117 protein-coding genes, 1 riboswitch and 2 other annotated features (2 of these 120 cut by a window edge) are annotated in these 115343 nt (G+C 39.6%); of the genes, 36 read left to right on the plus strand and 81 right to left on the minus strand.

Going from position 1 to position 115343, the window contains the following annotated elements; translation table 11 throughout:
* From pfkA to AC0VYV_RS15980, 6 genes are all read right to left on the minus strand, one after another.
* Positions 1 to 113, minus strand: the 5' end (the start) of a protein-coding gene (gene pfkA / locus AC0VYV_RS15955; RefSeq protein ID WP_226614638.1) for a 6-phosphofructokinase. Its footprint begins 847 nt before the window's first position; the window shows 113 of its 960 coding nt (coding positions 1-113); its start codon is at positions 111 to 113; its stop codon lies beyond the left edge, outside the window.
* A 115-nt stretch (positions 114 to 228) separates the two neighbouring features.
* The gene (gene accA / locus AC0VYV_RS15960) at positions 229 to 1206 is read right to left on the minus strand and encodes an acetyl-CoA carboxylase carboxyl transferase subunit alpha (RefSeq protein ID WP_475365601.1); all 978 of its coding nucleotides are present in this window, start codon (positions 1204 to 1206) and stop codon (positions 229 to 231) included.
* On the minus strand, positions 1206 to 2063 hold the full coding sequence (accD, locus tag AC0VYV_RS15965) for an acetyl-CoA carboxylase, carboxyltransferase subunit beta (RefSeq protein ID WP_430241416.1): 858 nt from the start codon (positions 2061 to 2063) through the stop codon (positions 1206 to 1208). Before accD ends, accA begins: the two co-directional genes overlap by 1 nt.
* A 36-nt stretch (positions 2064 to 2099) precedes the next feature.
* Positions 2100 to 2747, minus strand: a complete 648-nt coding sequence (locus tag AC0VYV_RS15970; protein ID WP_475373973.1) for a FadR/GntR family transcriptional regulator — start codon at positions 2745 to 2747, stop codon at positions 2100 to 2102.
* A 170-nt stretch (positions 2748 to 2917) separates the two neighbouring features.
* Positions 2918 to 4162: an NADP-dependent malic enzyme gene (gene ystJ, locus AC0VYV_RS15975; RefSeq protein ID WP_475374895.1), complete on the minus strand. Its 1245-nt coding sequence runs from the start codon at positions 4160 to 4162 to the stop codon at positions 2918 to 2920.
* Positions 4163 to 4286: 124 nt separating this feature from the next.
* The gene (locus AC0VYV_RS15980; RefSeq protein WP_475365603.1) at positions 4287 to 7640 is read right to left on the minus strand and encodes a DNA polymerase III subunit alpha; all 3354 of its coding nucleotides are present in this window, start codon (positions 7638 to 7640) and stop codon (positions 4287 to 4289) included.
* Between the two features lie 220 nt (positions 7641 to 7860).
* On the opposite strand from AC0VYV_RS15980, the gene AC0VYV_RS15985 reads away from it, so the two are divergent.
* From AC0VYV_RS15985 to AC0VYV_RS15995, 3 genes are all read left to right on the plus strand, one after another.
* On the plus strand, positions 7861 to 8196 hold the full coding sequence (locus AC0VYV_RS15985) for a YtrH family sporulation protein (protein ID WP_194219635.1): 336 nt from the start codon (positions 7861 to 7863) through the stop codon (positions 8194 to 8196).
* Positions 8193 to 8699, plus strand: coding sequence for a sporulation membrane protein YtrI (gene ytrI, locus AC0VYV_RS15990; RefSeq protein WP_194219293.1), 507 nt, complete (start codon positions 8193 to 8195; stop codon positions 8697 to 8699). The genes AC0VYV_RS15985 and ytrI overlap by 4 nt, the downstream gene beginning before the upstream one ends.
* A 96-nt stretch (positions 8700 to 8795) precedes the next feature.
* Positions 8796 to 8987, plus strand: a complete 192-nt coding sequence (locus tag AC0VYV_RS15995; protein WP_098444518.1) for a YtzJ family protein — start codon at positions 8796 to 8798, stop codon at positions 8985 to 8987.
* 63 nt (positions 8988 to 9050) lie between these two features.
* Here the strand turns inward: AC0VYV_RS15995 and AC0VYV_RS16000 are convergent, their stop codons facing one another.
* Positions 9051 to 9989 (minus strand): DHH family phosphoesterase, encoded by a 939-nt coding sequence (locus tag AC0VYV_RS16000; protein WP_226614647.1) that lies wholly within the window; start codon positions 9987 to 9989, stop codon positions 9051 to 9053.
* A 108-nt stretch (positions 9990 to 10097) separates the two neighbouring features.
* Here AC0VYV_RS16000 and AC0VYV_RS16005 point away from each other — a divergent pair, with 108 nt between their 5' ends.
* Positions 10098 to 10403 carry a YtpI family protein gene (locus tag AC0VYV_RS16005; protein WP_430241427.1) on the plus strand — a complete coding sequence of 102 codons (306 nt, stop codon included), beginning with the start codon at positions 10098 to 10100 and terminating at the stop codon, positions 10401 to 10403.
* 52 nt (positions 10404 to 10455) lie between these two features.
* Here the strand turns inward: AC0VYV_RS16005 and AC0VYV_RS16010 are convergent, their stop codons facing one another.
* From AC0VYV_RS16010 to AC0VYV_RS16070, 13 genes are all read right to left on the minus strand, one after another.
* Entirely contained in the window at positions 10456 to 11766 is a 1311-nt protein-coding gene (locus AC0VYV_RS16010) for a DRTGG domain-containing protein (protein ID WP_194219290.1), read from the minus strand.
* 107 nt (positions 11767 to 11873) lie between these two features.
* Positions 11874 to 12110 (minus strand): hypothetical protein, encoded by a 237-nt coding sequence (locus AC0VYV_RS16015; protein WP_194219289.1) that lies wholly within the window; start codon positions 12108 to 12110, stop codon positions 11874 to 11876.
* A 104-nt stretch (positions 12111 to 12214) separates the two neighbouring features.
* Positions 12215 to 12895, minus strand: coding sequence for a metal-dependent hydrolase (locus tag AC0VYV_RS16020; RefSeq protein WP_194219288.1), 681 nt, complete (start codon positions 12893 to 12895; stop codon positions 12215 to 12217).
* 99 nt (positions 12896 to 12994) lie between these two features.
* A complete protein-coding gene (locus tag AC0VYV_RS16025; protein WP_475365604.1) occupies positions 12995 to 14539 on the minus strand; it encodes a polyamine aminopropyltransferase in 1545 nt (514 codons plus the stop codon).
* 29 nt (positions 14540 to 14568) lie between these two features.
* Positions 14569 to 14964: a DUF350 domain-containing protein gene (locus tag AC0VYV_RS16030; protein WP_430241431.1), complete on the minus strand. Its 396-nt coding sequence runs from the start codon at positions 14962 to 14964 to the stop codon at positions 14569 to 14571.
* Positions 14965 to 14982: 18 nt separating this feature from the next.
* On the minus strand, positions 14983 to 15543 hold the full coding sequence (locus tag AC0VYV_RS16035; RefSeq protein WP_475365605.1) for a DUF4247 domain-containing protein: 561 nt from the start codon (positions 15541 to 15543) through the stop codon (positions 14983 to 14985).
* Positions 15544 to 15569: 26 nt separating this feature from the next.
* Complete coding sequence (locus AC0VYV_RS16040) at positions 15570 to 16241, minus strand: PspA/IM30 family protein (protein ID WP_430241435.1); 672 nt, start codon at positions 16239 to 16241, stop codon at positions 15570 to 15572.
* Between the two features lie 14 nt (positions 16242 to 16255).
* Positions 16256 to 16762, minus strand: coding sequence for a DUF4178 domain-containing protein (locus tag AC0VYV_RS16045; RefSeq protein ID WP_430241437.1), 507 nt, complete (start codon positions 16760 to 16762; stop codon positions 16256 to 16258).
* Positions 16763 to 16815: 53 nt separating this feature from the next.
* Positions 16816 to 17283, minus strand: a complete 468-nt coding sequence (locus AC0VYV_RS16050) for a DUF3939 domain-containing protein (RefSeq protein WP_475373974.1) — start codon at positions 17281 to 17283, stop codon at positions 16816 to 16818.
* 132 nt (positions 17284 to 17415) lie between these two features.
* Complete coding sequence (gene ald / locus AC0VYV_RS16055) at positions 17416 to 18534, minus strand: alanine dehydrogenase (protein ID WP_475373975.1); 1119 nt, start codon at positions 18532 to 18534, stop codon at positions 17416 to 17418.
* Between the two features lie 135 nt (positions 18535 to 18669).
* Positions 18670 to 19008 (minus strand): fluoride efflux transporter FluC, encoded by a 339-nt coding sequence (locus tag AC0VYV_RS16060; protein WP_475365609.1) that lies wholly within the window; start codon positions 19006 to 19008, stop codon positions 18670 to 18672.
* Positions 19008 to 19379: a fluoride efflux transporter FluC gene (locus AC0VYV_RS16065; protein ID WP_475365610.1), complete on the minus strand. Its 372-nt coding sequence runs from the start codon at positions 19377 to 19379 to the stop codon at positions 19008 to 19010. Before AC0VYV_RS16065 ends, AC0VYV_RS16060 begins: the two co-directional genes overlap by 1 nt.
* 56 nt (positions 19380 to 19435) lie before the next feature.
* Positions 19436 to 19810: a hypothetical protein gene (locus AC0VYV_RS16070; protein WP_194219278.1), complete on the minus strand. Its 375-nt coding sequence runs from the start codon at positions 19808 to 19810 to the stop codon at positions 19436 to 19438.
* Between the two features lie 127 nt (positions 19811 to 19937).
* Here AC0VYV_RS16070 and AC0VYV_RS16075 point away from each other — a divergent pair, with 127 nt between their 5' ends.
* Entirely contained in the window at positions 19938 to 21263 is a 1326-nt protein-coding gene (locus tag AC0VYV_RS16075; protein ID WP_475365611.1) for a purine-cytosine permease family protein, read from the plus strand.
* An 84-nt stretch (positions 21264 to 21347) separates the two neighbouring features.
* Here AC0VYV_RS16075 and AC0VYV_RS16080 read toward each other — a convergent pair whose 3' ends face one another.
* The 10 genes from AC0VYV_RS16080 to sppA form a co-directional block, all read right to left on the minus strand.
* Positions 21348 to 21506 (minus strand): hypothetical protein, encoded by a 159-nt coding sequence (locus tag AC0VYV_RS16080; protein ID WP_226614667.1) that lies wholly within the window; start codon positions 21504 to 21506, stop codon positions 21348 to 21350.
* A gap of 134 nt (positions 21507 to 21640) precedes the next feature.
* A complete protein-coding gene (locus AC0VYV_RS16085) occupies positions 21641 to 22144 on the minus strand; it encodes a MogA/MoaB family molybdenum cofactor biosynthesis protein (RefSeq protein ID WP_475365612.1) in 504 nt (167 codons plus the stop codon).
* Positions 22141 to 22989, minus strand: coding sequence for an EcsC family protein (locus AC0VYV_RS16090; protein WP_430241447.1), 849 nt, complete (start codon positions 22987 to 22989; stop codon positions 22141 to 22143). Before AC0VYV_RS16090 ends, AC0VYV_RS16085 begins: the two co-directional genes overlap by 4 nt.
* Positions 22990 to 23115: 126 nt before the next feature.
* Entirely contained in the window at positions 23116 to 24303 is a 1188-nt protein-coding gene (locus tag AC0VYV_RS16095; RefSeq protein WP_475365613.1) for an acetate kinase, read from the minus strand.
* Between the two features lie 175 nt (positions 24304 to 24478).
* Positions 24479 to 25471 (minus strand): class I SAM-dependent methyltransferase, encoded by a 993-nt coding sequence (locus tag AC0VYV_RS16100; RefSeq protein WP_430241452.1) that lies wholly within the window; start codon positions 25469 to 25471, stop codon positions 24479 to 24481.
* 224 nt (positions 25472 to 25695) lie between these two features.
* Positions 25696 to 26193 (minus strand): thiol peroxidase, encoded by a 498-nt coding sequence (gene tpx / locus AC0VYV_RS16105; protein ID WP_194219271.1) that lies wholly within the window; start codon positions 26191 to 26193, stop codon positions 25696 to 25698.
* A gap of 220 nt (positions 26194 to 26413) precedes the next feature.
* Positions 26414 to 26947, minus strand: a complete 534-nt coding sequence (gene ytfJ, locus AC0VYV_RS16110) for a GerW family sporulation protein (protein ID WP_194219270.1) — start codon at positions 26945 to 26947, stop codon at positions 26414 to 26416.
* Between the two features lie 31 nt (positions 26948 to 26978).
* Positions 26979 to 27578, minus strand: a complete 600-nt coding sequence (locus AC0VYV_RS16115) for a DUF2953 domain-containing protein (RefSeq protein WP_430241455.1) — start codon at positions 27576 to 27578, stop codon at positions 26979 to 26981.
* Positions 27579 to 27685: 107 nt separating this feature from the next.
* Positions 27686 to 28159: an RDD family protein gene (locus AC0VYV_RS16120; protein ID WP_430241457.1), complete on the minus strand. Its 474-nt coding sequence runs from the start codon at positions 28157 to 28159 to the stop codon at positions 27686 to 27688.
* 13 nt (positions 28160 to 28172) lie between these two features.
* Positions 28173 to 29168, minus strand: coding sequence for a signal peptide peptidase SppA (gene sppA, locus AC0VYV_RS16125; protein ID WP_475365614.1), 996 nt, complete (start codon positions 29166 to 29168; stop codon positions 28173 to 28175).
* A 284-nt stretch (positions 29169 to 29452) separates the two neighbouring features.
* Between sppA and AC0VYV_RS16130 the strand changes: the two genes are divergently transcribed.
* Entirely contained in the window at positions 29453 to 30250 is a 798-nt protein-coding gene (locus AC0VYV_RS16130; RefSeq protein WP_475365615.1) for an NAD kinase, read from the plus strand.
* Positions 30251 to 30422: 172 nt separating this feature from the next.
* Here AC0VYV_RS16130 and AC0VYV_RS16135 read toward each other — a convergent pair whose 3' ends face one another.
* Complete coding sequence (locus AC0VYV_RS16135; protein WP_475373976.1) at positions 30423 to 32030, minus strand: amidohydrolase; 1608 nt, start codon at positions 32028 to 32030, stop codon at positions 30423 to 30425.
* A gap of 171 nt (positions 32031 to 32201) precedes the next feature.
* Between AC0VYV_RS16135 and AC0VYV_RS16140 the strand changes: the two genes are divergently transcribed.
* On the plus strand, positions 32202 to 33272 hold the full coding sequence (locus AC0VYV_RS16140; protein ID WP_430241464.1) for an undecaprenyldiphospho-muramoylpentapeptide beta-N-acetylglucosaminyltransferase: 1071 nt from the start codon (positions 32202 to 32204) through the stop codon (positions 33270 to 33272).
* A gap of 49 nt (positions 33273 to 33321) precedes the next feature.
* On the opposite strand, the gene mbcS is transcribed toward AC0VYV_RS16140, so the two are convergent.
* From mbcS to AC0VYV_RS16160, 4 genes are all read right to left on the minus strand, one after another.
* The gene (gene mbcS / locus AC0VYV_RS16145) at positions 33322 to 34905 is read right to left on the minus strand and encodes an acyl-CoA synthetase MbcS (RefSeq protein ID WP_475367503.1); all 1584 of its coding nucleotides are present in this window, start codon (positions 34903 to 34905) and stop codon (positions 33322 to 33324) included.
* A 115-nt stretch (positions 34906 to 35020) separates the two neighbouring features.
* Complete coding sequence (locus tag AC0VYV_RS16150) at positions 35021 to 35221, minus strand: alpha/beta-type small acid-soluble spore protein (RefSeq protein WP_098444548.1); 201 nt, start codon at positions 35219 to 35221, stop codon at positions 35021 to 35023.
* A gap of 89 nt (positions 35222 to 35310) precedes the next feature.
* Entirely contained in the window at positions 35311 to 36513 is a 1203-nt protein-coding gene (gene thiI / locus AC0VYV_RS16155) for a tRNA uracil 4-sulfurtransferase ThiI (RefSeq protein WP_276511810.1), read from the minus strand.
* A complete protein-coding gene (locus tag AC0VYV_RS16160) occupies positions 36513 to 37652 on the minus strand; it encodes a cysteine desulfurase family protein (protein ID WP_475372755.1) in 1140 nt (379 codons plus the stop codon). Before AC0VYV_RS16160 ends, thiI begins: the two co-directional genes overlap by 1 nt.
* 280 nt (positions 37653 to 37932) lie before the next feature.
* Here AC0VYV_RS16160 and brnQ point away from each other — a divergent pair, with 280 nt between their 5' ends.
* Positions 37933 to 39249 (plus strand): branched-chain amino acid transport system II carrier protein, encoded by a 1317-nt coding sequence (brnQ, locus tag AC0VYV_RS16165; protein ID WP_475367802.1) that lies wholly within the window; start codon positions 37933 to 37935, stop codon positions 39247 to 39249.
* Positions 39250 to 39334: 85 nt separating this feature from the next.
* Here brnQ and ezrA read toward each other — a convergent pair whose 3' ends face one another.
* The gene (gene ezrA, locus AC0VYV_RS16170) at positions 39335 to 41032 is read right to left on the minus strand and encodes a septation ring formation regulator EzrA (RefSeq protein WP_430241473.1); all 1698 of its coding nucleotides are present in this window, start codon (positions 41030 to 41032) and stop codon (positions 39335 to 39337) included.
* 223 nt (positions 41033 to 41255) lie between these two features.
* Here ezrA and hisJ point away from each other — a divergent pair, with 223 nt between their 5' ends.
* Positions 41256 to 42089, plus strand: coding sequence for a histidinol-phosphatase HisJ (gene hisJ, locus AC0VYV_RS16175; protein WP_475365618.1), 834 nt, complete (start codon positions 41256 to 41258; stop codon positions 42087 to 42089).
* Here hisJ and refZ read toward each other — a convergent pair.
* A complete protein-coding gene (gene refZ / locus AC0VYV_RS16180) occupies positions 42076 to 42729 on the minus strand; it encodes a forespore capture DNA-binding protein RefZ (RefSeq protein ID WP_475365619.1) in 654 nt (217 codons plus the stop codon). The two genes, hisJ and refZ, sit on opposite strands and share 14 nt — an antisense overlap.
* 150 nt (positions 42730 to 42879) lie before the next feature.
* Between refZ and AC0VYV_RS16185 the strand changes: the two genes are divergently transcribed.
* Positions 42880 to 43365 (plus strand): GAF domain-containing protein, encoded by a 486-nt coding sequence (locus tag AC0VYV_RS16185; RefSeq protein ID WP_430241478.1) that lies wholly within the window; start codon positions 42880 to 42882, stop codon positions 43363 to 43365.
* Positions 43366 to 43434: 69 nt separating this feature from the next.
* On the opposite strand, the gene megL is transcribed toward AC0VYV_RS16185, so the two are convergent.
* Positions 43435 to 44613, minus strand: a complete 1179-nt coding sequence (gene megL / locus AC0VYV_RS16190; protein WP_475365620.1) for a methionine gamma-lyase — start codon at positions 44611 to 44613, stop codon at positions 43435 to 43437.
* Between the two features lie 361 nt (positions 44614 to 44974).
* On the opposite strand from megL, the gene rpsD reads away from it, so the two are divergent.
* Positions 44975 to 45577 carry a 30S ribosomal protein S4 gene (rpsD, locus tag AC0VYV_RS16195; protein WP_136948553.1) on the plus strand — a complete coding sequence of 201 codons (603 nt, stop codon included), beginning with the start codon at positions 44975 to 44977 and terminating at the stop codon, positions 45575 to 45577.
* A gap of 222 nt (positions 45578 to 45799) precedes the next feature.
* Here rpsD and tyrS read toward each other — a convergent pair whose 3' ends face one another.
* Complete coding sequence (tyrS, locus tag AC0VYV_RS16200; protein ID WP_475365621.1) at positions 45800 to 47065, minus strand: tyrosine--tRNA ligase; 1266 nt, start codon at positions 47063 to 47065, stop codon at positions 45800 to 45802.
* An 88-nt stretch (positions 47066 to 47153) separates the two neighbouring features.
* Positions 47154 to 47376: a binding site (T-box leader), on the minus strand.
* Between the two features lie 140 nt (positions 47377 to 47516).
* Between tyrS and AC0VYV_RS16205 the strand changes: the two genes are divergently transcribed.
* Positions 47517 to 50660: a transglycosylase domain-containing protein gene (locus AC0VYV_RS16205; protein ID WP_475365622.1), complete on the plus strand. Its 3144-nt coding sequence runs from the start codon at positions 47517 to 47519 to the stop codon at positions 50658 to 50660.
* Positions 50661 to 50703: 43 nt separating this feature from the next.
* Here the strand turns inward: AC0VYV_RS16205 and acsA are convergent, their stop codons facing one another.
* A complete protein-coding gene (gene acsA, locus AC0VYV_RS16210) occupies positions 50704 to 52419 on the minus strand; it encodes an acetate--CoA ligase (RefSeq protein WP_430245888.1) in 1716 nt (571 codons plus the stop codon).
* A 165-nt stretch (positions 52420 to 52584) separates the two neighbouring features.
* Between acsA and AC0VYV_RS16215 the strand changes: the two genes are divergently transcribed.
* From AC0VYV_RS16215 to AC0VYV_RS16225, 3 genes are read left to right on the plus strand one after another with little or no spacing between them, the layout of a single operon-like run.
* Positions 52585 to 53217 (plus strand): GNAT family N-acetyltransferase, encoded by a 633-nt coding sequence (locus tag AC0VYV_RS16215; protein WP_194219253.1) that lies wholly within the window; start codon positions 52585 to 52587, stop codon positions 53215 to 53217.
* A 22-nt stretch (positions 53218 to 53239) separates the two neighbouring features.
* Complete coding sequence (locus AC0VYV_RS16220) at positions 53240 to 53887, plus strand: acetoin utilization AcuB family protein (protein ID WP_430245890.1); 648 nt, start codon at positions 53240 to 53242, stop codon at positions 53885 to 53887.
* Entirely contained in the window at positions 53884 to 55032 is a 1149-nt protein-coding gene (locus tag AC0VYV_RS16225) for an acetoin utilization protein AcuC (protein WP_475365623.1), read from the plus strand. Before AC0VYV_RS16220 ends, AC0VYV_RS16225 begins: the two co-directional genes overlap by 4 nt.
* A gap of 27 nt (positions 55033 to 55059) precedes the next feature.
* Here the strand turns inward: AC0VYV_RS16225 and ccpA are convergent, their stop codons facing one another.
* The 12 genes from ccpA to AC0VYV_RS16285 form a co-directional block, all read right to left on the minus strand.
* Positions 55060 to 56070 carry a catabolite control protein A gene (gene ccpA / locus AC0VYV_RS16230; RefSeq protein ID WP_226614743.1) on the minus strand — a complete coding sequence of 337 codons (1011 nt, stop codon included), beginning with the start codon at positions 56068 to 56070 and terminating at the stop codon, positions 55060 to 55062.
* Between the two features lie 362 nt (positions 56071 to 56432).
* Positions 56433 to 57533, minus strand: a complete 1101-nt coding sequence (locus AC0VYV_RS16235; protein ID WP_283153869.1) for a bifunctional 3-deoxy-7-phosphoheptulonate synthase/chorismate mutase — start codon at positions 57531 to 57533, stop codon at positions 56433 to 56435.
* 142 nt (positions 57534 to 57675) lie between these two features.
* A complete protein-coding gene (ytxJ, locus tag AC0VYV_RS16240; RefSeq protein ID WP_194219248.1) occupies positions 57676 to 58011 on the minus strand; it encodes a bacillithiol system redox-active protein YtxJ in 336 nt (111 codons plus the stop codon).
* A 105-nt stretch (positions 58012 to 58116) separates the two neighbouring features.
* Positions 58117 to 58533, minus strand: coding sequence for a YtxH domain-containing protein (locus AC0VYV_RS16245; protein WP_194219247.1), 417 nt, complete (start codon positions 58531 to 58533; stop codon positions 58117 to 58119).
* Positions 58534 to 58547: 14 nt separating this feature from the next.
* The gene (locus AC0VYV_RS16250; RefSeq protein WP_194219246.1) at positions 58548 to 58988 is read right to left on the minus strand and encodes a DUF948 domain-containing protein; all 441 of its coding nucleotides are present in this window, start codon (positions 58986 to 58988) and stop codon (positions 58548 to 58550) included.
* Positions 58989 to 59213: 225 nt separating this feature from the next.
* Positions 59214 to 60518, minus strand: coding sequence for a UDP-N-acetylmuramate--L-alanine ligase (gene murC / locus AC0VYV_RS16255; protein WP_194219245.1), 1305 nt, complete (start codon positions 60516 to 60518; stop codon positions 59214 to 59216).
* Positions 60519 to 60711: 193 nt separating this feature from the next.
* A complete protein-coding gene (locus AC0VYV_RS16260; protein ID WP_430245897.1) occupies positions 60712 to 61809 on the minus strand; it encodes a nicotinate phosphoribosyltransferase in 1098 nt (365 codons plus the stop codon).
* Between the two features lie 145 nt (positions 61810 to 61954).
* A complete protein-coding gene (locus AC0VYV_RS16265; RefSeq protein ID WP_475373977.1) occupies positions 61955 to 64741 on the minus strand; it encodes a DNA translocase FtsK in 2787 nt (928 codons plus the stop codon).
* A gap of 195 nt (positions 64742 to 64936) precedes the next feature.
* Entirely contained in the window at positions 64937 to 65545 is a 609-nt protein-coding gene (gene ytpR / locus AC0VYV_RS16270) for a YtpR family tRNA-binding protein (protein ID WP_194219243.1), read from the minus strand.
* A gap of 27 nt (positions 65546 to 65572) precedes the next feature.
* Positions 65573 to 66370 (minus strand): DUF1444 domain-containing protein, encoded by a 798-nt coding sequence (locus tag AC0VYV_RS16275; RefSeq protein WP_430245901.1) that lies wholly within the window; start codon positions 66368 to 66370, stop codon positions 65573 to 65575.
* Between the two features lie 94 nt (positions 66371 to 66464).
* Complete coding sequence (locus AC0VYV_RS16280) at positions 66465 to 66779, minus strand: thioredoxin family protein (RefSeq protein ID WP_194219241.1); 315 nt, start codon at positions 66777 to 66779, stop codon at positions 66465 to 66467.
* Positions 66780 to 66795: 16 nt separating this feature from the next.
* A complete protein-coding gene (locus AC0VYV_RS16285; RefSeq protein ID WP_430245903.1) occupies positions 66796 to 67809 on the minus strand; it encodes a PTS sugar transporter subunit IIC in 1014 nt (337 codons plus the stop codon).
* A 230-nt stretch (positions 67810 to 68039) separates the two neighbouring features.
* Between AC0VYV_RS16285 and AC0VYV_RS16290 the strand changes: the two genes are divergently transcribed.
* Positions 68040 to 68486 carry a YtoQ family protein gene (locus tag AC0VYV_RS16290; protein WP_194219239.1) on the plus strand — a complete coding sequence of 149 codons (447 nt, stop codon included), beginning with the start codon at positions 68040 to 68042 and terminating at the stop codon, positions 68484 to 68486.
* Here AC0VYV_RS16290 and AC0VYV_RS16295 read toward each other — a convergent pair.
* Entirely contained in the window at positions 68483 to 68986 is a 504-nt protein-coding gene (locus AC0VYV_RS16295) for a DUF84 family protein (RefSeq protein WP_475365625.1), read from the minus strand. The two genes, AC0VYV_RS16290 and AC0VYV_RS16295, sit on opposite strands and share 4 nt — an antisense overlap.
* A 66-nt stretch (positions 68987 to 69052) precedes the next feature.
* On the minus strand, positions 69053 to 70120 hold the full coding sequence (locus AC0VYV_RS16300) for a M42 family metallopeptidase (protein ID WP_283153860.1): 1068 nt from the start codon (positions 70118 to 70120) through the stop codon (positions 69053 to 69055).
* A 167-nt stretch (positions 70121 to 70287) separates the two neighbouring features.
* Here AC0VYV_RS16300 and AC0VYV_RS16305 point away from each other — a divergent pair, with 167 nt between their 5' ends.
* Positions 70288 to 70602 (plus strand): hypothetical protein, encoded by a 315-nt coding sequence (locus AC0VYV_RS16305; RefSeq protein ID WP_475365626.1) that lies wholly within the window; start codon positions 70288 to 70290, stop codon positions 70600 to 70602.
* A gap of 101 nt (positions 70603 to 70703) precedes the next feature.
* Here the strand turns inward: AC0VYV_RS16305 and AC0VYV_RS16310 are convergent, their stop codons facing one another.
* From AC0VYV_RS16310 to trmB, 7 genes are all read right to left on the minus strand, one after another.
* Positions 70704 to 71243 (minus strand): hypothetical protein, encoded by a 540-nt coding sequence (locus AC0VYV_RS16310; protein ID WP_194219235.1) that lies wholly within the window; start codon positions 71241 to 71243, stop codon positions 70704 to 70706.
* Positions 71244 to 71501: 258 nt separating this feature from the next.
* A complete protein-coding gene (gene proC, locus AC0VYV_RS16315) occupies positions 71502 to 72344 on the minus strand; it encodes a pyrroline-5-carboxylate reductase (protein WP_194219234.1) in 843 nt (280 codons plus the stop codon).
* A gap of 347 nt (positions 72345 to 72691) precedes the next feature.
* The gene (locus tag AC0VYV_RS16320; RefSeq protein ID WP_194219233.1) at positions 72692 to 74599 is read right to left on the minus strand and encodes a PTS fructose transporter subunit IIABC; all 1908 of its coding nucleotides are present in this window, start codon (positions 74597 to 74599) and stop codon (positions 72692 to 72694) included.
* Positions 74596 to 75528, minus strand: a complete 933-nt coding sequence (gene pfkB / locus AC0VYV_RS16325) for a 1-phosphofructokinase (RefSeq protein WP_475373978.1) — start codon at positions 75526 to 75528, stop codon at positions 74596 to 74598. The genes AC0VYV_RS16320 and pfkB overlap by 4 nt, the downstream gene beginning before the upstream one ends.
* Entirely contained in the window at positions 75525 to 76277 is a 753-nt protein-coding gene (locus AC0VYV_RS16330) for a DeoR/GlpR family DNA-binding transcription regulator (protein WP_194219231.1), read from the minus strand. Before AC0VYV_RS16330 ends, pfkB begins: the two co-directional genes overlap by 4 nt.
* Before the next feature lie 205 nt (positions 76278 to 76482).
* A complete protein-coding gene (locus AC0VYV_RS16335; RefSeq protein ID WP_194219230.1) occupies positions 76483 to 77325 on the minus strand; it encodes a YtnP family quorum-quenching lactonase in 843 nt (280 codons plus the stop codon).
* Between the two features lie 91 nt (positions 77326 to 77416).
* A complete protein-coding gene (gene trmB / locus AC0VYV_RS16340) occupies positions 77417 to 78058 on the minus strand; it encodes a tRNA (guanosine(46)-N7)-methyltransferase TrmB (RefSeq protein ID WP_194219229.1) in 642 nt (213 codons plus the stop codon).
* A gap of 175 nt (positions 78059 to 78233) precedes the next feature.
* Between trmB and cydS the strand changes: the two genes are divergently transcribed.
* Together cydS and AC0VYV_RS16350 are read left to right on the plus strand one after the other, a co-directional pair.
* Entirely contained in the window at positions 78234 to 78329 is a 96-nt protein-coding gene (gene cydS / locus AC0VYV_RS16345; protein WP_371018339.1) for a cytochrome bd oxidase small subunit CydS family protein, read from the plus strand.
* A 133-nt stretch (positions 78330 to 78462) separates the two neighbouring features.
* Positions 78463 to 78741 carry a YtzH-like family protein gene (locus AC0VYV_RS16350; protein ID WP_194219228.1) on the plus strand — a complete coding sequence of 93 codons (279 nt, stop codon included), beginning with the start codon at positions 78463 to 78465 and terminating at the stop codon, positions 78739 to 78741.
* Here AC0VYV_RS16350 and AC0VYV_RS16355 read toward each other — a convergent pair.
* From AC0VYV_RS16355 to thpR, 5 genes are all read right to left on the minus strand, one after another.
* A complete protein-coding gene (locus tag AC0VYV_RS16355; protein ID WP_194219227.1) occupies positions 78722 to 79531 on the minus strand; it encodes a phosphotransferase family protein in 810 nt (269 codons plus the stop codon). The two genes, AC0VYV_RS16350 and AC0VYV_RS16355, sit on opposite strands and share 20 nt — an antisense overlap.
* A 124-nt stretch (positions 79532 to 79655) precedes the next feature.
* Positions 79656 to 81797, minus strand: a complete 2142-nt coding sequence (gene pulA / locus AC0VYV_RS16360; RefSeq protein ID WP_283153852.1) for a type I pullulanase — start codon at positions 81795 to 81797, stop codon at positions 79656 to 79658.
* Positions 81798 to 81891: 94 nt separating this feature from the next.
* Positions 81892 to 82578, minus strand: coding sequence for an LrgB family protein (locus AC0VYV_RS16365; protein ID WP_194219225.1), 687 nt, complete (start codon positions 82576 to 82578; stop codon positions 81892 to 81894).
* A 6-nt stretch (positions 82579 to 82584) separates the two neighbouring features.
* Positions 82585 to 82956, minus strand: coding sequence for a CidA/LrgA family protein (locus AC0VYV_RS16370; protein WP_194219224.1), 372 nt, complete (start codon positions 82954 to 82956; stop codon positions 82585 to 82587).
* The gene (gene thpR, locus AC0VYV_RS16375) at positions 82940 to 83494 is read right to left on the minus strand and encodes an RNA 2',3'-cyclic phosphodiesterase (RefSeq protein WP_475373979.1); all 555 of its coding nucleotides are present in this window, start codon (positions 83492 to 83494) and stop codon (positions 82940 to 82942) included. The genes AC0VYV_RS16370 and thpR overlap by 17 nt, the downstream gene beginning before the upstream one ends.
* A gap of 218 nt (positions 83495 to 83712) precedes the next feature.
* Here thpR and cysK point away from each other — a divergent pair, with 218 nt between their 5' ends.
* On the plus strand, positions 83713 to 84642 hold the full coding sequence (gene cysK, locus AC0VYV_RS16380; RefSeq protein WP_226614801.1) for a cysteine synthase A: 930 nt from the start codon (positions 83713 to 83715) through the stop codon (positions 84640 to 84642).
* Positions 84643 to 84710: 68 nt separating this feature from the next.
* On the opposite strand, the gene pepV is transcribed toward cysK, so the two are convergent.
* Both pepV and AC0VYV_RS16390 read right to left on the minus strand, forming a co-directional pair.
* Positions 84711 to 86120, minus strand: coding sequence for a dipeptidase PepV (pepV, locus tag AC0VYV_RS16385; protein ID WP_475373980.1), 1410 nt, complete (start codon positions 86118 to 86120; stop codon positions 84711 to 84713).
* Positions 86121 to 86125: 5 nt separating this feature from the next.
* Positions 86126 to 87136: a potassium channel family protein gene (locus AC0VYV_RS16390; protein WP_475373981.1), complete on the minus strand. Its 1011-nt coding sequence runs from the start codon at positions 87134 to 87136 to the stop codon at positions 86126 to 86128.
* A gap of 411 nt (positions 87137 to 87547) precedes the next feature.
* Between AC0VYV_RS16390 and AC0VYV_RS16395 the strand changes: the two genes are divergently transcribed.
* The gene (locus tag AC0VYV_RS16395) at positions 87548 to 87787 is read left to right on the plus strand and encodes a DeoR family transcriptional regulator (protein WP_159783850.1); all 240 of its coding nucleotides are present in this window, start codon (positions 87548 to 87550) and stop codon (positions 87785 to 87787) included.
* A 235-nt stretch (positions 87788 to 88022) separates the two neighbouring features.
* On the opposite strand, the gene AC0VYV_RS16400 is transcribed toward AC0VYV_RS16395, so the two are convergent.
* Complete coding sequence (locus AC0VYV_RS16400) at positions 88023 to 88634, minus strand: PRC-barrel domain-containing protein (RefSeq protein WP_475373982.1); 612 nt, start codon at positions 88632 to 88634, stop codon at positions 88023 to 88025.
* Positions 88635 to 88728: 94 nt separating this feature from the next.
* Positions 88729 to 89436 (minus strand): pseudouridine synthase, encoded by a 708-nt coding sequence (locus AC0VYV_RS16405; RefSeq protein ID WP_475373983.1) that lies wholly within the window; start codon positions 89434 to 89436, stop codon positions 88729 to 88731.
* A 115-nt stretch (positions 89437 to 89551) separates the two neighbouring features.
* Here AC0VYV_RS16405 and AC0VYV_RS16410 point away from each other — a divergent pair, with 115 nt between their 5' ends.
* Positions 89552 to 89977, plus strand: a complete 426-nt coding sequence (locus AC0VYV_RS16410; protein WP_475373984.1) for a DUF6884 domain-containing protein — start codon at positions 89552 to 89554, stop codon at positions 89975 to 89977.
* A 74-nt stretch (positions 89978 to 90051) separates the two neighbouring features.
* A complete protein-coding gene (locus AC0VYV_RS16415; protein WP_194219217.1) occupies positions 90052 to 90261 on the plus strand; it encodes a hypothetical protein in 210 nt (69 codons plus the stop codon).
* 43 nt (positions 90262 to 90304) lie between these two features.
* On the opposite strand, the gene AC0VYV_RS16420 is transcribed toward AC0VYV_RS16415, so the two are convergent.
* Positions 90305 to 91942 (minus strand): putative polysaccharide biosynthesis protein, encoded by a 1638-nt coding sequence (locus AC0VYV_RS16420; RefSeq protein ID WP_475373985.1) that lies wholly within the window; start codon positions 91940 to 91942, stop codon positions 90305 to 90307.
* A gap of 193 nt (positions 91943 to 92135) precedes the next feature.
* Between AC0VYV_RS16420 and AC0VYV_RS16425 the strand changes: the two genes are divergently transcribed.
* Entirely contained in the window at positions 92136 to 93410 is a 1275-nt protein-coding gene (locus AC0VYV_RS16425) for a BaiN/RdsA family NAD(P)/FAD-dependent oxidoreductase (protein ID WP_475373986.1), read from the plus strand.
* 85 nt (positions 93411 to 93495) lie between these two features.
* Here AC0VYV_RS16425 and AC0VYV_RS16430 read toward each other — a convergent pair whose 3' ends face one another.
* The 5 genes from AC0VYV_RS16430 to leuS form a co-directional block, all read right to left on the minus strand.
* Positions 93496 to 94746: a DEAD/DEAH box helicase gene (locus AC0VYV_RS16430; protein ID WP_475367504.1), complete on the minus strand. Its 1251-nt coding sequence runs from the start codon at positions 94744 to 94746 to the stop codon at positions 93496 to 93498.
* A gap of 158 nt (positions 94747 to 94904) precedes the next feature.
* Positions 94905 to 95528 (minus strand): lytic transglycosylase domain-containing protein, encoded by a 624-nt coding sequence (locus AC0VYV_RS16435; protein WP_475373987.1) that lies wholly within the window; start codon positions 95526 to 95528, stop codon positions 94905 to 94907.
* Positions 95529 to 95779: 251 nt separating this feature from the next.
* A complete protein-coding gene (locus AC0VYV_RS16440) occupies positions 95780 to 96118 on the minus strand; it encodes a rhodanese-like domain-containing protein (protein ID WP_194219213.1) in 339 nt (112 codons plus the stop codon).
* Positions 96119 to 96143: 25 nt separating this feature from the next.
* Positions 96144 to 96452 carry a rhodanese-like domain-containing protein gene (locus AC0VYV_RS16445; RefSeq protein WP_430245955.1) on the minus strand — a complete coding sequence of 103 codons (309 nt, stop codon included), beginning with the start codon at positions 96450 to 96452 and terminating at the stop codon, positions 96144 to 96146.
* Between the two features lie 226 nt (positions 96453 to 96678).
* Positions 96679 to 99093, minus strand: a complete 2415-nt coding sequence (gene leuS / locus AC0VYV_RS16450; RefSeq protein ID WP_430245957.1) for a leucine--tRNA ligase — start codon at positions 99091 to 99093, stop codon at positions 96679 to 96681.
* Positions 99094 to 99156: 63 nt separating this feature from the next.
* Positions 99157 to 99387, minus strand: a binding site (T-box leader).
* Positions 99388 to 100022: 635 nt separating this feature from the next.
* Here leuS and mnmM point away from each other — a divergent pair.
* Entirely contained in the window at positions 100023 to 100589 is a 567-nt protein-coding gene (gene mnmM / locus AC0VYV_RS16455) for a tRNA 5-(aminomethyl)-2-thiouridylate-methyltransferase MnmM (RefSeq protein ID WP_475365640.1), read from the plus strand.
* A 30-nt stretch (positions 100590 to 100619) separates the two neighbouring features.
* On the opposite strand, the gene AC0VYV_RS16460 is transcribed toward mnmM, so the two are convergent.
* The 3 genes from AC0VYV_RS16460 to AC0VYV_RS16470 all read right to left on the minus strand — a co-directional run bounded on the left by AC0VYV_RS16460 (position 100620) and on the right by AC0VYV_RS16470 (position 102888).
* Positions 100620 to 100922 carry a hydrolase gene (locus AC0VYV_RS16460; RefSeq protein WP_226614834.1) on the minus strand — a complete coding sequence of 101 codons (303 nt, stop codon included), beginning with the start codon at positions 100920 to 100922 and terminating at the stop codon, positions 100620 to 100622.
* A 65-nt stretch (positions 100923 to 100987) separates the two neighbouring features.
* A complete protein-coding gene (locus AC0VYV_RS16465; protein WP_430245965.1) occupies positions 100988 to 102058 on the minus strand; it encodes a tetraprenyl-beta-curcumene synthase family protein in 1071 nt (356 codons plus the stop codon).
* A gap of 17 nt (positions 102059 to 102075) precedes the next feature.
* On the minus strand, positions 102076 to 102888 hold the full coding sequence (locus AC0VYV_RS16470) for an alpha/beta hydrolase (RefSeq protein ID WP_194219207.1): 813 nt from the start codon (positions 102886 to 102888) through the stop codon (positions 102076 to 102078).
* Positions 102889 to 102978: 90 nt separating this feature from the next.
* Between AC0VYV_RS16470 and AC0VYV_RS16475 the strand changes: the two genes are divergently transcribed.
* The 5 genes from AC0VYV_RS16475 to AC0VYV_RS16495 all read left to right on the plus strand — a co-directional run bounded on the left by AC0VYV_RS16475 (position 102979) and on the right by AC0VYV_RS16495 (position 106110).
* Positions 102979 to 103494: a gamma carbonic anhydrase gene (locus tag AC0VYV_RS16475; RefSeq protein WP_430246000.1), complete on the plus strand. Its 516-nt coding sequence runs from the start codon at positions 102979 to 102981 to the stop codon at positions 103492 to 103494.
* A gap of 70 nt (positions 103495 to 103564) precedes the next feature.
* A complete protein-coding gene (locus AC0VYV_RS16480; protein WP_206759433.1) occupies positions 103565 to 103783 on the plus strand; it encodes a hypothetical protein in 219 nt (72 codons plus the stop codon).
* A 479-nt stretch (positions 103784 to 104262) separates the two neighbouring features.
* Positions 104263 to 104748 (plus strand): phosphatase PAP2 family protein, encoded by a 486-nt coding sequence (locus tag AC0VYV_RS16485; RefSeq protein WP_194219628.1) that lies wholly within the window; start codon positions 104263 to 104265, stop codon positions 104746 to 104748.
* 17 nt (positions 104749 to 104765) lie between these two features.
* Positions 104766 to 105911 carry a glycosyltransferase family 4 protein gene (locus AC0VYV_RS16490; protein ID WP_430245968.1) on the plus strand — a complete coding sequence of 382 codons (1146 nt, stop codon included), beginning with the start codon at positions 104766 to 104768 and terminating at the stop codon, positions 105909 to 105911.
* A gap of 13 nt (positions 105912 to 105924) precedes the next feature.
* The gene (locus AC0VYV_RS16495) at positions 105925 to 106110 is read left to right on the plus strand and encodes a hypothetical protein (RefSeq protein ID WP_475373988.1); all 186 of its coding nucleotides are present in this window, start codon (positions 105925 to 105927) and stop codon (positions 106108 to 106110) included.
* Here AC0VYV_RS16495 and AC0VYV_RS16500 read toward each other — a convergent pair.
* Positions 106104 to 106727, minus strand: coding sequence for an MSMEG_1061 family FMN-dependent PPOX-type flavoprotein (locus AC0VYV_RS16500; RefSeq protein WP_475367821.1), 624 nt, complete (start codon positions 106725 to 106727; stop codon positions 106104 to 106106). The genes AC0VYV_RS16495 and AC0VYV_RS16500 overlap by 7 nt on opposite strands.
* Positions 106728 to 107003: 276 nt before the next feature.
* Between AC0VYV_RS16500 and AC0VYV_RS16505 the strand changes: the two genes are divergently transcribed.
* Positions 107004 to 108578 (plus strand): IS1182 family transposase, encoded by a 1575-nt coding sequence (locus AC0VYV_RS16505; RefSeq protein WP_475366497.1) that lies wholly within the window; start codon positions 107004 to 107006, stop codon positions 108576 to 108578.
* Positions 108579 to 108693: 115 nt separating this feature from the next.
* On the opposite strand, the gene metK is transcribed toward AC0VYV_RS16505, so the two are convergent.
* Positions 108694 to 109890: a methionine adenosyltransferase gene (metK, locus tag AC0VYV_RS16510; RefSeq protein WP_475373989.1), complete on the minus strand. Its 1197-nt coding sequence runs from the start codon at positions 109888 to 109890 to the stop codon at positions 108694 to 108696.
* A gap of 208 nt (positions 109891 to 110098) precedes the next feature.
* Positions 110099 to 110208: riboswitch (SAM riboswitch) on the minus strand.
* Between the two features lie 353 nt (positions 110209 to 110561).
* On the opposite strand from metK, the gene pckA reads away from it, so the two are divergent.
* From pckA to AC0VYV_RS16535, 5 genes are all read left to right on the plus strand, one after another.
* Positions 110562 to 112145 carry a phosphoenolpyruvate carboxykinase (ATP) gene (pckA, locus tag AC0VYV_RS16515; RefSeq protein ID WP_194219202.1) on the plus strand — a complete coding sequence of 528 codons (1584 nt, stop codon included), beginning with the start codon at positions 110562 to 110564 and terminating at the stop codon, positions 112143 to 112145.
* 191 nt (positions 112146 to 112336) lie between these two features.
* Positions 112337 to 113332: an ABC transporter substrate-binding protein gene (locus AC0VYV_RS16520; RefSeq protein ID WP_475367822.1), complete on the plus strand. Its 996-nt coding sequence runs from the start codon at positions 112337 to 112339 to the stop codon at positions 113330 to 113332.
* Between the two features lie 11 nt (positions 113333 to 113343).
* Positions 113344 to 114120, plus strand: coding sequence for an ABC transporter ATP-binding protein (locus AC0VYV_RS16525; protein WP_194219200.1), 777 nt, complete (start codon positions 113344 to 113346; stop codon positions 114118 to 114120).
* On the plus strand, positions 114101 to 114901 hold the full coding sequence (locus tag AC0VYV_RS16530; protein ID WP_194219199.1) for an ABC transporter permease: 801 nt from the start codon (positions 114101 to 114103) through the stop codon (positions 114899 to 114901). The genes AC0VYV_RS16525 and AC0VYV_RS16530 overlap by 20 nt, the downstream gene beginning before the upstream one ends.
* Before the next feature lie 175 nt (positions 114902 to 115076).
* Positions 115077 to 115343, plus strand: partial view of a cation diffusion facilitator family transporter gene (locus AC0VYV_RS16535; protein ID WP_475372768.1) — the start only. It continues 609 nt past the right edge of the window; only the first 267 of its 876 coding nucleotides appear in the window; the start codon lies at positions 115077 to 115079; its stop codon lies off the right edge, out of view.

The following is a 115343-nucleotide window of genomic DNA, read 5'->3' on the forward strand; positions in this document are numbered from 1 at the left end:
TAGATCCCATAAACTTCAATATCATGGTAGATTGCTTTTCGAACGACAGCTCGAATAGCAGCGTTCATTCCTGGTGAGTCTCCTCCGCTGGTTAGTACACCAATACGTTTCATAACTGTTCACCTCATTAATTCTTTGTGTTATTAAAATATCAAATACGGTCGTTGAATACAATAGCTAAGCTACATCGCAAAAAAGTGCTTTCTCTATAACGAGAAAGCACTTTCCTTATTTTAAGCCAATGGTATCGGTTACAAACGTATATTGTCCAATATTTCTGTATTTTTCATAGCGTTGATTCACAAGCTCCTGTTTGGAAAGTTGTGTCAGTTCTTCAAGTGATTTGACAAGTGCCGATTGAATCGCCTTCGCCTGTTCTTCCGTATTCCGATGAGCCCCTCCCTTTACTTCAGGGATAATCTCATCAATGACATTTAGTTCTTTCAAATCTGGCGCCGTGATTTTCATAGTATCAGCTGCCTGCTGAGCTAAACCAGAATCCTTCCACAACAAAGCCGCAGCTCCTTCAGGAGAAATAACGGAATACCATGAATTTTCAAGCATGTGCACGTGATTACCTACGCCAATCGCTAACGCACCTCCACTCGCACCTTCTCCAATAACAATGCAAATGATTGGAACGGTTAGCCCCGCCATTTCAATCAAGTTACGTGCAATCGCTTCACTTTGCCCTCTTTCTTCCGCTGCCTTACCAGGAAACGCTCCTTTAGTATCTAGGAGAAAAATAACGGGACGTTGAAATTTTTCGGCTTGTTTCATGAGACGAAGCGCTTTACGATAGCCTTCAGGATGTGGCATTCCAAAATTTCGTCTAAGATTCTCTTTTGTATCTTTACCACGCTGATGGCCGATAACCGTAACAGGTTTTCCTTCAAAGGTTGCAATACCACCTACAATCGCTTCGTCATCACCAAACAGTCGATCACCATGCAATTCAAGAAAGTTCTCAAAAATACGATCGATATAATCAGAAGTTGTGGGACGTTCAGGATGTCTAGCCAATTGGACACGGTTCCACGCTGTTAAATTCTCGTAAATTTCTTCTTCCATTTTTGAAAGTCTTTTTTGAAGACGAGAAACCTCATCATTAAGATCCACATTCTTTTCTTCCATGAAAGAATGTAATTCAGTAATTTTATCTTCTAACTCTTGGAGAGGTCGTTCAAAATCAAGTCTCTGTGCCATTATTCTTCACCTCCATTTCCATGAATCATTAGTACCTGACCGAGTATCTTCTTCATATCAGCTCGATGAATCACGCGATCCAACTGACCATGATGAAGGAGAAATTCAGCTGTCTGAAAATCTTCTGGAAGATCTTCACGAATCGTTTGCTCAATAATTCGCCTACCAGCGAAGCCAATCAAAGCCTTAGGTTCAGCGAAATTAAAATCGCCTACAGAAGCAAAACTCGCTGATACACCACCAGTTGTAGGATGTGTCATTATAGAAATGAATAGTCCACCGTCATCACTAAATCTTTTAAGCGCTACGCTGGATTTCGCCATTTGCATCAAACTCAAAACACCCTCTTGCATTCGAGCACCGCCCGATGCAGTAAAGACAATAAACGGGATTTTTTCTTTATGCGCATGCTCAATCGCTCTTGTGATTTTTTCTCCTACCACTGAACCCATGCTTCCCATTCGAAAACGTGCATCCATTACTGCAATAGCTGTTCGGTAGCCATCTATTGTTCCTTCACCCGTTACAACCGCTTCATTCAATGAGGATTTCTTTTGATCCTTCTCCAAACGCTCAACATAATCCGGAAAAGAGAGCGGGTTTTCTGAAATCATATCTGCATCCAGTTCTGTAAAAGAACCTGTATCAAGCGTATCCTTTAATCTTTCAGGGGCTGACATTTGATGGTGATACCCACATTTCACACAAACCTTATGCGATTTTTCCAGCTCTTTCGTATAAATAATACTTTTACACCCTGGACACTTTGTCATAATGCCTTCAGGTACATCTTGTTTTATTTTATCTGAGGGAACCGTCGCATACTTCTTCTTCTTGTTGAATAGATCCTTTAACAAAGTTGACCATCCCTTTCACAATATCAAACATATTTGCTATTCTTCCGCTTTTTTTATTTCATACGTGTCAAATAAACAAATGGCACTTTCCTTATTCCTAGAAGTCAATGCATCAATCATGGATTCATAATACTCTTTAGGGCGGAAAGTTAACTGGTGCCAAATTGTCTGATGGTAATCCGCAAGCTCTCCCCATAACCTCATGAGTAGATGATTATGAGTTGATGAAACAATAACTCGGAAGAAAGCTGTATCAAATTCAGTCGAAAAAATATTTCGACCGGAAGAGTTGTCCTTATATTCCATCATAGTTCTTAATCGATCAAGATATTCATCTGAGATTCGATCACACGCCACCCTTAGAATATCTTTTTCAATTAACCTTCTAGTTTCTAACAGATCTTCTTTAGACTTAGTATCTTTTAGAATAAAGGAGGCAATGACTTCTACAAGTCGATGATCTCTAGCATTTGCAATAAATGTCCCTTCTCCTCGACGAGTTTCAATTAGACCAAGCATTTCCATTGATCTTAACGCTTCTCTTACGGAAGATCTTCCGGCATTTAAGCGCTCAGAAAGCTCCCTTTCCGAAGGGAGCTTATCACCGGTTTGTAAACCATCGTTATAAATAATCGCTTTTATTTTCTGAAGGATATTCTGATAAACTTTCCCCTGACTCATCATGGGAAATCAACACCCTTTCCTGACTGAAAACAAATAGGAAAAGTAGACATTTGCGGTTTGGAACCGTGAATGCCTCTTAACCAAAATGAATGTTTAGAAGATAAGCTGTTTTTCATGTTCTCCATAAATAAAATGCAAGAAAAAAGTGAGAAAGTCAAGCTCTTCCCCACTTACTCGTTATCTTCTTCAATAATAGCGAGAGAACGTGTCTTTTCTTTAACTGATTCAGGATCTACGTTTATACGAGCCACACCCGTCTCCATCGCAGCTTTCGCTACACTAGCAGCAACAGCAGGTGCTACTCGTGGATCAAACGGTGCGGGAATAACGTAGTCGGCGCTCAAATCTTCTTCAGCAACAAGTTCTGCAATAGCATGTACAGCAGCAACCTTCATATCTTCGTTAATATGAGTTGCTCTAACATCAAGTGCGCCTCGGAAAATTCCAGGGAACGCTAGAACATTATTTATTTGATTTGGGAAATCTGATCGCCCAGTACCAATAACCTTAGCTCCTGCTTCTCTTGCATCATTTGGCATGATTTCAGGATTAGGGTTAGCCATTGCAAAAATAGTTGGATCGTCGTTCATAGATTCGACCATTTCTCTCGTCAGTGCTCCCTCAACTGAAACCCCAATGAAAACATCTGTGCCTGAAATAACTTCTTTCAATGACCCTTCTGCTTTGTCACGATTTGTATACTTCGCAACTTCTGCCTTCACGTCGTTCATTCCATAAGAACGGCCTTCGTAAATAGCACCTTTCGAATCACACATAATGATAACCTTTACACCAAAACGATTCAAAAGCTTAATAATGGCGATGCCTGCAGCTCCAGCACCATTGATAACGACTTTAATTTCACTCATTTTCTTACCTGATAGTTTCAAAGCATTGACAAGCCCTGCTACCGTAACAATGGCAGTGCCGTGTTGATCATCATGGAAAATAGGGATATTTGTTTCTTTTTTTAATCTTTCTTCGATTACAAAACAATTAGGGGCAGCAATATCTTCAAGGTTAATACCACCAAAAGTAGGTTCCATTAACTTTACTGTCTGCACAATTTGATCTACATCAGTCGTATTTAAGCAAATAGGAAATGCATCAACACCAGCAAAACTTTTGAAAAGCACTGCTTTCCCTTCCATTACAGGAAGTGCTGCTTCCGGCCCAATATTTCCAAGTCCAAGAACGGCTGTGCCATCGGATACGACGGCAACCATGTTTCCTTTCATCGTATATTCATATACTTTATTCTTGTCATCATAAATTTCTTTACAAGGCTCTGCAACACCTGGTGAATAAGCTAGACTTAAATCCGTAGCGTTTCGAACCGGCACCTTCGATTTAGATTCTAGTTTTCCTTGTCTCACTCTGTGAATATGTAGAGCTTCTTCTCTCGTAATGGACAATAAACCCACTCTCCTTTTTTCAGAAGCATTAGATGATGTTAACAATTTCCCTAGTACAATTGGGCAGTGGTCAGACCACTCTATTTTCACCATTATAACAAATCACCATTAGCTGTAAAGATTTTCATCGAGGCTTTTTCACAACATTGTTTTCACCAAGTAATTTTTTCAAGGCGTGAAGACAGTCAGTATCAGGGTTTACAAGCCATTCTTTACCGAGCTTTACGGTTTTATCTGTTTCACTATAATAAACTACGACCTCTGCATCACCCTCATAGTTTCGAAGCACTCCCTTCACTTCACTTAGCATACTTTTATGGTGAGGCTCAACTTTCAGAAATAAGGTTTTCTTCTCTTTCTTTGGTTGAACATCACTTAGCTTCATCGCTCTAGAAATAATAATATTCGTTTGATCATTTCGTTTCTGCCCTACACCATCAACGTAAAGAAATTGCCCTCTCGATAAAAGACTCTCCAATTGCTCCCAAACATCAGGAAAGGCGACTCCTTCTATTTCTCCCGTTTCATCACCCAACGTTAGAAAAGCCATCATTTGTCCTTTCTTCGTGCGAATACTTCTGACCTTCAATACCTCTACAGCTAACCTTAATGGAGCTCGATCTGAAGCATTGATGGCGTCCCTCGTAACATCTCTTACGTATCCCTTCAAATTTTCTAAATAGGGATCAAGAGGATGGGCTGTTAAATAAAACCCAATTGCTTCTTTCTCGAATGCAAGCATTTCTTTTTCATCAAAAGGGGGAACGCTCTCGTAAGCTGGTTCAGCCTCACCATCTTCAAAAAAACCTTTTTGTCCATTTTGTTCAGAGCCATAGTTCATGGCCCCTTCGAGTGAAGCGAGCATCGAAGAACGACTTACCCCGAACTCATCCATCGTACCAGCAAATATCAACGATTCAAGTGCGCGCTTATTTACTATTCTTAGTGAAATTCTTGCACATAAATCAAAAAGGCTTTTATAAAAGTGATTCCTCTTATCTAAGATTTCTTCTATAGCATTTTTACCGACATTTTTTACTGGAAGCAAACCGAATCTCAAGGCCTCATTTTCAACAGTGAAGGTTTCTTTGCTTTTGTTGATTGACGGCGGATGAACCGTCATGCCTTTCTGTCTCGCTTCTGATAAATACATAGCAAGTCTATCTTGGTTTCCGATTGCAGATGTTAATAGACTCGAAAAGAAGTAACGTGAATAGTTAGCTTTTAAATAAGCTAGTTGATAAGCAATCACGCTATAAGCTACTGCATGACTCCGATTAAATCCGTAATCCGCAAATCGGACAATGTACTCATATACTTTAACAGCAGTTTCTCTAGGATATCCCTTTGCAAGACAACCACTAACGAAATGCTCTCTTTCAGATTCAAGAACTTCACGCTTCTTCTTAGATACGGCCCTTCTTAATAAATCCGCTTCTCCAAGAGAAAAACCTGCTAATTTTGATGCAATTTGCATGATTTGCTCTTGATACACGATAACTCCATAAGTTGATTTTAGAATTGGTTCAAGATCTGGATGGAGATAATCAATTGAACGTTCTTTATGTTTACCTGAAATGAAGAGCGGAATGTTTTCCATTGGACCCGGCCTATATAAAGCATTAACAGCAACAATATCTTCAAATTCAGTTGGCTTCAGCCTCCTCAGCACTTGACGCATGCCATCAGATTCAAGTTGAAAAACACCTGTTGTATCAGCTTTTTGCAGCAGTGAGAAGGTAGGTTGATCATCCATTGGAATTGTAGAAAGCGAAGGGCGCACGCCTGTTTCACTTTCGATATCATTTAATATCCCTTCAATTAAAGTTAAATTTCGAAGTCCAAGAAAGTCCATTTTCAAAAGACCTACTTCTTCTAAATCGTTCATGGGAAACTGCGTCAAACTAATATGATGACCACCAAGTAAAGGTACATGTTTCGTAAGCGGCTCAGCTGAAATAACAATTCCTGCGGCATGTGTTGATGTATGACGTGGTAGCCCTTCAATCGTACTTGCTATGTCAAAAACCTGTTTTCCTTCAGAGGTAGATGATATGAGATCCATGAGTGCTTTTGACTCTTCTTTTGCCTGTTTCAACGTCATTCCAGGTCTTGAAGGAACTGCTTTAGACATCGCATCCAGAAGCTTCGTATCTACTTCTAATACTTTTCCAACGTCACGAATTGCAGCTTTTGCAGCAAGCGTACCGAATGTTACGATTTGGGCTACTCGGTCATGTCCGTATTTCTCGTAAACGTATTCAATGACCTCATCTCTTCTTACATCAGGAAAGTCGATGTCAATATCTGGCATCGTAACTCGTTCTGGATTCAAGAAGCGCTCAAATAGAAGGTTGTGTTCGATAGGATCCACATCTGTTATATGCAATAAGTAAGCAACGAGAGAGCCAGCCGCCGATCCTCTCCCCGGACCTGTAATCATATGATGATCATGAGCATATTTCATGAAATCCCAAACAATTAGGAAATAATCATTAAATCCCATCTCATTGATAATTGAAAGTTCGTAATCTAATCGGTCCGTCACATGTATACCTGGATCGTGATATCGCTCAGCTAAATGGTTTATACATATCTCCTTCAAGAACTCAAAAGCCGATTTTCCGTCAGGAACTGGATAAACGGGTAAGTGCGTTTGTTCGAAATTCAGTTCGACAGAACATCTTGCGGCGATCTTAATTGTGTTTGCAAGAGCTTCCTCATAACCCTTAAACCGCTCTCTCATTTCTTCCTCAGAGGTTAAATAATATTCATGATTAGGTAAGGCCACCTTGTCTTTCTCTTCATAACGTTGCCCTGTATCAATACACCTTAAGCAATCATGTGCTTCCCCATCTTCTTGATTAATATAGTGAACCGCATTTGAAACGGTTAATGGAATGTTCGCTTTATTGGCAAGCTTGGAAATTAACAAGTTAAGGTGTCTTTCTTCTCTAAGAGAATGATCCTGCATTTCGAGATAGAATCCCTCTTTGAAAACACGTTGATACTCCATTGCCATTTGTAAGGCGACCGTATCTTCTTCATAAAGAAGGGCTTTTCCAATTTCACTATGAAGGGTCCCAGATAAGGCAATGAGACCATCTGATCTTTCAAATAAATTTGTTTTATCTATGTATGGTTGTGGCCCCCCTGTACTTTGCATTTGCGTACTGATATTCAATAAGTTCTCATAACCTTCCGTATTAACAGCAAGTAGAACAAGGTTATCCAAATGTTGGTCCCGCTGATGGAGAGAAGACTCATCCCCAACGCTTACCTCTAGTCCGATTATTGGCTTTATTCCCTTTGCTTGACATGCTTTATAGAATGGAATTGTCCCATACATTGTTCCTTTATCTGTCAGAGCCATAGACTGAAATCCTTTTTGTATTGCAGATTCAACAAGTGATTCAATTCGACTTGGGCTATCTAGCAGACTATATTCACTGTAAACACGAAGATGCACAAATTCCATATATAATCCCACTCTCAATTTGCTATTACTTTCTATTATAAATACTTCCACCTTCTCAAACAAACATTATCAAGCATATCCCTCTCTCCTAATTGCATAGGCTGTACTAAAAGCGAAAAATAGGCTGATTTATAATCACACACTTTTTCTTCAACTTTTTATGTGCTGTGAAGACAGAAAAAGTTACTTCATGAAATTTGATACGAAAGAAGGAATCAAAATGGAGAGAGTAACTCTCGTAACATTAATTATCGCGTTTTTCGTTGCATTTGGTGTGATTGTTGGAGGGTCAATTATCGGAGGAATCGGGGCATTCCTTTCTGGTGAGCCACCACTACACTGGATCTATATCGTTGCACAAAGATTAAAAATCTGGGCGATTGCCGCAGCAATTGGCGGAACATTTGATACGATAAATAACATGGAAAGAAGTTTTCTCAGTGGTTCTCCAGATGAAATCATGCGCCAATTTTTATGGATTTTCTGTGCGCTTGGTGGGGCGCAGGCAGGTATGGAGATCATTAACTGGCTTACTCAGGAACGCTCTTCCTTATGAGAGTTCCGCAAATTTATTCTAGAAAAGGGTGGCAACGATTTCTTGCAGGTCTTTCTGTAGGGGTCATCTTTGGGTGGTTATTCTTTCTGATGCTATTCGGCATTATGTACGAAAAGCAGATCACAACGATTAAAGAACAAAAAATTGAAATCTCGGACTTAAAAACCCAAAATCAAACATTGCTCGATGATCAAGTAAATTATAATAATAAAGAAATCGAAAAAACTCTTCTCGTCAAAAAAATCGAAGTCACTTTCGAGAAAGATAATGATCTACCATTAAACTCATTAACGCGCCACGAGTTAAAGAAAGAAATTCAAACCGAATTAAATGATCTTCTCAACAAGGATCTCGGAGCGATTTCTAGAACCAGAAGCTTTATCATTCAATCCCTCGAAAACAAAACGCTCATGATTGACAATATTAAATATGGTTTTAAAGTGAAGCAATTTATTCTTTGGACAACAGTCGAGGTGGTGCTTACAATTGAACTCGTTCAATAGCGAAAATAAAACTATTTTGTGACCTTTTGTCAGACAAGTCGCAATTTTCTTAGGTGTAGTATATGATAAGAGTATAGAAAATTGGGAGGTGGCGCGATGGTTATTGATCGCAAACAAATCGCGAGAGCGAAAATTGCTGATTTAATGAATGGGCGATCCGCTTACGCAGAGTCACACGAAATGACTGCTCTAATTAAAAAGGAATTGCAATCACTTAACATCGACGTGCACGAAGACGTGACAAGCTTTGGTTCGTGGTTTATACCTAAATCGCATGATCAAGTGTAAATGTGGTAACAACAAAGACCGGCGCTCTCTCAATAAAGGAGACCCCGGTCTTTTAACTTGTTATTATACTTCTTCGCACACTTTGTCTAGCTCCGCAAGAACGTCATCAGCCTCTGCCCACGAATAAACAGTTGCCCCCGCAGCCATTGGATGTCCGCCACCATTAAATTGAGCAGCAATTGTATTCACAACAGGCCCTTTTGAACGAAGACGAACACGAATTTGATCTGGTTCCTCAATGAAGAAAACCCACGCCTTCAAACCCGCTACATTAGAGAAAGTATTCACTAGCTGTGATGCCTCACTAGCCGTTACGCCATATGAAGCAACTGTTTCTTTTGTGATTTTCATCCATCCAGCACCAGTTTCTGATGTTTCAAAATGCTGTAAGACATATCCGTTTAAGCGAGCGATATGCTGTTCCGTTTTGTATAGTTCCTTATATAAAGAGCCTGTATCTACACCAAACTTCAAGAGCTCACCTGCATACATAAAGGTACGCTGAGTCGTATTAGAAAACATAAAACGTCCGGTATCACCTACTATACCTGCATAAAGAAGAAAAGCTCCTTTTTCAGAAAGCTTGTACCCTCGTTCCTTAGCAGTAAGGTACAAATCGACAATCATTTCACTAACAGAGCTTGAAGAAGTGTCCACCCAGAGAAGATCACCATAAGGGTCTTCATTTGGATGATGATCGATTTTAATTAAGAGCTTGCCATTACGGTATCGGTTATCACTAACCCTAGGCTGATTCGCCGTATCACAAACAATGACAAGTGCGTTATGATATGTTTCATCCTGAACCTCATCCATTCGGTTCAGGAATGTAAGTGATGGTTCTTCTTCACCAACCGTAAACACACGCTTCTTTGGAAAAGAAGTTTGTATAAGCTCGGCAAGTCCTCCCTGCGAGCCAAGTGCATCAGGATCTGGGCGCACATGACGATGAATTATAATGGTCTCATATTGTTCGATAGCATCTAATATTTGTTCCTTCATCAACTTTCTCCTTTCGACCGCTTCCCAATTGTTACGTATATGTCATAGATTTTCAGTACTAAATTCTATACAATAGAAAAGAACCTTGAATTATGGAGGAAAACAGTCATGCCTATCTTTGTCATATTAATTGTCTTTTCAATCGTTTTCTATTTGTTTTATCGAGTAAAAGCTGTTCGACATAACGGTGTCGCAACAACTCAATGGCTTAATTCAAAAGCAAGCATTGCACTCGGACTTTTCCTTGTCTTTTTTGCCATTAATACGCTTACCGTTTCTTTATCAACGGTCACTGTGATTGTTGCCGCTGTCTTTATTTTACTTGGTCTTGTAAACGTTACAGTCGGCTATAAAAAGTATCGACACTATCTTCCATTTGCAATCGAAGAAGCAAAGGATATGAAACTAAACTAACAGCGCTATGTTTACTTGTAAAACCGCCACGGATTTATTTCTGGCGGTTTTTTTATCGATCAATCAATTGCGCCATCATAAGAGCCTTTCCTACGACCGCACCTTCATGATAAATTTCAACATCTACTTTACCAAATTTCCTTGATACCTCGAGAACTTTAGGCACAATTTCAATTGTATGATCAATTTGAACCGGTTTGATGAAATAAAGTGTAATGTTTTCTACTACTAAATCACCCTTTTTGTATTTCTTCAAAACTCGACTCCCAGCTTCAGTGACTAGGGTTGTTACAACACCATAAGATAACGTTCCAAGTAGGCTCGTCATTTGAGGTGTTACCTCACAGCTATAGCGACTTTCCGATCCAGTGGAAATATCTTTGATTTGACTCGTAATAAGGTCGTCAAAGGTTTCCCCTATCTGTGGTTGCTGCTGAATCATTTGAAGAGCCTTAAGTACATCCTGTCTACTAATAATACCGATAAGTCGCTGATATTGATCGAGAACAGGAAGCATCTCTATCCCTTCCCAGATCATTGTATGAGCTGCAGAAGCGACGGACGTTTGCTCATTAACAGTGAGCGGGTGTTTTGTCATCACCTTAGCTATTGACGTTTCATGCTGTTCACCTAAAATATCTTTAGATGTCACAATGCCTTGAACCTTCATATTTGGATCCACAACCGGATAGCGACTATGCAATGTTGATTCATTTAGCTCATGCCAGCGACCTACACTTTCTGTTGTCACTAGAAAGCTCGTTTTCGTAAGCGGCGTTAATATGTCACTTACTAGAGCTATTTCTTTCTTAATTAATCGATCATATATCGCACGATTAATCATTGTTGCCACTGTAAAGGAGTCATAGGAGGTAGATATAATTGGCAAATCATATGCATCCGCCATTTTCTTCACATCATCCTGCGCATCAAAACCACCAGTAATAAGGACAGCCGCCCCGGCTTCTAGTGCAATTTTATGCACGTTGTCGCGATTACCGACTATGAGCAAACTACCAGGATCGACGTAACGCATCATAGCCTCTAGCTTCATCGCACCGATAACAAACTTATGAAGGGTTTTATGTAAACCATTTCTTCCTCCAAGCACCTGCCCATCGACGACGTTCACTACTTCAGCATACGTGAGTTTTTCGATATTTTCTTTCTCTTTTTTTGTGATTCGGATCGTCCCAACCCGTTCAATCGTGCTGACCGTCCCTTTGTTTTCAGCATCCTTAATCGCTCTGTATGCTGTACCCTCACTAACTTTTAATTCTCTAGCAATTTGACGCACGGATATTTTACTTCCTACTTCTAGCGTTTCAATGTAAGAGAGGATCTGTTCATGTTTCGTTGTCAATTTCTTTCACCATACTTTCTACATGCACATCTGTATCAGTAGCTAAACTACTTCTGTTATAGTGGTGTTTGAATTGACTTCATTATACATAACACAGACCTATAACTTCAACGACCGTATTGTTTTTTTCTTAATTCTTCTACTGAATCATTAACTGTCATAGGTTTTCTCTCTTGCTTTCCAAAAAATAATCCAGAAAGATTTCCACCAAGTGCCATAATGGCAAATAAAAGCCAGAGACTAAAAAAAGCACCTTCTAGCGTTAAATCAATTTGAAAGCGCGGCATAGCATCATACATCAAAAACAGAATGCACAAGACGGATAAAAACAATCGTTGTTTCACAATGATTCCCCCTCATAGTCTTTCTAAAAGGGTATGTTCAAGTCCGCGTATTTAATACGCTTATCAAACACAAAACCGATGCAGGGCATCGGTTTTGTGTTTGATTACAATTCGATTGTTTCTCCTGTTTGAAGAACCTTACCTTTTGTACCTTCAAGGCTTTCAGTAAACGCCTCGCCATTTTGTTCAATAAGCGGGAAAGTATTGTAGTGAATTGGTACGGTTATTTCAGCTCCTATCCATTTTGCAGCGATAGCTGCATCTTCAGGACCCATAGTAAAATTATCACCAATTGGTAGAAACGCAAGATCAATTTGCTTATTAGATAATAGCTTCATATCAGAATAAAGCCCAGTATCACCCGCGTGGTAGACCGTTTTACCTTCTGCGCTAAAGAGAATACCCGCTGGCATCCCTGTGTAAATGATTTGCTGGTTTTCTTCCTCAGTGTAGCTCGAACCATGGAATGCCTGAGTTAGCTTCACATTACCAAACTCAAACTCATGCGCCCCACCGATTGCCATAGGATGCGTGTTAACACCTTTAAAACCAAGATATGTAGCAAGTTCGAATGGAGCTACGACTAATGCATCGTTTCGCTTTGCAATTTCAACTGTGTCACCAACGTGATCATTGTGTCCATGTGTTAGCAATATCACATCGCAAGTAACTTGATCCGCATCTAAATCACATTGACCATTACCGGAAATAAAAGGATCAATTAAAATTTTTGCTTTGTTCGTAACAACTTCTACAACTGAATGACCATGAAATGTAACTTTCATTTGTTATCGCTCCTTTAACAATTGGGTTTCATTACCTTCCCTAAAACGCTAGGAAGTGGGTTCTCTACTTATTACGTTCCCTTTGATAAACGATCTAAACTAATAATACAACCAGGCATTCTCATATTTTTCAATTAAATGAGGGCGAATTAGAGTATTAGGTTCAAAGCTGATTTTATTGCCATCTTTCACCATGTGACTGTCCTCATCTTTACCAAATACAGTAAGAGATGGAATCATCTCGTCTGAAAGATAATCGGTTTGAACTGAAATATCCAATTTCTCTTGAGCTACAGGATTCCTTGTTGCCATAACAAAACCCCAGTTCCCGAAACTTGGAATATCAACGTGATAATTTGACGTTCGTAGTCCAGTTTCTGAAATCGTTCGATCAATCGTCCAATAAGCTTCCCTCGCAAATAAAGGACTAGTCGCCTGCACCATTAGCGCCCCATCTACATCTAAATGATTGCGCAATAAAGAGTAGAACTCCCACGTGTAAAGCTTATTCAAAGACTCATTATTTGGATCTGGGAGATCAGATATGATGACATCAAACATTTTTTTCTGTTTTTCAATGTATTGAAAGGCATCTTCATTATGAATATCGACACGTTTATCCTCAAGTGAATGCTCATTTAATTCCATTAATAAATGATGATTCTTCGCTAGTTTTACCATTTCCGGATCTAGATCCACTACCGTAATGGATTTCAGATCGTCATATTTAAGTAGCTCTCTAACCGCAAGTCCATCTCCACCTCCAAGTATAAGAACATCCTCCGCTTCTTTAACAGCAGCCATAGGAATATGGACAAGTGTTTCATGGTACCTATGTTCATCACTTGAGCTAAACTGAAGCTGTCCATCCAAATAAAGTCTTAGATCTCCCTGCTCCTTCGTTAAGGTTATTTTCTGATAGGATGTTTCCTCAGAGTAAATGATGGGGTCTTTGTATAGGCGCTGCTCAAATGAGAACGCCATCTCCTCTCCAAATAAAGTCCCACCAATCATTAGTACAAACAGAAGAAAGGCTACTCCAATATAGATTCCTTGATAGACGATCTCTTTTCTAAATGAATAAATCATCCAAAATGCAACGAGAATGTTTACAATAGCTACAAGGAAGGCTGATTTTACTAGACCGAATTCCGGACGAAGGTAAAAAGCAAATAACATTCCTCCTACAAGTCCCCCAGCATAGTCAGAGAAGAGCACCCTGGCCGTGCTTTTGTTCATTTCCACGCCAATCTCATTCGCTTTCCGAATAAGAATGGGTAATTCAAGACCAGTTAGTCCACCAACAATGAGAATAATGGAATAGAGTACAATGGCTGTTGCTTCTTCTCCCGCAAAAGCTGTAATTCCAAACACAGCAAAACTTGAAAATCCTCCAATTAAGCCAATAAGAAGCTCAATTGCAATGAATCTCGTAATCAGGTTTTTAACTACCTTTTCACTCAATGATGCGCCAATACCCATACCTGTTAGAAAGAGCGAAATAGTTAACGTGTATTGCTTAACCCCGTCTCCGAGTATGTAAGAACCCAGTGCGCCGAACAGCACTTCAAAAATAATACCGCAAATGGATACAATTCCTGAAGCCCAGTACAATTGACTGCTTTTACTTAACGTCTTGCTCATGACTTCCACCTTCAGCTGATCATTTCTTTTTACGTAATTGATGCTCCTACTACTAAGCCCAGGCCTATTGAAACACACATCGATAGAATGCCTATTGATACGACACCTTCACTAAGCTTCTGTTCAACCGAAAATCGTCTAGTAAGAAAATCAAAAATATAATAGGCAACTAATTGAAGCACTACACCATACGCTCCCCAAATAATTGTTTCGAGAACATCCGAACTATGGTATATAGAGAATGCTAGTATTAAACAAATCCCGATTATCTTACCACCTATTGAAAGTGCAACGGCCGTGTTCCCGTTCTCAATCTGTTCCCAGTCCTTATATTTCGTCGTGATCAATTCAAACACAATCAATCCAACTACAACAACGACAATCGCCGCTATAAAATAAAAAAATGTTAATAGAAATGGCCCCATGTCATGATCCTCCTTTGTTTATTTTCCTGTTCCAGGTCCGCCCCCACGATTAGATCCTCGGAATGATGGAATCGTGGACGGTCCTTTATATGAACCTCCAGTAGATCCATAACCGCCATAACAATTTCCGCTAGCGCTCTGACAGCGGTTCTTCTGCTTCTTGCCCCAGTCGTCTACATCAAGTATTTCATCAAGAATGTAGTAAGCTAGCAACCCATCAAAGAAATCCGGCTGGTAATTATCTCTCACAAAGCCAACTGTCGCAACTTCAACTAGTGTGTTTGATGGCTCATCACTTTCTTCTAATGTAACGATATAGTCATCATAAACAAGAATTTGCTTACCTTCTTTTAATTCACTGACTTCATTCGGCTTTATTTGTTCCTTAAGATAGGTGGCAACAGAAGGAATATCTTCCTCAGCAAGATAGACCTTTGAGGTATCGTTTGAATCCACGCTACTCGCTACAACATCTTCAAGCTGATAGCGGTCTTCAACAATTTCGAGAATATCCTTCGTAATCCCACATGCCGATAAGAGCAGAATGAATGCTGTCAGCAATCCTATTAGCCATTTCATTCTTCCACCCCATTTAAGGGGAAAGGTTATTCTTTCCCCATTTTTTTCTTTAGCTCAGCTAATTCATCATCGATTCCATTATTTTTATCGAGGGCCTCAAGCTCATCATCAAGCGAACGATTTTTGGAACGCATATCTTCACTTGTTTCAGCTTCTGCCTCATATTGAAGGACCTTTTCTTCCATACGCTCAAATCCTCGTTTAGAATCATCACCACCAATATCAGACATGGCGCGATTCATTTTTGTTTTTGTTTTAGCTGACTCAGCTCGAGCCTTCAAACTATCTTTCTTCAGTTGCATTTGACGATATTCTTCTTTCATTTCATCTAATTTTGAGCGAAGAGAGTCGGCGTCAGCTTTTGCTCTTTCGTACGATACCTTTAATGTTTCCGCTTTGGCTTCATGATCTTTCTTATCCTGAAGCGCTCTTCTTGCAAGATCATCGTTATCAGTTTGGAGAGCTTTCTCAGCTTGCCCCTGACGCTTAGTCACCATAGAATTAGCATCGTCCCATTTTTTCTTTAACATCTTTTCATTAGAGATTTGTTTTGCAACAGCGGTTTCTGCTTCTCTTATATCCGCTTCCATATCCCTCATAAATTGCTCTAGCATTTTTACGGGATCCTCCGCTTTATCAAGTGCAGCGTTTAATTCAGAAGACATAATCGTTTTTACTCTTTTAAACATTTTAAACATTCGCTTTCATCCTCTCATTTGCTTCCAGCAAGAATTTTGATTTCATAATCTTCAATCGCGTAACCTTTACTCACTTCTACTTCGGAACCCCAGACTTCAATGGATAGATAACTTGATTCATCTTCATTGGAAAAATCATAATACTCGACTTCCTGTCCATCTAGATTACTTCCTCGTCCATTGCCCGTCACCTTTGCGTAACCATGTTCCTCTTTATAATAAATAACGGAATCAATGCTTATTTCTTCAGGAATTGGTTTCGAGATTTTTTCTTTTACATTTCGATAAATGCCTAGCTCTAGTTCATCATCCATTTCAACACTAAGCCAGATCGAAGATGATCCTGAGATTAACTGGTATGCTTGCCATTCGTAACCTTTATTATGATATGTTAGCGTCCCCACAACCTCATAATCCTCAAGATCATATGTGATGATATCTCCTACCTGAATCGTAAAAACCGTTCTTTCTTCTACCTTCTTCTCTTCTTTCTTTCCAAAAAACTTTGATAAAAAACTCATACCGCGACCTCCCATCCTCTCTTTCATACGAATGATCGAGAAAAATGTTCCCGTTATTTTTCCCATTTTCTATGTGTAACCATACTTTCCTGTTCTGTAAAATAGAAATCCAGTGGCGGTCGTTCTGTTAAAAGAGCTTTTTTCTCTAGCTTAAAAAAACTAATTTTTTTATACGGGTCTCCTTCAATAATTGGAGGTGCTTTTTCAGAACGAATGTATGCATCTACCGCTCTTTGCACTGCATCAATCCAAAAAGGAATGTGACGGTTTTCCTCTTCAAAGAGTTCGAATGTCTCTTTTGACATATAAAATGATTTAGAAGGAATGCCTCCAAGATGGGGAGCGAGGAGAGAAGAATCAAGTTCATTATTTTCTTTTACCAATACTTTCAACGAGATCCCATCTCTTTTCTTTTCAGCAAATGCTCCGACAGCCTGTCGTATCTCATGAAGGCTTGCATCTATTATCCCGATTGAATGTTGCGGATTGTTTTTAATGCTTTTTTTACTCCAAAAAGCCATTTGATGATTCACCTCCCTCTCTTATGATTCGTATAACTATATAAAAACCCTTCAACGCTGATGAAAATTTCTAAGCTTTTTAATACGATAAAAAAATAAAGCAGCTAACGGTTAGCTGCTTTATTTCTACTTCTATTTTTCAAGGAGTGAGCGAGCATTTTTATATGTGAGCTGATGGGCTTCAGCTACTGCTTCGTACGTTACAAATCCGTCCATCGTATTAATTCCTTTTAGCAAAGGTTCATTTTCAAGACAGGCTTTTTTATAACCTTTATCCGCAAGCTGAGCGGCATAAGGTACAGTCACATTCGTTAAGGCAATGGTTGATGTACGCGGAACAGCTCCAGGCATATTCGCTACCGCATAATGAACAACATCATATTTTGTGTATGTCGGGTTGTCATGAGTTGTGATACGATCGGTTGTTTCGAAAATACCTCCCTGATCAATTGCTACATCAACAATAACAGAGCCCGCCTTCATTTCTTTGATCATCTCTTCTGTTACAAGCTTCGGTGCTTTTGCCCCTGGAATAAGCACTGCACCAATCACTAAATCTGATTCTTTCACGGCTTCTGTTATATTAAGTGGATTGGACATCATCGTATTAATCTCAGTACCAAAAATGTCATCAAGCTGACGCATTCGTTCTGGACTTAAATCCATAATTGTCACATCGGCACTAAGCCCCATCGCAATTTTCGCTGCGTTCGTTCCGACGACTCCTCCACCAATAACCGTCACTTTACCTCTTTTAACCCCAGGGACGCCGCCCAGAAGAATACCGAGTCCTCCTTTAGGTTTCTCAAGAAATTGAGCCCCTATTTGAGCCGCCATCCGACCAGCAACTTCACTCATGGGTGTCAAAAGAGGTAGCGAGCCATTTGGTAACTGAACGGTTTCATAGGCAATTCCGATAACTTTTTTTTCTAAAAGAGACCTGGTTAATTCTGATTCTGCAGCAAGATGAAGATATGTAAATAAAATCAAACCCTCACGAAAGTAGACATACTCCTCTCGAAGTGGTTCCTTTACTTTCATGACCATTTCCTTCGACCACGCTTCAGCGGCCGTCTCTACCAGATGAGCTCCAGCTTCAAGATATTGGTCATCCCCAAAACCAGATCCAACGCCCGCTCCTTTTTCGATATAAACTTCATGACCTAATCGCGTTAAGGTCAATACGCCAGCAGGGGTCATTGCTACACGGTTCTCATTGTTTTTAACCTCAACAGGCACTCCAATATGCATTGATACTCCTCCTTTATCTCTAACGAGCCATATACTGTTACCTCTATTGTATAACATTTAATACCATTAAATGAGGGAATGACTTAAGGGGTGAATCTATTTCATCAATAGATCGTATTAGTTATCGGAATATTTTTACACCATTATCATATACCCCACTGCCACCATTAACAACCCGCCAATTAAGCTAATTGATATATATGTAACAGAAAGCCAAAGCTTTATTGAGCCTAGTTCAAAAGCCTCGTACATAAAGGTGGAAAAAGTCGTTAGTGCTCCGAGAAATCCAGTCGATATCCCAGTCCCCCAATCGCCTGCTCCGAAAGCCATCCCTAGTATGAAACTTCCTATGAGGTTAACAAGTAGAGTGGCTAGCGGGAATTGAGAAGTGTTCCATCGGTTAACTATTAATGCCGTTATATATCGAAGCCATGCCCCTATACCTCCACCGATCGCAATCATTAACCACTCCATTACGTCACCTTCCTCGTTCTTTTAGCTAGTAAGACTCCAAGGAAGACACTTAGAATTCCACTTACAATAGTGCCGCCCCCATAAAGGCCCATCTTAATAAACTGACCATCTTTTATGTAGACCAAAAGATCAAGGGAGTAGGTTGAAAAAGTCGTAAATGATCCTATCATGCCAGTTGCAATCATTTTTTTCGCTGGCTCTGAAAAGCGATTGTTTGAATGATTGTATTGATAGAAAAACCCAAGGATAATGGAACCTACTATATTTACTATAAAAGTCGATAAGGGACTGCCATTCAATATGGTTCCCACCACCGCTCGTAGTGTAGCACCAATTGCACCACCTAAAACGACTGCAAAACTATTCTTCACTTGAATGCGGCTCCTTTCACGTCTTTCCTCATCTTAACGAAACCGCTATTCAAAGTCTACCGATCGTTTTGGTTCCAGACCCAAGTATATAATCTTCCACTTGCATCCATCCATTTCAACTCAAATCGCTCTGCATTTTTATAACCAAAGGTGTCCATTTTCTTTACTAATTCCTCTACGCGCGCGATTTCAGTTACTTCCAAATGCTGAAATAACGCCTCTACTTCGTCTTTTGCACGATCACCTTTCTCAACGACCGTTCCATTCTCTACCTCAAATTCGTTCGGACTGGAAAATTCCCATTCATGTTCAACTCCATTTGTTACTACCATACATTTAAACGAGAAGCTGTTTTCTAATGTAGAAGCCTCTGCTCGAATTGTAAATAGACACAAGTAAATAGCAAAGGTTATGACAACAAACTTTTTCATTATTAATCACCTCACCCTTATGCTGAGTGTAAACAGCAAATATTATTCCTAACCGAGCAATCAGGATTGCTTCATTCTTTTTTGCGAACTAAAATAAAGATAAGTCCGTAACTTTAAAGGAGATAATATGAGCAGTCTAAGCAAAACCTCTTCTACTATTCAAATTGAGCGTTATGGGCTTGAATCAGTCCCAGAAAAATTACGCACAACAAGATGGTATGAGTATGCCATGATTCAAATGACCGTTTCTGTCAATGCCGGTAACTTTCTCGTCCCAGCTCTCGCCGTCCTCGAAGGCGGCCTTAGTTTTGTATGGGCAGTTCTCGCCACTGTATTTGGAGCAAGTCTTGCATTCCTTTTCGTGTCTTACCTTTCTTTTCCAGGGGCACGTCGAGGTATCCCTTCACAGTATGCAGTAAGAGCTTTTGTTGGTCTGAAAGGAGCTCAATACTTCGCCTCTCCCGTAAGAACCATCACGTCGCTCTATTGGTTTTCTGTACAAACCATTGGAGGTACTTATATGGTTGTAGAGCTGATGAAACGTGCTTTTTCAATCGACCTTCTTTTTCTACCAACATCTCTATTTCTCGCTTCAGTAATGGCTTTACTTGCATTAATAGGATTCAATGCCGTCAAAAAAGCCACAAGGTACTTTCTCCCTCTTCTATTTGCCGGAGGAGTTGCCATGTTGTTTGTGTATTCTCAGACTCCTATTAACGGGAAGAGTTACTCAACCGTTCTATCAGTTAAACACGGTCCTGAACTAGGCTCTTTCTTTTTCTTTGCCAGCCTCGCTTTTGTGCAGTATGTATCAGGTGTTAGTAGTTCTTCAGACATGGCAAGGTACGCAAAATCCACTCAGCATGCATTCTGGGGAATCTTCTCAGGAAATACGATTGGTTTCACATTAACAGCACTACTCGGAGCCTACACCGCTTCAGTAGCTAGTACGTGGAACCCATTTTTAATCACGAGTCAACAAACACAGTCACCACTCCTATTGATACTCATTTTTGCTTCAGCCCTTTGCTCGATGATTATGATTAACATTAGCAATGCTTATACAGGAGGATATAGTCTGCTTAATACATTCCCCTCTCTTGGTCGAGTAAAAAGTGCGGTATTACTAGGTTGTGCCGCTGTTATATTAAGTGGATTCCCTACTTTTGTTAACCAGGCCGAGTCATTTATTTCACTTCTTGGAGCCTTCGTTATCCCGTTATCAGCTGTAATCGTGACTGATTTTATTATTGTGAAAAAAGGAAGGTTTACTTCAGCGATGCTCCAGGAATTATCTGAGAAGGCCAAGCTCTTGAATCGACCAGGGTTTGTCGCGATTTTAATTGGTCTTATCTTTTACATTATTCTTCCTGCATCCTATTCACCAGGTTTTCTCTCATTTTTCCTAACTGGTGGATGTTATCTCGCTTTTCGTTACTTCCCAGTTCGTTAATCATGGTGAAGTTCCATTAGAAACAGCAATTCAAAACGATCATAAATAAAAAAGTTCATGCGCTCAGCATGAACTTTTTGCTTTTTAATAATAACTTTTCCTGTCAGCTTTCCGTGGTAATTCTTTTGTTTTTTTAGTTTCTTCTTGATCAATGACACCACTCTGGTATGATTCACTCAACTGCTGATGCACGGCCATTTCGCCATTCTCATCGTAAATCAGTTCCTTTTTCTTATCAGCCATAAGACATCCTCCTATCATTTCGGACTTGCGCTTATATTGTTTCCAAAGCAAGGATGAAAAATGCTTCTAAAAATAGGATGATTGAATCTGAAATCGGAATGGATGGTCACATAAATTTCGTTACAAGACATTCTTTATTTATGGAGCTCACGGACAATATGCGGCAACTCCGGTAGCAGTAATCGCGACATTGCTAATTTGACTGCTCCTGAAGACCCAGGCATAGCAAATATTGCCGTTTCACCTGTCACCCCACCAATGGCTCTACTAAGCATCGCTGGAGTACCAATATCATCTGTATAGCTAATCATGCGGAATAGTTCTCCAAATCCCGCAAGCTCCTTTTCGAGTATAGCTTCAACAACTTCATACGTAACATCTCTTTTGGATATTCCAGTTCCACCATTTAATAGCACAACATCAACGTCTTTATCATCTATACCTTTTTGAATCGCCTGGCGGATCTCTTCTTGTTCATCTATTACGATTTTCATTTGCCCAACCATATGATTGTTTTCTTCAAGTAAGGAATAAATAACATCTCCGCTTTTATCCGTTTCAACTGTCCTTGTATCGCTCACGGTTACAATGAGAGCTCGAATCAATGGTGCATCTTTTTTGTGATCTTCTGCACTCATCCTACGTCCCCCTTTTCAAGCTCATTCAAGAAACGTTTCTGATAAAATTTATGTGCGGTTTCACTTACCGTTCGCGCAAATCTATAGTTCACTCCCGCTCCCATGGCAATTCCAAGAAGCGGTATTCCTTGAATTACTTTTTTCCTTAACATCATAAGAACAGTTCCCTTTATAATTTGCTTCATTGGTCCTTGTAGCCAATTTCCGTCTGCAATTTCTTCAGGCCCTTCATAAAAATAAGGATGCGTTTGCTCATGCTTTATCTCTTCCTCTAACGTTTTCCAGGCTTGTTCTTGTAGCACTTTCGGTAATGTTGCCATGTGAAATACTTTAAGAGCGATCATCATTTCGGAAGGATAGTTTACTGGATAGCCATATGTCATCGCTATTAGCTGAACAGTACGCAAGTTAATAGCAAGTACAGCAGGTATATCAAGACCCAGCAGTAGAAAACTCCCCGTTCCAGCAAGTCCTCCTTGAGCAAATGATACCATTCGCTGACGGGCAATTTGTTGATCTGCTATGTAAACAAGGTGATCAATCGAGAGGTTTTTCATATCCTGAATTTGTTCAATTTTAGGATCAAATAACCTTGCATCCGTTAACAATCGATGACTGGCATCCACTTGCGATTGTGAGTTTTGTATAAGCGAATGCATATGAAAAAGAGCTGAATCAATTACAGCATACAAACGGTTTTTCGTTGGTGACTCTAGCTGATTAAGCTGATAGTCATACCATTTCTGGAAAGTGCGCTCTACGTCCGTTGCATGATGCGTAAAGTGCTCTTCCTCCCATTGAATTATGCCGTTCATTCTTTTTTGTTCTCTATCTGTCCACACCATTCAAATTCACTCCCTTACAACTCTTTCCTATATTGTAGCTTTTCCAATCAAAAACTTCCAACAAAGGTGGAATAAGGAGTAAAAAAAGAACAGCGCATCTGTTAAGATACGCTGTTTCTCTAAAGTCTATTTTGAAAGCCTAACTGTATCACGCGCAATGACGACTTCCTCATTAGTAGGAATAATCATTACTTTGACAGGTGAGTGAGGGTAGTTAATGAAAGCTTCTTTCCCCTTCACCTTATTTAGAGCTGGATCCCAATATACGCCCATAAATTCAAGGCCACGAAGTACACGTGCACGAACAGCATCACTATTTTCACCGATACCTGCTGTGAAAATAATAGCGTCTAGTCCTGACATGCGCGCTGCATAAGACCCAATGTATTTATGAATACGAGAAGTAAATACTTCTAGTGCTAATTCAGCACGTTCATTTCCAGCTTCTGCTTTACTAGTGATATCGCGAAGATCACTTGAGAAACCAGACACTCCAAGAAGACCACTTTTCTTATTCAATGTATTCATTACTTCTTCTGCTGTTTGACCAGTCTTATCCATAATAAATGGAATCAAAGCAGGGTCAATGTTACCTGAACGAGTTCCCATTGTTACACCAGCTAGTGGAGTGAAGCCCATTGATGTATCAATTGACTTTCCGCCTTGAATAGCTGCAATACTCGCACCGTTACCAAGGTGGCAAGAAAGGAGACGCAATTGATCAAGCGGGCGACCAAGCATCTCTGCCGCTCTCTCTGAAACATACTGGTGAGAAGTTCCGTGGAAGCCGTACTTACGAATACCATAATCTTTATAATAATCGTAAGGGAGACTATATAGGAACGACTGCTCAGGCATAGACTGATGGAAAGCTGTATCAAATACGGCTACAGATGGAACATCTGGTAGAATTTCACGGAATGCACGAATCCCAACAAGGTGAGCGGGGTTATGCAATGGCGCAAGCTCTGATACTTCTTCAATGCTAGCTAGTACATCATCCGTAATCAATGCAGAGTCATCAAATTTCTCACCGCCGTGAACCACACGGTGTCCAACACCTTCAATTTCATTATAGGAAGAGATAATGGAGAAGCTAATCAGCTTATCTAATAGCATTTTAACCGCAACTCCATGATCAGGAATATCAGTAATTTCTTCTTTCTTTTCACCGTTCACTTCTATTGTAAAAATGGCGTCATCAAGGCCGATTCTCTCCACGAGTCCTTTAGTGATAACAGTTTCTTCCGGCATATTTAATAGTTGAAACTTCAACGAAGAACTACCGGCGTTGATTGCGATTATTTTCGCCATATGTGACAGCTCCTTTAATTCAATAAAATTAGAATACGACACGAAAATAGAAGGGTAAGACCCTTCTATCTTTAGCACTCTTATTATTTAAACATCGTCCATTACTTTATTCAAGGTGAAAACCGCTTACATTCAAGTATTCCGCCAATTCAGATTTGTAAACGTTTCATAACCTTTAAGAAAGCTGTGAAAACCACCCGTTAATCTGCTGCATCATGTTCAACATCGCTTCACGATTGGAGAAGGATGGAAGCTTTGCCATCATAACTTGTTTAGGCTTTAACGTATGTTCTCCTTTTTTCTGAGTAACAAGAATACTTTTAGCTTGCGACTCATTCGCAAATAAACTTGTAGGCAATTGAATAATGCCGTGGATAACAGAGCGATCATTTAGCAAATTCCTCACTTGCTTGGCTCCATCATCTCCAAAGAGAAAGTTTGGAATCATAAAGAAGAGCATGCCAGACTCTTCTGTCATATTTAAGCTTTGTTCGATAAGAAGATGGTGAACGTAAGACATCCCTTCTTCTGCTTTTAATTCGTATTTTGCAGATGCTTCCTCATGGGGATAGTAACCAACAGGTAAATCAGTTACGATCGTATTAACCTGGGGAATATAAAGTGGCTTTACGCTATCCTGGTGAAGAAATTCTACCTGGTGTTTTTGCAAATTCGCATTAACAAAACCTAAATGTAATAAAAGATCATCTGGTTCCGCCCCGAATGCTTCAACTTTCTCACCTTCTAATTGGTTTAGAACAGAAGTGAGTAAATTTCCTGTTCCTACTGCAGGATCAAGAATTTTCATTTCCTCTATATTTAATACATCTTTATATTTTTTCACAAGATAACCGATTAAATGCGCAACACTATCTGGAGTCATGGCATGATGAGGCTGAATTCCTTTCTTCATCCCTTTCAGAAGTGCAAGCTGGATCCCTTTACGCACTGTTTCTTTCTTAGCATCCTCAAGATCACATGAATCATAAAGAGCTTTAAGACGGACAACGGTATCCGTATCTAGTTCCTCTTGTAATACTTTATTTTCAAATATGTTTAAACCTGTCTCAACGAGAGCTTCAAGATACGACATTTCCAATTTATTTTGAATAACTAGCGTCGATTCATCAAGCACGTTATATAAATTTTCTACAGTTAGTTCGGTCATTGATTGGCCTCCTATCAGTTCGCCGTCTCTATTGTAAACAGTCTTGAGTTCTTTCGCAACATCGGAAGATCATCTGTTACGAGAGAGACTTTTTATACTTTGCAAAAGTTTATGGCTAATCGAGAGTTTTCTACACTAACGTCTATGAATTATAGATCACAATACAATTCCGTTAAAAAAGGACTCCGATCACGTCATCGAAGTCCTTGCCATGTTTGTTTACATTATTCAGCTTGCTTAGCGGCGTTAAGTGCAGCGTCATAATCTGGGTGATTTGTTGCTTCACTAACATATTCTGTGTATACAACTTCGTCCTTACTGTTTACTACAAAAACAGCTCTTGCTAATAAACGAAGCTCTTCCATCGCTACGCCAAAAGCTTTACCAAATGAAAGATCGCGATGATCAGATAAAGTAATAGCATCTTCAATTCCAGCAGCACCGCACCAGCGCTTCTGTGCAAATGGGAGGTCAGCGCTAATTGTTAACACTTTCACGTTATCAAGCTTAGCAGCTTCTTCGTTAAATTTACGTGTTTGAGCATCACAAACGCCTGTATCTAGTGATGGTACGACACTAATGAGACGAATACCTGCATAATCATCAAGCGTTTTTTCAGATAGATCATTAGCAAGAACAGTAAAATCAGGCGCTTTGTCCCCCGCTTTTACTTCTTCCCCTAAAAGTGTCATCGGCGTTTCTTTAAATGTAATATTAGCCATGTTCATACCTCCTTCATAATTGGTCGTATGTACGACTGTTTTCATCATATATGCCATCGCTTCTGATTTCAAGAAATCAGCTAAGGCTTTCTAGCTCAGTTTTTATGAATCAGAGGTATTTATGTTCGATTAATGCAACTTAGTTTTCTAGAATAACCCACAATGGCAGAAGAATCGAATCTAAAGACCATATAAAAAAGCTACTTTAATTAAAAGTAGCTTAAAAATCCAAATCCTGCTTATCGTCATCCTGCTGTCTCTTATGACCACGGAAGAGGTGTTTTCCTTGGGATGTATGTCGCGAAGATTGTGAATCGCTTTGGTGATCGTTTCCTCTTCTTCCCTTAGTCTCATGATTCATATTCTGAAGAATGCTTTGTACTTTTTCAATTGCCTGTGGGGCAAGATCGAGCAATCTCTCATAAAGATGTGTGGTGTTATCAAGGTGTATCATCTTTATATCGCCAGCACTTACAATTAAAAACGCAATTGGCGTTATGGAAACACCACCACCACTACCTCCACCAAAAGGATCGCCTTTGCTTTGCCCTTGCTGATCACGCTGATTGGACTGTTGCTTTAGCATAAATTCACTACCACCAGCAGCAAATCCAAATCCAACCTTTGACACCGTTAGAATGACGCTTCCATCAGGGGTTTCGACAGGATCACCTATAATCGTGTTGACATCAATCATGTCTTTCAGATTTTCCATTGCAGTCTGCATAAGTCCTTCAATTGGATGTTCAGGCATTTTGTGTTTTCCTCCTTCACTTACTAAACCGCTAAGCCTCCTGCACATTCTTTTGAGACTTCATTAATTTAATTGCCGCGATCATAGCATGCCCCAGTTTAAATGTAATCATGCATCGTATATAAGTTTGAATCGTTTTCACTTCATAAATTGGTGTTACGATGAGTTGAGGGACTGAATGAAGATTAGAGTAATGTGATAAAAGTGTGAAGATAGCGACTTTTGTATTCATAATAAGTTCAGCTACTACTGCAGTACTTGCAGCGTTTCCCATTCCAAAATTTGTTTCCCATTGAATCGTTCGAAATCGTGTCTTCCTAAGAAAAAACAAAACAGATGTTTTAGCCCCAAGCGTTTTTTTCAGTAACTGGATGACCTCTTTGAGGTCACCTTTCAGCCCCTCTTCTTCTTTGCTTGCTTTGACAGCCTCTTCCCCACCTTCTAATAACGTTTCAAGTGGTATGGTTGTCTCATAAATAACTAATCCGAAGAGGGCTTTCACAGCTATTTGAATTTCTTCAACTGAAGAAGAGTGTTCTATTGTGAACGTTACTCTTACTGTCGAAAAAACAATAAGGGGTAAGGAGGCGATCACTAATAAGCCAAATATAGCAACAAGAATAATAATCAATGAATAGCCTCCTCCCATATACCTTTCTATTTTGAGACAGTATTCATGAAAATAGAGTATAAAATAAACCTGCCCAATATGGACAGGTTTATTCATTCAGTATGTTCTTATTCTTCGTGCACAACAATTGTATCAGCGAACAAATCATGGATTCCTTGTTTCTTTTTCGTAAAAGCAACGACAAGGAAACCAACAAATAAGATTGTTTTACTAATAAATCGTCCAATGCCTTCTCTAAAAATAACCGTTCCCCATGTTAAAGTCGTGCTTTTAACAGAGGCTACCCTTAAACCAAAAAGCATTTTCCCTAGCGTTTGAGATAAGAACTTAGTCATCAGTATAAAATAAGCGTAATACACGATACCTGTTAATATCGCCTGTAGCGGCAGATAGGCAGGTTCATTAGCAGGAAGATCAAACCCCTTGATCATAGGAGTAATCAGAATTCCATTCAAACTTGCTACAACAATAATATCAACTAAATATGCCCAAAAGCGCATCCAGAAGCCAGCAAAACGCTCGTGCTTCACTTCTTTCTCTAAAGATGCGGGAGAGGCAGTCGTACTCATTGTTTCATCCATTCTGCCTGCCTCCTTATTCAGAATATAAATACATTAACTCAGGGGATTGTGGAGTGGATAATAACTGCTGGATGCCTAAGAGATCTTTATCAGGCCCCATGAGCTTAGCGGCCGTCATTTCAAAGAGAGAGTTTAATCCTAAGTTTTGCTTATATTGCACCACTTGTAACTTACGATCTCCCACGTCTTCTTTCATACCGGCAATTGTATCTTCAAGATTTCCCAGGTCATCAACAAGGTTAACTTCCTTCGCTTGCCTGCCATCATAAATTCTTCCGTCAGCAAGCTCCCTTACTTTGCTTTCATCCATTCCTCTACCTTCACTAACTACCCGAACGAATTCATCATATGAATTATCAATCATTGATTGGAGAATGTCCCGTTCTTCATCAGTCATTTCACGACTAGGAGACATAATATCTTTATGTGGACCGCTCTTAATTGTCTCCCATTTCACTCCTACCTTCTCAGCTAGTTCTGCATAGTTCATCGACTGCATAATAACACCGATGGAACCTGTAATCGTGGAAGGACTCGCAACGATTTTATCAGCTGGAGCTGAAATATAATAACCCGCAGAAGCCGTCATGCTTCCCATTGAAACATAAATGGGTTTATCCGTTTTCTCTTTAATCTCTAAGAGCTTATCATGAATCTCTTCACTTTCTACTACCCCGCCGCCCGGCGTATTAAGTCTTAAAATGATGCCTTTAACACTGTTGTCTTCCCCAGCATGCTCCAAACGTTTCATAAACACAGCATGATTGTATCCAGACTGTGGAAGAAAACTAGTGTTTGTTCCAGTATCTTGAATAACTCCTTCCACATTCAAAACCGCAATCTTATTCGAACTACTACCTTCCTCAATAACCGTCTCTGCAAATTGGTCCGTTGTGTTCATTTCTTCCTGCCATCCTCCAAATGCCAGACTAGAAACAAAATTAAACACGATTGATACGATAATCAGAACAACGGTAATGCCGAGGGCGATCCATCGTTTTCCATTCATAGTAAGCCTCCTCTATATCCTGATGCTATCTTATGTACGATGAAGCCAACTTATTGGTTTCATATTTTTGAGAATACCATACAAAATAAGGAATCGCACTCCTTAGAAGCGTTTGAACAAATTTAATGTGTCGAGAGAGGGAACCATAGAAAGTACACTTTACTCTTCTTTCCGCACTCGTTCATAGCCTTGAATAAATGAGCGAAATCATAATTTTTTCTTTTTTCTAAAAAGCGATAATGATAAAGTAAAGAAGACAAACAGATAGACAGGGAGGAATCTACATGCCAAATCGGCGTAATTTGTTTTTTTTCTATAAGCAGTCAAAAGAAATTCAGGAGAAAGTAGAACCGTTAAAGGCACTAGCAGAAAAAAACGATTTTCATATCGTAGAAAACCCTGAAGAAGCTAGCATTATTGCAAGTATTGGAGGAGATGGTGCTTTCCTTCAAGCCGTAAGAAAAACAGGTTTCAGAGAAGATTGCCTTTATGTAGGAATTTCTACTGGTGAGCTCGGATTTTATTGTGATTTCCACATCGACAACATCCAAAATATGGTGGGAGACATTTTGTCAGAAGGCATTGAAGTTCGTCGTTACCCGACGATTGAAGTAAAAGTGAACAATGAATCATCCTTCTATTGCTTGAACGAGTGCACCATTCGTTCGTCAATTATTAAGACACTTGCCATGGAAGTTTATGTGGAAGATTTTCACTTTGAAACATTTCGTGGAGATGGTCTCATCGTTTCCACACCAACAGGAAGCACGGCGTATAATAAGTCCGTAAACGGTGCAGTGGTAGATCCTAAGCTTGCTTGTATGCAAGTAAGTGAACTCGCTTCACTAAACAATAATCATTACCGCACGCTCGGCTCTCCTTTTATATTAAGTGATGAGAGAACGCTTTCTCTTCAAGTTATTCAGGATGGTAATGATTATCCTGTTATTGGTATTGACAATGAAGCAATGAGCATTCAGCATGCTCAAGAAATTCAAATTCATATCCCAGAAAAACGCATTAAAACTGTTAAGCTTAAAAACAATTCTTTCTGGCATAAAGTTCAAAGAAGCTTCCTCTAAACGAAAGAAGCGCCACAAAAATGTGCGGCGCTTCTTTTTTTATTGACTATGTTAACGAACATCGTTGAACTTCGGCTCATTTACGATCTGTTATAACCAATCGTTTTGAGCTAAAAAAACGAGTTATCAACAATATAAATTCACATAGGTTTTTATTAGTAAAGAATTTTTTCTATGAGAGAGAACCACGCTCTTTTTGATAAACGATTGTTTCATCAATGACTGTCATAACAGCATCTGTTTGAATAATAAGGTCTGGATCACAATTAAAAATATCGCGATTTAATACAGTGAAATCCGCTGCAAAGTTCTCTTTAATCATACCTCTTTCACGTTCTCTTCCAATTGCAAACGCACTTCCTTTAGTAAAAAGAGAGACGCTCTCAAACACAGATAATTTCTGTTCAGGATAATATCCACCATGTGTTTCCTCAGGACGCTTTCGCGTAACTGCTGCATGAATACCTAACAATGGATTCACAGGTTCAATCGGTGCATCTGATCCACCTGCAATTGGAACGCCACTATCAAGCAGCGTTTTCCACGCAAATGACCATGTCATTCTTGCTTCGCCGAGACGCTCCATTACCCATGGAAAATCCGAAGCGACAAACCTTGGCTGAATATCAAGAATAACTGAAAGTTCTTTTAATCGTTTTAACAAATCATCACGCATGACCTGCGTATGGATAAGGCGATCTCTAAGCCCATGTGGAGCAGGATACTGTTCAATCGCTTCAATTGCATACTCGAGTGCCAAATCACCAATCACATGAATAGCCACAGGCATATCATGAACCCTTGCTTTCTTCACAAGTTCGGTAAGTCCTTCAATGCTATGAATCGCAACTCCTGACGTATCAGGAGAATCATTGTATGGATCGCTCAATAGAGCAGTACGACCACCAAGTGCGCCATCAGCAAAAATCTTCATCGCACCTAGCTCTACATAATTTGTTCCATCACCGAAACCTAACCCTTGCTTGCGCATCTGCTCGGTTACTTCATGATGGACTAATAAATTAGCTCTAAATTTACGTTGTCCGTTGATGACATTTACGAAGGTCTCATAAGTACGTTTAAAACCACCATAGTAATTTAGATCTTCACTATGGCCACCTGTAACGCCTTTCGCTACAAGGTCATCGACTGAGCAAGATAGAGCTTTTTCAAGGTATTCAACACTTACTTCAGGCATAGCATCCTTTACTAGTTCCTGGGCACGATCCAATAAATAACCAGTTGCTCTGCCTTCATTATCCCTCATGATTACGCCACCTTCAGGATCTGGTGTATCATCCGTTATACCTGCAAGATCAAGGGCTATCGAATTCGCAAGTATGGCATGTCTACACACTCTTGTTAACATCATTGGATTATTTGGAGCAATATCATCTAATTCATCACGGTGGAAGATTTTGCGATCCTGAAAGTTGTTTTCATTCCAACCTTCCCCAATCACCCAGTCAAATGAGGCTGTATCATTCACTTTGTTAATCAGATGTCTTTTCATCTCTTCCGCTGACGTAGCCTCCGATAAATCGAGACGCAGAAGTTTTTCTCCATGTCCAATCATGTGGAGATGACTATCCACAAAACCAGGAATCATGACATTCCCTTTTAAATCATGTTTTTCTGTCATTTCTTTCTCGAACATAGAGGTTAGTTCTGATTTAGACCCGACCTTTTTGATACGGCCATTTTCTGTATAGACGGCTTCTACCGTTTCATTTTCATGTTCAAGCGTATAGATCTTACCACCAAACCAAAGCGTTCCCACTGATGTTCTCTCCTTTATGTAAATGTAAATTGTGAGCTAATTGTATCATTCCTCATATAAACTGTGAATCTTCTGGTTTTTCATCAAACTCTTGGTTGATTTTTCAATCATGATACAATAAGAATAACAAAGAGTATATGCAAGACAATTGTTGAAGGTGAGGAAATCTCGTTGAAAAAGAAAATCTTATTTACAGGTGGCGGCTCTGCCGGGCACGTTACAGTTAATTTAGCACTAATTCCTCGTTTTTTAAAAGACGACTGGGATATCCATTATATCGGTTCTGAGAACGGCATTGAACGTCAGTTAATTGAACCTGTCAAAGGGGTTACTTATCATCATGTTGCTACCGGAAAGCTAAGAAGATATTTTGACTGGAATAACTTCAAAGATCCTTTTAAAGTAATTAAAGGCGTAGGAGAGGCTTTTTCCATTATTAAACGTGAAAAGCCTTCTGTCATTTTCTCTAAAGGGGGATTTGTATCTGTACCTGTCGTAATCGCCGGAAAGATGAATGGAGTTCCTGTCATTATTCATGAATCTGATTTAACACCGGGACTCGCTAACAAAGTAGCCATCCCTTTCGCCTCAAAGGTATGTACAACTTTCCCTGAAACGGTAAACCATTTACCTGAAAGCAAAGCGGAATATATCGGCGCAGTTGTTCGTGATGAACTGAAAAGTGGCAAACGCTCCACTGGCCTTTCTTTTGCCGGATTCACTGGGACAAAGCCTGTTATGTTAATTATGGGCGGAAGTCTTGGTGCAAAACGAATCAATGAAGCTGTTCGCAATCAGTTAGATGAGCTTTTACAAACATATGATATTCTCCACCTTACCGGTAAAGGGCAAGTGGTTGAAAATTTGCAAATGCAGGGGTATAAGCAATTCGAGTATGTAACAGATGAACTTCCTCACTTATTAGCCATGGCTGATTTAATTGTCTCAAGAGCTGGTTCAAATTCTATTTTTGAGTTCCTTGCATTGAAAAAACCAATGTTACTCATCCCATTATCAAGAGCTGCAAGTAGAGGGGACCAAATTTTGAACGCCCAATCGTTCCAGAAATCAGGCTATGCGAATGTTCTATTGGAGGAAGATTTATCAGACGCTTCTTTCTTAAAATCCGTACGTGAAACATTTGAGAACCGCTCGACATATATAAAAGCAATGGAACAGGATAATGCAGGTGATCAGGCAAATAAGATTGAAGCTTTAATTAAAAATAAAGCAAAAAAATAAGAAGAAGACCTCAAAGGTCTTCTTCTTATTTTTTACTGTATCCTCTATTCTAAGACGCCCCAAGAGTTTCTTTTTGACGAAGCTCAATTCTTCTAATTTTACCTGAAGTTGTTTTCGGAAGTTCTTCAATAAATTCAACTTTTCTTGGATATTTATAAGGCGCAGTTAGCTCTTTTACATGATCTTGTAGTGTACGAACTAAAGCATCTCCCGCTTGATTGGGATCTTTCAGTACAATATACGCTTTTACTATATTACCGCGAACTTCATCAGGACTTGCAACGACCGCACACTCCTGTACAGCCGGGTGTTTCACAAGAGCATCCTCTACTTCAAATGGTCCAATTGTATATCCGGAGCTAATGATAATATCATCACCTCTACCTTCAAACCAAAAGTAACCATCCTCATCTTTGGAAGCTTTATCCCCCGTTAAGTAATAGTCACCTCTGTACGCCATTTGCGTACGTTCCTGATCCTTATAGTACCGTTTGAACAGAGCAGGTACATCCTTATGGACGGCAATGTCTCCCACTTCTCCAACCTGAACAGGTTGACCATCTTCATTAATAATATCCACTTGATTACCAGGTGTTGGTTTCCCCATTGAACCTGGCTTTACTTCCATGCCTTTTAGAATGCCAACAAGTAATGTATTCTCAGTTTGACCATAGCCGTCTCTAACATCAATCTGAAAATATTTTCTAAACGTATCAATTACTTCACGATTAAGCGGCTCACCAGCTGAAACGGCGCTTCTGAGAGCAGGCAATTTGTACCTAGTTAAATCATCTACCTTTGCCATTAAGCGATACTCTGTTGGTGTACAACATAAAACATTAATATCATATTCTGAAAGAAAACCAAGGTACGCTTCTGGATCAAATTTACCACTATAAACAAAACCAGTTGCGCCACTACATAATGTGGCAACAAAAGGGCTCCAAATCCATTTTTGCCACCCTGGTCCTGCAGTTGCCCAAACGTTATCTCCCTCATGAATATCGAGCCATGAGGCTGAAGAAGTTCTTAAATGAGCATATGCCCAACCATGACTATGAACAACGCCTTTAGGATTTCCCGTTGTTCCAGACGTATAGGAAAGGAATGCCATGTCTTCTCTTGATGTGGCCACGCCAGCGAAAGAAGCGCTTTCATTTTTAGCTTCATCCAGTAAAGATATCCATCCATTAGCACGATTGCCTACAATGAATCTATGTTCCAAAGAAGGCGCTTCGTCTTCTACACCTTCAAATGATTCAATAAGTTCTGCTTCACAGATAACCGCTTTTGCTTCGGCATGATTAATTCGATAGATCAAATCTTTTTTTCTCAACATTTCTGAAGAAGGAATAACGACTAGACCCGCTTTCAAACAGGCAATGTATACGGCATATGTATCAATTAACCTGGGCATCATGATCAAAACACGATCTTGACTTGTTAATCCCTGGGCAGTTAGCGCGCCAGCGATGCGATTCGCCTTTTCAAATAAATGTTTATATGTAATTTCTTGAACTTCGCCTTGATCACTTCGCCATTTTAAGGCCACTTTATCTTCTTTAGAAGTAAAGCGCTCCATCTCGCTTGTTAGATTGTAATGTTCAGGTGCAATTAAGTCCTGCATTCTTATCCCCCTTTATTCTGCAATAATTACATTATACATAAAAGTATGAAAGTTTTGAACATTATTGCCGATAAAAAAGGAGAAGGTGTCTAATTCACCTTCTCCAAGCCATTATATTAAATTATTTGGAGTATCCTCCGAATTGCTGTTCAGATTGTTGAACAAGACGCTTCGTGATCTCGCCGCCAACTGAACCGTTTGAACGTGAAGTTGAGTCTGGACCAAGATTCACACCAAATTCAGAAGCAATTTCGTATTTCATTTGATCTAAAGCTTGTTGTACACCTGGTACAACAAGGTTGTTTGAGCTGTTATTAGCCATGAGTTGTTCACCTCCTTGACACTATCATTTGATAGAGAAGGGAGGGTTATTCTCATTAACTATTGGTAGTATGGTTAAATGTTGGAAGATTAAAGTAAGTCATCAAATGAATCATCTTTTTCCTTAATAACAATCGTTTCAACACCACTTACAGCCTCTTCTACTAATTCATCAATTGGTAAGTATTGTTCAAATTTATTTGCATGTTCCCGTTTTGGTTTTGTCTTAGGTGCATCTGGCAAGAACACCGTGCAACAGTCCTCATATGGCCGAATCGAGATATCATACAGGTCAATAGCCCTTGAAATCCTCATAATCTCAATTTTGTCCATAGAAATAAGAGGCCTTAGAACAGGATAATTTGTCACTTCGTTAATTGTATTCATACTTTGAATCGTTTGACTTGCTACTTGTCCAAGACTTTCCCCTGTTGCAATGGCAAGTGCTCCACTTTTTTCTGCTAACTTTTCCGTGATTCGCATCATCATTCTTCTCATAATTGTCATGCTGTAATTATCAGGCATTTCTTTTTGAATTGATTTCTGTGTATTTGTAAACGGGACAATATGAAGGCGAATGTCTCCACCGTATCGAGAGAGAACTTTTACAAGATCCTCTACTTTCTGGCGTGAACGCTCACTTGTAAAAGGAGGGCTGTGAAAATGAACTGCTTCTACTTTTACTCCCCTTTTCATCGTTAAATAACCCGCGACTGGACTATCGATACCACCTGATAACATCAACATTACCTTATTATCTTGAGCAGTTGGAAGACCTCCAGCACCTTCTGAATTATCGCAACTAAGATAAGCACCATCTTGCTTCACTTCTACCTTCAATTCCATGTCAGGATTGTGGACATCCACCGTTAATTTTTCTGTATTAGTAAGAACATAACCGCCTATATCGCGATTCATATCTTGTGAGCGATGTGGAAATTGCTTGAAAGGTCTCCTAACTGTTACTTTGAAAGTCATACTTTCATTACCCATTTGATCCTTAACAAGCTGTAATGCCTTTTCTTTAATAAGATCGAGATCGTGTTCTGTCTTGATGGCGACACTAAGGGAGTGAATGCCAAAAATCGTTTTTAGCTTCATAATTATCGGATCTGGATCCTCTCCATTCAATTTCACAATCATTCGGTCAAAAGATTGATGAACCTCAATGGATGGATAGTCAGACAATACCTGCTTCACTCTTTTTTTCAAAGCAGTGATAAATCCTTTTCTGTTTTTACCTTTAAGTGAAATTTCCCCGTAGCGAAGAATGATATGATCATACATAGCTATTACCTCATTACATGTTTTAGTTTGGGTATTACTTTTTGAAGCTCTTCAAGAAAGAATTCTACTTCCTCTATCGTTGTATCAAAAGAAAGGCTTATTCTAATAGCCGACTTTGCCCCTTGATCTGATAAACCAACAGATGTTAATACGTGGCTTGCTGCTGCTGTTTTGGAAGAACACGCCGAACGAGTTGACACATAAATTTCTTTTTCCTCAAGCGTATGAATCAATACTTCCGGCTTAATACCAGGGACTGAGAAATTAACAATATGCGGAGAACCTAATTGAGTACTATTTAACTTCACGCCTTCAATATCGGAGAGTTCTTTTAGCAACAGCGTTTGTAATGTTTTTAACTTCTCCTTTTGAACATCCGCTTTACCTAAAAATATTCGAAGAGCCTTTGCCATCGCGACGATTCCAGGACCATTTTCTGTACCTGAGCGAATGTCGCTTTCCTGCCCCCCTCCTGAAAGCAGTGGAAATAAAGACAGTTTATCTCGTTTTATTAATATCCCATTACCTTTTAGCCCATGAAATTTATGCGCCGAATAAGAGACTAAATCCGCTTGTACTACATTAAAGTTGAGTGGCACCTTACCAATTCCCTGAACATCATCAATATGAAAGAAGGCACGTGATTTTTGTTTAATCAACTTTCCCGCTTCTTTTATTGGTTGAATGGCACCCATCTCATTATTCACGTGCATAATAGAAACAAGAATGGTTTCAGGAGTGAGCGCCTCTTCAAGATCATCTAGAGAGATTTCTCCTTCTCTGTTAACAGGTAAATACGTCACTTCAAATCCCATGGATTCAAGCTGCCGGAAGGACTCCAAAACGGAAGCATGTTCTATACTCGTAGTAATGAGGTGCTTACCTCGATTCATATATTGAAGTGCTGAACCTTTAATAGCCAAATTATTACTCTCAGTTCCACCAGAAGTAAAAATAATTTCATTCATTTTAACTTGTAACAAATCTGAAATACTCATTCTCGCTTGTCGAAACAATCGCTCTGCTTCTCCACCTTTTCGATGGAGAGAAGATGGATTAGCGAAAAAATTTTCAGCTGCTTTTCGATATGCATCAAGTACTTCTTTATAGGGCTGCGTTGTAGCACTATTATCCAAATAAATCATATTATGACACCTTCAGTCATCTTATATTTCCAACTAATAATCCTACCATAGGTCAAACAAATCACCAAATCAAATATTCTAGATAATGAGATAGATTCATCATTTTGTTCGTTACGCTAAGAATGGTTATGATTACCAAGGTCGAACGAACGCTGCTAGAATGGCAGATAAATTGTTTGAATTATTAATCATTTTGGTTTTGTTATGATTTGTCGATCAATTGTGTTAATATGAAGTCCGAAAATTAGGACATGTTAAACAGTTTAATCAGGAGGCCCTTATGAAGTTGAAATTATCAAATAAAGACATTTTGACAATAGGATTAATGCTTTTTGCTCTTTTTCTTGGAGCAGGAAACATGATTTTCCCACCCGCGCTCGGTCATTCTGCCGGGAGTAATATTTGGGTAGCAACAGCTGGTTTTCTCATCACAGGGGTTGGACTTCCTCTTTTAGGCGTGACGGCGATTGGGTTAACGGGGGGAAACTTAAAAGATATTGCTTCTAAAGTTCACCCCACTTTCGGATTTGTATTCACTGCGATCCTCTATCTTGCGATTGGGCCATTCTTTGGAATCCCACGTACCGGGACGGTAGCATTTGAAATTGGTGTCGTGCCATTTTTGAATGAATCAACGAATGTTACCGGGATGCCATTATTTATCTATACCCTTATTTTCTTCGGTATTACGTTTTGGTTATCACTGAATCCTTCAAGATTAGTGGATCGAGTGGGAAAGATCTTGACACCTTTATTACTTCTAGTTCTTGGAAGTTTAATCGTAGGAGCTTTTATCCATCCACCAGGTCCACTTTCAGCCCCTTCAGCGAAGTATGAGGACGGCGTTTTCTTTAAAGGGTTCATTGAAGGTTATCTTACGATGGATGCAATTGCAGCTCTTGTATTTGGAATTGTGGTGATTCAAGCCGTCAAGGATAAAGGCATCACAGATCGAAAAACCATTTCCATCGCTGTATTGAAAGCTGGAATCCTAGCAGCAATAGGGTTAACGGGTATTTATTTATCACTTGCCTATATAGGAGCTACAAGTGTTAACCTTCTTGGTTCAGTCAATAACGGAGGAGAAATCCTCTCTAGTGTTGCGAGTTACCTGTTCGGCTCATTTGGCACATTTCTTCTTGGAGCCGCGATTACATTTGCTTGTTTAACAACATCTGTAGGACTAGTAACGGCATGTGGCGAGTATTTCTCAAAAACGTATCCAAAGCTTTCTTATAAGTTTGTTATTCTGATCATTACAATTTTCAGTGCTTTTGTGGCAAACCTTGGACTGACTCAATTGATTACATTTACATTACCTGTTTTAATTGCGATTTATCCTGTAGCAATTGTATTGATCTTCTTAACATTCATGAGCTACCTATTTTCTATCCATCACTACGTTTATAGGGGGGCTATCATTTTGACAATCCTTATAAGTGTCCCCAATGCCCTTGAGGGCGCCGGGATTATAATGCCTGGGATTACCATTCTACATAAGCTCCCACTCTATAGTGATGGCGTAGGATGGATTGTACCCGCTATCATAGGTGGAATAGTAGGATGGATAATATCTAAGAAAGATAGAACATCATAATTTTTTCTAACGCAGACAAATTGTCTGCGTTTTTTTAAAAAGAAAAATACTGATTACAACAAAAAACTCTCCTCAATGAGGAGAGTTATGATTTAACAGGTTCTCTTACATCATCTTTCAACGATTGAAGCACCTGTGGATCAACCTTTTCAATGGCAGCTTCAGCTGTTGATAATGCTTCATCGTACTCATATTGTCTGAAGTGATCTTCTGCTTTTTGAAGCAGTTCATCTACACTTCTGTGCTTCCCTCGATATCGATTCCCAAACTGAATCAAGCGTTCGGTCAGAATGGCGTCTTCGACAAGCTTTTTTGTTATTTCAGTACTATGTTCAACCGCACGTTCAGCATCAGAAAGCACTTCATTAATTTGATAAATATCAAGCGGTACGTCTGAAAGACGATCACTTAATTCTACAATGATATCCTCTGCCAGTTCATAACCATCTAAATATGATTCTGGAATGCCTGGTAGATTACTTAACTTCATCATTCTTCTTGATTCAATTAATCTTCTCTTCAAATCTTTAATCGTCTCAAGCGCTTTAAGCTCATCTTTTCTTAACATATGCAAATTCTCTTTTTGAATTTGCATTTCATGATCAATTGAAGCAAGATCTTCTTTTAAGGAAAGCACCGTTTCAGCAAGTGTGGTAAATGCCTGCTTATTGCCTTCAACTGCTTCAATAACAGCATTAAATCGAATATGCATATCAGAAATCTTTTTCTCAATTTCCTTAATCATTTTCAATTCCTGTTCCTCTAAACGGTAACTGAGCTGCACAACATTCGTTTCTTCTTGCAAGTCTTGAAAGTGATTATTAGTTTTAAGCAGCTCATGTTCAAGCTCCTCTACTTTCTCCGTAACAAGATGCCTTGCATCTACTTCAGATTCCAATTGATCATATAGTCCTTCAATATTTCTTCGCACTGTATCAATTTCTATCTTGATCTCTTCGACTTCCGTCTTCTCAATAGCCGAATCCCATCTGACTAAATCCGATTCGACGTGTTCAATATGATCTTGAATTTCCAAATGATCAAGTACATAGCCTTCAGACTCCATCACGGAAGTTCCATCTTCAAGTTCTTTTAGTTGAGAAGGTATCTGCGTATGCACAAGCGCTATTAATTCTGGTGTAACAGAAATTTTTTCTTGAACAGCTGTTAACCGCTCTTGGATTTCTTTCAACACACTTCTAGCTTCAAGATAGTTACCTTCTTCGGTTAGTTGTTCATAGCGCTTAAGATCTTGTTTAAGTTCTTCGAGTTCAGCTTCTAGGGTAGGATAAGCCTTACCAAGTGAACGATTTTGTGAAAGAAGTCGCTGTTTGGCTTCCCTGAACACCTCTTGAACGGAAACAATTTCTGTTCTATTCTGCTCTTCACTCGAAACGAGTTCATTAATATCTTCTAACATCAGTTCAATACGCTTTTCAATCTGTTCTAATCGTTCACGAGTTTCAACTAATGTTGCTTTCGCTTTACTAAAGCGATACCTCTCAGCAGCTTCCTCGGTATCCATAAGCTGCTCTTCCAAGTTGGGAAGCTTAACTGCTACGATCTCATCCCACTCTTCACGCCATTTTTCAAATTTTTCTTCCGTTTGACCTGACATTGTTAGACCTTTCACCTTCGAAATCTCATCTGTCACAGGTCTGTTTAATATATCAATCTTCCATTCTTCTAGACGATCGATTTCATTGTATATTTTTCTTCTAGCAAAAGTGCCGTATAAAATGACGGCAACAAGTAAAATAATCGCAATGACAATATACTCCAACGGAAGCACCCCTTCTTCCACATCATCAATTTATGTATACATGCTAAAACAGCAGTCTAAATCATCAGATATAGATCTTTTATAAACGAATATGTACGAATTTCATCAATGTTTTTATGATACCATGTAATTACCTCTTTGACTAAATAAATTCAATATTCGACAACTAAAATCCTTGATTTTATTATAAACTTTTTCATTTATTGAAAGAAGGTGCTTTTGGATGATTATTTCATATGATGGACACATACACTCTCCATTTTGTCCACATGGATCAACAGATTTATTTGAGGATTACGTAGAAGCTGCTATTCAGTTCGGTTACAAAGGCATGACATTTACTGAACACGCTCCTCTCCCACAAAATTTCCATGACCCTGTTCCAAATCAAGATAGCGGAATGAAATGGGAAGTGCTAGAAAACTACTTTGAAAATATTCAGCAGCTAAAACATAAGTTTAAGGGAAAAATTGAAATTAACTGTGGACTAGAGGTTGATTTTATTGAAGGCTATGAAGAAGAGACAAGACAGTTTCTTAATACAGTAGGACCACAATTAGATGATGCGATTCTTTCTGTTCATTTTTTGAAAGAAGGAACTAACTATACTTGCCTTGACTATAGTCCAGAAGCTTTTGAACAACTAATTGCTTCATTGGGTTCCGTTGATATGGTTCACCAAAAGTATTACGAAACGCTATTGAAGTCAGTCCATGCTGACCTAGGAAAGTATAAGCCTACTCGAATTGGACATATAACTTTAGCAAATAAATTCCAGAAAAAACACCCGTCTAAAAGTTCCTTTTTCTCGGAAATCTCTACATTACTTGATGCGATTAAAGAAAGCGGCTTTTCATTAGATTATAATGGAGCCGGAACAGTGAAACCTTTATGTGGAGAGCCATATCCAACTGACTGGGTTATACGTGAAGCAATAAAACGAGAAATCCCTCTCGTCTATGGCTCAGATGCTCATAGCGCAAAAGGGATTGGTCAAGGAGCAGAACGACTTCTTACACACTCTCTACAATCACCAACCTTGCTTAGCCGTTCATAACGAACGGCCTTGCTTCCCAAATTCCAGTCTTACAAATATATCGTTCTATCCATTCATTTAATTGTTTCGTATATCGTTCAATAAAGTAATGTTCATTTGGCTGAATATGATGCACTTCTAGTATATATTGAGGTTGCAAAAATGGCATAGAAAGCATGCCTCTCATTTGCATGATGATATAATCAATGGATTGTGGACGAAATTCCTCCCTTGCAAACCCCACCTCAAATATTTTGCTAAAGTAGTACTTTTCTTTTGCTAGATAAGTGGTCATGATTTCCCGAACAAGCACTGAATCAAAAGTGATCTCCCGAAGTACAAACCTGGCGAGTTGCCTATTCTGATACTGATACTCCATAATCCTTTCAATAGCTTCAGCGAGACAGCTTCTGGCAGATCGCGCGTCAAGCTGCTGATATACTTTTTCGAGTTCCTTTACATACCCTTCTAGAAATGACGTCATTAGAAACTCAGCTAACCCCTTTTTGCCGTTAAAATAATACGAAATTAAGGCAACATTCACATCCGCTTTACCCGCTATATCTCGCACTGAAGTACCGTTAAAACCCTTTGTATTGAAAAGTTGAATGGCGGCCTGTATGACACTTCGCTTCGATGCTGTATCTCGCTCCTGTTTCACTAGGAACCACCTCCAAATAATACGATCTAAATTATTGATTCGGTAATAACATAGGCAATCCTTTATTAATCGTACGACAAAATATGTGTATTAATCTGCAAGATTTGATATGATGTTCATAATTTCGATGTAAGGAAGAGGTGTCTTGACATGTTTGAAGTCGAATCCTATTCAGGCAAAAGAGAAAAAGATTATCAAATGGTAATTAAACAACTAAGAGCACTGCTAGATGGTGAAACAAATCAGCTCGCTAATCTTGCAAATGCCTCTGCTTTATTAAATCAGTTTCTAACAGATGTCAATTGGGTTGGGTTCTATTTATACGAAAAAGAGACCGATCAACTTGTGCTCGGGCCTTTCCAGGGACTTCCAGCATGCGTTCGTATTCAGAACGGTAAAGGAGTCTGTGGCACAGCATCTAAAGAAGGCAAGACGATGCGAATTGACAATGTTCATGATTTCCCCGGACATATTGCATGTGACGCTGCTTCACAATCTGAAATTGTAGTGCCAATGTACACTTCAGATAAGCTCCTCGGAGTACTTGATATCGATAGCCCTAAAGTTGGCCGTTTCGATGAATTGGATCAGGAGTATTTAGAGAAATTTACTGAAGCATTGCAAGATTTTCTTTAGAGTTAAAGTAAAGTATTTTGTACCTATACTACTTAAAAAGCCATTAGAGAATTTCTCTAATGGCTTTTTTTAGTTCTCTAACGCTTGAAGAATATCTTCCCAAATATCCTCCCATGCTTCAAGACCAACAGAAAGGCGAATAAGAGTTTCACTAATCCCCATTCTTAATCTCTCATCTTCCGGGACAACGGCATGTGTCATTGTAGCGGGATGTTGAATCAGGGTTTCAGCATCCCCGAGACTAACAGCTATTTTAATCATATTAAGTCTATTCATGAAGGCTTGGGAGTCTTTCTTTTCCCCCGCAATTTCAAAACTAATTAAACCGCCTGGGCTCTTCATTTGTTTTTGAGCAATAGCATACGATGAAGATTCTTCCATACCTGGATACATCACGTTCGTTATGGCAGGATGCTCAGCTAATTTCTGCATAATTTGTCTAGCATTTGAAGAGTGACGATCCATTCGAATAGGGAGGGTCTTTAAGCCTCTTAACAATAGCCATGCATCGAATGGTGAAAGAATTCCACCTATATCCTTTTGCGTACTTTTAGCAATTGAAGAGATGGTCTCTTGGTCACCCACAACTAAACCAGCTACCACGTCTCCATGGCCACTGATATATTTCGTTGCACTATGCAAAACAATGTCACAGCCAAATTCTAGCGGGCGCTGTAAATAAGGAGTCGAAAATGTATTATCCACCACAACCTTAATTCCTTTTTCTTTTGCGACCGCAGAAACCATTTCAAGATCAATTAATTTCAATGTTGGATTAATCGGAGTTTCAATATAAATAACTGTAGTATTTGGACGAATTGCTTTTTGTAATTGCTCAACTGAGTCTAGCGGAAGCAAGTCATGTTCAATCGAAAATTTCTCTTCTAACATTTTAAGTAATCCGAAAGTACATCCGTAGACCCCTTCTGAACAAAGAATGTGGTCGCCTGTCTTCACTAGGTTCAAAAGAACAGCAGACACGGCGGCCATTCCCGAACCAAACGCTAAGCCTGCCTCAGCATTTTCAAGAGAGGCAATCCGCTCTTCCAACATTCGAACAGTAGGGTTTCCAAGTCTTGAATAAATATAGCCAGGCTCCTCACCTGCAAACCTTCGTTCACCAGCCTCAGCCGTTTCAAATGTAAAAGTTGATGTTTGATAAATAGGAGATGCCAGGCTGTTGTGATGCGATTTAGATTCATATCCATCATGAATTGTTTTTGTCTCAAAGCGATGCTTCCCTGTCAAAGTTATAACCCCCTGTTATAAAAATAGCTAGATACACTTCCATTGTAAGCGCTTTCTATTATAAGGTGAAGAGGTATTTATCTTTCTTATATCCTAAAAATGATGTCGACGTGCTATCTATCCATCTCATTTCTACTAAAGTTGACATCTAATACTGAAAGAGTTACAATAGCATTTGTGTAAAATAAGAATGGGCAGCAGCGTGACGGGCTGTGATTTCATTGTGTTCCTTTTAATAGGTACGCCGCGTAACCTCCGGCTGTCGAGGTGAAGGCGTGTGAAAACACAATGTGCACAAACCGGAATCACGACACTGTTTTTATTTTATACCAATAATAATGGTATAAAGGAGGAGCTAATTATGGCTCGTTATACAGGACCAAGTTGGAAAATTTCTCGTCGTCTTGGTATTTCTCTAAGTGGAACAGGTAAAGAATTGGAAAAGCGCCCTTACGCTCCAGGTCAACACGGACCTAACCAGCGTAGAAAGCTTTCTGAATATGGTCTTCAACTTCAAGAGAAGCAAAAGCTTCGTCACATGTACGGCATGACTGAGCGTCAATTCCGACGTCTTTTCGATGATGCTGGCAAAATGAAAGGTGTTCATGGTGAAAACTTCATGATTCTTCTTGAAGCTCGTCTTGATAACCTTGTTTATCGTCTAGGTCTAGCTCGCACTCGCCGTCAGGCTCGTCAGCTAGTTAACCACGGCCACATCACAGTTGATGGCAAACGCGTTGACATTCCTTCTTATCGTGTAGCGACTGGTCAAGTGATCAGCGTTCGTGAGAAGTCTAACAACCTTGACATCATCAAAGAAGCTATCGAAGTAAACAATTTCGTTCCAGAATACCTTACTTTCGATGCAGATAAGCTTGAAGGTACGTTCTCTCGTCTTCCTGAGCGTTCTGAACTTCCTGCTGAAATCACTGAAGCTCTTATCGTTGAGTACTACTCTCGTTAAGCTGTTTCAAAAACCCCGGAACTTATTCCGGGGTTTTTTATGTCCAAATTTACTTAGTACAAAAAATATAAAAAAAAGAGGAAGATCCTCCTCTTTTCAATGGGAGGGTCTTCCTCTTAATGATTGGCTGTTCATAACCGCTGGTGATTTTTTACTCATTTACTCTCTGTGATAACCAACCGTTATTGGGAATCACCAGTATTAGTTAAAATAGCTAAATGATTAATACGTAAGAAGGAAATATTTCTTCTTCCCTCTACGAATAATCACGTATTGATTTTCGATTTGGTCGCTTTCTGAAATAACTTTATCCATTTCCTGACACCGTTCACCGTTGATATACACCGCTCCATTTTTAACATCTTCTCTTGCCTGGCGCTTAGATGAAGAAATACCAGCTTCTACAAGAAGATCGATAAGTCCCTTTTCATTATCTTCTACATGGAAAGAAGGAACATCCTTAAATCCTAAACGGATTTCATCAGCTGTTAGCTGTTTAATGTCACCACTGAACAGCGCTTCCGAGATGTTGATTGCCTGCTGAAGCTTTTCTTCTCCGTGAACAAGCTTTGTCACTTCTTCAGCAAGAGTACGATGAGCTTCTCTCTTTTCCGGTGCTTCGATATGTTTTGATTCAATCTCTTTAATTTCTTCAATACTTAAAAATGTAAAGTAATGAAGAAATTTCACAACATCACGATCATCTGTGTTAATCCAGAACTGATAGAATTCGTAAGGAGAGGTTTTATCGGCATCAAGCCAAATCGCTCCACCTTCAGATTTACCGAACTTAGAACCATCACTCTTCGTAACAAGTGGGAATGTTGCTCCATAGGCTTTTGAAGACTCTTCGCTGCCTTCTTCTTTACGAATCAGTTCAAGACCTGCTGTAATGTTCCCCCATTGGTCACTTCCTCCAATTTGAAGACGACAGTTTTCTTTCCGGTAAAGCTGAAGAAAATCATATGATTGAAGAATCATATACGTAAATTCTGTAAAAGAAATTCCCGCTTCAAGACGTGAAGTAACAGAATCTTTCGCAAGCATATAGTTCAAACCAAAGTTCTTTCCAACATCACGCAGGAATGGAATAACATTTAGCTCCCCAATCCAGTCGTAGTTGTTTACAGCTTTTGCAGAGTTCGCATCTGTTCCAAAATCCAAAAAGCGAGCAAGCTGTCCCTGTAACTTATTCGTCCAATCTTTTACAATGTCTTCTGAATTCAACGTACGTTCATTTGAACGGCCACTAGGGTCACCAATCAGCCCAGTAGCTCCACCAACAAGCGCAATCGGCGTGTGGCCAGCTAACTGAAATCTACGTAGGGCTAGAATAGGCAAAAGATGCCCAATATGAAGGCTATCAGCTGTTGGATCAAAGCCAGAATAAAGAGCAATGCGGTTTTCTGAAAGTTCCTTTTCAAGGCCCTCTCTATCTGTAACTTGATTTAAAAGTCCTCTTGCTTCTAATTCTTCTAATATGTGCATGTAATCGACTTCCTTTCGTTAATAATATCTTTTGGCAAACCACTAAAATAATCCAAATGGGCAAAAAAACAAAAAAAACCCGCCCCAGAAAAGGGACGAGTTTCATCGCGGTACCACCCTTGTTGAAGAAAGTAACCTTTCTCCCACTCAGTCAGAATAACGGTCTGAACCGTCTAATGCTACACAGACACTGTCTTTCCCATTAGATGCTCATGGAGGTAATTCACATTTTCCTTTATGCTGATTCTCACCGCACATCAGCTCTCTGAAAAAGGGAGAAAAATGCTACTTCGTCCAATCAAGGCATGTCGTTCATTAAAAAACACTAATTAAATTAATATCACAAAGGTAAAATCATGTCAATTCTAAGCCTACAGAAATCCCTACCAGTTTATACAAATCTCGACGACATATGCTATAATAAACAGGATTAATTTGAGGGGGTATAGGAATGCGAGAGCTTTTTTCTTCTATCAGGCAGAAGTGGAACGCGTTCATTGATAGATTACAAGAATATAACATCTTAACCGGGTCCAGGATCGCCTACAAAGTGACTTGGAATTTATTTCTTATTTTTATCGTGCTAGGTCTAATGGGCACTATTTTCGCCGGTGGTGTTGGTGCAGGATATTTCGCATCACTTGTTAAAGATGAACCGATTCGCTCTTACGATGAGATGAAGAGAGACGTTTATAACTATGAAGAAACCAGTGAGGTATATTTTGCAGGTGATGTTCTTCTTGGTAACTTTCGTTCTGATATTGAGCGAAAAGAGGTTGAGTTAAAAAACGTTTCTCCTCTTCTACAAAAAGCAGTTATTTCCACAGAAGATGAATATTTCTTCGATCACGATGGTATTGTTCCAAAAGCAATTGGACGTGCCGTTCTTCAAGAAGTCACCAATTCAGATGATCGAAGCGGTGGTAGTACATTAACACAACAGTTAGTTAAGAACCAGATTCTAACAAGAGAAGTTTCTTTCGAACGAAAAGCAAAAGAAATGCTACTCGCTCTTCGACTCGAAAATTTCTTTAATAAAGAAGAAATTCTAGAAGCATACCTTAATATCGTTCCTTATGGACGAAATGCTTCCGGTAATAATATTGCGGGCGTACAAGCAGCCTCACAGGGCATATTTGGTGTAAATGCTAGTGATTTAAATTTGCCTCAAGCTGCATTCATTGCAGGTATTCCCAAAAACCCTTATACATACACCCCTTTTACAAATTCGGGTGAGGTAAAGAAGGATCTTTCAGCTGGAATCGATCGGATGGAATTTGTTCTATATCGTATGTATGAAGAAGAAACAATCACTGAAGAAGAGTATAACAAAGCGCTAGAATACGATATTGAAAAAAATCTAGCTGAGTCTTCGCCTTCGCCAGTAGAAAAATACCCTTACCTTACATTTGAGATTGAAGATCGTGCGAAGCGAGTTCTTGCCGAGCAGATCGCGAATGAAGAAGGATATGACGGGAAGGAACTTTCGAAGAGTGTAGACTATTACAATCAAATCACTTATGATGCTAACGTTACTGGTAGATCTGCAACGGAAATAGCCAAGAAAATGGATTTGAAATGGGAAGAAGTTCAAGAAAATTCAGATGTATTCCTTGAATTTATGAGTAATGCAGAGAAAGAGCTTCGCAAAAATGGATATAAAATTTATACTACAATTGACAAAGATATTTATGAATCTATGAATGCTGCAAGAGATAAAGTGCTAGAAAACGGAAGCTATTTCCAAAGTGCTAAAACCCTCTCCGTGCAAAATCCTGAAACTGGAGAGCTTGAAAATAAAGAATTTCCTATGCAAGTAGGTAGTATCCTCATCGAAAATGAATCTGGAAAAATTCTTTCATTTGTTGGTGGAAGGGATTTCGCGCAAGAAGAACTTAACCATGCTACAGACGCCTATCGATCAAACGGTTCTACAATGAAACCATTGCTTGACTATGCCCCGGCAATGGAAATGGGAAAAGTTCAGCCTGGCTATATTGTGCCAGACTTACCAATTCAAGATGGATATAATCCTGGTAACTATTCATCAAACTACCATGGTCTTGTAACTGCACGTAAAGCGTTGGAAAGGTCTTATAACGTTCCAGCTGTTCGAGTCTATAATAAAATGAACCCAGTGGACGCAACCGACTATTTGGTGAAGATGGGCTTTAGTACAATGACTCTTGATGATCGAACCAATCCTTCAATGGCAATTGGTGCGCTACAACGGGGAGTAAGTGTCGAAGAGAATACCAACGCATTTGGCACGTTTGCTAATGGAGGAAAGTTTGTTGATGCTTATTTAATTGATAAAATAGTTGACCGCGATGGAAACACCATTTTCGAACAAAAACCAGAACCAGTGGATGTTTTCAGTCCTCAAACTGCCTATCTATCAATCGATATGATGCGTGATGTAGTTAACCAGGGTACTGCCCAAGACATTCCAGGGAAATTAAAATTCGCTTCTGATTGGGCAGGAAAAACAGGAACTGGACAAAATTATTATGATTCATGGTTTGTAGCAGTCAATCCTAATGTTTCACTAGGTGTATGGACTGGATATGACAAACAAATTAGCATGGATAGTCAATATGCCAACAGAAACAAAAACTTATGGGCACTATTTGCTAATGCCGCTTATGATAAAAAACCAGAAATAATGGATCCAAAAGAATCATTCAAAATGCCAACGGGTATTGTGCGACGTTCGTTCTGTGGTATATCTGGAAAGCTCGCTTCTGATCTCTGTCAAAAAGCCGGACTTGTCAAAACTGATCTATTCAACGCAAAGTATGTACCAACTGAAGTGGATGACAGTCTCACTCAAGGACGTTATGTCATCATGAATGGTAAGACCTATCAAGCACTTAGTTCCACTCCAGAAGAGTTTGTATCCAGCGGAGTCATGATTAAAGAGGATTACTTCTCAGGAGTTGATATTTCACAGCTTCTCCCTTCTGGATTTAGTGATTTAAATATCGTTTCAGAAGGAAAAACTGCTTCAGAAAATGGGAAAAAACCAGGCGCAGTTGGTGGCGTTTCAATAAGTGGCTCTTCACTAAATTGGGGTGCTTCAGGTGAAAGTGATATTGTTGGTTATCGTATTTATCGCGCTTCGAACGGTAGTAGTTCATTTACGAAGCTTGGAAGCGTAAAAGCATCTGATGGTAGCTCATTCAACATCCCTTCTGGTGCATATGCCTATTACGTAACAGCAGTTGATGTAGCTGGGAATGAATCGGGACCATCGGCTAAAGTAACAAATGGAGATTGGTCTGATAAACCAGAGCCAAAACCTGAGAAAAAGCAAGAAGCAGAACCTTCAACAGATGAAGAAAATGATGAAGCTTCTGATAATGAAGAGAACGAAAATAATGCTCCCTCCGATAATGATAGTGATGAATCCAGCAACTCAGAAGATTCACCTTCAAATGAAGGGAATACCAACACCGGTGAAAATGCAAATGATAACAACTCCAACAACTCCGGTAATGGAAATAACAATGGAAACAGTAGTCCTACAAATGGTGCTGACAGCGGAAATAATTCAAATAGCACCGGCGGCAACACAAGCAATAACGACCAGTAAAAAAACAGCCTGCAGCATTATGCTGCAGGCTGTTTTCTATTACCTAATCTTCCATTGTAGACAAATCGCCAGTTGGTAAATCCAGCTCCCACGCCTTTAATACGCGACGCATGATCTTACCACTTCTCGTTTTCGGAAGCTTATCTCTAAATTCGATTTCTCGAGGTGCTGCATGAGCTGCAAGTCCTTTTTTAACGAAATTTCTTATCTCTTCCATCAACTCATCAGACGGTTCATGACCATCTCTAAGTGAAATAAAGGCTTTAATAATTTCACCTCGCACAGGATCCGGTTTCCCAATCACCCCAGCTTCAGCAACAGCACTATGTTCGACTAGTTTACTTTCAACTTCAAATGGACCAACTCTTTCACCCGAAGTCATAATAACATCATCGACTCGCCCCTGGAACCAGAAGTATCCGTCCTCATCTTTATAAGCTGAATCACCAGATACGTACCAGTCTCCTTTTAAGAAATAGCTTTCATATTTTTCAGGACGATTCCAAATCGCTCGCATCATTGATGGCCAGCCTTTTTTAATCGCAAGGTTCCCCATTCGATTAGCAGGAAGTTCATTTCCTTGATCATCTACGATTGCTGCGTGCACGCCTGGAATTGGTTTGCCCATTGATCCTGGCTTTATTTCCATTGATGGATAATTACTGATTAGCTGAGCTCCCGTTTCTGTCATCCACCAGTTATCATGAATTCTCCGTTCAAGAACTTTGTTACCCCATTTAATAACCTCAGGATTTAATGGCTCTCCTACGCTTAGTACATGACGTAAAGATGAAAGTTCGAATTTCTTAACGATCTCATCTCCCGCACCCATAAGCATACGAAATGCAGTAGGAGCACTATACCATACAGTTACTTCATATTTTTCGATCGTACCGTACCAATCTTCTGGACTAAAACGACCACCACGAATGACGTTCGACGTTCCAGCAAGCCATGGAGCAAATATGCCATATGACGTCCCCGTTACCCAACCTGGATCAGCTGTACACCAGTAGACATCATCTTCTTTTAAGTCAAGTACCCATTTCGCCGTTTGATAGTGTTGTATCATCGCATTATGAACATGAAGTACGCCTTTCGGCTTACCAGTTGAACCTGATGTGTAATGGAGAATCATACCATCTTCACGGTCAACCCATTCTATTTTAAGCTTCTTTTCTGCTGATTCAAAATGCTTATAAAAGTCTATATAAGGACCTTCTTCTTTAACGTTATTTCCTACTAGCACAACACTTTCGAGATTAGGAAGCTCATCAACCGGAACGCGCTCAAGTAGCTCAGGTGTTGTAACAAGTACCTTTGCTTCACTATCCTCAAGACGATCCCTTACTGCACCTTCCATAAAGGCTTCAAAAAGTGGGCCAGCAATCGCACCTAACTTAAGCGTTCCGAGTAGAATGAAGTATAGCTCAGGAGATCTTGGCATGAAAATAAAGACCCTATCTCCTTTTTCGACATTCACTTTTTTTAGAACGTTACCTGCTTTGTTACTCATTGATTTCATCTCACTGTACGTATACTTCTCATCTCGTGTTGGGTCAGAAAAATAAAGAGCTACTTTGTTTTTACGATCGGACTCAGCGTGCCTATCGATTGCTTCGTAGGCCATATTGACATTACCTGTCTCACTCCAGGTAAATGTTTTCTCCACGTCTTTCCAATCAAAATTCTCATATGTAGCTTCATAATCCTGTAAATTATGATTACCCAATGTAGCAGAAAGCGGTTTCAATTCCATAAGTAATCTCCTCCTTCTCCTTCATGTCTTTCACTGATAGTATAACATAAATTCCTAATTTTTTAACAAATGACAAAACTTCAAAAAATAACATTGAAACCCCTTACATTTATCGCGTTTCATGTATAATAAGAACTGAGACCATTATTAAAAGGTGGTGACTAGATGGAACATCGTAAAACGTATAATGCAATCGAGAAGAACACCCCGCATGGAAAACTTATTATTGAAGGACCAATTACTCCAGATCGCCTGGCATCCTATCATTTACATAAGGACCTTGTCGCATTTCGCCCACCGGAACAACAGCATAAAGCACTGGTTGAAATAGCTGGTCTGCCTGAAGGCCGTATCATTGTGGCTAGGGAAAGAGAAACCATTGTAGGCTATGTCACATTTCTATATCCAGACCCACTTGAGCGTTGGTCAGAAGGCAATATGGAAGATTTAATTGAATTAGGAGCGATTGAAGTTATTCCAAAGTACCGTAATGCTAAAGTCGGCAAAAGCCTTCTCAAAACGTCATTTATGGACGATGCAATGAATGATTACATCGTCATAACTACCGAGTATTATTGGCATTGGGACCTTAAAGGAACAGGTTTATCAGTTTGGGATTATCGTAAAGTGATGGAGAAAATGATGAATGCAGGAGGTCTTGAGTGGTATGCAACGGATGATCCTGAAATAAGCTCTCATCCTGCAAATTGCTTAATGGCTAGAATTGGGACAAGAATTAACCAGGACTCTGTTCAAGCGTTTGATCGCCTGCGATTCCATAATCGCTTCATGTATTAAGATTGCAAAGGAGTGAGCCAAGTTGGTCATTGAAGAAATTATGAATCAAAATGTATTTTCACTTGAAGAGAACCAAACCATTGCGGATGCCATTAAAATGATGAGAGAAAAAAACATTCGCCATCTCCCTATCGTAAATAGCGAAGGGGAGCTCACTGGCATTATATCAGATCGAGATATTAAAGATGCTAGTCCATCAATTCTTGACTCAAATCCAAACAAGGAAGTGTTACAGTCTCCTCTTTCCTCTATTATGAAGAAAGACGTCATTACAGCTCACCCATTGGATTTTGTAGAAGAAATTTCTACGATCTTTTATGAGCAGCGCATTAGTTCGATTCCGATTGTTGAAAACCGAAAAGTAATCGGAATGGTTACTGAAACGGATATGTTACATACGTTAATCCTTTTGACAGGGGCACACCAGCCGAGTTCACATATTGAAGTACAGGTGGAAAATGTGTCAGGACAATTGGCCGATATTACCCAAATCATTAAAAAGCGCAATGTTAACATTATTAGCGTTCTAGTCTACCCGTGTAGTCACAATGAAAAATTCAAAAATATCGTTTTTCGAATACAAACGATGAATCCCACTTCCGTTGTAAACGATATTAAAAATGAAGGTTATGAGGTTCTCTGGCCAAATATGCCGGGTGTTCAAAAATGAAGTGCGACTCCCTTTTTGTATATTCCTCAGACTATTTAAATTATAAATTCAGTGACGATCATCCTTTCAATCATATACGTGTTAAGCTCACACAGGACTTGCTTACCGAAATAAATGCTTTAAATGATCAAGAAGTGGTCCCTCCTCGGATTGCAACCGATAGTGAGATTGCTCTTATTCATGACCCAGCCTACATAGAAGCTGTAAAAAAAGCTAGTAAAGGAAACCTTGCATCCTCTGTTGCAGCTAACTACGGTCTTGGAACAGAAGATACTCCAATCTTTCCGAACATGCATGAAGCTAGTGCTCTTATTGTTGGGGGAACGCTGACTGCAGTTGATGCAGTTATGACAGGAAAGTCTGATCATGCCCTTAACATAGGCGGAGGACTCCATCACGGTTTCCGAGGTAAAGCATCAGGCTTTTGCATCTATAATGACAGTTCAATCGCCATTGAATACATGAAACAAAAATACGGTGCAAAGGTCCTTTATGTTGATACTGACGCCCATCACGGAGACGGTGTGCAGTGGGCTTTTTACGACGACCCTGATGTTTGCACACTATCTATCCATGAAACGGGACGCTATTTATTTCCTGGAACAGGAAATATTAATGAGAAAGGTCAAGGAAAAGGATATGGGTTTTCATTTAATATTCCGATTGACGCTTTTACAGAGGACGAGTCATTTCAGGAAGTGTACGAGGATTCGTTTCGAAAAGTAATCGATTTTTTCAAGCCGGATGTAATCCTAACTCAAAATGGTGCAGATGCTCATTATTATGATCCGTTAACACATCTCTCTGTTTCCATGAAAAGCTATGAGTTCATTCCAAAACTAGCACACCAATTAGCTCATGAGTATTGTGATGGAAAATGGATTGCCGTTGGCGGGGGTGGTTACGATATCTGGCGTGTTGTACCACGCGCTTGGTCAAGAATTTGGTTAGAAATGAAAGGGCTATCAGTAGACGGTGCCCTACCAAAACAATGGATTGAAAGGTGGGCCCCACTCTCACCACTTTCTCTTCCAGAGAATTGGCATGATAAAGCTGATTTGTATGAGCCCATTCCAAGGAAACAGGAAATCACAGAAAAAAACAAACTAACTTGCGAACGAGCGCTTTATCAAATAGTAAATTAATAAAAAAACGAGCCTAGGCTCGTTTTTTTAATCTTGATTATGAGTAGTTGAATTACGATGTTGCAAACGGTGTGGTAAAACAACCGTTTGTTCTTCTACTGTTTCTTTATTCATTAATTTTGTAAGAAGACGCATGGCAACAGCACCAATATCGTACATAGGTTGAACAACGGTTGAAAGCGTTGGTCGAACCATCGTTGCTAGTCTTGTGTTATCAAATCCAACGACCTCGAAATCTTCCGGAACGTTATAACCGTTGTCCTGTGCAGCGTGAATAACGCCTAGTGCCATTTCATCCGTACCTGCAAAGATAGCTGTTGGCTTCTCATCTAGTTCAAGAAACCCTTCCATTGCTTCAATACCTGAGTCATACGTATAGTCGCCAATTGCAACGCAATCTTCATCAACTTTCATACCTGCATCCTCTAAAGCTGTTCGGTAACCAAGAAACTTTTCTTCACCGTTAATTGGATCTTCTAATGGACCACTAACAAGTCCAATTTTTTTATGATCTTTTTCAATAAAGCTAGTCACAAGCTCATATGCAGCTTTTTGATAATCAATGTTAACTGACGGAATCTCCTGGCCCTTTTCTAGGGTTGCTGCTAGAACAATCGGAACAGGTGAGCGCTTAAATTCTTCAACATGTTCTTCTGTAATTTTACCGCCCATAAACACAATTCCATCTACCTGTTTTCCAAGCATCGTATTTAGAAGATGAATTTCTTTTTCTTTATTTTGATCTGAGTTACTCAAGATAATATTATATTTGTACATTGTAGCAATATCCTCAATACCGCGAGCAAGCTCAGCAAAGAAAATACTCGAAATATCAGGGATGATAACTCCGACAGTCGTCGTTTTTTTACTAGCAAGACCTCTTGCTACAGCATTGGGACGGTATCCAAGTCTTTCAATCGCCTCTAATACCTTTTTTCTTGTTGCAGGCTTAACATTAGGGTTGCCATTCACAACCCTTGATACAGTTGCCATTGATACTCCTGCTTCTTTCGCTACGTCATAAATCGTTGTATTCACGATGATCCTCCTTCATGCTCTTACGGACTTTAATTTATTTAATGATACGATACTATCCGTTTGACTGCAAACCAAAACCTATATCGACTCACACTAATAAACCACTATTAGCTGTGAAACACCTGCTATTATGATTATGTAGGTTATTTCACAATTAGATACTGTATTAAAGATAGCATATTTAGTCGCTTTTTGCTTTATATAAGCGTAAATTTTCAAAGACTAAATCATAAATCTGTCGTATTTGCTTCCATCTTTATATATGATAACACTCTTACGTTCTTTTATTCCAATAGAACCCAAGCCACTTAGGAACATCAGGTTGAGGATTCATACATCATACACAGAAAAAAACCTTCTACTTATAAAGTAGAAGGCGCAGCTTTCGCTGGATTGAATAAACCACTTGCTTTTAGATCTTTAACAAATTGTTCGTATTGTGGAATATCTAACTGCTGAGCCGCATCGGAAAGAGCTACAGCTGGGTCTGGATGAACTTCCACCATGATACCGTCTGCTCCAATAGCTAGACCTGCTTTTGCTGCAGGGAATAGAAGATCTTTGCGTCCAGTTGAATGCGTTACGTCAACTAGAACTGGCAAATGAGTTTCCTGTTTAAGAATTGGAACTGCTGTAATATCCAACGTGTTTCTCGTTGCTTTTTCGTAAGTTCTAATTCCTCGTTCACAAAGCATTACTTGTGTATTACCGTTCGATACGATGTATTCTGCCGCATTAATGAATTCTTGAATTGTCGCAGATAAACCTCTTTTTAGAAGAACCGGCTTATCAACGGATCCTGCCGCTTTAAGTAACTCAAAGTTCTGCATGTTACGTGCTCCGATTTGAATTACATCAACGTACTTAACTGCTGTTTCAATATCTGCAGGGTTTACAATTTCACTGACTACAGCTAGATCGTACTCATCAGCAACTTGTTTAAGAATCTTTAATCCTTCTTCTCCAAGACCCTGGAAGTCGTATGGCGATGTACGTGGTTTGAAAGCTCCACCACGAAGCATTTTAAATCCTTGCTTCTTAACAGCCCTCGCTACTTCAGCAACTTGCTCATAGCTTTCAACAGCACAAGGTCCTGAAATAAGAACTTGCCCGCCATCTCCAACTTTTTCGCCTTTAATATCAATAACCGTATTATCGGGTTGGCGTTTTCTTGAAACTAAAAGCGCCTTACGATGATCGTCTTCCTGTAACTCAAGGCTTGCCTTAAAAATTTCCTTGAATATATGTTGAAGAGTGGAATTATCAAAAGGCCCACCATTTTTCTCTGTAAGCAAATCAAGCATCTTACGTTCCCGAACAGGGTCAAAACGATTAATCCCCTGTGCTTTCTTTACTCTACCTATCTCTTTCGCCACTTCAGCACGCTCATTAATTAAATCAAGCAGCTGCAGGTTAATCTCGTCTAATTTCTCTCTCAACTCATCAATTTGGATATTAGCCATAATATCTCCACTCCTATCTGTTTAAGTGATTAGGGTTATTATATACGATGAAAAATAAAATGTCACTACTTTTCTTTTAATTCTTAAACGCTTTTAAGCATTAAACCATGTCAGTGAAAGAAAAACGGCTTTATAAAGCCGTTTACTTTAAATATTTTTTCGCAGCATCCGATAACGAGGTATTAGTGATTCTCCAATGTGAATCATTCCATACAACCTCATTTTCATTAAACACTAGCGCTTGTGGCGACTGATGCTTTACTCCATATGAGTCAGCAATTTCAGTTGATAAAGGACGTGATTCCTGCACGTTCAAATAATACACGTCTTCTGACACACCCTCGGAAAACTTCTGAAATTCTTCAAAAGCTTGAGCACTTATTGGGCAAGTTGTACTATTTTTAAATAATAGAAATTGATTATTAGCTTCCTTGATGCGTTTGAAATCTTCTGATGTAGTTATTTTTGTAATGGCCATAAGTTTATCCCCCTTCAAATTGCTATAAATTCATTATAAAGAAGTTTACAGGAAATGAAAAAGAAGAAGCATTATGCTTCTTCTTTTTCATTTCTATATAACAAATTAGGACTTAGTAGGATTCTCCATTGAAGCTGGTTCTTCTTCAGAGAAATGATCGCTAAGATCCTGTTGGAAGCTCTCAACGTCAGCATCTGCCTGAGTATGCAGATCACTATTTTCTTCTGTTTCAAGATTACGATCTTTAATCTTTGAAACAATGTTATTCGATTGATCCGATACTTGCTTGTAAATTGTTGAAGATTTTTCTTTAGCACGGTTAGCAAAATCTGTGCTACGTTCTACTGCAGAATCACGGAATTGAGAAGTCTTTTCCTTCACTGCTCCAGCTTGTTGATTTAGATCACTTCTAAGTTCTTTACCTGATTTAGGTGCTGAAAGTAGTGCAGCCGCTGCTCCAACGATACCACCAATAAGTGAACCAATGATAAAATCTTTTGTGTTAATGTTGTTATCCGACATATAAATACCTCCTATTATTTTGAATCAACGTACTGATCTGTGGCTTTCTTCTTAACTTGCCATTTTTGCCATATTTGCATGGCAGCATTTCCCCACTGAACGACTTTTGTAACTTGTTCAGATTGACGCTCTGCCTCATCTGTTACTTTTCCAGAAATATTTCTTAATGAATGATTCATCTTTCCAAGTGATGTTCCAACTTCTTTTACTTGTACAAAAACAGTATCCAGAGCTTCAGATTTCCCCTGAATGTCTTCTGCAAGCAAATTAGTCTTATGTAACAGTGCAGTAGTTTCAGTTGTTAAACCATTCATTTGTTTTTCAAGGCTATCAAGTGTTTTCGCCGTATTACTCAGCGTATCCTTCAAGGATTTGAGAGTTTGGGCTACGAAATAAACAAGAACTGCAAATGCAATCGCAATAATAGCTACACTTAAATACAAAATAATCTCCATGTGCTGGCACCTCCCTTTTCTGAATCTCTTCCCTTCATTCCTCTTTCGTAAACACAAGTTTGTCATTTCACATACGAACGAAAAATGAGTCTACTTTACTACCCTACACCATAATTAATTCGTTACAAGTTTCATTATTCCTTTTTTAATTTTTTTTATAACATATTCTCATTCTTCTCTATCAGGAGAATAGTAAAAAAAAGAAGGCTCAAGGAGCCTTCTCGCTTAAATAGACGCTTTTTCGGTCTCATATGCTTCTTGATATTTCTGAATATCACCGGCTCCCATGAAAAGAAGTACTCCTTTATCATGGTCATTAAGCTGCTGAATGGAATCTTCAGAGATCATGTGAGCATTAGGGATTTTTTCAATCAGTTGATCAATCGATAACTGACCTGCATCTTCCCGTGCCGAACCAAAGATGTCGCATAAGTAAACAACATCTGCTTCTTTTAACACATCTGCAAATTCATTTAGGAACGTCTTTGTTCTTGTAAATGTGTGAGGTTGGAAAATGGCCACAACTTCACGATTTGGATACTTCTGATGTGCTGATTCTATAGTTGCTTTAATTTCAGTTGGATGATGCGCATAATCGTCAATTAGTACCTGGTTATCAACGACTTTTTCTGTAAATCTTCGCTTAACTCCTTTGAAGTTTGCAAGTTGAGCAGCTACTGCATCTCCTGAAAGATTTTCATAGTGACAAAGAGCAACGACAGATAAAGCATTCAGCACATTGTGTTTCCCGTACATCGGAATCTGGAATGTACGATAGTAATCATCACGAACATGAACATCAAATGTTGTCCCGTGTTCATCAATTTTAATATTGGTTGCCTGAAAATCGTTTTGATCATCAAAGCCGTAGAATACGACTGGTACTTTTGTTTGGATTTGCTGAAGGTAAGAATCATCACCATAAGCAATAATACCCTTCTTCACAAGCATTGCCATTTCCTGAAATGCCGAAAAGACATCATCAACATCTGAAAAATAATCTGGGTGATCAAAATCGATGTTTGTCATAATCGCATAATCAGGCTGGTAAGATAAAAAGTGACGACGGTATTCACATGCTTCAAACACAAAATACTGACTGTCCTTTACGCCTTTACCAGTACCATCTCCGATAAGATACGATGTCGGTTCTGCTGCCCCAACAACATGAGACAACAAACCAGTGGTTGATGTTTTACCATGAGAGCCTGTTACAGCAATACTAGTGAATTTTTGAATAAAATCTCCAAGGAATTTATGGTAGCGATAAACAGGAAGGTTCATTTCTCTTGCTCGCACTAACTCTTCATGCTGATCATCAAATGCATTGCCGGCGATAATAATCATATCTTCTTTAATATTTTCTTCTCCAAATGGAAGAATAGTAATACCTTTTTGTTCAAGAGCCTCCTGTGTAAAGAAACGTTTCTCTACGTCTGAACCCTGTACACTGTATCCTATATCGCTAAGGATTTGTGCTAGAGCGCTCATCCCGGATCCCTTAATGCCAACAAAGTGATATATAGTCATTTCAGAACCTCCACACTTTCATTTCTTCTCCGCGTAACCTTTTTTAGTATATGATGTCATTACAAGTATGCGCTGCTTTTCTTTTCAATACTACATTATAGCAGAAAAAGAGACAGGTCTCCAATATAATTCATCAAAGTAATTTGGCACTACGGGCGCAAAAAAGACAGGATTTTGTTCCTGTCTTTTTTGCTTATTCAACACGCTCTAAACGCGGGTTGTGTCGATATTTTCTGCCTGCTTTAGCTTCTGCTTTATCATCAAGAATGACATTATCTCCTGTAAATCCAATGTCTACTTTAAGCAAACTACTTCCAACACCATAAATATCAACAGGAACGTTTTGAGATTCAAACGTTCGAATTCTTTCTTCCGTAAAACCGCCGCTTACTACAATTTTCACATGCTCGAAGCCTTCTTTATCAAGGGCATCTCTAAGTGCAAAAATCAGTTCTGCATTAACCCCTCTTGGATCGAACGTCCCTAGAACATCAGGATTACGCCAAAAATACTGATCAACCATCGTACGAGAGGTATCAACTCGAACACCCTTCAACGTCTTGCCAAATTCCCTTGCTACACGTAATGAATCCGTAATAACATCATTATTGTAATCAACAAGAGAAATCAATTCATCTTCAGGGTATTTCGCATAATAAGCTTTTGATGCTTCAACAACATCACCTTTAAAAAGTTGAATTAAGGCATGAGGCATAGTTCCCATTCCTCTTTTTCCCCACCATTCATTCATCGCATGGGTTGCCTGTGCAGTAGACCCCCCTATATGAGAAGCATACCCGTCACCCGCTTGTTGAGTATAATGATCATCACGATCGCCCATGAAAATAACCGGTTTTTGGATACCTGATGATCGTGCTGCTTTCACTACATGATAAACATTCGTCGCGACGGATGTTCTTCTGCCCAGAATACCATCAATAATTCCTTCGAGAAAACCGAAGTTTTGATATGGCCCTTTAATTTTCAAAACCGTTTCAAATGGAGAGATTTTATCCCCATCCTTTAGCGACTCTATTTCAAGCGATTCAGGGTCCTTCGCAAAGGTTTTTATGAGTGCAATTGCTTCATCTGAACCACAAAGAACGGCATCATGTTTTTGAAAGAACTGCATTGTCACAATATTGTCCGGCTTGAACTCTTCCACAATTTCGCATGTCTTTAGGAAGTAAACAGCTGAAAACCAGCCTTCGCCTACACGCTCATCAAATTTAAAGGTTCGGTTCGTAAGCCTTTTTATTTTGCCTTGCATTTTAAGTTCAATTTCCTTCATAATGGGGCTCCTTCAAGTAGTTTCGTCATTCGAATGTGAGCTCTCTATGTTCAACCATTCACTTATCTGACTATAATTTAACATTAGCTTAACACTACTTATCATATAGAACCTGGCTCTATAAAACAAGTAGAAAAGATATGCACTATACGTGCATATCTTTTAGGAATGTTTCTTCAAAATCAGCTTTCGTCATTAAAATACTTCTAGGCTTGCTTCCCATAGCTTCAGATACTAATCCACGTTCTTCCATCATTTCAATTAGTCTTGCCGCTCGATTGAATCCTATTCGGAAACGACGTTGCAGTGCAGAAGAAGAAGCCTGACCTTGTTCAAGTGCCCACATGCACGCTTCCTCAAACAATTCATCTTCCTGATCATCGTACTGCTGCTTCTTCATTAAATCTTCTTTTTTGATCAAATAATTCGGCTTCCGCTGCTTACGTACGTAGGATGTCACTCGCTCAATTTCTTCGTCCGAAACAAAATTACCTTGCAATCGAACTGGTTTCGAGGATCCATTCTCCAAACAAAGCATATCGCCTTTTCCTAGAAGCTTCTCAGCGCCACTTGTATCAAGGATTGTTCTAGAATCAATTTGCGAAGATACAGAGAAAGCAATACGTGTAGGGATGTTCGCTTTAATAAGCCCTGTAATTACATCAACTGACGGTCTTTGCGTTGCCACTAGTAGATGAATCCCACAAGCTCTTGCTTTCTGTGCAATTCGACAAATCGCATCCTCAACGTCCTGTGGTGAAACCATCATTAGATCAGCGAGTTCATCAATCACAATGACAATGTATGGTAGTTTGTGCTGAGGTTCTCCGTGGTTTATCGCTCGCTCGTTATATCGCTTGATATCTCGAACACCAGCTGCCGCAAATTTCTCATAACGCTCTTCCATTTCATCCACTGCCCACTTTAAAGCAGTAGTAGCTTCTTTCACATCATTAATAACTGGTGTGACTAGATGTGGCAGGCCATTATATGGTGCAAGTTCTACCATTTTAGGATCAATTAACATCATCTTTACATCATTAGGATTTGCTTTAAGCAATAAGCTCACTAAGATCGAATTGATACATACACTCTTACCAGACCCTGTAGCACCCGCAATAAGACCATGAGGCATTTTTTGAATATCAGTTATTTTTGCTTCCCCAGCAATGTCAAAACCGAGCGCCGCATTTAATAGTGAACCTTCAGATTGGAATGCTCCACTTCGAACAATCTCCCGAATAAATACAGGCTTACTCGTAGGGTTTGGCACCTCAATTCCTATTGCATTCTTTCCAGGTATCGGTGCTTCCATTCTTATGTCTCTAGCTGCTAGACTTAATTTAATGTCATCACTTAAATTCGTAATCTTATTCACCTTAACTCCTGGACTTGGCTGCACTTCGAAACGGGTAACCGTCGGCCCCATTGTTGCCCCTACTACCTTAGCCTGTACATTAAAGTTTGAAAGGGTTAGCTCCAATAGTTCCCTTTGCTCTTCAAGCCACTGCTCGTCATTACCTTCATTGCGAGGAGGGATATCAAGAAGTGAAATAGGAGGAAGTTTATATTCTGCTCCACTGCCTGGTTTTTTTGTTAAATGACGTCGGTCATTCGCAAGCATCATTACATTGTAAGGAACCTGCGGCTTTGGTCGAGCGGAATCCCGTCCGGATTGTTCTTGAACATTTTTCTCCTTATGTTCAAGATGTTGAGACGACTCCTCAATTGATTCTTCTATTTGTTCTCGCTGAAACTGCTGTTCTACTTCGAGTTGATTAGATGGTTCTGGTTCTGGTTCTGGTTCTGGTTCTGGTTCTGGTTCTGGTTCTGGTTCTGGTTCTGGTTCTGGTGATTCTTCAATAGCTGTCTGTTCCTCATTTTGATTCTCAACAATAAAATCTTCATCTGAAATGATAAAGTCCTCTTCTATATCATCTGTCACTTCATAATCAGCAGTCCACTCTGATTTCTCTTCGTTTTCCTCTTCTAACATCTCGTTCTTTTGAAGGTCGTTTGTTTCTTCTAATGTTACATCTTCAGTGAGAGTTTCTATTTGCTCCCACTGTTTCTCAGGCTGACTGATTTCCAAATCGGCTTCACTAGATTGTTCACTCTCTTTTTCTGTCTCAAGAGGTAAGGAAGCATCGCTTTTAACTCCAAAGTTGTTCTTATCAGAAATGAAGACCTCTCTATTGTCTTCTCTTTCTTCTTCATTAACAATTGCCTTGCTTGTCGTTTCTTCTTTCACACTAACGGCTTCAGTCTCTTGCTGATCGACACCTTGAGTAACTTGATCTGAATCCGTCAGTATGCCGTTCCCTTCGCTTAGTGAATAAGGTTCAGGTTCCTGGATAAGTTTTTCAATTACGTCACTTTTATCGAGTGATGTATATCGATTGTTTGGATGCGATTTTTTTACTTCTTCTTCCATTTTTTCAGTAACAGGACGTTTGCTAAAACCATAAATAGGTGATGGGATTTGAGATGGTTTGAAATTCACACCTGAGAATTTTTTATTTGTTACTGAACCGTTGTTTTCTGAAAGCCCATCCCTCGTCGTTTTGCTGGAGGGGCCATCTTTCTTCGGAGAAGTGATGCTCTGATTACGATTCTCAGCCTTAGGTTTTTTCGTAGTAATCTGTTCACTTTGATGGCGTTGGACTTCTTTTCTCCCTTCTTTATTCTTTTGGTTATTTGAATGATCCGGAATAAGAGGGAATCGAAAGTTCCCTTCTCTTGGGTATTGGTGAACAATCCTTGCTTCATTCTTCCGATTCGCATTTTCCATCCGCCCAATGGAGTGTTTTCGATCAGGTCGGTCTTTTAACGATTTTGTTTCTTTAACATCTGTTTCCTTTCTTTGAGGTTCTTCTTCCTCATCAAGGTCAAATAATTTATTCCACGCTTTTTTTATCCAATTATTATCCAACTACTATCACCTTTTCTAATTAAGCCCTTTTAGGTCGATTTATTCTTCTATTTTATCGGAAACTCCCCTATCATTGTAAGGCTGTTTCTAAAATCTTTCGTAAAAAAAACAGGTTCTTCGTCTAAAACCGCAAAAATAGGTTCAATATTCCTTATTCCCAATTTTATAGAAAGAAAAAACCTACTAGAAAAATTTCTAGTAGGCCTTAAATTCCGTACCAATTTCATGATCCTCTGGAAGGACCAGAATCCCTTTCTCCTGAGGAGCATCTGGTAGTGCAAGTTCTTTTGCTGAGCAAATCATTCCAGTTGATTCAATTCCTCGCAAGCTCGCATCCTTTATGATCATACCAGAAGGCATGACGGCTCCAACCTTCGCAACGACCACCTTTTGCCCTTTGTCGACGTTTGGAGCACCACAAACGATTTGGAGCTTTTCTTGTCCTACGTTCACCTGACAAATATTTAATTTATCAGCATTCGGATGCTTTTCCATTTCCTCGACATAACCCACAACAAACTTAGGGGAAGCATCGTACACAAGCTCATCATCAAATCCGTTAGCTTGGATGGCCCGATTGACAGCATTAACAAGCTCTTCGCTTTCCTCAACGACACCTGAGCTTGTTAACTCCTGGATTTGTGAAAAATGAAATAGATTATAGCCAATAGTTTTATTCGTTTCTTTACTATAAATACGTGCAATATTCTCTTTGCGCTGAACTGCTTTATCTTCTCGTTCAGTACTTCCTAAAGTAACGATTAGAGTATCTCCAACGCCTTCTTTATTGTAAAACATGTTCATTGTCCATGTACTCCTTTTATCAAACAGTTATTTTTTCGGTTTGTTTTTCGCCATAATAAATACCGGCTCTAATTTTCCATCTTCATACATAAAGGGAAGTCCAGTTACTGGTACGAGTCCACTAGAAAAGAAATGCATGGTCAACTGTGCAAGTGCATCATAACCTTGCTCATTCTCAATATCAGCAAAAATCAGGACATCTTGATGAGGAACAGCTACCGCTAATTCACCCTTCGCACTCTTCGCCATGCGTTCCAATAATGAATCATTAAGAATTCTACTTGCGTCATATCCGTCGTTTGTATTCAAGAAATAAAATGTATTTCCTGCAACCGTATCTGCTTTCACTTCAGTAGATAACCCTCTTAAATTGAACAATGACACTTCATGCAAGGCTTCTTTCGTCCAATTTTCCTTCTTTAACCATTCCTCATCAATCAAGCGATAAGAATGACCAAGATCAAGTGCATAGTAGATTCTTGTCTCCGCCGTATGTTCTTCGAAAACAAATGGAACGCCAGCTTCCGTTTCTGAAGCAAACGACCCCGAGCGAATGACTGGAAAGATGCGGTTTTCTTTACCATTAAGTTCTTGCTTCTCTCTCATTACTTTTAACGTTTCTTCTACATGATGAACGACTTCATCTAGTATCTTTTCGCCTCGCTCTTCATACTTAGCAGACAATCCCTTTAATCCAAGACTAATTCCTTTACCTGTTGAACTATCCTCTACCCTAAGTTTTTCTTCCTTTTGATTGTATGTAAGCTCACGGTCTTCTTGTTGAAGACGTTTTTCGAGCAATTTCTTCAATTCTTTTGGTTCCATATTTTCACCACCTATAATTGAGATGTTCTTTTATCATACCATGAAATAAACCAATACAAAAACAAAGCTATGCCACGCATAGCTTTGTACGAAATTACTTAACTTCTGTAAGAAATTCCTCAATTTCTTCCTTGCTTTTTCTCATCTTACTTACAAATCTTCCTGTCTCTTCACCTTCATTAAAGGCTACAAAACTTGGGATGCCAAAAACATCCATTTCTTGGCAAAGTTCAATATGATCATCACGATCAACGTAATAGAAATCTAGCTCAGAGTACTTCTCTTCTAAATCTGGAAGAAACGGATCGATAACGCGACAATCAGGGCACCAATCTGCGGAAAATAACAAAACCGATTTCCCTTCTTTAATTGCTTGTAAATATTCTTCATGAGTGGCAAATTTCTTCATGATAAACCTCCTAGTACTAATCGGTATTAATTTTCATATCTCCTGGACGAATGAGTCCTTTTTTTCTCATTACCTCGGATATTAGCAGACTTATAATAGCTGGTCCAATAAAATGCAATAGAAGAATAGCTGTCCAAATATTTCCTCCGGCGCCCATAACGTTCAATGTCATGATTTGTCCAACAAAGCCGCTCGTCCCCATACCGGCACCTGATGGGTTGTTTAACATCGTCAGCCAACCGCTGCCAATCGGGGCAAGAATAGCGCCAGCTAGCGTAGGTGGAAGAAGAATCCATGGATTTCGAACAATATTCGCAACTTGTAACATAGAAGTACCAATTCCTTGAGCAATAACGCCTCCTACCCCATTCTCTCGGTAGCTACTTACAGCAAAACCAACCATTTGAGCTGCACAACCAACTGTAGCTGCTCCTGCAGCAATGCCTTCTAATCCTAGCATGATTGCAATGGCCGCACTAGAAATCGGAGCCGTAAGAGCTAGTCCCATAAGAACAGCTACTATGATTCCCATAATTATCGGGCGTTGCTCTGTCGCCCACATAATGAGTGAACCAAAATTAGTCAGTAATGTTTGAATGCCAGGTCCGATAAGAGCTGCCGTTCCATAACCTGCAAAAATAGTGATTAGTGGCGTCACGATAATATCTAACTTAGTTGACTTGGAAACAAGTTTGCCTGCTTCCGCCGCGATAATCGCTGCAGCGTAACTACCTGCTGGACCGCCAAGCTCAGCACCCGCTGCACCCGCTAGAAGCGATGCAAATAAGACAAGAGGAGGAGCTTGTAGACCATACGCTACGGCGACACCAATCGCTGGTCCCATTAAACTCATCGCAAGCTCACCAATAGGAACAAGAAATGATAACGATGAGATTTGCCCTCCAATCGTTTTCAGTATCAAGCCAATAATTAACGACGAAAATAGACCAAGAGCCATGTAGCTTAGAGCTGTAATAAAATAGACTCGTGGTGATAGAGTTACGCCTTTCCTTTGCAAAAATCCGTTCATTACTTTCTCCTTCCAGACTGATGATCCTTACTTAGTATACACAAATTTCTTATTTACCACGTTTGATTAAGGTTTCAGAACTAACAGGCATTTTCATTTTGCCTTATTCAAACAGAAATTGTAATTTAACCTTCTACTATCGAGAAAGGTTTTACTCGTTCACTTTACTGGGAATATATGAAAAAGCCATGCTACAATAATACCGGTATCAAATTAAAGGAGGACTACAAATGGACTTAACTGTTTATCTTGCTGGACAAATTCACGATAACTGGAGAAATGAATTAAAAGAAAAAGCAATCAAACTGGAATTACCTATTCACTTCGTAGGACCCATGGAAAATCATGAGCGTTCTGACGCCATTGGCGAAGAAATTAAAGGCAATCAGCCTAATGCTATTATGAAGGATGAAGCAGCTTCAGAGATCAATAACCTCAGAACTCAGGTTCTTCTTGAAAAATCAGATGTTGTCCTCGCACTATTTGGTGAAAGTTACAAACAATGGAACAGTGCAATGGATGCTGCTACAGCTATCACCCTTGGCAAACCACTTATTCTAGTTCGCCCTGAATCATTGCACCATCCTTTAAAGGAGCTATCGAACAAAGCTCAAGTTACAGTGGAAAATACTGATCAGGCACTAAAAGCCCTGTCCTATATTTTAGAAACAAATTAACGAATCATCAGCTGATATTGACCGACCAGTAAAGAAACTAGTTGTTCATACATGTCAGTTCTTGTAACGGCGCCATTGGTAAAAACACCAATGGCGCCTTCTTTTTTGCTAACATCGACTCGTCTCGCATAATCTGAAATGACAGGACCTAATTCCTCCCCTTGTTCTAACTTCTTCTTAATTTCTTCAGGAAGTGGTAATCTTGCACCACCGGCTACTACTTCATTCCCTATCTCATCTACAAGTGCTCCCCAATTACAAACGTATAAGTGCTCCCCTACCATCTGTACTCCACCTTCAAGACCTATACCAATTGTCGAATGCCCTTTTTCCATTGCAGCTATTGCTCTTTGTTTAGCACCAAGAAGTGTTTCTTCATCACCCCAAGGCTGCTCAGCGACACCTGACTCAACGCTCACCCCCAATACTTCACCTTTAAAGTGAGCTTTGACTGCATTAACTTTCACAGGATTTGTCGACCCGATTGCAACTTTATCCATACATCTTCCCTCCACCATTTTTTAAAAGATCTCATAAGAAAAGGAGCCGTTTTGGCCCCTTCTCACTTACACGTTGCTTTTAATGCTATCTACTGTAGTTTGATCTGTTGACTTCACTAATTTAATCAATAGTTCTTTTGCTGCTGCGTAATCATCTACGTGGATCATTGATGAAGACGTATGAATGTATCTTGAACAAATTCCTACTACTGCAGATGGCACTCCGTTATTAGATAAATGCACTCGTCCAGCATCAGTTCCACCTTGAGAGATGAAATACTGATAAGGAATTTCGTTGCTCTCCGCTGTATCAAGCACAAAATCCCTTAGCCCCTGATGAGTAACCATTGATCGATCATAAATACGCAGGAGAGCCCCTTTACCAAGCTGGCCAAATTCATTTTTATCTCCAGTCATATCGTTGGCAGGACTAGCATCAAGAGCATAGAAAAGATCAGGATTAATCATGTTTGCTGCTGTTTGTGCCCCACGTAAACCTACTTCCTCCTGAACTGTAGCACCAGAATAAAGCTCATTTGGAAGCTCTTCATTCTGAAGCTCCTTCAACAGCTCAATGGCAAGACCTACACCATAGCGGTTATCCCACGCTTTTGCCATGATTTTCTTTTCGTTTGCCATAGGCGTAAATGGACATACCGGTACGATCTGTTGTCCAGGCATGACACCAATTTTTTCTGCGTCTTCTTTGTTATCCGCACCAATATCAATGAGCATATTTTTAATAGCCATTGGCTTGTTTCGTGTAGCATCATCAAGCAAATGTGGAGGGATCGAACCAATAACTCCAGGAATAGGACCATTTTTGGTCATAACCTGAACACGCTGAGCAAGAAGCACCTGGCTCCACCATCCACCAAGTGTTTGAAAACGAAGCATCCCATTTTCAGTAATTGATGTAACCATAAACCCAACTTCATCCATGTGGCCAGCTACCATAATGCGTGGGCCATTGTTTCGTTTAACTCCAAAAACGCTTCCAAGATTATCTTGAATAATTTCATCCGTGTACTTGCCAATCTCACTTTTCACGAATTTTCTAACATCATGTTCAAAACCAGGAGCACCTTGTAATTCAGTTAATGTTTTAAATAACGAGAGAGTTTCTTTTTCCATATGTATCCCCTTCCATCGTTCCTCTATTCCTTTCCTATTGTATCGAATCTAGATAATTGTTGCTAGTGTCACGGATTTTCTATAGAAATATTTGGTCAGAGAGCTAACTTCAGATATACTGAAGATGGAAAATAAATCGTCCATTAAAGGAAGGGAGAATCATAGTAATGAGAACAAGAGATCTATTAATTGGAGCGCTTATTGGAGCTGGAGCAGCAGCTATTACTACTTCAACGATTGCTTCTAAAAAAACGTATATATCACCTGAAAAGGCACTAAAAGCTGTGAAGGGAGCTGTCAAATCCACTTATACTGTCAAAGGTTCATGGATTCACATGAAAACGGATTCAGTAGAAAAGTTCGACCTCCCCTTCACAGTCTATGCTGGTGGACTAACCTGTGAAAAAGAAGGCCAGCTTCAACAGCTTGAATTTATGGTTGATGCTGAAACAGGCACACTAGTAGAATTACAAGCTCAATAAGAGGACTAACTCTTTAGGCTTCTTGGGACTTCCTTTTGAAGTCTTGAATCATTAAAACCCCCTTGCGGAAGAATCGCAAGGGGGTTACATACATTAATTAATTAGAAAGTAGTATTCGTATCGTATACATTATTTTGTAATTTAAAACGAAGAGTTGAATACTTATTTTTTGACCATAGATAAGCAAGAAGTGCTGGACCAACAAGCATTATCGCACTTAGAATTAGAATAACACTCATATGAAGATGCTCACCCGTTACGTCTGCATGACTGTCTTTGTATTCTTTTGCTTTTTCAATGTCTAATACTTTTGAGTCTGGAATAATAGCATTAGCTTCAGTGTCATAGAAAAGGACCTGTGTATGATCTTCAAAGAAGATATTGTCACGAACTGTCGTGAATTCTACAAGCATCATAGAAACCTTACTAAAGTCCTTATCTGCCGAGCTATCAACTTCAATGTTTTCAGCATCTACAACTTTAAGAGAACCTTTATCATAGTCATAATGCTCTTCCCCAAGGTAACCCGCAACACCCTTCTTTACATCACCACTAACATCAGCTTCAGCTTGTGCTGCAGTATTCGCGAAAGGTAATGCGATCAAAAACGCAGCAATAAGTGCAAAAATCCCTTTTTTCATCATTTTTTCCTCCTCTATCAAACAAATTATCCAATTCTTATCATATCATATTCCATCTATTATTCTACTAACATTTTATAGAAAAAAACATCCAATACGAGGAAGGAGAGGATAGATTCTGGTTCTACCTTTATAGCCCCATACCCTTTTTCACGATTTCATAACGGCTATATAAGTTTCCTTTTATCTCATATGATTTAGTATAAAAATGGGATACTAACGAGCACAGCAAAAAAAAGAACCGGTATGCACCGATTCTTATTGAATAACAGGTTTTTTATTAAACTCGTTGCTAATTTCTTTTGAGCGTGTTGCAGCATTCTCAACAGCGGCTTCAAAAGCTTCTCCTCCACCATTTTCATACAATGCCTCAAGACCTGCTTGAGTTGTTCCATTTGGTGAAGTAACTTTCTTTCTAAGATCAGCTGGAGAGTCTTCTGATTGCTCTGCCATCATTCCAGCACCAAGTACAGTTTGAACAGCCATTTTCCTTGCTGTTTCCGTTTCAATACCGCCTTCAATTGCTGCTTTTTCTAAACTTTCAATAACATAATAAATGTAAGCCGGTCCGCTTCCAGCAACACCTGTAAATACGTCCATTTGTTTTTCTTCGATCACGACTGTTTCGCCAATAGAACGAATAAGTGCGCGGGCAATTGACACCTGCTCATCATTTACATGTTTTCCTGCTGCTAGGGCAGAAATGGATTTACCAATCATACTTGAAGTGTTCGGCATAACGCGGATCACTGGTTGCTCTCCATCGAGCTGATCCTCAATATAAGATGATGGTACGCCAGCAAGAACTGATAAGAGAAGTTGATCATCTGAAATGAAATCTTCAATTCCTTCAAGTGCACGTTCAACATCTTTTGGCTTCATTGCTAGGATAACAACATTAGCCTCACGAACTGCGAATTCTATACTTTGAGTCGCCAATACGCCGTGGTTCTCCATAAGTTCCTGACGACGTTGTTCATTACTTCTGTTTGTCATAATAATACGTTCAGGTTCAATAGTACCTGACTCAATCATTCCTGCAGCCATTGCTTCTGCCATTGAACCCGCTCCGATAAACGTTACGGTTTTATTTTCTAGCATGATTGCCTCCTTTGGATTTCCGAAAAATCATCTACGGTCATTTATACTAACACTGCATCCACCACGCTTCAACCTTTATGAAGCAAGAAATAAGCATACGTGCAAGATACATAGTGAAAACGCTATCATTCGAATCTCAACGTAAACTACGTGATTGAGATCGACTTATATCGCTTCTCACGCCATCTCACAAGCTCTCATCAAGACTGTGTCATTAACATATTGTGGTAAAAAAGGTTCGCTTCAGTTTTTTTAAACGATGGATTCTATTCATTACTTATATGAATTTCGATTTGCTTATCCATAAATATAGCAAAAAAGAGGTCCCCTTTTGGGACCTCTCATTATTATGCTTGTACTTGTGGTCTAGATTTCTTCAATATTCCTACCATCAATGCCGTAATAACTGTACCAATGACAATGGCAAGGATATAGAGAAGAATATGAGTTAATGAGATGTTATTTACAGACCAGATAACAAACGCTCCGCCATGCGGTGCTGGTAAAGCTATATTAAACAACATTGTTAATGCACCTGCAACAGATGAACCAACAATAATGGAAGGAATCACTCGGCCTGGATCTGCTGCTGCAAATGGAATTGCACCTTCTGTGATGAATGAAGCCCCCATCACATACGCTACTTTTCCTGCTTCACGCTCAGTTTTGTTAAATCGATTTTTAAATAGTGTTGTTGCAAGTGCGAGTCCAAGTGGTGGTGTCATACCGCCTGCCATAATCGCTGCATGATACGTCAGATTACCTGCATCAATCATCGCAATACCAAACGTAAAGGCCGCTTTATTAATTGGACCACCCATATCTACCGCCATCATTCCTCCTAGAATTAAGCCAAGAAGGAGTTTATTCGTAGTGCCCATACCACTCAGCCAGTTCTCAAGCCCTGTATTCAGAGCCCCAACTGGCTCGATTACAACGTACATCATAATAATCCCTGTAATAAAAATACCAAACAGTGGATAAAGCAAGACTGGCTTTAACCCTTCTAGAGACTGTGGTAGTCCAGAGAAAAGCTTTTTCAAAAGAAGAACAGCGTAACCAGCAAGGAAACCAGCAATGAGTCCACCTAGGAACCCTGCACCGTTTGTAGAAGCCATCAAGCCACCAACAAGACCAGGAGCAAGACCAGGACGATCGGCAATACTCATTGCAATAAATCCTGCAAGAACTGGAATCATAAGGGCAAAGGCATTTCCACCGCCAATTGTGCTAAGTGCTGCTGCAAATGCATTGTAACTTGGGTCATCTGGATCTGCAGCATTGATACCAAAGATAAATGAAAGGGCTATCAAAATACCGCCACCAACTACGAGCGGAAGCATATTCGAAACACCGTTCATTAAGTGCTTGTAGAAAGCTGATTGCTTTCCTTTTCTTTCGTTTTTCTTCTCACTGATTTGATCTTCGTATGACCCTGAAGATTTATAGACTGGCGCATCGCCATTTGCTGCCTGCTTCAACAAGTCAGCTGGCTTCCGGATTGCTTCTGCCACTGGAACTTCAATTACTTTTTTTCCTTTGAAACGTTCCATTTCTACCTTCGTATCAGCAGCAACAATAATACCAGGTGCCTTTTCAATTTCTTCATCAGTTAGACGATTTTTCACGCCTCCAGATCCATTTGTTTCAACTTTGACACTATAACCCATTTCAGATGCTTTCGCTTTCAGCGCATCCGCAGCCATATACGTGTGAGCAATTCCTGTAGGGCATGCTGTAACAGCTAATATTTTCCCAGTAACTTCAGTTGTTTCTTCTACTTCTTCTTCATCAGCATTTTCTTCTTCTTTCTGATCAAATGCTTGCAAAACTTCTTCTTCCGTTCTTGCTTCAAGAAGCCCTTTACGGAATTCGTTATCCATTAAGAATGAAGATAGTCTTGATAGCGCTTCTAGATGCGTTTGGTTTGCACCTTCAGTCGCAGCAATCATAAAGAACAGGTGCGCCGGCTGACCGTCAAGAGACTGATAATCAATACCCGCATTAGAACGTCCAAACACAATCGCTGGTGCCTTTACTGCTGCTGTTTTGGCATGAGGAATGGCTATACCTTCTCCAATACCAGTCGTACTCTCTTTCTCACGCGCATGTATCGCTTTTTTGAACGCGTTAAGGTCCTGTAATTTGCCTGCTCTCTCTAGTTTTTCAGATAGCTCATTAATAACACGATCTTTTGAATCCGCTTCAAGATTCAGAATCATTGTCTCTTTTGTTAATAATTCTGTGATTCTCATATACCTCGACCTCCCATTTCTTCATAAGTCTGAACCCTAATTTGCTTTCTTAATTCTTGTACTTCTTCTGCTGTACAAAAGCCTGTTGAAAATGCGCTTGCACTGCCTGCTGCAATTCCAGATTGGAATGCTTCCTTCAAATTCTCAGTTTCAATATATTTACTTAGAAAACCAGCTACGACTGAATCCCCTGCTCCAACTGAATTCTGTACTTTACCGACCGGGACATTTCCGAAAAGAATCTCATTAGATGTAATCAGCACAGCCCCATCACCGGCCATTGAGACTATCACGTTCACTGCTCCCATTTGTTGCACTTTCTTCCCGTATTCAACTGCATCTTCCACTGAAGTTATTTTAACTCCAAACAAATCGCCAAGTTCATGATGATTCGGCTTCACTAGGAATGGCTTTGCTTTCACGGTTTCTTCCAATGCTTTTCCCTTGGTGTCTACAATAGCCTGCACTCCGTCTGGTAAGGACTTCAAGATATTAGAGTAGATATTTTGATCAATACTAGTCGGCACGCTACCTGCCATTACGACGATATCACCCGCGACAGTTTGTGAAAGTTGTTGAAGTAATTTCTCAACATTTCCTTCAGAAATCATTGGGGATAGTCCATTAATTTCAGTTTCCTCACCATTTTTTAACTTAATGTTAATTCGCGTATCACCTTCAACATGGATGAAATGAGGATGTAGGCTTTCATCTTTTAGTGATTGTTCAATAAATTGACCTGTAAAACCGCCTACAAATCCTAACGCTGTAGAATCGTGTCCAAGTCGTTTTAATACTTTGGTAACATTAACGCCTTTACCACCGGCAATCTTTGTTTCTTCATCTACTGTATTAACAAGCCCCGTTTTAAGGTCATCCAGTCGAACAATATAGTCAACTGATGGATTTAATGTAATTGTATAAATCATATTTTCACCACTTCTACTGTTGTTTGTTTACTAATATTATCTAAGAGCATTTCAGAATTTTCGTTCGTAATGATGGCACATGCTTCAAGATCAGCCACCTTACTGAATGCCGCTTCTCCGAATTTCGAGTAATCTGCAATAATGTATGGTTCGCGCGATAGTTTAATCGCTGCTCTTTTGATAATGGCTTCATCAGGGTCAGCTGTTGTATATCCTAACGTTTCATGAATACCGTTTATACCTATAAAACATTTATCAAATCGATATGTTTCAATACTTTCAAGCGCCTTTACTCCTGTCATAGCTCCTGTTCTTGATTTGAACTTCCCACCAATCACATAGGTGGTTATTCTATCTCCTTGAAGACTCTCAATTACAGGATATCCGTTAGTCACAACCATCACCTGTTTGTCAGATAAAAACTCAGCAATTTTCTGAGTAGTTGTCCCTGCATCAAGAAAAATACAGTCACCATCTTTAACTAATCCAGCGGCGTAAGAAGCGATTTTTTCCTTTTCGGTCAAATTCTGTGTTGATTTCTCACCAAGCGACGGTTCTGTCCACTTCGAGTGAAAAAGAGATGCTCCGCCATGTACTCGCTTTAGCTTATTCTCTTCTTCGAGTTGGACAAGGTCACGACGAATAGTTGAAACTGAAGCTCCAGTTGCATCGCTCAAATCATGTACCGTAACCGTTTCTTTTTCTTTAAGAACTTGTAAAATGATGAAATGACGTTCAGCATTTAACAATTCATCACCTACTTTCTAATCTCATTATAATGAAAGCACTTTCAATAGTCAATCATTTTCGTTCAAATTTATTCAAAAACAATCAAAAACAATCACAAATGATCATACGAGACTTTCTATCAACCACAATTGCTTATCATTACACTTTGAACAAAGCTTTATTTGAACAAAAAAAGAAGACTGCCATTTAGCAGTCCCCTTACTATCACACATTTCGTTTTACTTCATCCGTCACGTTGTACTCCTTATCCCACTTTAAAGCACGATAAATCGCATCATGGTAAAAAATAAACCACGAATTTTGATCAACAGCATCTTTTATCCATTTCTCTTTCTCATAAATCGATGTCATCGGATAATCATCGTATGCAAGAACCCATAAAGGATTCTGATGGGCATGAGTTGGCATAAGATCTGCCATATGAATCAAGCGCTCTTCGCCCTCATTCATAATAATGATCGCATGTCCATCACTATGTCCTCCTGTATGGTACATATTCAACCCTGGAATGACTTCATAAGATTCCTTAAATATATGAACTTTGTTTTGAATCGCTTCCCAGTTTTCTTTCCAATATGTATTTTTCGAACGAATATTTGGCTCCTTCATTTCGTTCCACTCTACCTCTGAAGCATAAATAACAGCATTCGGAAACGTTGGTTTATATCCATCTCCATCTGGCTCTGTTAATCCACTCGCGTGATCAAAATGAAGATGTGTCATTAAGACAATATCAATTTCCTCAGCAGATAGTCCAAGTTTTTCAAGGGATCCATGAATATCTGACTCTTCTTCAACTCCATAATTTCTTTTTTGTTTTTCACTTAATTTGTCTTTTCCAATCCCTGATTCAATTAAGATGTTCTTGCCCTGCCATTGTAAAAGGAGAGGATCTGTTCTAAGCTCAATCTGGTTTTTTTCATTTACCGGGTACCGCTTACTCCACAATGGTTTTGGTACAACTCCAAACATTGCGCCCCCATCCATATGAGTCACGCCACCTCTAAGCCATGTAATGGATAAACTCCCAACTTGTAACTGCTCCATCGAAATCCCACCTTTATAAGATTAGTTTCATTTTCTCACTAAAAGAAACCGCTTTCAATAATATTCAAAAAAAGAGCCGCATTTAAACGACTCAACTTCTAAACTGTGCTTCACATCGATAGATCCGACTACCTTTTGATGAGAACTTTTCTTCATATTCCGTCATCACATTATCTTCCATATTACTCTGATGCAAGTTAAGGCTAACTTGATTAAGTATCATCCCATATAAGGAGAAGCTATGAAGAGAATATTCAAAAAGCCCTTGATTATCTGTCTTAAAATGAACTTCTCCATTTGGTTTCATAACATCCCGATAAAGATCAAGGAATGTCTTATTGGTAAGTCTTCTTTTCTCATGACGATTTTTAGGCCAAGGATCAGAGAAATTCAAATATACTCGACTGACTTCATTTTCTTCAAAAATGGTGCTTAAATCTTGTGCGTTCTCATTCAACAAACGAACATTTGGAACATCTTCTTCAATTAATTTCTCTAATGCTGACACCATTACGCTTGATGAAAGCTCTAAACCAACATAATTCACATCGGGATTCTGTCTGGCCATACCGATTATAAATTGACCTTTACCAGTTCCAACCTCTAAATGTATCGGATTACTATTATCGAAAACATCTTTCCAATTTCCTTTACGATCAGTAGGGTTCGTCGGAACGAATTGAGGATTCTTTGCAAACATATCTTCTGCCCATGGCTTATTGCGTTGACGCATACTTTCACTTCCTTATTATCTAATCACCGTTTTTACACAATCGACATTTTACCATGAATTCTTAAGAATAGAAAGGCGAGGGAGGGGGTATGTAAAAGTAACAAGATTGTTGAAAAGCAAACCAGAATCATTTAATAATATCGGTTATGCTAGAGACAGGGAGGAGGGTGAATAAATGGAGCACTTTCTCATGATGTGGGCACCCTGGATTGTCATCGTCGTTTCCGTGGTTGCACTTTTTGGCTGGGGAGCAAAAGGGGACACTAAATAACATATCCAAAAGCAGATAAAAGAAACTTTTCATTTCAAAACACGGAGTAATCCGTGTTTTTTCATTATTCAACCGGCATAATTCCTACACACATGTACACGCTATCTAATAGTACAAATAAGGAGGAACAATTATGCCACTATCACATCGCGACCAGCTTTTTATACTCGCTGATATTCTCAAAAATCATCAAACCGATTGCTCTGGAACAACTTCAGAGTGTGAGCAAATTCAGCGCCTTGCCAATTCCCTGCAACAAAATAATGGCATTGCACCAGAAATCAAACAAATCCTCAATCAAATTGAGCAATATAGTGTAACAGGTGCGACAGAAACAAATTTATTAAACCACATAGAAACCCACCAGCCTCATCTTAGCCAGTGGGTCGATACTATTGATCGGTATCAATAAGTCGATAATGATTCAAATTTTCTAAATCCCTTTTCCAGAATTCAACTTCCCCGTCTAAGCCTTTAAGATCATACCAGTAAATGGACAGTAAGGTCTGCGCTACCACATACCAATACATGCGGTGGCGAAGGCTTTCTGTATTCTCTAGCCCATAATGACCGAGCCATTCTCCCCATTCTTCTTTTGGAACATACCAGTATAGAAGCATCCCAATATCCAAAGCTGGATCTGCCACTACCGCTCCATCCCAATCAATCAAATAGAGATTCCCTTCTTCGCTAAACATCCAGTTGTTATGATTGACATCGCAATGACACACAACTTTTTCGACATGTTCAAGGTCATTCTTATTTGCAGCTAAATACGAAAGGGCTCTTATCACTTCCACGTCTCTCCGATGATGATTCTCAAACTTCTGCAATAGATCAAGATAAATCACATCAGGTGAGAGGGGCTTTTTCCCAAGCCGATTGAGCATCCTTCGAAGTTCTGAAGACCGATGTATTTTATAAAGCATTTGCGCCACTCGCGGCTGCTTCATTTCATAGGACTTCAGTTCCCTCCCCGGCAACCACTTTTGGGCTGTAATAACGTCTCCATTCTCAAGTCGCTTGGTCCAGAGAAGTTTCGGTACAATTCCTTCCGCCGACAAAACAGCCAGAAAAGGCGAGGAGTTCCGTTTTAGGAATAATTTCTCGTCTCCATATTGAGCTAAGTATGCTTCGCCTGTCGCTCCGCCAGCAGGGGTCACCTGCCAGCCTTCGCCTAAAATGTTATCCAACAAATTCACCTTCGATTTCCGTTAGTTTGTAGATTCTGGAAGTTTTGCGTTTTTAGCGAGATCTTCTCCGGACTTAGCTAAAAACCGTCTACGAATAAAAAATTATAACACACGTTGAAGAAATCTTCATGTGTTAATCACTCGTTATTAGAACAATTGTGCTAAACGGTGCAATAGATATGACTTTTTCAGATGTTTTTCTTAGCGGTTCAACACTTGCATGTTCACCTTCAACAAGGACCCATTTGTCTCCATCTCCAATATCGATCACATCAGGATGATATCCTCCGTTATGAATCACAATAATCGATTCGCTAGTATGGTGCTGGTTGATTCGATATGCGAGAATAGGCCCTGGAGAATCGATAAAGTTAATTCGATTCATGTCATGACCTTCAGTCATTTTAAATGCTTCAAAATGTTTTCTAATCGAGATTAGTCCTCTAATATACTTGACATTTTCTTGGACAGCTCTCATTCTCTGCCAATCAAATCGGTTAATTTTATCTGGAGATTTATAGCTATCTTCTACCCCATTCTTTGTTCGGAAAAATTCCTGACCTGCATGAATAAATGGAATTCCCTGACAAAGTATTGTAATGGCAGTAGCTAATCTATGCATGCCTTGTTTCACTTCTTCGCTCACACTAGGATGACTGCGATTTAAGCGGTCCCATAGCGTATGGTTATCGTGACATTCCACATAATTAATGGATTGAGATGCTGTAATAAATTTATCTCCAACACTCCCCATTATACACTTCTTTACATCTTCTTTAACTGAAAAATTCCCATTAGCGAAGCCTGTAGAGCCTGTATCAAACAATTTCCCTTTAACTGAATCTCTAAAGTGGTCATTGAAATAGCCGATTCTAGGCGTTTCTCGCGCATTTGAGCTCATCGCTTTCCGATGATCAGGTAGGATGGTGTTCATATGCCAACCTTCACCAAAAATCAATATCGATGGATCAATGCAATCTAACGCATAACGCACTTCATTCATCGTTTCCTTATCGTGGATACCCATCAAATCGAAGCGAAACCCATCAACACCATATTCTTTTGCCCAGTAAACGACAGAATCTACAATTAACTTTCTCATCATTCTTCTTTCTGACGCCGTATCATTCCCAACGCCAGTTCCATTTGAAGGTTTTCCACCATGATCAAACCGGAAGTAGTAACCTGGCACAATTTTTTCCAAAGGGGATGCATGGAGTTGATAGACATGATTATAAACAACGTCCATAATCACTCTCAATCCCTTCTCGTGAAGCTTCCCAATCATTTCTTTTACTTCTCTAATTCGCGTGTAAGGTTCATGAGAATTTAATGAATAGCTTCCTTCTGGCACAAAATAATGGATAGGATCGTAGCCCCAATTATATCCCGGAGGAGCTTTCATTTCATCTACGCTACCAAAATCCTGAATTGGAAGAAGTTCTACATGCGTAACACCGAGCCACTTTATATAATTAATCCCAGAAGGAAGACCATCTTTAGGCGGTGGCTCTTCTGTAAATGCCTTATATTTCCCTCTATTTTTAAGACCACTTTTTGCTTGTGAGCTAAAATCTCTGACGTGAAGTTCATAAATGACCGCATCAGATGGTTTTGCAAAAGTAGGTTTTTCCATAGGGTTCCAGCCATCAGGGTTAGTATTTGAAGCGTTCATTACCATCCCAAACTTGCAGTTAGACGTAGCGGCTTTCGCATAAGGATCGATCGTTTCTCGCATTTCTCCATTCACATACACTGTGTAAGTGTACAGCGTTCCTTCTCCATCTTCAGGAGATAACCCCTCGAATACACCTTGTTCTTGTTTTAGCATCGGTAATTCTTTTACCTTTTGGAATTCCTCATTATAAATATTGACGATTACTTCTGTAGCAGTCGGTGCCCATACTCGAAAGATGGTTCCATTCTCAGTTAGAATTGCCCCTAGTTCACCATCATAATAATAGCGTTCATCAAATAAATCAGTTCTGACAACTTTCCCAGTAAAAACAAGACTTGTTTCACCACTCGAATGAACTAGAAAATAATTGTTGCCTGGACTATATTCATGATCAACATGTAACGAAACAAGCCTCTTTTTCCCCATTTTAGAGGTTTCTTTTACTTCAATTGAAAGATCTATATGTCCATCAGTAAGGGTGTAGGCATCTTGAACATCTAACGAGATATCAGCCATTACCGTAATCGTCTGAAAGTCATCCCAATAGGCTGTAAAAGCCTGGCTCACTTTTTTATATGCGGAATAATCTCGTATCATATGAATCCCATCCTTTGCTGAGATGCTTACAACCGTTTGTCACTACCTATCTTATTTTGAAAATCTTTTTTTGACATTTGTTCGATTTAGATTTTCATGAAAACCAACTTAATAATATCGGTCCAAGTATCGAGACACTTAGGGCACATAAACTTAACCCAATAGAACTAATAGCAGCTTCTCTCTCTCCATATTCAAGGGCTTTTGAAGTGCCAATGGCGTGTGATGCCCCACCAAAAGCCATTCCCACTCCAAGAAAATTGGATATACCAAGTAGCTGAAATAACCATGGCCCTGTGACAGCACCGCCAATCCCAGCGATCATGACGAAAATAACCGCAAAAGCTGGCTCTCCACCAGTCATACTGGCTACTTCCATCGCAACAGGGGTTGTCACGTTTTTTGAAATAATTGTGGAGACAATCATTTCATTATACCCACTTATGACCGCAAGCCAATATCCTGACAAAATGCCTACTATACTTGCTATTAGTACCGTTACAAGTATTTCTAATTTGTATTTACTTAATAATTCCCTTTGTTGATATAGCGGAAAGGCAAGTGCCACAATGGCAGGTCCTAATAAAGCATCAATCCATTTCCCCCCGCTGAAATACGTGTCATATGACACATCCAAGGACGTTAAGATGATAACGAGAATAACAGTGCACGTTAGCACTGGTATCATAAATGGATAAGGAAATATCTGATAAAGACGCCGGAAAACAACATATAACAATAAAGTAATCGTAAACCATAGAATCATTTGCATGATCATCATTTTTCTCTACTCCTTTCGATTAGCAAGAAACTGGCCAAGCAATCCTGTCGTTCCCATTACAATCCATGTGCTTATCAGAACGATTGGAACTAACCAGAGACTTTTTCCACTAAAGAAGTCGAGATGTTGCACAATACCGACAGTAACTGGTATAAAAAGCAACGGTAAATGATTCAATAATGTAGCTGCTCCTTGAGAAATCCAACTCACGGGAATCCACTTTAAATAAAGTCCCAACAAGAGAAGGAGCATTCCAACAACGCTTCCTGGAATAGGAAGTGATAAGACCTTTTGGAGATAACCTCCTACAATGTAAAACCCGAACAGAAGGCCAATCTGCAAGGTGATCATAAGGAACTTATTAATTAGTGAATTCATAAGAGGCCACACATTTGTATCTCGGTTTGTCCTTAGGTTCAACTCGATATAGATGAATGCTTGAGACTTCCTGACTTTCACATAATAGTGACGGCCAATCAGGATGTATTTCTTTACTAGAGTCGCGCCATTTTTTTGCAAGTGTAACGTGAGGAGAATATTCCCCTTCACTAACAGGAAAACCTGCCAATTCACTCACCCGGAGTATTTCTTGATGAATTCTTTCCAACGGTTCTGTTCGATGAACGGAAGCGTAAAGTACTCTTGGGCGTCTATCATGACCGAAATGATCTAACCCTTCAAGCATAACCTTAAAGGGTTTAATATTCCTAACCACCCTCTCCAACTCTTGATGAAGTACAGATAACTGTTCTTCTTCTGCTCCACCTAAAAAAGCTACTGTAATATGAAAATCTTCAGGATACACCACATGTTTAAACAATTCTAAAGGAGAGCTTTCTTGAATTTCTTGAAGCGTTCTTCTAAGTTGTGGTTGTATGGGGAGTGCTATAAAATAATGTGTATTCAACTTACTCACTCTTTCTATCCTAATTCTATTCTATCAAAAAAACTGAATAATCTTTTATCTTTTTACTTTTAAGCTAGTTCTTATTACTTAAGATTTATCTTTTGCTATAATGGGGAACAGTAATAGGAATCATTATCTGTTGGGCTCCACCGATATTATTACTCTCTATACTCTTATCAATTAAATAAGGTAAATAACCTTAACTTGTCTGAAAAGGATGTGCTTATATGATCTATGAAAATATGGCTGATCTTATTGGTGATACACCATTACTTAAATTAAACCGTGTTCCAAATCCCGACGGAGCAAAAATTTACGCCAAACTAGAGTATTTCAACCCCAGTCGAAGCGTAAAAGACCGCGCAGCGTTCAATATGATTGAAAAAGCTGAGCAAGATGGGTTACTCAAAGAAGGTTCAACAATCATCGAGCCTACTTCTGGAAATACAGGTATTGGCCTTGCCATGAATGCAGCGGCTAAAGGATATCCAGCTATTATTGTTATGCCCGATAATGCTACGCAAGAGCGAATCAAGCTTCTTAAAGCTTACGGATCAAAAGTCGTATTAACTCCATCATCTGAGAAAATGCCTGGCGCAATTAAAAAGGCTAAAGAAATTGCTGAAACTATTGAAAATAGCTTTATCCCAATGCAATTCGAGAATGCAGCTAATCCGGATGCTCATAGGACATCGACGGCTCTTGAGATTATTGAAGGAATGAAGCAGCTCGGCGTTACACCGGCAGCCTTTATCTCAACAGCTGGTACTGGCGGAACCGTAACAGGAACAGGAGAAGTATTGAAAGAACACTACCCTGACTTAACCGTTCATGTTGTAGAACCTGAAGGCTCACCAGTGTTGTCTGGTGGAAAGCCTGGAAAACACAAACTTGTTGGAACAAGTCCAGGCTTTATTCCAGATATTCTTAATACGTCTGTCTATGATGAAGTTATTAAAATCTCAGATGAACAGGCATACGAAGTAACCAGGAAACTCGCTCGAGAAGAAGGACTTCTTGTGGGACCGTCATCAGGTGCAGCCGTATATGCTGCTATGCAAGTTGCTGAACGTTTATCACCTGACCAAGTTGTTGTCACAATGACCTGCGATTCCGGTGAACGATACCTTTCAAGTGATTTATTCAGCTCTAAATAAAAGAAGTGATCTTTGATTTATCATTAATTAGTCAGCGCCATGCCAATGTTGGCATGGCGCTCATTCTATTATTTTGCAAGTTCATAAATAGCTTCAGCATAAATGGCTGTTGCTTTTAATAAATCTTCTACATCAACATACTCATCTTTTTGATGAGCGAGTTGTGGCTTCCCTTCAAATAAAGCACCGAACGCAACCCCCGCTTTTAGTGAACGCGCATAAGTCCCTCCACCAATCGATAAAAGTCTCGCTTGCTCACCAGTCTGCTTTTCATACACCTTTTGAAGCTTTTGAATCAGTTCATGATCCTCAGGTACGTGATGAGGTGTCATATGATCAACTACATTCATTTGCACTTCCAGTGGTTCAGTTACTTTATTGAACGTTCTCTTAACGTCATCGAATGAGCATGTAACAGGGTAGCGCAGATTAATTCCTATTCGCCCTTCATGATTAGCTTTATATGCAAATGTACCTGCGTTCATCGTTAGAGAACCTGTTACCTTATCTTCGTAAGCTACACCAAACCGCTCCCCAGTAAAATCATTCAGGAGCCACATAGTAATAAATCCAATATAGTTGGCACCGTTTTGATCGAGAGCTTGTTCATCTAGAAATTCAGCTAATTTGAAGGCTGCATTTACTCCTTCATGGGGAGCAGATCCGTGGACAGATACACCGTGCACTTCAAGTGATAGTTCCTGGTCTAGTGTTACACGACCTTCTAAACCTTTCTTTTCTAAAAATAGCTCGAATGCTTTCTTTGCGTCAAGTAACTCAGCTTCATCCCCCTCACATTTAGCACTAGCAAAATCGGGAACCATGTTCAAACGCTGACCGGAATGAAATGATTGAAGAATCATTCCTTCTTTCTGAGTGTCTTTTACAGGAAAAACCCATTCGAAATCAGCAATCCCCTTCTCCGCATGTATTATGGGAAAAACTGCATCAGGTGCAAAACCCATGCCTGGCATTTCTTCGTTTTTAAAATATGTGTCTACACAGCGCCATGAGCTTTCTTCATCTGTCCCGATAATCATTCTCACTCGCTTTGAGACTGAAGGCAAAAGCTCTTTCACTATATTCATCGCCCAATAAGCAGCAATAGTTGGTCCTTTATCATCAATAGCTCCTCTAGCAAACAACTTCCCATCGCGTAGATCAGGATCAAATGCTGGAGTCGTCCAACCATTTCCCGCTGGAACAACGTCCACATGACACAGCACACCTACAATGTCTTCTCCTTCACCAAATTCTAAATGTCCTGCCACATGTTTAACATCCTTCGTTTGGTAGCCATCTCGCTCACCTAAAGCAAGCATGTAATCAAGAGCTTCTTTTACGCCGGGACCAAACGGTGCTTCTTCATTTCCCAGCTCTTCTTCTAGCACACTTTCGATTTTCAAAAGTCCTTTTAAATCAGCTAACATATCTTCTTTTCGATTGATCACTTCTTTTTTCCAATTTATACTCTCCATATTATTTACACCCGCCTACTTATTTTTTCATATACACTTTTATCACAAATAACAAATAATTTTGCGTCACGTGAAATTGGTTCATCAAGACGGCGATTTATATCCATGCGGTTACCATCTGCAACCAATGTGGCACCCTGCTGTAATAAGTCCTGAAAGGCTTCCCTATATGTATTCCAATCTGGATGAACAGCTATTTCATATAAATTATCACCATGTCCTCGACTTAATAGCTGAGAATAGACGCCTGATATTCCTTTCGTAAATGCTGATCTAACCGCCATGCGAGATACAGCTTCATGCGAAAGTACAAATTCATCTACCTGGACATGAGTGAAATTCTTTATGTGCTCTTCTTTCATCACTTCAACCGTTGTGTGAATATCAGTTGACATGCGTTCGATCGAACTAGCAATAATCAACGATTTCCCATCAGCAAGAAGAGAATCGTGGATAGCATCATCCGAAAACACCAGAACCGCCTTCGCTTTCATTATATCCGCTTTTTTGAGAGTGGCTTCTTCAGCCGCATCCCCCTGTATATAATGAATGTTATCTTCTGTTAGCGGGGTTTTTGGTAGTTTATCAATGATGACAATCTCACATTTATCAGAATCCCTAATCTCTGATACGGCATATGCCGCCTTTTGTGACCACCCTATTATAACAATATGATTATCTCCCTGATACGGCATTTTCCCTTCCTCCTTTCGCTTTTTAATTTCTGCAAATCCGTCCACAAACTTACCGATAACCACACCAATTAATCCAATTCCTGCGATATAGAGAAACATTGCATAGATTCTTCCTCCAACTGTGACAGGGAAGTAGTCTCCATATCCTACTGTCGTAACGGTCGTCATAACCCACCAAAATGAATCAAAGAGTGAAGGAAATGTCTCAGGTTCGAGTAAACGCATAACAAAAGCACTTATGATCACTAATGCTATAGCGACAATGATCATAAACCGGTTGTTTAATTTAATCGCATTTTTAATAAATATTCGAAATAACACCAGCACACGCCTCCTCTCAATATTAGTCCTTTAAGAATAGCAAAGGTAAGTTCGATAAGGAAGTTTGACTCAAAAGAAATGAAATTTTTTGCCGAAATAACAGAATTATTGTAAAATAAACTTTAAAGAGGGGGTGTAAGTTCGCCCAAAAGAGGGAAATGGGAGTAGGAGTGGAATTAAATAATAATACCAATCAATCGCTTATCTTATGAAAGTGGTCATACCTATTCGTCAATACACCAAGTTGGGGAACCCAACACATCCAGAAATCACTTCCAGTCATAATCGGAGCACTCAACCAAACTTTCATGAAAAAATCGAAGGAACAATTAGAAAATTAAGTATATCTTTACGTTTCCTTCATATGGTTTTAATAGTCACTATTTATGCTAAGGATAAGGCATTGATTACATGTTAGGGAGTGGTTCTTTGAGTATTACTTCAACTGATCGTATGATGACCCGTATCAAGTCTATCTATTTATTTATTAGCAAGCATGGTACTGTCAGCACTAATGAGTTAGTTGAAGAGTTTGGGATTACCCAGCGCACTGTTCAAAGAGATTTGAACGTGCTGGCCTACAATGAACTAGTCAAAAGCCCAAACCGAGGATTCTGGACAACCACAAGCAAGAGAGTAAAAGTTGGATAACAAAATAAATTCACTCGTAAAACCTGGCTTTTCGTCAATGTCATTCTGACGAAGGCCTTTATTTTTGGTCTCTTTCACTTTTAATTTTGGATATGTTAGCTTCTATTGTTGATTTTTCGATTTTTGAATCATTGAAGAGAGTATTCGCTTAAAATTCAACAACGCTTATTAACACAGCCCTCTAATTAAGGAGACCACAATAAAAGCCCTGCTACTAGAGCAGGGCTTGCATCATTTATTTTTTCAATAATGAGTGATGATAATTCGCAGGAACCATGATTTTATCATGACGATAACTTACAGATTGATCCGCACTTAGAAAAGGGTGATCACTTGAAAGAAAATCAGATAAGAAACCCTCTGAAAGATAAAATCCTTCAATCTGTCCATCCTTATGAATCACGATATCTTTCACCTTCCCTAACTCTTCACCATCTTCCGTTAGAACCTGACATTTATCCAACGATTTATATGAACATTGATCAATTAGAACCGAAGATTGCACTTCTTCTTGTTGATTATGAAGAAGGTAATCATCACCTTCCCAATTGATCTGATTATATGAAATAATCATCGTTTCATCGGCTTCCTTTTCTTTTCGGTCATCGTCTGTAACAGGATAGTTATCAGGAGTAAACTGCCCCCCAGAGGCTTGAATAGAATGAAGCATTTCATCTGAATGATGATCTGGTATTGCATTCTGCTTATTCGTTGTTTCTTTTTTCTGAACCTCAACAAACGTTGCTTTAGAAAGTGATCGATCGAAATAAACCTGCTTTACAACAAATTCAGCTGTTGAATCATTCTTAAGCTTTTGATTCAGCACTTCCTTTCCAACCTTAATCATGAACATCCTCTCCTTCGCGACTGACTAGTAAGGGTATTCCCCAGCTACACGAAAAGAAAACGGTAAAGTAAACCTTCCTTCATCTGAGGAAGACTTACTTATGCAGAATGTCTACTTCTTCAGCTGTTAATTCGCGGTACTCCCCCGGTTCTAAATCGCGATCAAGGTGAATATCCCCCATTTGAATCCGCTGCAAATAAACGACTTGCTTTCCGACTGCTTCAAACATCCGCTTTACTTGATGAAACTTCCCTTCATGTATCGTTAATTCAATTTCCGAGACCTCATCCGATGATAGAATGGTCAATTCACCTGGTTTTGTTTCGTAACCATCATCAAGAGTGACACCTTTTTCAAAAGCATGAACATCTTCTTCTGTAACAACACCATTAATTTTAGCGAAGTATGTTTTAGGAACATGATGTTTTGGTGACGTTAAATGATGTGCGAGCTTTCCATCATTCGTAATGATAAGCAATCCTTCTGTATCTTTATCAAGACGACCGACAGGAAATGGTTCAAAAACTTGATCATCAGGAATGAGAATGTCAATGACGGTCTCATCGTCTTCATCTTCCGTTGCTGAAATCACACCTGCTGGCTTATTCATCATCAAATAAATAAATTCTCGATATTCAACTATTTCTTCATGCACCGTTACTTGGTTCTGTTCAGTGTTAACGTGTTGCTTTGGATCTTTAATAATCTCTTCATCAACGCGGACAACGCCTGTCTTAAGAAGCTTTTTTACTTCCTTTCTAGTTCCATAGCCCATATTTGCCAATAGTTTATCTAAACGCATAAAATCAATCCTTTTCCATATTTTTTCCACTATTTATTTACTTTTTTAGCATACTTTCTAGTTCTGAAGGGTATGTAAACGTTAAATGCCAATATGCACGTTTGGAGTGAATCGAATGACTGTGAAAGTTGGACTTTTAGCAACGGCTCGTAAGAAAAGTAATAAATCAGCGCCTGTTACAGAATTTTACCAGAGTCCTTTATTTCAAAAAACGCTTGAGTATGCATCACACCACTATGATCGCATGTATTTTTATAATGCCAAAGACGGCCTCTTATTACCAGACGACATCATGGACCCATATGATGTATCCATCAAAACATTTACACATCATCAACGTGAGGAATGGGCTCAAAAAGTAATTGAGCAATTCTCTCAGTATGAAACGTCTACAGATATTGTTGTGTGTTTGCACGGAGGATCTGTCTATCGCAAACACCTTGAACCGCAGCTAAATCATTTCAATTACATATATGAGGTTCCTCTCAAAGGTCTTGGAATTGGAGAACAATTAAGCTGGTATCAGAAAAACTCAGTATAACACGGGACATATGCCCAGCAACACTGCCCAGCACTCACATACACTATCAGGTACCTATTTAAGGAGGGATCTTTATGTATGATCGTCAGCAAGGGCAAGGGTATCAAATGTATCCCGGATTCCCAGGATATCCTGGTCAGCCCGGTTACCCTGGCCAACCAGGATACCCAGGAAACATCGAACAGCAATTAAGAGAAATTGAGCGTCAATTAAGACGACAGGATCGTCGAATTACAAGGATTGAAAGACAAATTGGAATAAGAGATGAGGACTACGGATATTAATATCATCTCTCAAAAAAATGAAGGCCATTTTGGCCTTCATTTTTTAACGTCTTTTTAAGAATGAGAATCGCTCTCCTAAAATTAAGCCTGCAAGGTTTGATCGGTAGGATAGCCATAGAAATACAATTCCTCCAACTGTTACTCCAATCAACAGGTTAATGATTGAATACAGCATGCTACCACCTTCACTTGTTGAAAGATACAAATCAGGCATGAGAAATTCCAATGGTAGTATCGAAAGTTTAGAAGCCACGGCCATCACGACAACAAAGATACCGATAAGCAGCAATCTCCTTGAAAGAAAACCAAATTCGTATTCAGTATATTTCTTAATAATAATGATTGTGATTAACACCGATGTAAACAATCCAAGATTTGTAGCTAGGATAGAACCTTTCCCTTCAAAAATTGTGACGAATGGGTAAGTTAATCCTGCTTTAAGGGCTAATCCTGCAAGTAAGCTATAAACCGCAAATTTTTGTTTGTTTATTCCCTGTAGGATAGCAGCCGTTACAGAGAAAAGAGCAAACAATATAGCAGTTGGCGCATACCACATTAACAACGAACTTCCGAGTTCCTGATTCACTGTAGGATATAGCACTCTAAATATCGGTTCAGATAGAACCGCTAGTCCAATTGCGGCTGGAGTAGTTAAAAACAATAAAATCTGGAAGGTTTGTGTTAACTGAGTTTGCAAAGCACCTTCACGATTTGCTGTAAATGATTTCGTAATGGCCGGTATAATCGTCATTGAAAGAGCTGTTGCAAGAGAAACTGGGATCATAATCAATTTATGAGCAAGGCCTGTAATAATCGCAAAAACTTCTTCATAAGCGGGTTTATCATAACCAATACTCTTTAGCGCCGGATTAATTAATAAAGTATCAATTTGCAAATACAATGGAATTGCTAGACCAACAACGACAAACGGAAGAGCGTACGTAATAATTTCTTTATACATATCCTTTAACGACACATTATGATCAACCGTACTTTCAGCCAAATGTTGATCTAAAGCAGGTTTACGTTTTCTGTAATACCAGAAGACGACCATCAGTCCACCTACTGCACCAACGAAAGCGCCAAACGTAGCGTACGTAGCAGCAGTTGCCTCATCTCCGTCCATAAATTTCATAATAATAACACTTGATACTAGAATAAAAACAATACGAAAGATTTGTTCAACGACTTGCGAAACGGCCGTTGGCCCCATTGATTGAAGCCCCTGGAAAAACCCTCGAGTTAAACTCATAATCGGTACGATCAATAACGCCATACTCACAACACGGATAACCAATGTTACATCAGCAATCGTGTTACCTTCATTACCTTCATCAATGACGATATGAGCAATTGGTTCTGCCAATAAAAAGAGAGCTAAAAACGCAACGAATCCAGTAAGAGACATTAAAAGAAGTCCTGATTTAAACAGCCTCCGACCAGTTCGATAATCCCCGAGAGTATGATATTTAGATACAAATTTAGAAACAGCCAATGGAATCCCAACCGTAGACAGGCTAAGCATAATGGTATAAGGAGTATAAGCATACGTATAAAGCGCTACCCCCTGTGTACCAACTAGTGCTGTAAAAGGAAACATATAAATCATACCAATAATCCTAGAAAAAAGGGTGGCTGCTGATAACAGCATCGTCCCTCTAATCACATTTGAATCAGACATTTCTCCATCTCCTACTTCTAACCATTCAACTATATCTATTCGTCATCTATCAACAATTTTCAACAGTTATGAAATACACTTCTCCATTTTAAGCTATTTACCTAGTAACAACAAATATAAATTTTTGTGAAACTTTTATAATCAGTACAAATTGTGGTATGTTTGTGTGTAGCAAAATGAGAGAGGTGTAAGTATGAACTATGATGTCATTGTGATTGGCGGTGGCCCGTCCGGACTCATGGCGTCTGTATCAGCGGCTGAACATGGAGCAAAAGTACTTCTCGTTGATAAAGGGAATAAGCTTGGGCGAAAACTAGCCATTTCTGGGGGAGGACGGTGTAATGTCACTAACCGCCTTCCACTAGATGAACTAATTAAATTCATTCCAGGTAATGGGAAGTTTTTATTCAGTGCATTTAACATATTTGATAATGAGGATATCATCACATTCTTTGAAGATCTAGGCATTAAATTAAAAGAAGAAGATCACGGTAGAATGTTTCCCGTAACTGATGATGCAAAATCTGTTGTAAATGCGCTCCTAAACAAAGTACGCCAGTTGAATGTGACTATCCAAGTAAACACCCCAGTTGAGAAAGTTCTATATAGGGATGGAGAAGTAGCTGGAGTGAAGCTACAAACAAAAGAAGAGATCCACTCTTCAAATGTAGTTATTGCAGTAGGAGGAAAATCTGTTCCACATACTGGTTCAACAGGTGATGGATATGCATGGGCAAAAGAAGGTGGTCATACCATCACAGATCTTTATCCTACTGAAGTGCCTCTTACATCTAGTGAACCTTTTATCAAAAATAAAGAACTGCAGGGCTTATCGTTAAGAGATGTCGCCCTATCCGTTCTCAATCCAAAAGGAAAGATAATAAAGACACATCGATGGGATATGATCTTCACCCATATCGGACTATCTGGCCCCGCTGTTCTTCGCTGCAGTCAATATGTCGTTAAAGCAATGAAAAAATTTAATGCTCAGTATATTCCCTTACAAATTGATGCCGTACCAGATCAAAACGAAGAAGAATTATTTCGCGAGCATATGAAACTCGCAAAAGAAGAGCCAAAAAAAGCGATTAAGAACATTTGGAAAAGTAAAGTTCCAGAGCGATATATGCTCTTTCTACTTAACAAAGCAGAAATTTCTCCAGATACAACTTACGCTCACTTATCGAAAGAAAAAGTGCGCGAATACGTGCGGCTATTAAAGCAGTTCCAGGTGGCCATAGACGGTACGCTTCCAATCGATAAAGCATTCGTAACAGGTGGCGGAGTATCTCTAAAAGAAATTAACCCAAAAGAAATGGCGTCAAAATTCACAACTGGTCTTTACTTTTGTGGTGAAGTACTCGATATTCATGGGTATACCGGCGGATACAATATTACATCAGCCTTCGTCACAGGCTATACAGCAGGAAAAAGCGCAGCCGAAAGGAAAGCGGAATCCGCCGTTTAGTTCAACCACTAGATATTTTTAAGGTGAATACATGCAAAGAAAGAGGGACCAGTCCATAGACAGGTCCCTCTTTCTTTCGTTTAACTTATCGTTTGTTTCGATTTCTTCCGTTATTTCGATTGTTCGATGCCCCTGGCTTCCGTGAAGATCGATGATTTCTTCCTCTTTGATCATTCTCTCTACGATCGTTACGCTCTTCATGCGAAGGTAATGCACCCTCAACGCTCTTTCTGGCAAGTTTTTTACCGATTCCCTTTTCAATCATTTGAATAAAGGCCTGATCTTTTGCAGCAATAAACGTATACGAAGCTCCATCGCCACCAGCTCGTCCCGTTCGACCAATTCGGTGGATATAGCTCTCTGTATCTTGAGGAATATCATAATTAAAGACATGGGTAACACCTTCGATATCAAGACCACGCGCTGCCACATCTGTTGCTACTAGAAGCTGGATTTTAGCATCACGGAATCGCTTGATGACACCTTCTCGTTTCGACTGTGATAAATCACCATGAAGCTCGTCAGTTAAATAGCCTCTTGCTTTTAAATCTCCATTTAGTTTACTTACTCTACGCTTTGTACGGCAGAAAATAATCCCGAGGAACGGTCTGACCTCATCGATGGTTTCGGTAAGCGATGCGAACTTCCTCCGATCGGTCGTTTCAATTACAAACTGCTCGATTTCTTCGACAGTTTTCCCTTTTTCCTTCCCTCTAATTTTCTCAGGGGAACGCATAAATCTCTTTGCAAGCTGTTTAATATCACTTGATAACGTTGCAGAAAAAAGAGCTGTAAGACGACTTTCAGGCGTTTCACTAATAATATCTTCCACTTCTCTTAGGAAACCGATATGAAGCATTTGATCAGCTTCATCTAATACAAGATAAGAAGTATGGGATAAGTCAATGGTCTCTCTCCGAACGTGATCAAGCAGACGTCCAGGCGTTGCTACAACAATGTGTACTTGTTTATTAAGGCGCTTAATCTGTCTCTCTACATCCTGACCACCATAGACAGCTAGTACATTAATGTCATCGCGATGTTCTACTAACTTCATTAGTTCCGATGAGATTTGGATGGCTAGCTCTCGTGTCGGGGTTACAATAAGAGCCTGCACTTCAGGTGCTTCTGTATCCATTTTTTCAAGTATCGGTAGTAAAAACGCAAAAGTTTTACCCGTTCCTGTCTGGGCCTGAGCAATCACGTCTTTTCCTTGTAACATAACAGGGATTGTTTCTTTTTGAATATCGGTCGGGGTACTAATACCCTGAACTTCTAGTTGTTTAACGAGACGTTCATCAAGTCCCATTTCTTTAAATTCGTTCAAATTATTCACCTCGTGTTTAGTATAACAATTATCTTTATTATCTTTAAGGCCATAAGAAACCATGACCCATCTTGGTCAAGATTGGAACGGTTCTAAGTCCCGTTCCATATAAAAAACTGCCTCCTTTACGACTGCTGAAGAGCGGTCGACGAGACAGCCTTTACTTATTATGTCTGGTAATGACCCATTACTTTTGAAACATAATTTTGCGTTTCTTCGAATGGAGGAATCCCACCGTAACGATCAACATTCCCAGGTCCAGCGTTATAAGCTGCTAATGCAAGCTTAATATTGCCATTATATTTATCCATCATTTGCTTAATGTATTTCACGCCACCTTCAATGTTTTGTCCAGGATCAAAAGGGTCCTTCACACCAAGTGAAGTGGCAGTTGAGGGCATTAATTGCATTAATCCCATAGCTCCTGCTCCGCTAACACTATCGGATTTATAGCTAGATTCCTGTTTAATAATCGAATGAACAAGTTTTGGATCAACACTATATTTAGCCGATAATTCTTCAATATATCCATCAATTTCAAGCGATGAAGATGTGTACGAAGAATTAGTCGACGGTACTATTTGGGAATTGTATGTGCCATAGGAATTCACCGAGGTTGAGTTTACAGGGACTTCTGCTTTCATTCGCTGTCCTGTACTTTGAGTTGAGAGAGCTTGCTCAAGCATGTCTGTAAAGGAAAAAGTAGACGGCTGTTGCTTGCCTAATGCGTTAGGCTGTAGCTGTCGCAAAGCCTGTAAATCCATCATTGCACGTATAAGATCTGCTTTCATTTCAACACCTCGGTGTAGTCTTTTCCATCATTATACCAGACCATGAGCAAGAACGATTGTTTTTCTCATATTTTGATCCACTTACGAACCGAGCGATATACCTAGGAATCAACAAAATGAATAGAGAGCTTTAAGGCAATTTACTTGGACAATGGAGAAAAAAGTGCTATGATTTATTAATCTTATCAACTTACTAGGATTAAAGATTCAGTAAAACGCCTTTTAGAGACCAGCTCCAAAAGACGTCGTACTTAAGAAACTGTCATGTAATAAATAGGTTGCTTGCGTTGTTTCATCAAAATTTTAACAGCAAGACGTGCTGCTTTTCGATCTTCCGCAAGAACAATAATCTCTTTATCACACACTTCGTTTTCTTTCGTTTGTCTGCCTAGATAAGAAAGCGGGATGTTCTTTGCTTTTTCATAAGGTGTCCGGTGTGAAAGAATGTAATCTCTCACATCGATTAGACAATATTTATCATCATCAAACCGCTCCATATTAATTGGCTTCATATAAGAATAAGGATAAATGACTCTCCATAATCCTAAAGTAAATGCAACAGCTGCTAAAGCCGTTCCCCATATCGCCATTCAATCTCTCTCCTTTTTAGCAGGGCTATTTCACTTTACCCTCCCATTTCATCATACCGCCAACCATGTTCTTCACTTCATAACCAGCTTCTTGCAAGTACTCACATGCGCGCTCACTACGACGTCCTGAACGGCAAATCATAATATGTTCTTCTTCTTTATTGATCTCATCAAGTCGTTCCGGAAGTGTGCCAAGACGAATATGCTTTGCTTCAGGGATCATGCCTTCTTCTACTTCTTCATCCTCACGAACATCGATTAATGAAACATTTTTGCCCTCATTAAGTAACTCTTGAACCTCTTGAGGTGTTACCGTCTTAATTTCGTTACTCATAAAAACATACCCCTCTCGTACAGTTTTAATATGGATTTTTCAGTTATAATCACTTCAACAAATTCAATCGTACATGATTTGCACCTTCAATACAAGAAATCTATCTTCCACTCATCTTAGTAGTATTCTCAGCTTTAGGAAAAGGTTATTCGAGTTGTTTAAAAATTTCCCATCCGTAGTTTACATTCAAAAACCCTCTCCTTAGTCGTTAGGAGAGGGTTCAACCTTAATTAGCTACAATATTAACTAGCTTTCCTGGTACTGCAATCACTTTTCGAAGTGTTTTGCCATCAAGTTGACCTTTAATCTTCTCATGCTCTAAAGCAATTTCTTGCATTTCATCACGAGATGCTTCAGTCGGAATAGAAATTTTGGCACGAAGTTTTCCATTGATTTGCACTACAATTTCTACTTCATCTACAGTAAGCTTGCTTTCGTCAAACATTGGCCAGTTTGCATATGCGAGTGTATCCTCATGTCCAAGCGCACTCCACAGCTCTTCAGCAAGGTGCGGTGCGATTGGAGATAGCAACTTCACAAAGCCCTCCATTAATGTAACGGAAACTGACTCTTGCTTATATGCTTCATTCACAAATACCATCATTTGTGAAATAGCTGTATTAAAGCGTAAGCCTTCCATGTCCTCAGTTACTTTTTTAACTGTTTCGTGGTAGACGCGCTCCATGTCTTCTCCTGAATTTTCTTCAGAAATAGAAGACTTCGTTAGATCCCCTTCACCAAATAAACGCCACACACGATCAAGGAAACGGCGCGCGCCATCTAAACCATTGTTAGACCATGCAATAGAACCCTCGAACGGACCCATAAACATTTCATATAGACGAAGCGTGTCAGCACCGTGGCTTTCGACAATTTCATCTGGGTTAACAACATTTCCTTTTGATTTACTCATTTTCTCGTTGTTCTCACCAAGGATCATCCCTTGATTTCGGAGACGTTGGAATGGTTCTTTTGTTGGCACAACACCGATATCATAAAGAACTTTATGCCAGAAACGAGCATATAACAAGTGAAGAACCGCATGTTCCGCACCGCCGATATACATATCAACAGGCAACCACTCATCGAGTTTTTTCGGGTCAGCTAGCATTTCATCGTTATCCGGATCAATGTAGCGAAGGTAATACCAACAGCTTCCAGCCCATTGCGGCATTGTGTTTGTTTCACGTCGGCCCTTCATGCCCGTTTTAGGATCAACTACGTTCAACCAATCCTCAATATTAGCTAAAGGAGATTCGCCAGTTCCTGACGGTTTAATTTCCGTTGTTTCAGGAAGAACGACAGGAAGCTCTTCTTTCGGGACAGCAGACATTGTGCCATCCTCCCAATGGATAATTGGAATTGGCTCGCCCCAATAACGCTGACGACTAAATAACCAGTCGCGAAGACGATACGTCGTTTTTTTCGTTCCCTTTCCTTTTTCCTCTAGCCATTCAATGCTTTTCGTAATTGCTTCTACTTTCTCAAGGTCGTTTAAGAAATCAGAGTTCACATGCTTTCCGTCTTCTGTATAAGCTTCCTTGGATACATCTCCTCCAGCAACGACTTCTTTAATAGGAAGATTAAATGTAGTAGCGAACTCATAATCGCGCTCATCGTGAGCTGGAACTGCCATAATAGCTCCTGTTCCATAGCTCATTAGAACGTAATCTGCTACCCAAATTGGAAGCTTCTCATTATTGATTGGATTAATGGCATACGCGCCAGTAAACTCGCCAGTCTTCTCTTTTGATAACTCTGTACGCTCAAGGTCACTCTTTGTTTGTACTTTTGATCGGTAGCTTTCAACTTTTGAGATTTGTTCACTAGTAGAAATTTTGTCAACGAAAGGATGCTCAGGTGCAAGGACCATATACGTAGCTCCAAAAAGTGTATCAGGACGCGTCGTAAACACATCGATCGATTCATCATGACCGTCAATCGTGAATGTTACTTCAGCACCCTCAGATTTCCCAATCCAGTTACGCTGCATTTCTTTAATGCTGTCAGACCAGTCAAGCTCTTCAAGGTCTTCAAGTAGACGATCGGCATACTCTGTAATTTTAAGAACCCATTGCTTCATTGGTTTACGAACTACCGGGTGGCCTCCACGTTCACTTTTACCGTCGATCACTTCTTCATTCGCAAGAACCGTTCCAAGTGCTGGACACCAGTTAACAGCCACTTCATCTACGTACGCAAGTCCTTTTTCGTAAAGCTTTGTGAAAATCCACTGTGTCCATTTATAGTATTGTGGATCTGTTGTATTAACTTCTCTATCCCAATCATAAGAAAAACCTAACTCTTTAATTTGACGACGGAATGTGTCAATGTTCTTTTGAGTAAAATCTCGTGGATTATTTCCTGTATCAAGAGCATATTGCTCTGCCGGAAGTCCAAATGCGTCCCATCCGATTGGGTGAAGAACATTATATCCCTGCATTCGCTTCATACGTGAAAGGATATCCGTAGCTGTATATCCTTCAGGGTGCCCAACATGTAGCCCAGCCCCTGAGGGGTATGGGAACATATCAAGAATATAAATTTTTTCACCATTAGCATCGTTTTCTGTCTTAAAAGTCTTGTTTGTTTCCCAGAAGTGTTGCCACTTCTTCTCAATTGTTTTGTGATCAAATGCCATTGTCACTCTCTCCTTCCAGTCCTTGCAAAAAAATAAAAAAACCTCCCGTCCCCGTTGTTCATCAACAGGGACGAGAGGTTGAGAATCTAATATTCACAATCACCCGCGGTACCACCCGGCTTAGTGCTAGAAACAGCACTCACTTAAGGCCTTTAACGCAGGCATACGGGCAACCTTACTCTATTCAGGCTTCCGATTCAAAGGTGAGTTCACAAATCTCCTATGTTAACTTCCACCAGCCGTTAACTCTCTAGTAATAGAATTTTTGTTACTATTCCTTATCATTATCTTTGGTTTCACTAGTTACGTATATAATTTGTATTGTATGAATACTTGTGAGAAATGTCAAGAACATTATCAGAATAGACGTTTTTTTCGTAATCTATACATCCGCTGTCCTTATATTCGATGAATTAGCATGTGTGCCAAAAGAACAATTCCAATTAATACAGTAAGCGGATATCTCAAAAAAAGAAACGCACCCTGATTGGGTACGTTATCCTTTACGATGCTTTTTTTGACTAGCCGAATCATCTTTGGAATGTGGCTTATCTTTTTCTTCTTTTTGTTCTTCTTTTAAATCTTCTAATGGAATCGCATCGACATTCATTTCTGAAGCATCCTCGTCGAGCTGATTTTTTCCTTATCTGGTAATTGCTCGGGATTATTAGTTTCGCCTTGTTTATGTGATTTTTCATGCTCTGCCATATGATCACCTCATTTTTTTGTATAGTACTCTGTACCACGAGCCAGATATTCCCAAACACATAAAGATGTTAGTTGGAGTAAAAGGTCGATCATGGTAAAGTCATACTTAGTTAGAAGCAAACAAGAAGCCACTCTAAACCTCGACGTCCTAATAAATTGATAGGATAAGTTTCAGAAGACTCATTTAAGAAAATTTTAATTGTTAGAAAGGATTACAGATCATGCAACGAATATTACCTTTTACAAGAACGCTACTGAATTCAGTATTAAAAGAAGGAGGCATTGCTATTGATGGCACTTGTGGAAACGGACATGACACTCTCTTCCTAGCTGAATCAGTTGGGAATTCAGGAAAAGTGTATGGCTTTGATATCCAACCTGAGGCGATTGAAGCTACAGAAAAAAGGCTGACAGAAGCTAAGCAATCTGCCCAGGTGGCATTATTCCACGAGAGTCACGCTTCAATCAATAGCAAAATTGAGACGAAAGATGTAGGAAACGTTTCTGCCGCAATCTTTAACCTTGGCTACCTCCCAGGTGGAGATAAAACTATTGTGACGAAACCTGAAGAAACGATCCAAGCAGTAACAGACATCCTACATTTGCTTCGTTCAGAAGGGCTCCTTATTCTAGTCGTCTACCCAGGACATCCAGAAGGTAAAATTGAAAGTGAAAAGGTGTCAGATTTCGCTTCAGATCTCGATCAGTCACAGTATCAAGTTCTAAAATACCAATTTATTAACCAAATCAATGAACCACCCTATATTCTTGCCATCAGCAAAAAATAAGAGGCTGTGCATCTGCACAGCCCCTATTCTCTATAGAATTCCCATCGTTTCGATATGTTCTCTTGTTTTCTTATTCCCTAATTTGTGTAAAAGACCATAGATCTCTTTCATATGATTATCATAATCATCATTGTTCTTATCTTCATGATAACTCATAGCTGGAACATGTGAACGATATAACGATAGGCGACTATCCTTATCTGTCAGATCAAATAGCTCACTGAGCTTGAAGATATCTTCCTCATCCGCATCGATTTCAAAATTATAGCTCGATGCCCCTTGATCTTCGAGTATCTCGCCCGAACTTACAGCCACATAGTAACGCTTTTTCATTTTAAGAGCCCCTTTCAAAATCCTATAGGCTTCTTTTCTCACGAAAGAGCGTTTTTTATACGCTTTTACTGAGACGCTTTGTGAAGTCTTCTATAAACCCAACCATTAAAGTAGAAGAAAAGGCTCGATCTTCCTCCAATTCGAATAATTTTACGAGCAAGAGAGCGCACGTCTTTCTGTTCCATTACTTTACGATCCGCAAGGTAAATACCAAGTAAACCGCGATTAATTAATCGATGAAAGGAAGAATGTGGAAGACTTTCAACGCTTTTATCCGCTTCTTTAATGAAGTGAGCAACACGCTGAGCGAGCTCATCATTGTCTTTATAATAAAAACAAAAATTCAAATCGCCACCTGCTCGATCTTCTTCCTGATCTATAAAGTAATCCAGCATTATGTGAAGACCCTGAACCCAGGGGAAATAACCTTCCTTAATCATAGCTGTACCGCCCTTAGGGATCATGTCTCCTAATGAGTAAGATACAAGACAGAAAATCCCTAAGGTTGATCCAGCACACGCTGAGAATTCATTCCATGTCATTTCTGGAAGCTGTTGCTTATGCTGGTCAAACCAGCTTTTCAACCTTGGAACACGGTCTTCCTCTGTAACATGCTTATGTACCTGGAGATCACAATAGTAATGGCAGAGTTCAAGTAAGGCAGGCTGCACTTCCCTTTGATTCGGCAATTCACGAATGACTTTTTGACACGTTTGAACCAGTTCTAATAGATAGCCTCCATCATCTTTTTCTTCACGATACCGATAATAGTTATTTGAAGCTTCAACTTCAGGGGAAAGAGCCTCCGCCATTGCCTCATGTAATGCACTAAAGTCTTCTGGATCAAGCGAAGTACTTCGATCACACAAGTTATCCAGATAGTCACTTATCGTCTGGTAAGCTGCGATAAATGAAATAGAACGATCAATTTCTTTCCCGGCAAGCAATCCATAAATCCCTCCACCTTCACAGTGAAACGTTTTTGAATCAATGCTATCTAACGCCTGCTTTCTCAATTCAGGATTAGGGATTTCTTCAGCCCGCTTCCTCCAATATTCTAATTCATGATGAACCCTCGGTAAGACGCGTCTATAAATACTATACATTAGCGTCCACGGTTGACTTGGTACTTTCAAGTGATCCCACTCCTGTATTAATTATTTATCTTATTTTCCTTACGCTCTAATAATTCAAGTTTTAACTCAACAAATGATTTTGCCGTTTGAAATACATCTTCACGATCTGGTTCATTAAACACCTCATGATAAAATCCATCCCACTCTTTAAATGCTTTCTCTGTTAATGGAATGCGATTGAACCATGAAATAACAGCATGCTTATCTACAATTCGATCGTCGCCACCCTGTAATACAAGCAATGGTAAATTATGAAATGATCTCGCTCCTTCATTGGCTATTTTCATCGCTTTTAGAAGTTCACGGTACCATCTAACAGATACTTTTTGAACCATTAATGGATCTTCTTGATCTCGTTTGTGGAACTCTGGATTCCTTGTCCCAATGTTCGGTTCTAGCTTTGAATTTAACCTTAGAGAAGGGACAATTGGATTTAGTACTTTTGAGAGCAAGTCTACACCTTTGTTAGGGGGATTAACTAGTCCAATACACGGAGAAGATAAAATGACTCCAGTTAGAGAAGGACGTTTTTCCATAATCGTACGGATGGATGCAAGTCCTCCCATACTATGCCCAAGTAAGAACACAGGTAGCTTATACTCATGAGCTCTCTTGATCCACTTATCAATCGTTTCAATATATTGGTTAAATGAATCAATATGGCCCCGTCTTCTAGTACTTTCACCTTGTCCAGGTAAATCGCCAAGCACTACATGATAGCCTGCTTCAATCCACTTAGAAACGAGCCAATCATACCTTCGATGATGTTCGTTTGCTCCATGAACTAACACAATAACCGCTTTTGGATATTCAGTTTCTTTTATACGCATGGACATTAGCCCCCTTATGTAGGTTCCTTCTTTTTGATACACTACTTTTGGAAAGGATTTCATCTATAATAAATGAAAGTTGGGATTGGAATGCTTTATGCTTATCATGACAAAAAACCAGTGATTCATGAAACGGTCTATATTGCGGATTATACTACCATTACAGGTGATGTGACAATCGGGGAACATAGCAGCGTCTGGTTTAACACGACCATACGTGGAGATGTGGCCCCAACTGAAATTGGAAATAAGGTCAATATTCAAGACAATTGTGTACTTCATCAGAGTCCAAATAAAAAACTCATTCTGGAAGATGGTGTGACGATCGGCCACCAGGTAATCCTTCATAGTAGTATTATTCGCAAAGAGGCACTTATTGGAATGGGTTCCATTATTCTTGATGGAGCTGAGATCGGGGAAGGTTCCTTTATTGGCGCAGGAAGCCTTGTTCCACCAGGTAAGAAAATCCCCCCTCATTCCCTTGCTTTCGGGAGACCTGCAAAGGTTGTTAGAACATTAACAGAGGATGATCGAAAGGATATGAACCGCATTCGAAGAGAATATGTTGAAAAAGCTGCCTATTACAAAGAGCAAAAGCCGCTCTAGAAAGCACGCATATTTATCGCTAGTTTGAGGAAGGTTACCAATACAATCCTAATGGATCGAGGTGGCCTCCGTGTACAAAATGACCATGGTCTTGATCGTGCTCGTCGTCATCACCTTGCTTATAGGGGCATATATGACGTACAGACTCGGACAAAATCAAAAAGGCGAATATGATAATCAAGGGAACGCCAGGGTGAAATCTTCTTTCTTTAGCAATCCGATTTTTCTTGTTTATATCGTCGCAACAGCACTTGCAATCGGTTATGTTATTTACTTCACATTAATTTGAAGAAAAAGATCAGGATGGTATTCCTGGTCTTTTTTCATGGTATTTTGTGTGGTTTTTGAAAACGTTTGGAGCGTTAGAGTGTGGACGATCTTATGTATTTTCTTGAAAGCCATCTATATATTCCAGATCCTGGGTCGCTTCACCTTTCAATTCAAACAAAAGGGGCTTGTTCTAGTTCAAGAGCTCCAATATCTCCGTTTCTAAACGCTCGTCTCCGCTTTTCTTGGCTAGCTGCGACTCGCAGAAACTGCGATATTTCACTCTTTCACCAGAACACAAAGGACGTGTTCTAGTTCAAGAGCTCCAATATCTCCGTTTCTAAACGCTCGTCTCCGCTTTTCATTATACTCTTAACAATTCTTTAAGATTTCTTTAATAGTAGCATTAAATTTCTCGTATAGGATAGAAGTAACACATAGGATGAAGGGGGATTCTTTTTGAGTAAAGTGGTTGGGTGGCTTTATGAGCGTGAGTGTACGATGTTTCGGTTTGTGAATTTAACGTGTCATTCAAGGTATCTTACTTCTATTTTTGGATTTGTTACGCATGCGGGTGGTGCTCGGGCAACGATTTTAAGTACACTTTTGTTGATGTTCCTGTTACCTGCTCCTTTAAAGATATGGGCGTTTCAAGCTGCGCTTGCCCTTGCTGTCAGTCATATACCTGTTCAATTTATTAAAAAGCATTATCCAAGACACAGGCCATATCTCGCTCTACCTGAAACAAAGATACTCGTATACCCTCTAAAAGATCATTCTTTTCCATCAGGACATACAACGGCTATTTTTTCTGTGCTTACACCGTTTATCTTTCATATTCCTTCACTAGCTATTCCCTTAATGGCTCTTGGGAGTCTAGTTGCCATATCGCGGATTTACTTAGGTCATCATTATCCTTCTGACGTTCTTGTTGGTTTTATACTTGGTGGCGGATCCGGTATTCTTTCAACTTTCATCCTAAGCTGAAAAAGGGAGGGCTATTCATGAAACTTGCACTTTTTACTGACACTTACTATCCACAGGTTAACGGAGTATCTCGCACTCTTGGTAAACTAACCAGGTATATGGACCGTCAGCAGGTTAATTATATGCTTTTTGCTCCTAACTGTCAGAAAGATGATGACCTTTTCTCAAGTAATATTCACCGCTTTACCAGTATGAAGTTTTTCCTTTATCCCGAATGTCGCATTGCCCTTCCTAACGTAAGTCTTATCCGCAACCAACTTAAAGATTTTCAACCAGACCTTCTTCATGTCGCGACACCTTTTAATATTGGCATGTGCGGACTACATTACGGAAAGAAAAATAACATACCTATGGTTGCTTCATACCACACTAATTTTGATGACTATTTAAAGCATTACCACCTTGAATGGTTCTCTCCTTTTATGTGGAAATACTTAACCTGGTTTCATCAACCATTTTCCACTACCTTTATTCCTTCCAATGAAACGCGCTATCGATTAAAAGGAAGAGGTTTTAAGAACCTCAAGCTTTGGAGAAGAGGCGTCGATTGCGAACACTATTCTCCGATTAGAAAAAATCACTCGCTACGTGAACGATATAATATTCAGGAGAAGTATATTCTTTTATTTGTTAGTCGACTCGCTCCAGAAAAAAATCTTGAAACATTACAAAAAATCATGTGGAAGTTACCAGATCAGCTGAAACAACAAACAAGGTGGCTGATTGTTGGTGATGGACCAGCCCTCCCTCATATTCAAGAAAACGTCCCTAACAACGTCACTTTCACCGGTTATAGAGAAGGGAAAGAATTAGCAGAGCTATACGCTACTTCAGATCTTTTCATCTTTCCATCAGCTACTGAAACATTTGGAAATGTCGCATTGGAGTCACTTGCCTCCGGGACCCCTGTTATCGCTGCAAATGCTGGAGGGTTATCCGACGTTGTCACTGGAGAAAGAAACGGTCTTTTCTGCTCTCCGTATAAAGAAGACGAATATATCCACGCTATCAATCGTCTCTTATCAGATGATACCGAACGGAGAATGATGGGTTATGAAGGACGTCGTTATGCACTTACTCAATCATGGGATGCGATCTTCGGACGATTAGTAGAGGATTATGAGAAAACAATTGGAATTAAAAGATTAGCTCGATATGCTTAGAAAGGAGAAAAAAATGATTCTTACTGTATTTGGGATTAACGAAATCGGCTTAACTGCACCTTCTATCTTCGCAACACATGGTCACAACTTGTACGCGCTAGATGAAATGCGAAAAATAGCAAATACGTATGATCTCATTTACTGCTCCATTGTTCAACCAAACATACACAAAGGTTTGAGCTCGATTTCTGTTCAATAAAGACGTTTAGTGTAACTTTCTTTCAACGATTCAATCACTTTTTCTTCGCCTATTTTTGCATGATCAGATAGCATTCTGGCAGCTGGGGCGAGCCCCTCAGTACTCGGCCATCGTTCAGGTTCAAAAAGATATGATCGTTTAAAGGCTTTGGCACAATGAATGTAGCATTCCTTTACTTCTACTCCAATACCTAACAAAGGCGTTTTCCCCTTATATTCACACTGCTCTAGCAGCGTTTTATCTTTTACAATCAAGGCCTTCCCATTAATACGCAACGCTTCTTCTCGGCCGGGAATCATCAGCAGCAAACCGATATTTGGGTTTTCTAATAAATTGATCAATGAGTCCATTCGTTTATTTCCCGGTCTTTCCGGTATCAATAAATGATGATCATCTAGAACCTGAATAAACCCCGGTGCATCGCCTCTTGGCGAAACATCACCACCCGTACTTGATTGGGTGGCAATCGTAATAAATGGTGTACGGCATATGAACTCTTTACAGTGTTTATCAAGAAAAGATATGACTTTGTTTGCAGCCAATTTACTCGGTATTCCTGCCATGTCTTTTAGTTCATTCACATCGGTCACGGTTTCTCCGAATATACTAGTATTCACACATTACACTCCTCCATTTTTTCTTCCATTTTATCACAACACCCATCTATTTTATGATAATTCAATACAATATAACGGATGTCAAAAAGGATGATAGAGCAAAAAAAAGAAGAGGCTGGGACAAAACCCAGTAAATTAAAATAAGAGTGGCCCTGCGGACAAAGAATTTGTTCGCAGGGCCACTCTTTCTATATTTTCATCTTAATTTAACAATAAAATAAGGACAACCTCTGATAAAATTATAGTTACCACACAATAACCATCGGAGGTGCCCTTATGTTTAAAGATTATAACATGAATCAAGTGATTTTGCCCTTAGATTTAGAAATGAAATTACAAGAAAATGATATCGCCTATGCCGTCCATGAGTTGGTCGAACAGATTCCGGATGAAGCTTTTTCTGCGTTCCTACGTGATACGGGATGCCCTGCTTATCACCCACGTATGATGATGAAAGTTATTTTATGTGCGTACACCCAATCGGCTTTTTCAGGAAGAAAGATTGAAGGTCTCCTCAAGGATAGTGTACGGATGATGTGGTTAGCGCAAGGGTATGAACCCAGCTATCGCACAATCAATCGGTTCCGTGTCCACCCAGAAGTCAAAGAACTTCTTCGTCAGGGCTTCGTACAGTTTCGTTGTCAGCTCGTTCAAAAAGACCTCATTGATGATGAAGCGATCTTTATTGATGGTACGAAGATTGAAGCGAATGCCAATAAGTTTACATTTGTGTGGCGCAAGGCTGTTGAAAGGTACAGCGAGAGTCTGATTGAAAAGTCGAATGCGATGTACGATGAGTTGATTGAAAAAGAAGTGATCCCCGAAATCGAACGGGAAAGTCCAGAACAACTTTCCATTAAAGAACTTTCTAAAATAGAAGAAAAGCTAGAAGAAAAAGTCGGAGAATACAATAAGAAGATTGAAACCAGTGCCGATGTAACCGAACGAAAAAAGCTTCGTTCAGAGCGAAAAGGACCGAAGCAGTTCCTTAAACAAATGAAGGATTTCGTATTGCGCAAAACAAAATACGAAAACGATATGGCTATCTTCAAAGAACGGAACAGTTATTCCAAAACCGATCATGATGCCACGTTCATGCGCATGAAAGATGACTATATGAAAAATGGGCAACTCAAAGCCGGTTACAATCTCCAGATTGCGACGGAGGGACAATATACGCTCGCTTATGATATCTTCCCGAATCCAACGGATACACGCACATTTCGTCCCTTTCTAGATCGTGTGGAGAATGATTTCTTTAAACTCCCACCTTACATCGTCGCGGATGCCGGTTATGGAAGCGAAGAAAACTACATCGATGTCCTGGAGAATCGCAAGCGAATCCCTCTCATCACGTACAATACCTATCGCAAAGAGAAAAAGAAGAGCTTTACGAAGGATACGTTTCGCGTATCCAACTGGGACTACAATGAAGAAGAAGATTTATTCACATGCCCAAATGGGAAACTGTTGCCGTTCCGTTACGTCTCTCATCGCACTGACCGGAGTGGCTTCAAACGAGAATTTAAAGTTTATGAATGCGAAGATTGTACCGGTTGTCCCTTACGTAAACAATGTACAAAGACCAAAGATGGCACGAATCGGAGAATCTATTACAATACCAAGTGGGAACAACAAAAGAATAAGGTTAAAGAGCTGCTTTCGGACGAAAAAACAGGTGAAATCTACGGTCAACGGAAAATCGATGTAGAGCCAGTTTTTGGATTTCTGAAGGCTATTTTGGGTTTCACTCGGATGTCCGTAAGGGGCAAAGAGAAGGTCAAAAATGAAATGGGCTTTGCGCTCATGGCGGTGAACTTGAGAAAGTACACCGCCATGAGTGCAGAGTGATCCAATAATCTTAGGAATAACCAAACAAAAAAGGTTCCGTTCATCAAAAACGCTGAACGGAACCTTTTTTCATTATTTCAAGCTAGTTATGTCCCAGCCTCTTCTTAGAAATTAATTAAATTCCGGCACCCTGTTTAAGGGATTCTGCACGATCTGTTTGTTCCCATGGAAGGTCAATATCAGTACGTCCAAAATGTCCATACGCAGCTGTTTGCTTATAAATGGGACGTCTAAGATCAAGCATCTTTATAATGCCTGCTGGACGAAGATCGAAGTTCTCTCTTACTAGCTCTACAAGACTTTCCTCAGACACTTTTCCTGTGCCAAATGTATCAATAGCAATTGATACTGGCTGAGCAACCCCAATAGCGTAAGCAAGTTGAACTTCACAACGATCTGTTAGACCCGCTGCCACAAGGTTCTTAGCAACATAACGAGCAACATATGCCGCAGAACGGTCTACTTTCGTAGCATCCTTACCTGAGAAAGCACCGCCACCGTGACGCGCATAACCGCCGTAAGTATCAACAATGATTTTTCTTCCTGTTAAACCTGCGTCACCCTGCGGTCCACCGATAACAAAGCGTCCTGTTGGGTTGATGAAGTATTTTGTTTCTTCATCAATTAATTCAGCAGGAACAACCGGCTTCACAACGTGTTCTTTGATGTTACGTTGAATTTGTTCAAGTGAAATTTCAGGATGATGCTGTGTAGAAACAACAATGGTATCAACGCGAACCGGCTTACCAGCTTCATCGTATTCCACTGTTACTTGTGTTTTACCATCAGGACGAAGATAAGGAAGAATTTCTTCTTTTCTTACTTCACTCAAACGACGCGCTAGTTTATGCGCAAGAGAAATCGGAAGCGGCATTAATTCCGCTGTTTCATTACAAGCGTAACCAAACATAAGCCCCTGGTCACCTGCACCAATTGCATCGATTTCATCATCTGACATCGTACCTTCACGTGCTTCAAGAGCAACGTTTACACCTGCAGCGATGTCTGCAGACTGTTCATCAATAGATGAAAGAACAGCACATGTTTCAGCATCAAATCCGTATTTCGCACGTGTATAGCCGATCGTTTGAATCGTCTCACGAACCACTTTCGGAATATCAACATAGTGTGATGTTGTAATTTCACCGGAAACTAGAACAAGACCAGTTGTTACTGTAGTTTCACAGGCAACGCGCGCATTTGGATCATGCGCAAGAATATCATCCAGAATGGCATCGGAAATCTGATCTGAAATTTTATCAGGATGCCCCTCTGTTACTGACTCAGAAGTAAACAAACGACGATTACTCACTCAAGTACCTCCTTAAGGATTGGATCCTATCTAATTATGTTGTAATGGATACGGTACTCATTTCCCTATTACCCTGTGCCGAAACGAGAGAACGAATTCAATTTCTTATCGTCTTACCTTTTTTTATAGCGTCATCAATCTCAACGACATTAAAAAAGCCCTTCCCTACAATCAGAGGGAAAAGGAGCTGATATCTCATGCCTTTCGCCTCTTATCTTCCAAGACTATCGTCTTGCAGGTTAGCACCTTAATCCTGTTGTATAGGAGTTGGTTGCTGAGCTTCATCGGGCCTGTCCCTCCGCCTGCTCGGGATAAGAGTATCCATTCTCGACATATAATAACGCACATGAAAGGATGTGTCAATGAAGAAAAGCGGAAGCCCCCGTTTAGCTTCGACAAGCGCTGGAGCCCTCCGAAAAGAACACGGGCTTTGTGTTCGAATTCAAGGGCGAAGCGACCGAACCACTACCCTAATCCTTTACCCATAAAATAATCACTTCCTATATAATGGCGACAGGATTTCAACCTAAAGAAATAGTCATTCACCCATTTTTCACTTTTTATGCAAAAAATACATAGATTAGTATAGAATAATTAAATGAATGTGTTATACTATTTTTGAGTTAAACAAGTCAATCAACGAAATCTTTAAAAAAGGATGGGTTTAACGTATGAAAACAGCTTCCTTCTCCTCACCGTTATTGGATGCGATATTAAATAAGAATAATCCACATGTGAATTTATCAGTGTCTGAACTGGTTGAACATTCACTATTTAAAAACGAAGGGCAACTATCAGCTACAGGAGCTCTTCGCGTAGAAACCGGAAAATATACAGGACGTTCTCCTGGGGACAAGTTCATTGTAAAGGAAGATTCCGTAAAGAACAAAGTGAACTGGGAAACAAACCAACCTATTTCCGAAAAAAGTTTTGAAAACCTTTACACAAAGGTGTTGAACTATCTCGGTGAGAAAAAGGGACTTTATGTGTTTAAAGGATTTGCTGGTGCTGACCAGTCATCAAGACTACCCATTCAGGTTATTAATGAATATGCCTGGCATAACCTTTTCGCCCACCAGCTGTTCATCCGCCCGAATGAATCAGAGTTAAAAGAACATGACGCTGAATTCACTGTCATTTCTGCACCTGGTTTTCAAGCTGATCCAGAAGTGGATGGCACAAATTCAGAAACATTTATTATTATCTCCTTTGAGAAACGAACCGTCTTAATTGGTGGAACAGAATATGCTGGAGAAATTAAAAAGTCTATTTTCACCGTTATGAACTACTTATTACCAGAGCGAAATATTCTTTCAATGCACTGCTCTGCTAACGTAGGTAAAGAGGGGGATGTTGCTCTATTTTTCGGTTTATCTGGAACTGGAAAGACAACGCTCTCAGCAGATGCTCATCGATCTCTTATCGGTGATGATGAACACGGATGGTCTATGAATGGTGTCTTTAATATTGAAGGTGGATGCTACGCTAAGTGCATCAACTTATCAAAAGAAAAAGAACCTGAAATCTGGGATGCAATTCGCTTTGGAACGGTTCTTGAGAACGTTATGATGGATAACGGCTCGCGTGAACCAGACTACGATAACACTAGTCTAACTGAAAATACTCGCGCTGCCTATCCGATTGACGCCATACCTAATATTGCAATTCCTAGCGTTGCCGGACATCCCAACACGATTATTTTCTTAACGGCAGATGCATTTGGCGTCCTTCCTCCAATTAGCAAACTGACCAAGGAACAAGCCATGTTTCATTTCCTATCAGGTTACACGAGCAAGTTAGCCGGAACAGAAAGAGGCGTCACTTCACCAGAAGCCACTTTCTCTACATGCTTTGGTGCACCGTTCTTGCCATTACCTGCCCATCGCTATGCAGAAATGCTCGGCGAGAAAATTATGGAGCATGATGTTCAAGTCTTCCTCGTAAATACCGGATGGTCTGGGGGCGGTTATGGTGTCGGAGAGCGCATGAAGCTTTCATATACTAGAGCGATGATCCAGGCGGCTTTAAATGGAGAACTTGATCGTATCGAAACAGTAACAGACCCTATTTTCGGATTGCATATTCCTTCTCATTGTCCAGGTGTTCCAGCAGAAGTATTGCAGCCAAAACAAACATGGGAAGATCAAGAGAAATATGATGAGAAAGCAAAAGATCTCGCTACTAAGTTTGTGAAGAACTTCGACAAATTCTCAAATGTAGCTGACGAAATCAAACAAGCAGGCCCAAATGTTTAGTCTCATTGCAAAAAGCACCTTAACGGGTGCTTTTTTTATTTGAAGACTCATTCACCTCAACTTCGCGCATCCTCCTCTTTCTATCTACCTCCATTAATTTACCTATTCAAAACACCAATTGTTTTAAAATACATAGGCTATAGTATCTAAAACATGAGCCTACCTCATGTGACAAATGTGGAGGATAGATAATGAAAAGAAACTGGTTTATAACGTTTTGTATATACACAAGTGTATTTCTTCTTATTCTTTCGGCGTGTGGTACAAATAGTGGAAACGATCAGGTAAGAGTAGCTGAGGTTACACGCTCGATTTTCTATGCACCACAATACGTGGCACTCTCAGAGGGTATTTTTGAGAAGCATGGCATTGATGTCGAATTAACGACTACTTGGGGCGGAGATAAAACAATGACCACTCTACTATCTAACGGAGCTGATGTCGCCCTTGTAGGATCAGAGACGTCCATTTATGTCTATGCACAAGGCACTGATGACCCTGTCATAAACTTTGCTCAACTTACACAAACAGACGGTACGTTCCTTGTATCAAGAGAAAAAGTCGATCATTTTGAATGGGAAGATTTGAAGGGAAGTACATTCCTTGGCCAACGTAAAGGTGGTATGCCACAAATGGCTGGTGAATACGTGCTGAAACAGAAAGGAATTGATCCACAAAACGATTTGGACCTCATTCAAAATATTGATTTCGCAAACATTTCAAGCGCATTCGCTTCTGGAACTGGCGATTACGTTCAGTTATTCGAGCCAACAGCAAGTGTCTTTGAAGAACAAGGGGTTGGACACATTGTAGCTTCATTTGGAAAAGAATCAGGGAAAATTCCATATACAGGATTTATGGCAAAAGAAAGTTATTTGAGTAAAAATGCTGATGTAGCAGAGCGTTTTACAAAAGCACTTTATGAGGCTCAACTGTGGGTAGATACTCATTCTTCTGCAGAAATTGCAAAGTCAATTGAACCCTTCTTTCAGGATACCGATCTTGAACTCATTACAACTGTAGTAGATCGTTACAAAAGCCAGCATTCATTCGCTACAAACCCATCACTGGATCAAGAAGAATGGGATAACTTACAAAATATTATGGATGAAGCAGGAGAGCTCCCAAAACGCGTTGATCATAGCAAATTAGTAGATAATAGCTATGCCGAAAAAGCGCAAAAATAGGAGGGAAAATAATGTCTTTCCTTCAACTCAACGCTATTTCACATGTGTATTTAACGAAAAACGCTGCCAAAGAAGCGATTTCCAACCTCTCTTTCGCTATTGAAGAAGGAGAATTCGTTTCCCTCCTTGGGCCTAGTGGATGCGGGAAATCTACTCTGTTGTCGATCATTTCAGGATTAGTAAAACCTACTGAAGGGAGCGTTTCTCTACAAAATAAAATTATAAAATCTCCCGGCGAACGAATGGGCTATATGCTTCAACAGGATTACTTGTTTCCTTGGAAAACAATTGAAGAAAATTGTTTTATAGGATTAAAGCTTCTAAACAAGTTGACAGCGGATAAAAAAGAACAAACATTGGAATTATTGGATAGCATGGGGTTAAGCGATGTCCGCTCGGCCTATCCTGATCAGCTTTCAGGTGGAATGCGTCAACGCGTAGCTCTCGTTCGCACACTTGCAACAGATCCTGATCTACTGTTATTAGATGAGCCTTTCTCTGCACTTGATTATCAAACAAAATTAAAACTCGAAGACCTTGTGTTTAAAACATTAAAAAAGCATCGAAAAACCGCCTTGCTGGTGACTCATGATATTGGAGAAGCGATTGCGATGTCAGACCGCATCATCCTTTTAACGCCTCGTCCCGGGAAAATCGCGAGAACTTTTCAAGTCCCAGCTTCCCTTAAAGAATTACTTCCTTTTGAAGCTAGGAATGATTCTGCTTTCCCTGAGAATTTCCAGCTGATTTGGAAGGAGCTTGATTCTCTTGAACCATCTCCAACTTAAACATAAGCATCAACATTATCTAAGAGAGTTGAAAAGGGAAAGAAATGAAATATTGGGTTTTCAAGTGTGTATTCTCTTTGCATTTCTCACTTTATGGGAATTAGCAGGACGGTTCACATGGATCGATCCGTTATTATTTAGCTACCCCTCTAAAATTGCTTCTCTCTTTATAACAAAAGTAACAGATGGTTCATTACTGTTACACACTGGTGTAACGTTACTTGAAACAATTGCTGGATTTCTTCTTGGAACAGTACTTGGAACCGTGTTCGCGGCAATTCTATGGTGGTCACGCAAAGCTTCTAGAATCTCAGATCCGTATCTTGTTGTATTGAATTCCATGCCTAAAGTAGCTCTTGGTCCGATCATCATAGTTGCGCTTGGTCCAGGTTACATCTCCATTATTACGATGGGTGCTTCTATTTCCGTTATTATTACTACTCTTGTGATCTACCACGCATTTCATACTGTTGAACCAAACTTCATCAAAGTTATTCGCTCATTTGGTGGTAATAAGCGCCAGATCTTCTTTGAAGTAATCCTGCCATCTTCCTTTCCAGCGATTATCTCTACCTTGAAAGTAAATGTGGGTTTATCGTGGGTCGGCGTTATTGTTGGGGAATTTCTCGTTTCAAAACAAGGTCTTGGTTATATGATTATTTATGGCTTCCAAGTATTTAATTTCACATTGGTTTTACTGAGCTTATTTATGATTGCGATTCTCTCATCAATCATGTATTTAGGGGTCGAATGGTTAGAACGGAAATTAATTAAACACTAGCTCCTCTTAAGAGGGGCTTATTTTGTTGTGACTGGGCAAACTAGTTAGCCACCACTCACAAATATGATGGGTTCCTACACGTCTTACCACTTGCAAAATGATTGCTATAGACCCACCCAAATACCATCTGCTAGCATATAGAAGAACATATTCTTATATAAGACAGGTGAAAACAATGAGCGCACTAAGAGGTGTATGGCTTAGCATAACAGCTTACTTACTACTTTCAATGATCAAATTAGGCGCAGGGTATCTCTTTGGTTCAGAAGCCCTCTTAGCAGACGGATGGAATAACGCATCAGATATCGTGGCATCCATTGCTGTTTTAATTGGCATGAAAATCTCTCTTAAGCCACCAGACTTGAACCATCCATATGGCCATTCTCGAGCAGAAACCGTTTCTTCTCTATTCGCCTCATTTGTTATGTTTGCGATTGGAATA

This window comes from Anaerobacillus sp. QJM3NY_17 (genome assembly GCF_056173665.1).

Excerpts from the sequence above, each read along its gene's own strand:
- accA (WP_475365601.1), bottom strand. The coding sequence starts at position 1,206 with ATGGCACAGAGACTTGATTTTGAACGACCTCTCCAAGAGTTAGAAGAT.
- AC0VYV_RS15970 (WP_475373973.1), bottom strand. The coding sequence starts at position 2,747 with ATGATGAGTCAGGGGAAAGTTTATCAGAATATCCTTCAGAAAATAAAA.
- AC0VYV_RS15980 (WP_475365603.1), bottom strand. The coding sequence starts at position 7,640 with ATGGAATTTGTGCATCTTCGTGTTTACAGTGAATATAGTCTGCTAGAT.
- AC0VYV_RS15985 (WP_194219635.1), top strand. The coding sequence starts at position 7,861 with ATGGAGAGAGTAACTCTCGTAACATTAATTATCGCGTTTTTCGTTGCA.
- ytrI (WP_194219293.1), top strand. The coding sequence starts at position 8,193 with ATGAGAGTTCCGCAAATTTATTCTAGAAAAGGGTGGCAACGATTTCTT.
- AC0VYV_RS15995 (WP_098444518.1), top strand. The coding sequence starts at position 8,796 with ATGGTTATTGATCGCAAACAAATCGCGAGAGCGAAAATTGCTGATTTA.
- AC0VYV_RS16000 (WP_226614647.1), bottom strand. The coding sequence starts at position 9,989 with ATGAAGGAACAAATATTAGATGCTATCGAACAATATGAGACCATTATA.
- AC0VYV_RS16005 (WP_430241427.1), top strand. The coding sequence starts at position 10,098 with ATGCCTATCTTTGTCATATTAATTGTCTTTTCAATCGTTTTCTATTTG.
- AC0VYV_RS16020 (WP_194219288.1), bottom strand. The coding sequence starts at position 12,895 with ATGAAAGTTACATTTCATGGTCATTCAGTTGTAGAAGTTGTTACGAAC.
- AC0VYV_RS16025 (WP_475365604.1), bottom strand. The coding sequence starts at position 14,539 with ATGAGCAAGACGTTAAGTAAAAGCAGTCAATTGTACTGGGCTTCAGGA.
- AC0VYV_RS16030 (WP_430241431.1), bottom strand. The coding sequence starts at position 14,964 with ATGGGGCCATTTCTATTAACATTTTTTTATTTTATAGCGGCGATTGTC.
- AC0VYV_RS16035 (WP_475365605.1), bottom strand. The coding sequence starts at position 15,543 with ATGAAATGGCTAATAGGATTGCTGACAGCATTCATTCTGCTCTTATCG.
- AC0VYV_RS16040 (WP_430241435.1), bottom strand. The coding sequence starts at position 16,241 with ATGTTTAAAATGTTTAAAAGAGTAAAAACGATTATGTCTTCTGAATTA.
- AC0VYV_RS16045 (WP_430241437.1), bottom strand. The coding sequence starts at position 16,762 with ATGAGTTTTTTATCAAAGTTTTTTGGAAAGAAAGAAGAGAAGAAGGTA.
- AC0VYV_RS16050 (WP_475373974.1), bottom strand. The coding sequence starts at position 17,283 with ATGGCTTTTTGGAGTAAAAAAAGCATTAAAAACAATCCGCAACATTCA.
- ald (WP_475373975.1), bottom strand. The coding sequence starts at position 18,534 with ATGCATATTGGAGTGCCTGTTGAGGTTAAAAACAATGAGAACCGTGTA.
- AC0VYV_RS16060 (WP_475365609.1), bottom strand. The coding sequence starts at position 19,008 with ATGGAGTGGTTAATGATTGCGATCGGTGGAGGTATAGGGGCATGGCTT.
- AC0VYV_RS16070 (WP_194219278.1), bottom strand. The coding sequence starts at position 19,810 with ATGAAAAAGTTTGTTGTCATAACCTTTGCTATTTACTTGTGTCTATTT.
- AC0VYV_RS16075 (WP_475365611.1), top strand. The coding sequence starts at position 19,938 with ATGAGCAGTCTAAGCAAAACCTCTTCTACTATTCAAATTGAGCGTTAT.
- AC0VYV_RS16080 (WP_226614667.1), bottom strand. The coding sequence starts at position 21,506 with ATGGCTGATAAGAAAAAGGAACTGATTTACGATGAGAATGGCGAAATG.
- AC0VYV_RS16085 (WP_475365612.1), bottom strand. The coding sequence starts at position 22,144 with ATGAGTGCAGAAGATCACAAAAAAGATGCACCATTGATTCGAGCTCTC.
- AC0VYV_RS16090 (WP_430241447.1), bottom strand. The coding sequence starts at position 22,989 with ATGGTGTGGACAGATAGAGAACAAAAAAGAATGAACGGCATAATTCAA.
- AC0VYV_RS16095 (WP_475365613.1), bottom strand. The coding sequence starts at position 24,303 with ATGGCGAAAATAATCGCAATCAACGCCGGTAGTTCTTCGTTGAAGTTT.
- AC0VYV_RS16100 (WP_430241452.1), bottom strand. The coding sequence starts at position 25,471 with ATGACCGAACTAACTGTAGAAAATTTATATAACGTGCTTGATGAATCG.
- tpx (WP_194219271.1), bottom strand. The coding sequence starts at position 26,193 with ATGGCTAATATTACATTTAAAGAAACGCCGATGACACTTTTAGGGGAA.
- ytfJ (WP_194219270.1), bottom strand. The coding sequence starts at position 26,947 with ATGCCTGAACATCCAATTGAAGGACTTATGCAGACTGCAATGGAAAAT.
- AC0VYV_RS16120 (WP_430241457.1), bottom strand. The coding sequence starts at position 28,159 with ATGGATGAAACAATGAGTACGACTGCCTCTCCCGCATCTTTAGAGAAA.
- sppA (WP_475365614.1), bottom strand. The coding sequence starts at position 29,168 with ATGAATGGAAAACGATGGATCGCCCTCGGCATTACCGTTGTTCTGATT.
- AC0VYV_RS16130 (WP_475365615.1), top strand. The coding sequence starts at position 29,453 with ATGCCAAATCGGCGTAATTTGTTTTTTTTCTATAAGCAGTCAAAAGAA.
- AC0VYV_RS16150 (WP_098444548.1), bottom strand. The coding sequence starts at position 35,221 with ATGGCTAATAACAGCTCAAACAACCTTGTTGTACCAGGTGTACAACAA.
- AC0VYV_RS16160 (WP_475372755.1), bottom strand. The coding sequence starts at position 37,652 with ATGATTTATTTGGATAATAGTGCTACAACGCAGCCCTATAAAGAAGTA.
- brnQ (WP_475367802.1), top strand. The coding sequence starts at position 37,933 with ATGAAGTTGAAATTATCAAATAAAGACATTTTGACAATAGGATTAATG.
- hisJ (WP_475365618.1), top strand. The coding sequence starts at position 41,256 with ATGATTATTTCATATGATGGACACATACACTCTCCATTTTGTCCACAT.
- AC0VYV_RS16185 (WP_430241478.1), top strand. The coding sequence starts at position 42,880 with ATGTTTGAAGTCGAATCCTATTCAGGCAAAAGAGAAAAAGATTATCAA.
- rpsD (WP_136948553.1), top strand. The coding sequence starts at position 44,975 with ATGGCTCGTTATACAGGACCAAGTTGGAAAATTTCTCGTCGTCTTGGT.
- tyrS (WP_475365621.1), bottom strand. The coding sequence starts at position 47,065 with ATGCACATATTAGAAGAATTAGAAGCAAGAGGACTTTTAAATCAAGTT.
- AC0VYV_RS16205 (WP_475365622.1), top strand. The coding sequence starts at position 47,517 with ATGCGAGAGCTTTTTTCTTCTATCAGGCAGAAGTGGAACGCGTTCATT.
- acsA (WP_430245888.1), bottom strand. The coding sequence starts at position 52,419 with ATGGAATTGAAACCGCTTTCTGCTACATTGGGTAATCATAATTTACAG.
- AC0VYV_RS16215 (WP_194219253.1), top strand. The coding sequence starts at position 52,585 with ATGGAACATCGTAAAACGTATAATGCAATCGAGAAGAACACCCCGCAT.
- AC0VYV_RS16225 (WP_475365623.1), top strand. The coding sequence starts at position 53,884 with ATGAAGTGCGACTCCCTTTTTGTATATTCCTCAGACTATTTAAATTAT.
- AC0VYV_RS16235 (WP_283153869.1), bottom strand. The coding sequence starts at position 57,533 with ATGGCTAATATCCAAATTGATGAGTTGAGAGAGAAATTAGACGAGATT.
- ytxJ (WP_194219248.1), bottom strand. The coding sequence starts at position 58,011 with ATGGCCATTACAAAAATAACTACATCAGAAGATTTCAAACGCATCAAG.
- AC0VYV_RS16245 (WP_194219247.1), bottom strand. The coding sequence starts at position 58,533 with ATGTCGGATAACAACATTAACACAAAAGATTTTATCATTGGTTCACTT.
- AC0VYV_RS16250 (WP_194219246.1), bottom strand. The coding sequence starts at position 58,988 with ATGGAGATTATTTTGTATTTAAGTGTAGCTATTATTGCGATTGCATTT.
- murC (WP_194219245.1), bottom strand. The coding sequence starts at position 60,518 with ATGACTATATATCACTTTGTTGGCATTAAGGGATCCGGGATGAGCGCT.
- AC0VYV_RS16260 (WP_430245897.1), bottom strand. The coding sequence starts at position 61,809 with ATGAAGGAAATTGAACTTAAAATGCAAGGCAAAATAAAAAGGCTTACG.
- ytpR (WP_194219243.1), bottom strand. The coding sequence starts at position 65,545 with ATGAACATGTTTTACAATAAAGAAGGCGTTGGAGATACTCTAATCGTT.
- AC0VYV_RS16275 (WP_430245901.1), bottom strand. The coding sequence starts at position 66,370 with ATGGAACCAAAAGAATTGAAGAAATTGCTCGAAAAACGTCTTCAACAA.
- AC0VYV_RS16280 (WP_194219241.1), bottom strand. The coding sequence starts at position 66,779 with ATGAAGAAATTTGCCACTCATGAAGAATATTTACAAGCAATTAAAGAA.
- AC0VYV_RS16285 (WP_430245903.1), bottom strand. The coding sequence starts at position 67,809 with ATGAACGGATTTTTGCAAAGGAAAGGCGTAACTCTATCACCACGAGTC.
- AC0VYV_RS16290 (WP_194219239.1), top strand. The coding sequence starts at position 68,040 with ATGGACTTAACTGTTTATCTTGCTGGACAAATTCACGATAACTGGAGA.
- AC0VYV_RS16295 (WP_475365625.1), bottom strand. The coding sequence starts at position 68,986 with ATGGATAAAGTTGCAATCGGGTCGACAAATCCTGTGAAAGTTAATGCA.
- AC0VYV_RS16300 (WP_283153860.1), bottom strand. The coding sequence starts at position 70,120 with ATGGAAAAAGAAACTCTCTCGTTATTTAAAACATTAACTGAATTACAA.
- AC0VYV_RS16305 (WP_475365626.1), top strand. The coding sequence starts at position 70,288 with ATGAGAACAAGAGATCTATTAATTGGAGCGCTTATTGGAGCTGGAGCA.
- AC0VYV_RS16310 (WP_194219235.1), bottom strand. The coding sequence starts at position 71,243 with ATGAAAAAAGGGATTTTTGCACTTATTGCTGCGTTTTTGATCGCATTA.
- proC (WP_194219234.1), bottom strand. The coding sequence starts at position 72,344 with ATGCTAGAAAATAAAACCGTAACGTTTATCGGAGCGGGTTCAATGGCA.
- AC0VYV_RS16320 (WP_194219233.1), bottom strand. The coding sequence starts at position 74,599 with ATGAGAATCACAGAATTATTAACAAAAGAGACAATGATTCTGAATCTT.
- pfkB (WP_475373978.1), bottom strand. The coding sequence starts at position 75,528 with ATGATTTATACAATTACATTAAATCCATCAGTTGACTATATTGTTCGA.
- AC0VYV_RS16335 (WP_194219230.1), bottom strand. The coding sequence starts at position 77,325 with ATGGAGCAGTTACAAGTTGGGAGTTTATCCATTACATGGCTTAGAGGT.
- trmB (WP_194219229.1), bottom strand. The coding sequence starts at position 78,058 with ATGCGTCAACGCAATAAGCCATGGGCAGAAGATATGTTTGCAAAGAAT.
- cydS (WP_371018339.1), top strand. The coding sequence starts at position 78,234 with ATGGAGCACTTTCTCATGATGTGGGCACCCTGGATTGTCATCGTCGTT.
- AC0VYV_RS16350 (WP_194219228.1), top strand. The coding sequence starts at position 78,463 with ATGCCACTATCACATCGCGACCAGCTTTTTATACTCGCTGATATTCTC.
- pulA (WP_283153852.1), bottom strand. The coding sequence starts at position 81,797 with ATGATACGAGATTATTCCGCATATAAAAAAGTGAGCCAGGCTTTTACA.
- AC0VYV_RS16365 (WP_194219225.1), bottom strand. The coding sequence starts at position 82,578 with ATGATGATCATGCAAATGATTCTATGGTTTACGATTACTTTATTGTTA.
- AC0VYV_RS16370 (WP_194219224.1), bottom strand. The coding sequence starts at position 82,956 with ATGAATTCACTAATTAATAAGTTCCTTATGATCACCTTGCAGATTGGC.
- cysK (WP_226614801.1), top strand. The coding sequence starts at position 83,713 with ATGATCTATGAAAATATGGCTGATCTTATTGGTGATACACCATTACTT.
- pepV (WP_475373980.1), bottom strand. The coding sequence starts at position 86,120 with ATGGAGAGTATAAATTGGAAAAAAGAAGTGATCAATCGAAAAGAAGAT.
- AC0VYV_RS16395 (WP_159783850.1), top strand. The coding sequence starts at position 87,548 with ATGTTAGGGAGTGGTTCTTTGAGTATTACTTCAACTGATCGTATGATG.
- AC0VYV_RS16400 (WP_475373982.1), bottom strand. The coding sequence starts at position 88,634 with ATGATTAAGGTTGGAAAGGAAGTGCTGAATCAAAAGCTTAAGAATGAT.
- AC0VYV_RS16405 (WP_475373983.1), bottom strand. The coding sequence starts at position 89,436 with ATGCGTTTAGATAAACTATTGGCAAATATGGGCTATGGAACTAGAAAG.
- AC0VYV_RS16410 (WP_475373984.1), top strand. The coding sequence starts at position 89,552 with ATGACTGTGAAAGTTGGACTTTTAGCAACGGCTCGTAAGAAAAGTAAT.
- AC0VYV_RS16415 (WP_194219217.1), top strand. The coding sequence starts at position 90,052 with ATGTATGATCGTCAGCAAGGGCAAGGGTATCAAATGTATCCCGGATTC.
- AC0VYV_RS16420 (WP_475373985.1), bottom strand. The coding sequence starts at position 91,942 with ATGTCTGATTCAAATGTGATTAGAGGGACGATGCTGTTATCAGCAGCC.
- AC0VYV_RS16425 (WP_475373986.1), top strand. The coding sequence starts at position 92,136 with ATGAACTATGATGTCATTGTGATTGGCGGTGGCCCGTCCGGACTCATG.
- AC0VYV_RS16435 (WP_475373987.1), bottom strand. The coding sequence starts at position 95,528 with ATGAAAGCAGATCTTATACGTGCAATGATGGATTTACAGGCTTTGCGA.
- AC0VYV_RS16440 (WP_194219213.1), bottom strand. The coding sequence starts at position 96,118 with ATGGCGATATGGGGAACGGCTTTAGCAGCTGTTGCATTTACTTTAGGA.
- AC0VYV_RS16445 (WP_430245955.1), bottom strand. The coding sequence starts at position 96,452 with ATGAGTAACGAAATTAAGACGGTAACACCTCAAGAGGTTCAAGAGTTA.
- leuS (WP_430245957.1), bottom strand. The coding sequence starts at position 99,093 with ATGGCATTTGATCACAAAACAATTGAGAAGAAGTGGCAACACTTCTGG.
- mnmM (WP_475365640.1), top strand. The coding sequence starts at position 100,023 with ATGCAACGAATATTACCTTTTACAAGAACGCTACTGAATTCAGTATTA.
- AC0VYV_RS16460 (WP_226614834.1), bottom strand. The coding sequence starts at position 100,922 with ATGAAAAAGCGTTACTATGTGGCTGTAAGTTCGGGCGAGATACTCGAA.
- AC0VYV_RS16470 (WP_194219207.1), bottom strand. The coding sequence starts at position 102,888 with ATGCGTATAAAAGAAACTGAATATCCAAAAGCGGTTATTGTGTTAGTT.
- AC0VYV_RS16475 (WP_430246000.1), top strand. The coding sequence starts at position 102,979 with ATGCTTTATGCTTATCATGACAAAAAACCAGTGATTCATGAAACGGTC.
- AC0VYV_RS16485 (WP_194219628.1), top strand. The coding sequence starts at position 104,263 with ATGTTTCGGTTTGTGAATTTAACGTGTCATTCAAGGTATCTTACTTCT.
- AC0VYV_RS16490 (WP_430245968.1), top strand. The coding sequence starts at position 104,766 with ATGAAACTTGCACTTTTTACTGACACTTACTATCCACAGGTTAACGGA.
- AC0VYV_RS16495 (WP_475373988.1), top strand. The coding sequence starts at position 105,925 with ATGATTCTTACTGTATTTGGGATTAACGAAATCGGCTTAACTGCACCT.
- AC0VYV_RS16505 (WP_475366497.1), top strand. The coding sequence starts at position 107,004 with ATGTTTAAAGATTATAACATGAATCAAGTGATTTTGCCCTTAGATTTA.
- pckA (WP_194219202.1), top strand. The coding sequence starts at position 110,562 with ATGAAAACAGCTTCCTTCTCCTCACCGTTATTGGATGCGATATTAAAT.
- AC0VYV_RS16520 (WP_475367822.1), top strand. The coding sequence starts at position 112,337 with ATGAAAAGAAACTGGTTTATAACGTTTTGTATATACACAAGTGTATTT.
- AC0VYV_RS16525 (WP_194219200.1), top strand. The coding sequence starts at position 113,344 with ATGTCTTTCCTTCAACTCAACGCTATTTCACATGTGTATTTAACGAAA.